85 protein-coding genes (1 of these 85 only partly in view) are annotated in these 84,215 nt (G+C 70.2%); 54 read left to right on the forward strand and 31 right to left on the reverse strand.

The features are described from left to right. The 7 genes from G537_RS0118740 to G537_RS0118770 all read left to right on the forward strand — a co-directional run. Positions 1-1,207 carry the 3' portion of an alpha/beta fold hydrolase gene (locus G537_RS0118740; RefSeq protein WP_026871434.1) on the forward strand. 239 nt of this gene lie to the left of the window's left edge, so 1,207 of the gene's 1,446 nt are visible here — the last part of the coding sequence; its start codon lies off the left edge, out of view; its stop codon occupies positions 1,205-1,207. Between the two features lie 117 nt (positions 1,208-1,324). Then, entirely contained in the window at positions 1,325-2,281 is a 957-nt protein-coding gene (locus G537_RS0118745) for a sugar-binding protein (RefSeq protein WP_026871435.1), read from the forward strand. Between the two features lie 116 nt (positions 2,282-2,397). Beyond that, on the forward strand, positions 2,398-3,906 hold the full coding sequence (locus G537_RS0118750; protein ID WP_026871436.1) for a sugar ABC transporter ATP-binding protein: 1,509 nt from the start codon (positions 2,398-2,400) through the stop codon (positions 3,904-3,906). Positions 3,907-4,046: 140 nt separating this feature from the next. After that, positions 4,047-5,057, forward strand: coding sequence for an ABC transporter permease (locus G537_RS38680; RefSeq protein WP_034852211.1), 1,011 nt, complete (start codon positions 4,047-4,049; stop codon positions 5,055-5,057). An 80-nt stretch (positions 5,058-5,137) separates the two neighbouring features. Next, positions 5,138-5,731 carry a GNAT family N-acetyltransferase gene (locus tag G537_RS0118760; protein ID WP_051248607.1) on the forward strand — a complete coding sequence of 198 codons (594 nt, stop codon included), beginning with the start codon at positions 5,138-5,140 and terminating at the stop codon, positions 5,729-5,731. A 101-nt stretch (positions 5,732-5,832) separates the two neighbouring features. Then, complete coding sequence (locus G537_RS0118765; RefSeq protein WP_026871438.1) at positions 5,833-6,222, forward strand: VOC family protein; 390 nt, start codon at positions 5,833-5,835, stop codon at positions 6,220-6,222. A gap of 202 nt (positions 6,223-6,424) precedes the next feature. Next, positions 6,425-7,672, forward strand: coding sequence for an MFS transporter (locus G537_RS0118770; RefSeq protein WP_026871439.1), 1,248 nt, complete (start codon positions 6,425-6,427; stop codon positions 7,670-7,672). 105 nt (positions 7,673-7,777) lie between these two features. Here G537_RS0118770 and G537_RS0118775 read toward each other — a convergent pair whose 3' ends face one another. Next, a complete protein-coding gene (locus tag G537_RS0118775) occupies positions 7,778-8,170 on the reverse strand; it encodes a GFA family protein (protein WP_026871440.1) in 393 nt (130 codons plus the stop codon). A 305-nt stretch (positions 8,171-8,475) separates the two neighbouring features. Between G537_RS0118775 and G537_RS0118780 the strand changes: the two genes are divergently transcribed. The 4 genes from G537_RS0118780 (at position 8,476) to G537_RS0118795 (ending at position 10,396) form a co-directional block, all read left to right on the forward strand. Beyond that, on the forward strand, positions 8,476-9,093 hold the full coding sequence (locus G537_RS0118780; RefSeq protein ID WP_026871441.1) for a LysE family translocator: 618 nt from the start codon (positions 8,476-8,478) through the stop codon (positions 9,091-9,093). Positions 9,094-9,139: 46 nt separating this feature from the next. Continuing rightward, a complete protein-coding gene (locus tag G537_RS0118785; RefSeq protein ID WP_026871442.1) occupies positions 9,140-9,469 on the forward strand; it encodes an ArsR/SmtB family transcription factor in 330 nt (109 codons plus the stop codon). Further along, positions 9,466-9,981 (forward strand): SRPBCC family protein, encoded by a 516-nt coding sequence (locus tag G537_RS0118790; RefSeq protein WP_026871443.1) that lies wholly within the window; start codon positions 9,466-9,468, stop codon positions 9,979-9,981. Before G537_RS0118785 ends, G537_RS0118790 begins: the two co-directional genes overlap by 4 nt. Positions 9,982-10,042: 61 nt before the next feature. After that, on the forward strand, positions 10,043-10,396 hold the full coding sequence (locus tag G537_RS0118795; RefSeq protein WP_026871444.1) for a DUF190 domain-containing protein: 354 nt from the start codon (positions 10,043-10,045) through the stop codon (positions 10,394-10,396). A gap of 14 nt (positions 10,397-10,410) precedes the next feature. Here G537_RS0118795 and G537_RS0118800 read toward each other — a convergent pair whose 3' ends face one another. From G537_RS0118800 to G537_RS38685, 3 genes are all read right to left on the reverse strand, one after another. Continuing rightward, entirely contained in the window at positions 10,411-10,980 is a 570-nt protein-coding gene (locus tag G537_RS0118800) for a nucleotidyltransferase family protein (protein ID WP_026871445.1), read from the reverse strand. After that, complete coding sequence (locus tag G537_RS0118805; protein WP_026871446.1) at positions 10,980-11,525, reverse strand: NAD-dependent epimerase/dehydratase family protein; 546 nt, start codon at positions 11,523-11,525, stop codon at positions 10,980-10,982. Before G537_RS0118805 ends, G537_RS0118800 begins: the two co-directional genes overlap by 1 nt. A gap of 201 nt (positions 11,526-11,726) precedes the next feature. Further along, the gene (locus G537_RS38685) at positions 11,727-12,710 is read right to left on the reverse strand and encodes an RluA family pseudouridine synthase (RefSeq protein ID WP_034852244.1); all 984 of its coding nucleotides are present in this window, start codon (positions 12,708-12,710) and stop codon (positions 11,727-11,729) included. 144 nt (positions 12,711-12,854) lie between these two features. Between G537_RS38685 and crcB the strand changes: the two genes are divergently transcribed. Both crcB and G537_RS0118820 read left to right on the forward strand, forming a co-directional pair. Further along, entirely contained in the window at positions 12,855-13,253 is a 399-nt protein-coding gene (crcB, locus tag G537_RS0118815) for a fluoride efflux transporter CrcB (protein WP_026871447.1), read from the forward strand. Between the two features lie 90 nt (positions 13,254-13,343). Further along, entirely contained in the window at positions 13,344-13,847 is a 504-nt protein-coding gene (locus G537_RS0118820; protein ID WP_026871448.1) for a hypothetical protein, read from the forward strand. 4 nt (positions 13,848-13,851) lie between these two features. On the opposite strand, the gene G537_RS0118825 is transcribed toward G537_RS0118820, so the two are convergent. From G537_RS0118825 to G537_RS0118840, 4 genes are all read right to left on the reverse strand, one after another. Next, the gene (locus G537_RS0118825; RefSeq protein ID WP_051248609.1) at positions 13,852-14,535 is read right to left on the reverse strand and encodes a DUF2459 domain-containing protein; all 684 of its coding nucleotides are present in this window, start codon (positions 14,533-14,535) and stop codon (positions 13,852-13,854) included. Next, on the reverse strand, positions 14,532-15,425 hold the full coding sequence (locus G537_RS0118830; RefSeq protein WP_064742172.1) for a hypothetical protein: 894 nt from the start codon (positions 15,423-15,425) through the stop codon (positions 14,532-14,534). The genes G537_RS0118825 and G537_RS0118830 overlap by 4 nt, the downstream gene beginning before the upstream one ends. 214 nt (positions 15,426-15,639) lie before the next feature. Next, positions 15,640-16,563 (reverse strand): aspartyl/asparaginyl beta-hydroxylase domain-containing protein, encoded by a 924-nt coding sequence (locus G537_RS0118835; protein WP_026871451.1) that lies wholly within the window; start codon positions 16,561-16,563, stop codon positions 15,640-15,642. A gap of 110 nt (positions 16,564-16,673) precedes the next feature. Continuing rightward, positions 16,674-17,531 (reverse strand): TrmB family transcriptional regulator, encoded by an 858-nt coding sequence (locus G537_RS0118840; protein WP_026871452.1) that lies wholly within the window; start codon positions 17,529-17,531, stop codon positions 16,674-16,676. An 86-nt stretch (positions 17,532-17,617) separates the two neighbouring features. Between G537_RS0118840 and G537_RS0118845 the strand changes: the two genes are divergently transcribed. Next, positions 17,618-18,058 (forward strand): VOC family protein, encoded by a 441-nt coding sequence (locus G537_RS0118845; protein ID WP_026871453.1) that lies wholly within the window; start codon positions 17,618-17,620, stop codon positions 18,056-18,058. A 21-nt stretch (positions 18,059-18,079) separates the two neighbouring features. Here G537_RS0118845 and G537_RS0118850 read toward each other — a convergent pair whose 3' ends face one another. After that, positions 18,080-19,399: a replication-associated recombination protein A gene (locus G537_RS0118850; protein ID WP_026871454.1), complete on the reverse strand. Its 1,320-nt coding sequence runs from the start codon at positions 19,397-19,399 to the stop codon at positions 18,080-18,082. A gap of 504 nt (positions 19,400-19,903) precedes the next feature. On the opposite strand from G537_RS0118850, the gene G537_RS38690 reads away from it, so the two are divergent. Then, positions 19,904-21,100, forward strand: a complete 1,197-nt coding sequence (locus G537_RS38690) for an efflux RND transporter periplasmic adaptor subunit (RefSeq protein ID WP_034852214.1) — start codon at positions 19,904-19,906, stop codon at positions 21,098-21,100. 12 nt (positions 21,101-21,112) lie between these two features. Further along, positions 21,113-24,295 (forward strand): efflux RND transporter permease subunit, encoded by a 3,183-nt coding sequence (locus tag G537_RS0118860; RefSeq protein ID WP_026871455.1) that lies wholly within the window; start codon positions 21,113-21,115, stop codon positions 24,293-24,295. Between the two features lie 24 nt (positions 24,296-24,319). Here the strand turns inward: G537_RS0118860 and G537_RS0118865 are convergent, their stop codons facing one another. Continuing rightward, positions 24,320-25,210: a hypothetical protein gene (locus G537_RS0118865; protein ID WP_026871456.1), complete on the reverse strand. Its 891-nt coding sequence runs from the start codon at positions 25,208-25,210 to the stop codon at positions 24,320-24,322. Positions 25,211-25,418: 208 nt separating this feature from the next. Next, a complete protein-coding gene (locus tag G537_RS38695; RefSeq protein WP_034852217.1) occupies positions 25,419-26,822 on the reverse strand; it encodes a Do family serine endopeptidase in 1,404 nt (467 codons plus the stop codon). Between the two features lie 199 nt (positions 26,823-27,021). Between G537_RS38695 and G537_RS0118875 the strand changes: the two genes are divergently transcribed. After that, positions 27,022-27,576, forward strand: coding sequence for a DUF4142 domain-containing protein (locus G537_RS0118875; protein WP_026871457.1), 555 nt, complete (start codon positions 27,022-27,024; stop codon positions 27,574-27,576). Between the two features lie 240 nt (positions 27,577-27,816). Beyond that, the gene (locus G537_RS0118880; RefSeq protein ID WP_026871458.1) at positions 27,817-28,968 is read left to right on the forward strand and encodes a cytochrome P450; all 1,152 of its coding nucleotides are present in this window, start codon (positions 27,817-27,819) and stop codon (positions 28,966-28,968) included. A 15-nt stretch (positions 28,969-28,983) separates the two neighbouring features. On the opposite strand, the gene G537_RS0118885 is transcribed toward G537_RS0118880, so the two are convergent. Then, positions 28,984-29,874 (reverse strand): LysR family transcriptional regulator, encoded by an 891-nt coding sequence (locus G537_RS0118885; RefSeq protein WP_026871459.1) that lies wholly within the window; start codon positions 29,872-29,874, stop codon positions 28,984-28,986. Positions 29,875-29,973: 99 nt separating this feature from the next. Here G537_RS0118885 and G537_RS0118890 point away from each other — a divergent pair, with 99 nt between their 5' ends. Then, the gene (locus tag G537_RS0118890; RefSeq protein ID WP_026871460.1) at positions 29,974-30,744 is read left to right on the forward strand and encodes an SDR family NAD(P)-dependent oxidoreductase; all 771 of its coding nucleotides are present in this window, start codon (positions 29,974-29,976) and stop codon (positions 30,742-30,744) included. Positions 30,745-30,849: 105 nt separating this feature from the next. Continuing rightward, positions 30,850-31,005 (forward strand): hypothetical protein, encoded by a 156-nt coding sequence (locus G537_RS44490; RefSeq protein WP_026871461.1) that lies wholly within the window; start codon positions 30,850-30,852, stop codon positions 31,003-31,005. Between the two features lie 57 nt (positions 31,006-31,062). Here G537_RS44490 and rplQ read toward each other — a convergent pair whose 3' ends face one another. From rplQ to rpsM, 4 genes are all read right to left on the reverse strand, one after another. Further along, positions 31,063-31,503 (reverse strand): 50S ribosomal protein L17, encoded by a 441-nt coding sequence (gene rplQ / locus G537_RS0118900; protein ID WP_026871462.1) that lies wholly within the window; start codon positions 31,501-31,503, stop codon positions 31,063-31,065. A gap of 116 nt (positions 31,504-31,619) precedes the next feature. Next, on the reverse strand, positions 31,620-32,636 hold the full coding sequence (locus G537_RS0118905; protein WP_026871463.1) for a DNA-directed RNA polymerase subunit alpha: 1,017 nt from the start codon (positions 32,634-32,636) through the stop codon (positions 31,620-31,622). A gap of 198 nt (positions 32,637-32,834) precedes the next feature. Continuing rightward, positions 32,835-33,239 carry a 30S ribosomal protein S11 gene (gene rpsK / locus G537_RS0118910; protein ID WP_026871464.1) on the reverse strand — a complete coding sequence of 135 codons (405 nt, stop codon included), beginning with the start codon at positions 33,237-33,239 and terminating at the stop codon, positions 32,835-32,837. An 18-nt stretch (positions 33,240-33,257) separates the two neighbouring features. Beyond that, positions 33,258-33,626 (reverse strand): 30S ribosomal protein S13, encoded by a 369-nt coding sequence (gene rpsM / locus G537_RS0118915; RefSeq protein ID WP_026871465.1) that lies wholly within the window; start codon positions 33,624-33,626, stop codon positions 33,258-33,260. Between the two features lie 335 nt (positions 33,627-33,961). Here rpsM and G537_RS0118920 point away from each other — a divergent pair, with 335 nt between their 5' ends. Beyond that, positions 33,962-34,525 (forward strand): HdeD family acid-resistance protein, encoded by a 564-nt coding sequence (locus G537_RS0118920; protein ID WP_034852220.1) that lies wholly within the window; start codon positions 33,962-33,964, stop codon positions 34,523-34,525. 15 nt (positions 34,526-34,540) lie between these two features. On the opposite strand, the gene G537_RS0118925 is transcribed toward G537_RS0118920, so the two are convergent. Next, positions 34,541-35,548: a 2-hydroxyacid dehydrogenase gene (locus G537_RS0118925; RefSeq protein ID WP_026871467.1), complete on the reverse strand. Its 1,008-nt coding sequence runs from the start codon at positions 35,546-35,548 to the stop codon at positions 34,541-34,543. A gap of 92 nt (positions 35,549-35,640) precedes the next feature. Here G537_RS0118925 and G537_RS0118930 point away from each other — a divergent pair, with 92 nt between their 5' ends. The 3 genes from G537_RS0118930 to G537_RS38705 all read left to right on the forward strand — a co-directional run bounded on the left by G537_RS0118930 (position 35,641) and on the right by G537_RS38705 (position 38,495). Beyond that, the gene (locus G537_RS0118930; RefSeq protein ID WP_026871468.1) at positions 35,641-36,039 is read left to right on the forward strand and encodes a carboxymuconolactone decarboxylase family protein; all 399 of its coding nucleotides are present in this window, start codon (positions 35,641-35,643) and stop codon (positions 36,037-36,039) included. A 251-nt stretch (positions 36,040-36,290) separates the two neighbouring features. Continuing rightward, positions 36,291-37,445 (forward strand): hypothetical protein, encoded by a 1,155-nt coding sequence (locus G537_RS38700; protein ID WP_155888665.1) that lies wholly within the window; start codon positions 36,291-36,293, stop codon positions 37,443-37,445. A 132-nt stretch (positions 37,446-37,577) separates the two neighbouring features. Further along, positions 37,578-38,495, forward strand: coding sequence for an arginase family protein (locus G537_RS38705; protein ID WP_051248613.1), 918 nt, complete (start codon positions 37,578-37,580; stop codon positions 38,493-38,495). A 2-nt stretch (positions 38,496-38,497) separates the two neighbouring features. Here G537_RS38705 and G537_RS0118945 read toward each other — a convergent pair whose 3' ends face one another. Next, complete coding sequence (locus G537_RS0118945) at positions 38,498-38,878, reverse strand: glycine zipper family protein (protein WP_245579052.1); 381 nt, start codon at positions 38,876-38,878, stop codon at positions 38,498-38,500. Positions 38,879-39,047: 169 nt separating this feature from the next. On the opposite strand from G537_RS0118945, the gene G537_RS0118950 reads away from it, so the two are divergent. After that, a complete protein-coding gene (locus G537_RS0118950; RefSeq protein ID WP_026871470.1) occupies positions 39,048-40,631 on the forward strand; it encodes an inorganic phosphate transporter in 1,584 nt (527 codons plus the stop codon). Positions 40,632-40,645: 14 nt separating this feature from the next. Further along, a complete protein-coding gene (locus tag G537_RS0118955) occupies positions 40,646-41,650 on the forward strand; it encodes a CorA family divalent cation transporter (protein ID WP_026871471.1) in 1,005 nt (334 codons plus the stop codon). Between the two features lie 4 nt (positions 41,651-41,654). Here G537_RS0118955 and G537_RS0118960 read toward each other — a convergent pair whose 3' ends face one another. From G537_RS0118960 to G537_RS0118980, 5 genes are all read right to left on the reverse strand, one after another. After that, the gene (locus G537_RS0118960; RefSeq protein WP_026871472.1) at positions 41,655-42,818 is read right to left on the reverse strand and encodes a helix-turn-helix transcriptional regulator; all 1,164 of its coding nucleotides are present in this window, start codon (positions 42,816-42,818) and stop codon (positions 41,655-41,657) included. Positions 42,819-43,186: 368 nt separating this feature from the next. Continuing rightward, positions 43,187-43,513 carry a c-type cytochrome gene (locus tag G537_RS0118965; protein WP_211230428.1) on the reverse strand — a complete coding sequence of 109 codons (327 nt, stop codon included), beginning with the start codon at positions 43,511-43,513 and terminating at the stop codon, positions 43,187-43,189. Positions 43,514-43,526: 13 nt separating this feature from the next. After that, complete coding sequence (locus G537_RS0118970; RefSeq protein WP_026871474.1) at positions 43,527-44,774, reverse strand: MgtC/SapB family protein; 1,248 nt, start codon at positions 44,772-44,774, stop codon at positions 43,527-43,529. A 16-nt stretch (positions 44,775-44,790) separates the two neighbouring features. Next, positions 44,791-46,245 (reverse strand): Asp-tRNA(Asn)/Glu-tRNA(Gln) amidotransferase subunit GatB, encoded by a 1,455-nt coding sequence (gene gatB / locus G537_RS0118975; protein ID WP_026871475.1) that lies wholly within the window; start codon positions 46,243-46,245, stop codon positions 44,791-44,793. Positions 46,246-46,328: 83 nt separating this feature from the next. Then, positions 46,329-47,504 (reverse strand): NAD(P)/FAD-dependent oxidoreductase, encoded by a 1,176-nt coding sequence (locus G537_RS0118980; protein WP_026871476.1) that lies wholly within the window; start codon positions 47,502-47,504, stop codon positions 46,329-46,331. Between the two features lie 117 nt (positions 47,505-47,621). Here G537_RS0118980 and G537_RS0118985 point away from each other — a divergent pair, with 117 nt between their 5' ends. Then, complete coding sequence (locus tag G537_RS0118985) at positions 47,622-48,182, forward strand: helix-turn-helix domain-containing protein (protein ID WP_026871477.1); 561 nt, start codon at positions 47,622-47,624, stop codon at positions 48,180-48,182. Positions 48,183-48,197: 15 nt separating this feature from the next. Here G537_RS0118985 and G537_RS0118990 read toward each other — a convergent pair whose 3' ends face one another. The 5 genes from G537_RS0118990 to gatC all read right to left on the reverse strand — a co-directional run bounded on the left by G537_RS0118990 (position 48,198) and on the right by gatC (position 52,012). Further along, positions 48,198-48,764, reverse strand: coding sequence for an NADPH-dependent FMN reductase (locus G537_RS0118990; RefSeq protein WP_026871478.1), 567 nt, complete (start codon positions 48,762-48,764; stop codon positions 48,198-48,200). A gap of 76 nt (positions 48,765-48,840) precedes the next feature. Next, positions 48,841-49,650 carry a class I SAM-dependent methyltransferase gene (locus tag G537_RS0118995; RefSeq protein WP_026871479.1) on the reverse strand — a complete coding sequence of 270 codons (810 nt, stop codon included), beginning with the start codon at positions 49,648-49,650 and terminating at the stop codon, positions 48,841-48,843. A 99-nt stretch (positions 49,651-49,749) separates the two neighbouring features. Beyond that, the gene (locus tag G537_RS44295; RefSeq protein ID WP_162146127.1) at positions 49,750-50,247 is read right to left on the reverse strand and encodes a GNAT family N-acetyltransferase; all 498 of its coding nucleotides are present in this window, start codon (positions 50,245-50,247) and stop codon (positions 49,750-49,752) included. Positions 50,248-50,249: 2 nt separating this feature from the next. Then, complete coding sequence (gene gatA, locus G537_RS0119005) at positions 50,250-51,725, reverse strand: Asp-tRNA(Asn)/Glu-tRNA(Gln) amidotransferase subunit GatA (RefSeq protein ID WP_026871481.1); 1,476 nt, start codon at positions 51,723-51,725, stop codon at positions 50,250-50,252. Next, positions 51,725-52,012, reverse strand: a complete 288-nt coding sequence (gene gatC / locus G537_RS0119010; protein WP_026871482.1) for an Asp-tRNA(Asn)/Glu-tRNA(Gln) amidotransferase subunit GatC — start codon at positions 52,010-52,012, stop codon at positions 51,725-51,727. The genes gatA and gatC overlap by 1 nt, the downstream gene beginning before the upstream one ends. A gap of 101 nt (positions 52,013-52,113) precedes the next feature. Here gatC and ruvX point away from each other — a divergent pair, with 101 nt between their 5' ends. The 3 genes from ruvX (at position 52,114) to G537_RS43740 (ending at position 54,606) form a co-directional block, all read left to right on the forward strand. Continuing rightward, entirely contained in the window at positions 52,114-52,581 is a 468-nt protein-coding gene (gene ruvX / locus G537_RS0119015; protein ID WP_026871483.1) for a Holliday junction resolvase RuvX, read from the forward strand. A 112-nt stretch (positions 52,582-52,693) separates the two neighbouring features. After that, complete coding sequence (locus G537_RS42995) at positions 52,694-54,100, forward strand: HD domain-containing protein (RefSeq protein ID WP_081688906.1); 1,407 nt, start codon at positions 52,694-52,696, stop codon at positions 54,098-54,100. Then, positions 54,088-54,606, forward strand: coding sequence for a hypothetical protein (locus G537_RS43740; RefSeq protein ID WP_026871484.1), 519 nt, complete (start codon positions 54,088-54,090; stop codon positions 54,604-54,606). Before G537_RS42995 ends, G537_RS43740 begins: the two co-directional genes overlap by 13 nt. Positions 54,607-54,613: 7 nt before the next feature. On the opposite strand, the gene G537_RS0119030 is transcribed toward G537_RS43740, so the two are convergent. Further along, positions 54,614-55,951 carry an aminotransferase-like domain-containing protein gene (locus G537_RS0119030; protein ID WP_034852223.1) on the reverse strand — a complete coding sequence of 446 codons (1,338 nt, stop codon included), beginning with the start codon at positions 55,949-55,951 and terminating at the stop codon, positions 54,614-54,616. 132 nt (positions 55,952-56,083) lie between these two features. On the opposite strand from G537_RS0119030, the gene G537_RS0119035 reads away from it, so the two are divergent. The 9 genes from G537_RS0119035 (at position 56,084) to G537_RS0119075 (ending at position 64,903) form a co-directional block, all read left to right on the forward strand. Continuing rightward, the gene (locus G537_RS0119035) at positions 56,084-56,287 is read left to right on the forward strand and encodes a DUF1127 domain-containing protein (RefSeq protein WP_026871486.1); all 204 of its coding nucleotides are present in this window, start codon (positions 56,084-56,086) and stop codon (positions 56,285-56,287) included. An 83-nt stretch (positions 56,288-56,370) separates the two neighbouring features. Then, complete coding sequence (locus G537_RS0119040) at positions 56,371-56,799, forward strand: DUF1795 domain-containing protein (protein ID WP_026871487.1); 429 nt, start codon at positions 56,371-56,373, stop codon at positions 56,797-56,799. Positions 56,800-56,820: 21 nt separating this feature from the next. Then, on the forward strand, positions 56,821-61,065 hold the full coding sequence (locus G537_RS0119045) for an RHS repeat-associated core domain-containing protein (protein WP_026871488.1): 4,245 nt from the start codon (positions 56,821-56,823) through the stop codon (positions 61,063-61,065). Between the two features lie 9 nt (positions 61,066-61,074). Continuing rightward, positions 61,075-61,461: a hypothetical protein gene (locus tag G537_RS43745; RefSeq protein ID WP_155888667.1), complete on the forward strand. Its 387-nt coding sequence runs from the start codon at positions 61,075-61,077 to the stop codon at positions 61,459-61,461. Between the two features lie 175 nt (positions 61,462-61,636). Further along, a complete protein-coding gene (locus G537_RS43750) occupies positions 61,637-62,323 on the forward strand; it encodes a hypothetical protein (RefSeq protein ID WP_026871489.1) in 687 nt (228 codons plus the stop codon). Between the two features lie 49 nt (positions 62,324-62,372). Beyond that, complete coding sequence (locus G537_RS0119055; RefSeq protein WP_026871490.1) at positions 62,373-62,924, forward strand: hypothetical protein; 552 nt, start codon at positions 62,373-62,375, stop codon at positions 62,922-62,924. A gap of 28 nt (positions 62,925-62,952) precedes the next feature. Continuing rightward, positions 62,953-63,333: a hypothetical protein gene (locus G537_RS43755; RefSeq protein ID WP_155888668.1), complete on the forward strand. Its 381-nt coding sequence runs from the start codon at positions 62,953-62,955 to the stop codon at positions 63,331-63,333. 130 nt (positions 63,334-63,463) lie between these two features. Next, positions 63,464-64,294, forward strand: a complete 831-nt coding sequence (locus G537_RS0119065; protein ID WP_026871491.1) for a helix-turn-helix transcriptional regulator — start codon at positions 63,464-63,466, stop codon at positions 64,292-64,294. A gap of 399 nt (positions 64,295-64,693) precedes the next feature. After that, positions 64,694-64,903 carry a DUF1127 domain-containing protein gene (locus tag G537_RS0119075; RefSeq protein ID WP_026871492.1) on the forward strand — a complete coding sequence of 70 codons (210 nt, stop codon included), beginning with the start codon at positions 64,694-64,696 and terminating at the stop codon, positions 64,901-64,903. Between the two features lie 62 nt (positions 64,904-64,965). Here G537_RS0119075 and G537_RS0119080 read toward each other — a convergent pair whose 3' ends face one another. After that, on the reverse strand, positions 64,966-66,564 hold the full coding sequence (locus tag G537_RS0119080; protein WP_026871493.1) for a peptide ABC transporter substrate-binding protein: 1,599 nt from the start codon (positions 66,562-66,564) through the stop codon (positions 64,966-64,968). Positions 66,565-66,749: 185 nt separating this feature from the next. Here G537_RS0119080 and G537_RS0119085 point away from each other — a divergent pair, with 185 nt between their 5' ends. Further along, positions 66,750-67,955 (forward strand): CaiB/BaiF CoA transferase family protein, encoded by a 1,206-nt coding sequence (locus tag G537_RS0119085; RefSeq protein WP_026871494.1) that lies wholly within the window; start codon positions 66,750-66,752, stop codon positions 67,953-67,955. A gap of 114 nt (positions 67,956-68,069) precedes the next feature. After that, complete coding sequence (locus G537_RS0119090; RefSeq protein WP_026871495.1) at positions 68,070-68,609, forward strand: hypothetical protein; 540 nt, start codon at positions 68,070-68,072, stop codon at positions 68,607-68,609. 91 nt (positions 68,610-68,700) lie between these two features. On the opposite strand, the gene G537_RS0119095 is transcribed toward G537_RS0119090, so the two are convergent. Next, the gene (locus G537_RS0119095) at positions 68,701-68,940 is read right to left on the reverse strand and encodes a hypothetical protein (RefSeq protein WP_155888669.1); all 240 of its coding nucleotides are present in this window, start codon (positions 68,938-68,940) and stop codon (positions 68,701-68,703) included. 261 nt (positions 68,941-69,201) lie between these two features. Here G537_RS0119095 and G537_RS0119100 point away from each other — a divergent pair, with 261 nt between their 5' ends. The 13 genes from G537_RS0119100 to G537_RS0119160 all read left to right on the forward strand — a co-directional run bounded on the left by G537_RS0119100 (position 69,202) and on the right by G537_RS0119160 (position 83,931). Next, positions 69,202-70,068, forward strand: a complete 867-nt coding sequence (locus tag G537_RS0119100; RefSeq protein ID WP_026871497.1) for a dienelactone hydrolase family protein — start codon at positions 69,202-69,204, stop codon at positions 70,066-70,068. 126 nt (positions 70,069-70,194) lie between these two features. Next, positions 70,195-70,722, forward strand: a complete 528-nt coding sequence (locus tag G537_RS0119105; protein ID WP_026871498.1) for a DUF2975 domain-containing protein — start codon at positions 70,195-70,197, stop codon at positions 70,720-70,722. Positions 70,723-70,727: 5 nt separating this feature from the next. Further along, positions 70,728-70,964 (forward strand): helix-turn-helix domain-containing protein, encoded by a 237-nt coding sequence (locus G537_RS0119110; protein WP_026871499.1) that lies wholly within the window; start codon positions 70,728-70,730, stop codon positions 70,962-70,964. 62 nt (positions 70,965-71,026) lie between these two features. Continuing rightward, positions 71,027-71,827 (forward strand): MipA/OmpV family protein, encoded by an 801-nt coding sequence (locus G537_RS0119115; protein WP_026871500.1) that lies wholly within the window; start codon positions 71,027-71,029, stop codon positions 71,825-71,827. An 8-nt stretch (positions 71,828-71,835) separates the two neighbouring features. Continuing rightward, positions 71,836-72,012, forward strand: coding sequence for a hypothetical protein (locus G537_RS0119120; protein WP_155888670.1), 177 nt, complete (start codon positions 71,836-71,838; stop codon positions 72,010-72,012). Positions 72,013-72,067: 55 nt separating this feature from the next. Beyond that, positions 72,068-72,250, forward strand: a complete 183-nt coding sequence (locus tag G537_RS0119125; RefSeq protein WP_026871502.1) for a DUF6726 family protein — start codon at positions 72,068-72,070, stop codon at positions 72,248-72,250. A 101-nt stretch (positions 72,251-72,351) separates the two neighbouring features. Then, entirely contained in the window at positions 72,352-73,590 is a 1,239-nt protein-coding gene (locus tag G537_RS0119130; protein WP_026871503.1) for an MFS transporter, read from the forward strand. Positions 73,591-73,810: 220 nt separating this feature from the next. Further along, entirely contained in the window at positions 73,811-74,461 is a 651-nt protein-coding gene (gene plsY, locus G537_RS0119135) for a glycerol-3-phosphate 1-O-acyltransferase PlsY (RefSeq protein WP_026871504.1), read from the forward strand. A 54-nt stretch (positions 74,462-74,515) separates the two neighbouring features. Then, the gene (gene dprA / locus G537_RS0119140) at positions 74,516-75,655 is read left to right on the forward strand and encodes a DNA-processing protein DprA (protein ID WP_034852227.1); all 1,140 of its coding nucleotides are present in this window, start codon (positions 74,516-74,518) and stop codon (positions 75,653-75,655) included. A gap of 75 nt (positions 75,656-75,730) precedes the next feature. Continuing rightward, positions 75,731-78,376 (forward strand): type I DNA topoisomerase, encoded by a 2,646-nt coding sequence (gene topA, locus G537_RS38715; protein WP_034852229.1) that lies wholly within the window; start codon positions 75,731-75,733, stop codon positions 78,374-78,376. A 391-nt stretch (positions 78,377-78,767) separates the two neighbouring features. Further along, on the forward strand, positions 78,768-81,068 hold the full coding sequence (gene rnr, locus G537_RS38720) for a ribonuclease R (RefSeq protein WP_064742169.1): 2,301 nt from the start codon (positions 78,768-78,770) through the stop codon (positions 81,066-81,068). A gap of 318 nt (positions 81,069-81,386) precedes the next feature. Next, on the forward strand, positions 81,387-82,952 hold the full coding sequence (locus G537_RS38725) for a S41 family peptidase (protein ID WP_051248617.1): 1,566 nt from the start codon (positions 81,387-81,389) through the stop codon (positions 82,950-82,952). 190 nt (positions 82,953-83,142) lie between these two features. Continuing rightward, the gene (locus G537_RS0119160) at positions 83,143-83,931 is read left to right on the forward strand and encodes a sulfite exporter TauE/SafE family protein (protein WP_026871506.1); all 789 of its coding nucleotides are present in this window, start codon (positions 83,143-83,145) and stop codon (positions 83,929-83,931) included. The last annotated feature ends 284 nt before the right edge of the window (positions 83,932-84,215 follow it).

Consider the following 84,215-nt stretch of genomic DNA (forward strand, 5'->3'; position numbering starts at 1 on the left):
GTATCTCGAGGGCGGCCCCGGCGGGGCGGCCGGTCTCGATCCCGATGGGATCGCCCGATGGTGGGACCTGATCGCCCGCAACGACTGGCTGCAGACGCGCAAGCTGGTGCTGTTCGACCAGCGCGGCATGGGCCGGTCGGAGCCGAACCTGACCTGCCCGGAGATGGTCGACGCCCAGATCCGCGCCAACGGCCCGGAGGGCGACGGCGGCGAGGCGTCCTCGGCGCTCGATGCGGCCCGGGCCTGCCGCAGCCGCTGGGAGGCGGAGGGCCACGACCTGACGCGCTACACCACGGCCGACAGCGCCCGCGACGTCGCCGATCTGCGCCTCGCCCTCGGCATCGACCGCTGGGTCCTGTTCGGGTCCTCCTACGGCACTCGGCTGGCGCTGGAGACCGCACGGCAGTACCCTGACGGCATCGCCGCCATGATCCTCGACGGCGTCTACCCGCCCGGGAAGACGCTGTTCACCGATTCCGAGGAGGATGACCCCGACGGCGACCGGTCGCTGCAGCGCGTCTTCGCCGCCTGCGCCGCCGACGCCACGTGCAACGCCGCCTATCCCGATCTGGCCGAGCGTTACCGCACCCTCTTGGAGCGGCTGGACGACGAGCCGCCGACGGTCACCGTCGAGCGGCCGGACGGCAATGGCGAGGCCGCGCTGATGTTCACCGGCGGGCTGCTGTCGGAGGTGGTGTTCAACGACCTCTATTCCCGCGACGACGCCGCCACCCTGCCGGCGCTGATCGCCGGCATCGATGCCGACCGCGACGAGGCCTATGAGGAGGCGGCCCGGCAATGGCTGGCCGGCCTGCTCGACCCGACCATCGCCAACGGCGCCTACGACCTGGCCGAATGCCTGGCGCCGGAGGCCGGCGACCTGCGCGACGCCCCGGGGTCGACCTGCCCGGCCTGGCCGGCCGGTCCCGCGGACGACCTCGCCGCCCAGCCGGTCGACAGCGACATCCCGGCCCTGGTCCTGGCCGGCGGCCTGGACCCGGTGACGCCGCCGACCTGGGCGCGCGCCGCCGCGGCGCACCTGCCGAACGGCTTCCTGGTCGAACGGCAGGACCAGGGCCACGGCCTGATCGGCAGCGATCCCTGCGCCGAGACCCTGGCCGGAAAGTTCCTCGACGCCCCGGACCGCCAGCCGGTCGACGCCTGCCAGATCGAGCCCGACCCGCTGCGCTTCCTGGTCAACGGCTGATCGGCGGCGCGCGCCGGCTTGACCGGTTCGGACCGTTGTGATCCAAATTGTCTGATTATAATAGCAATCTTTACCGATCCCGGCCCGAAGCCGGATCGGAATGACCGGGAGGAACCAATGAAGCGCCTGATTCTGGCGGGCCTGACGGCCGCCGTCGCGACGGTTCTCGCCATCGGCCCGGGGCCGGCCCGCGCCGCCGACAAGACCATCGCCTTCATCGTCAACGGCTCATCCGATTTCTGGACCATCGCCCGCCGCGGCACCGACAAGGCGGTGTCCGAGCTGAAGGGCACCAGTGTCGAGTTCAAGATCCCCGGCGAATCCAGCGCCGCGGAGCAGCGCCGCATCGTCGAGGACATGCTGTCCCGCGGCGTCGACGGCATCGGCATCAGCCCGGTCGACCCGGACAACGCCACCGCCCTCCTCAACTCCGCCGCCGCCCAGGTGCCGCTGTTCACCTTCGACAGCGACGCGCCGAAGAGCAACCGGCTGCTCTATATCGGCACCGACAATGTCGCCGCCGGCGTGCAGGCGGGCGAGCTGATCAAGAAGGCCCTGCCGGACGGCGGCAAGATCATGCTGTTCGTCGGCACGCTGGGCAACGCCAACGCCCGCGAGCGGGTCGAGGGCATCAAGAAGGCGATCGCCGGCACCAAGATCGAGATCGTCGACGTCCGCACCGACGACATCGACTTCGTCAAGGCCAAGCGCAACGTCGAGGACACGCTGACCAAATACGACGACCTGGCGATGCTGGTCGGCCTCTACTCCTACAACACGCCGATCATCTACGACGCGATGAAGGCGGCCGGGAAACTGGGCCAGATCAAGGTGGTCGGCTTCGACGAGGACCCCGTCACCCTGCGCGGCGTGCAGGAGGGCGTGATCGAGGGCACGGTGGTGCAGCAGCCCTACGAGTTCGGCTACCAGACGGTGAAGCTGCTGGCCCGCTACATCGAGGGCGACAAGTCCTTCATCCCGGAGAACAAGCTGAACATCATCCCGACCCGGCTGATCGACCAGAGCAACGTCGCCGACTTCCAGAAGCAGATGCGGGAGCTGCTGGGCAAGTAACGGTCCGGCATCATGGGTTATCTGATCCGACGATGCCCTTCCTTGTCCCCCCTCCCCTCGCGGGAGGGGGTTAGGGGGAGGGGGTTTTCGCGGCCGGCGCGGGCGGACGTCCAGCCATGACCGACATCGCCCTCGCCATGGAGGGGATCTCCAAGACCTATCCCGGCGTGCAGGCGCTGAAGGATGTCGGCCTGACGGTTCGCCGCGGCGAGGTGGTCGGGCTGATCGGCGAGAACGGGGCCGGCAAGTCGACGCTGATGAAGATCCTGGGCGGGGTCGAGGCCCCGACCGCGGGCACCGTCACCGTCGGCGGCACCCAGCGTCCGGCGCTGACGGTGCCGGAGGCGATCGCCGCCGGCATCGCCTTCGTGCATCAGGAGCTGAACCTCTTCGACAATCTCGACGTCGCCGGCAATGTCTTCATCGGGCGCGAGCCGCGGCGCTTCGGGCCGCTGAAGCTGGTCGACACCGCCCGGCTGCACGCCGACACGCAGACGCTGCTGGACCGGCTGCGCGTCGATTTCGGCCCGGCCACGCCGTTGGCCGAGCTGTCGATCGCCCAGCGCCAGATGGTGGAGATCGCCAAGGCGCTGTCGCTCGACGCCCGCATCATCATCATGGACGAGCCGACCTCGAGCCTGACCATCGCCGAGACCCAGACGCTGCTGCGCGTGATCGGCGAGCTGAAGGCGGACGGCGTCGCCATCATCTTCATCACCCATCGCCTGGCCGAGATCGAGGCCTGCGCCGACCGCGTGGTCTGCCTGCGCGACGGCCGGCTGGTCGGGATGCTGGACCGCGGCGAGATCGACCATGACCGCATGGTGCGGATGATGGTCGGGCGCGACCTGCGGGCCCTCTACATCCCGCCCGCCGTCGCGGCGCAGCCGGACGCGGTCGAGATCCGCGGCGTGCGCACCAGGACCTATCCCGAGCACGAGGTGACGCTGTCGGTCGGCCGCGGCGAGATCCTGGGCCTGGCCGGCCTGGTCGGCTCCGGCCGCACCGAGCTGGCGCGGGCCGTCTTCGGCATCGACCGGATGCTGGCCGGCGAGGTCCGGCTGGACGGCAAGCCACTGGTCATCGGCACACCCCGCGCGGCCATCGCCCAAGGGGTGTTCCTGGTGCCGGAGGACCGCAAGCGCAGCGGCCTGGTGCTCGATATGACCATCGCCGAGAACGTCACCCTGCCCGGCCTCCGGCGCGTCGCCCGGCGCTGGCTGATCGACGGCCGCGGCGAGACGAAGGAGGCCGAGGCCCAGCGCGAGCGGCTGCGCATCCGCACCCCCTCGGTCACCACCACCGCGCTGAAGCTGTCCGGCGGCAACCAGCAGAAGATCGTGCTGGCGAAGTGGCTGGCGCTGCAGCCGCGCTTCCTGATCTTCGACGAGCCGACGCGCGGCATCGACGTCGGCGCCAAGTCCGAGATCTACCAGCTGATGCGCAACCTGGCCGACCGCGGCGTGCCGATCCTGATGATCTCCAGCGACATGGAGGAGGTGATCGGCGTCAGCGACCGCATCGCGGTGATGCATGAGGGCCGGATCAGCGGCATCCTGGGCCGCGACCAGTTCAGCGAGCCGAATGTGATGCAGCTCGCCGTCGGCCGGCCACTGGCGGCGTAGGACTTAGCCTTTTCTGTCATTGCCGGGCTCGACCCGGCAATCCAGAGGGCGTCGACAGCCTCTGGATGCCCGGGTCAAGCCCGGCAATGACAACAAGAGAGAATGCGAAAGAGACGCGAACCGGGAGGACGTCAGAGGCAATGAGGAAGGAACTGGGGCTGGCGATCCTGATCCTGGTGATCGGCTGCGTCGTGGCGCTGCTGCAGCCGCGCTTCATCTCGACGGTGAACCTGCTGAACATGGCCAATCTGGTCGGCCTCTACGGGCTGTTCTCGATCGGCCAGGGGCTGGTGATCATCACCGCCGGCATCGAGCTGTCGGTCGGGTCGATGTTCGCGCTGATCGGCGTCGTCTTCGTCGACATGGTGGTGAACTGGGGCTGGTCCTGGCCGCTGGCGCTGGCCGCCGCCATCGCCATGGGCGGGGTGTTCGGCGCCATCCACGGCTTCCTGGTCGCCCGGGTCGGCATCCAGCCCTTCGTCGTCACCCTCTGCGCCCTGCTGATCTACCGCGGCGCCGCCCGCTACTACACCGACGACGCCACCGTCGGCTTCGGCTATGGCGGCGATTTCGACACGCTGGCGGCATTCGCCACCGGCCGCAGCTTCGGCATCCCCAACAGCTTCCTGGCCATGGTGGTGGTGGCGCTGGTGATGTGGGTGGTGCTGCACCGCTCGGTGTTCGGCCGCTATCTCTTCGCCGTCGGCAAGAACGAGGAGGCGGCGCGCTATTCCGGCATCAGCACCCGGCTGGTGATCGGATCGGCCTACGTCATCTGCGGCCTGCTGGCCGGCCTGGCCGCCGTGTTCCTGGCCTTCTACACCAACTCGATCCAGCCCTCGGCGCACGGCAATTTCTACGAGCTCTATGCCATCGCCGCGGCGGTGCTGGGCGGCTGCTCGCTGCGCGGCGGCGAGGGCTCGATCCTCGGCATCATTCTCGGCACCGTGCTGCTGCAGGTGCTGCAGAACCTGGTCAACCTGCTCGGCATCCCCTCCTCGCTCAACTTCGCGGTGATGGGGACGGTGATCCTGATCGGCGTCCTGGCCGACCAGCACCTGCAGAAGCTGCGGGCCGCCCGCCAGGCCCGCGCCGTGCCGGCCGCGGCGGACCGGGCGCCGGCGGTGGCGGGATCGGCGCCGAAGCCGTAGCCGGGCGCCGGCCTCCCGGCGAAACCACGTGCGCCGCAGGACGCCATGGGTCATCATCGCCCCTCCGGAGGGAGCCGCCCATGTCCGAATCCTCGATGCCGATCGTGGCGATCGTCGAGCCGGCCGAGAGCGAGCGCGCCGTCGCCACCATCCTGCTGGCCTTCGCCACCGATCCGATGGCCCGCTGGACCTACCCCGACCCGCGGCAATACCTGCTGCATTTCCCTGGCTTCATCCGCGCCCTCGGCGGCGCCGCCTTCGCCGACGGCACGGCCTGGCAGGCTGACGACCACGCCGCGGCGGCGCTGTGGCTGCGGCCGGGCGCCCATTCCGACGAAGAGGCCTTGGGAGCACTGATCGAAACGACCATTCCACAGGAGAGACGGGACGAAATCGGCGCCATAATCGAGCAGATGGCCCGGTATCGCCCGGTCGAGCCGCACTGGCACCTGCCCCTGATCGGCGTCGACCCGCTGCACCAGCGCAAGGGCTACGGCACGGCGCTGCTGCAGGCCACCTTGCAGCGCTGCGACCAGGACCATCTCCCCGCCTATCTCGAATCGAGCAACCCCGCCAATATCGGGCTGTACCAGCAGCACGGCTTCGAGATCACGGGGACGATCCGGGCGGGGTCGTCGCCGCCCGTGACCCCGATGCGGCGCGCCGCGCGCTGACAGCCGGGACCGGTGCGGACCGGGCCGGCATCGCGGGAGCGTCATCGAAACCGTGATATCCTCTCGGAATGCGGCAATCCGCCGTCTGATGGGAGGCAACAATGCCCGAGCACGGAACCGTCTGCTGGAACGAGCTGAACACCCGCGATCCCAAGGGGGCGTGCGACTTCTACGCCAGGACCCTGGGCTGGCGTTTCGAGACCATGCCGATGGCCAGCGGCGGCGAGTACATCGTCGCCAAGATCGGCGACAGGATGGTCGGCGGCGTGCTGGACATTCGGAATGTCCCCGGCACGGAGGAGGTGCCGCCGAACTGGTTCGCCTATATCGAGGTCGACGACGTCGACGCCCGGATCGCGGCAGCGAAGCAGGCCGGGGCCACGATCCTGAAGGAGCCCTTCGAAGTGCCCGGCGTCGGGCGCATCGCCATCGTCCGCGACCCGACCGGCGCCGTCGCCGGCTGGATGACCTCGGCCCCCCAGGCCGGCTGAAGGCCACGCTGCCCCACAATTGGGCAGCCTCGATGATCCTGTGATCGGTTCTTGAGCGATCCGGCGGGGAGCCAGGCCGCCTCTGGAGGCGGCCTGGCCCTGAAAAGCCTGGATCTTCTCCGCGATCGACAAGTTGGCACGGTTCCTGCGGGACGCGATCCGGCCGCGAAAGGCCAGTTCAGCATCGCGTTCCGGAGCAGCCATGGCCGACGTCAATCAACCGCCCGCAAGCCCGACCTGCAGCCCCGATCGGGCGCTGTGGATCTCGACCGTGGCCTTCACCCTGTGCTTCGCGGTCTGGACGCTGTTCGCGATCATCGGCATCCGCATCAAGCAGGAGCTCGGGCTGAGCGAAGCCGAATTCGGCCTTCTCGTCGGCACGCCGGTGCTGACGGGATCGCTCATCCGCATCCTGCTGGGCGTCTGGACCGGCCGCTACGGCGGCAGGCTCGTCTATACCGCGACGATGCTGGCGGCCGCCCTCGCGACCTTCCTGCTCTCCCGCGCCACCACCTATCCGGAGATGCTGATCGCGGGGCTCGGCGTCGGCCTCGCCGGCGGGTCCTTCGCCGTCGGCGTCGCCTATGTGTCGCCCTTCTTCCCGCCGGAGAAGCAGGGCACGGCGCTCGGCATCTTCGGCGCCGGCAATGTCGGGGCGGCGGTGACGAAGTTCCTCGCGCCCTTCGTCCTTCTGGCCTGGGGCTGGCAGGCGGTGGCGGAGATCTGGGCGCTGGCCCTCGCCGTCATGGCCGTCGTGTTCTGGTTCACGACCGGCGACGACCCGGACTACCGCAAGCGCAAGCTTCAGGGCGGCGCGCCGAAGCCCTTCCTGCAGGAATTCGCCCCGCTGCGGAATGCGCGGGTCTGGCGCTTCTCGCTCTACTACTTCTTCGCCTTCGGCGGCTTCGTCGCCCTGTCGCTGTGGCTGCCGCGATATCTCGTCGGGGCGTACGGCTTCGATATCGAGACCGCCGGCATGATCGCGACCGCCTATTCGATCCCCGGCAGCATCTTCCGCGCCTATGGCGGCGTCCTGTCGGACCGGATCGGCGCCCGGGCGGTCATGTATCTGGTGTTCCTGGTCTCCGCCGTGGCGACGGCGATCCTCGCCCTGCCGCCGACGCCGCCCTTCGCGATCGGCCCGATCGTCTTCGTCGCCGTCGTCTTCGTCCTCGGCTTCGTCATGAGCCTCGGCAAGGCCGCCGTCTTCAAGCACATCGCCGCCTACTACCCGGAGAGCATCGGGGCCGTCGGCGGGGTCGTCGGGATGGTCGGCGGGCTCGGGGGCTTCCTCCTGCCCGTCGCCTTCGGGGTTCTGAAGGACCTGACCGGCCTGTGGTCGAGCTGCTTCCTGCTCCTCCTTCTCGTCATCGCCGTCTCGCTGTGCTGGATGCACCGCACCGTGCGCCATCTCCGCCTGTCCCCGGCCCCCGCCGAAGCGTCGGCCTGAGACAAGGCCGACACCTGGACGACGTTATCCGACGTCGCGGTCCTGGCCGGGCGGGTCGAGGCGCTGGGCAGATTCGCAACGGCGCCTTCGCGCCGTTCGTGCGACCTACTCCTCGAAGCGGCTCGTGGGGTCACGATCGCGATCGTATCGTCTCTCGAGCGGAAACGGCGGCAACCAGGACTCGCGACGGATGATCCAGCTTTCGTAGGTCGGCATCAGCTGGTCAGGCGCATCCAGGGATCCCAGGTTCACTTCGATTTCGTCTGCGCTGCGTGCGAAAACGGAGGAGCCGCAGCGGGGACAGAAAAACCGCCCGGCGTGGTCGCGCGTTTCGCCATCGATCGTCACCGCATCCTGAGGGAACACCGCGGAAGCGGAAAAAAGGGCCCCGTGATGCTTGCGGCAGTCGAGACAGTGGCAGAGGCCGACCCGGTATGGGCGTCCCGACGCCACAATTCGGACGTTGCCGCACAGGCAACCGCCGGTGAATCTGTCCATGCTGCCTCTCCTCCAAATCAAGCGGTCGGAAGGGTTATTATGCCTCCGCTCGCAGTGGGATTCTGCGTCGGATTGACCACGCCGGCCCCGCGCCGTTATGGTGCGGGCATGCTTCGTGCCGTTTCCCTTCGCCTGCAACAACGCCGCCGCATTCCGGCGGTCGCTGTCGCTTGCGCGCCCGGGACGAGGTCCGACCGACGGTCTTCCTGACCGGACGCCGACCGCCCGACGCACGACGCCCCGCCGCACCGGCGGGGTTTTTCATATCCGATCCTCGCCGGCCCCTCCTGCCTTCGGAGAGCCCGATGATCGACCCGCACCTCCTTCTCGCCTTCAGCGCCACCGTCACCCTGGTCATCCTGATCCCGGGGCCGAACGTCGCCCTGATCGTCGCCAACAGCGTCGCCTGGGGCCCGCGCTACGGCCTCTTGACCGTGTTCGGCACCAGCTCCGCCATGGTGCTGCAGCTCGGCCTCACCGCCCTCGGCATGGCCGAGGCGCTGGGCACCGCCGGCGGCTGGTTCGAGACGCTGCGCTGGATCGGCGTCGCCTATCTGGTCTGGCTCGGCATCACCCATTGGCGCAGCCCGCCGGCCGACCTGACCCGGATTGCGGCGCAGCCGAAATCCGCCGGCGCGATCTACGGCCGCGCCCTGCTGGTGTCGCTGACCAACCCGAAGACGCTGCTGTTCTACGGCGCCTTCTTCCCGCAGTTCGTCGATCCGGCGCGGCCGGCCGGCGCCCAGGTCGCGCTGCTGTCGGCGGCGTTCCTCGTGCTGGCCGTGGCGCTGGACAGCGGCTGGGCGCTGCTGGCCGGCCGCGCCCGGATGCTGCTGGCCCGCCACGGCCGGCTGCGGCAGCGGATCACCGGCAGCCTGCTGGTCGGCGCCGGCATCGGCCTGGCCCTCGCCCGGGGCAAGTGACCGTGCATACGTTGACGATTATATAATCGCAGGCGCATATACGCTCATGGACGTGTTCGAAGTGGTGGCGGAACCGCATCGCCGGGCGATCCTCGACCTGCTCTCCGACCAGCCGCGGCCGGCGGGCGAGATCGTCGCCGCCTTCCCGGCCCTGACCCAGCCCGCGGTGTCGCGCCATCTCCGGGTGCTGCGCGAGGCCGGGCTGGTCGAGGCCCGGCCGGCGGCGCAGCAGCGGATCTATGCGCTGAAGCCGGATCGGCTGGCCGAGCTGGACGCTTGGCTGCAGCGCTTCCGCCGCCACTGGGCCGACCATCTCGACGCGCTGGAGCGGCACCTCGCCGCCACCGCGCCGCACCGACGGGACGACCAGCCATGACCAGCCGCACCGGCACCATCATCCGCGACGGCGAGACGGCGACGATCCGCTTCGAGCGCCGCCTGCCCTATCCGATCGAGGCCGTCTGGGCGGCGCTGACCGACCCGGAGCAGCGGCGGCAATGGCTCGGCCCGACCACCATCGACCCGCGCCCGGGCGGCCGGATCGAGACCGTGGCCGAAGGCCCGCCGGTGCCGCGGGAGGTCCGCGGCATCTCCGGCCGCATCCTGGCCTGGGACCCGCCGCGGCTGCTGGAGCATGAATGGCACCAGTCGATCGTCGGCGAGACCGTGGTGCGCTACGAGCTGGAGGCGGATGGCGACGGCACCCTGCTGCGCTTCAGCCACAGCGGATTGTCGCTGCGCAATGCCGAGGGCTTCATCCCCGGCACCCACGCCTATCTCGACCGGCTCGAGGCCCTGCTGGGCGGCACGCCGCTGCCGGTCTGGACGCAGCGCTATGCCGAGGTGCAGCCGGGCTACGGCGGCAGCTGGTCCGGGCCGGCAGGCTGACGGCCGGACTCCGGCGGCGGACCGGCGTATGCTGGGTCCGCACCGCGATGGAGGCCGGGTCATGCGACTGCCGCGGAACGCGATCCTGCTGCGCATCTTCATCGGCGAGAACGACCGCCACGATGGCCGACCGCTCTACGAGGCGATCGTGCTGAAGGCGCGCGAGGCCGGGCTGGGCGGCGCCACGGTGCTGCGCGGCCCGATGGGCTTCGGCCATTCCAGCCGCCTGCACACCGCCAAGATCCTGCGTCTGTCCGAGGACCTGCCGCTGATCATCGAGATCGTCGACGCCGAGCCGAAGATCGAGGCCTTCCTGCCGGTGCTCGACGGCATGATGTCGAGCGGCCTGGTGACGCTGGAGAAGGTGCAGGTGCTGCAATACGGCACGGCCCGGACCGAGCCGCCGGAGGCGTAGCCGCCGAAGCCGGCTCAGCGTGCCTCGTCGACGATCGTCAGCCAGGGCCAGCGTGCCCGATAGACCTCCGCCTTGGCGCGGAACAGCTCGGGCGACGGGTTCAGCGGATTGGGCCGGAGGATACCCGCAACCATGTCCTCGAGCCCGTTCGGGGCGTACAGCCGGCCCGTCGCCACCTCGATGCCGATGCAGGTGCATTGCACGAGATAGCGGTCGATGCCGTCGGTGGCCGAGCAAAGCTGCGGATAGGGGCTGCCGAAGCGCTTTTGGTACCAGAGATGGACCCGTGCCTGGTTCTTGATCTCGATCGGCGCGCCGAGGTCCGCGAACAGGGACGCAGCCTCCCGGATCACCGCATCCTCCGCCTCCCAGGACAGGTCGCGGTCGTCGAAGTAGAAGACGTCGTAGTCCTTGACCGCCGTCCCCGGCGGCTGGCCGGAGCGCCGGTTCCACACCGCCTGGAACAGGCATCCGGCGGTCAGGAAGCATTGCCGGAGACCAAGGCCGGGCAGCCGCCGTATCAGCGCGGCGTTCACCGGGTTCTCCATCGCCCAGGCGATGACGTCGTCATCCGAGACCGGCATCACTGCTCCGCGATCGGCAGCGCCCGCCGGAACTCCGCGGCCAGGCGGTCGTCGTCCCAGCAATTCCGCCTCAGCCAGTCCGGCGCCGCGGCCAGCTCGGCCGGGTCATGCGGCACCCAGCCGACGCGGATCACCCGGGCGGAGCGCTGTCCCGCCGCATACATCGCCGCCAGGCTCTCCAGCGCCAGCTTGGACCGGCCATAGCTGTTGATCGCGGCGCCGTTCTTCGGCGCGGCCCAGTCCGAGGAGGCGACGACGATCCGCCCGACGCCGTGCGCCGCGCAGGCCGCGAACAGCCGGGCGGCGTCGACCACGGCCTGCCAATGCACCGCCTCCGGCGCGTCCGGATCGGCCGAGGTCGCCAGATGGATCAGCGCATCCGCGCCCCGCAGCACCGCGGCGATCGCCGGGTCGCCGTAGTCGACGATCGAGAGATCGGCGCGGATCTCCGCCCCCGCCGCCCGGTCGATGCCTATGCAGCCGGGGAAGGCCCGCCGCAGCCGCCGCCCGATATTGCCCTCGGATCCGGTGATGATCAGCTTCACGGTCCCTTCCGGTCAGGTGAGAGGACGTTCGCAGTTTGATTGCCTCTCCCGCTTGCGGGAGAGGTCGGAGACGCGAAGCGGCTCCGGGTGAGGGGAGTTTGTCGAGGCCAGTGCCGGCCCTCACCCGGTCTCGCTGCGCGAGCCCGACCTCTCCCGCCAGGCGGGAGAGGTTGCGCGCCTGCCCACGCTTCGTCAGCCCCCTCAGTCTTCCGGCCCTTCCGGCTTCGCCTTGGGATCGAAGTCGAAATAGCGGAAGGTTGCCGCCATATGCGGCGGCAGGGGGGCGGTGACGTCGATGGTGCCGCGGGTCGGGTGCGGCAGCACCAGCCGGCGGGCGTGCAGATGCAACTGCCGCGGCAGCTCGGCCCCGGCGATCACGGCCTTGCCGGCGCCGTACTTGCCGTCGCCCAGGATCGGCGTGCCCAGCGCCGCCATGTGCAGGCGCAGCTGATGGGTGCGGCCGGTGACCGGCCACATCGCGACGAAGGCGGCGTGCTGGGCCGCGGCCTCGACCACCGTGTAGTCGGTGACGGCGCGCAGCCCCTCCTCGTCCCCGTCCTCGACCACGCGGCCGACGTTGTTCGGCGACCGCGCCAGGGGCAGGTCGATGCGGCCCTGGCGCGGCTGCGGCACCCCCGCCGTCACCGCCCAGTACTCCTTGCGCGTCGCGCGCTCCCGGAACGCCTCGCTCAGCCGCCGCGTCGCCTTGGCGCTGCGGCCGATCAGCAGCACGCCCGAGGTCTCCTGGTCCAGGCGATGGACCAGCCGCGGCCGCTCCCGCGCGTCGAACTGCAGATGGTCGAGCAGCCCGTCGACATGCGCCCGGACCTTGCCGCCGCCCTGGGTCGCCAAGCCGGCCGGCTTGTTCAGCACGATCACGTCGTCGTCGATCAGCAGGATGGCGCGCTTCAGCTCCGCCGCCAGGCTTTCCGTCTTCTCCGCCTTCAGCGGCATCGGCGCGCGCGGCACCGGCGGCTGCGCCGCGGCGTCGTCCAGCGGCGGGATGCGGATGGTCTGGCCGGCCTCCAGCCGCTGCGCCGCCTTGGCGCGTTTGCCGTCGACCCGGATCTGCCCGGTGCGCAGCAGCTTCTCCAGCCGGCCATGGGTCAGGCCCGGGAAGCGCTGGCGGAACCAGCGGTCCAGCCGCAGCTCGCCCTCATCCTGCGACACCGCGACATTTTGCACGCCGCCCCCGCCCGGGCCCGCAGGCCGGGGGGTGGCGCCGGCGCGGGGCTTCGGCGCAGGATGGGCGTTGCGGTGCTTCGGCGGGGCTGGCATTCGGCTCATCGGCGCTGTGTAGCATGGCGGGATCGAAGAGGGGATCGTCGCGTGGGGGCTTATCTGTGGGTCGCGGCCGGCAGCGCGCTCGGCGGCATGGCGCGCTACTGGTGCTCGGGGCTGATCGCCGAGCGCGTCGGCGAGACCTTTCCCTGGGGCACGCTGGTCATCAACATCCTCGGTTCCTTCGTCATCGGCGTCTTCGGCGCGTTGACCGGGCCGGACGGCCGCTTCATGGTCAGCCCGGATGTCCGGGTCTTCGTCATGGTCGGGCTGTGCGGCGGCTACACCACCTTCTCCTCCTTCAGCCTGCAGACGCTGGCGCTGATGCAGGCGGGGGAATGGGCGCGGGCCGGCGCCAATATCCTGCTGTCGGTGCTGCTGTGCCTCGTGGCGGTCTGGCTCGGCGTCGTGGCGGCCGGGGCGATCAACGCTCTCAGGGGCGCATGACGGCACTGGATTTTCCCGCCATCCGCGCATAAAGGGATATTATCGCCGCGCAAGCGGATCGAGTCGGGTCAGGACGGGGAGAACGGGGCGATGAGGCTCGGGATCGTGGCGGGAACCGTGCTGCTGGGGCTGCTGGCGGGCTGCGGGCCGAAGCCGCTGCCGCCCGACCCGACCGCCGAGGACCTGACGGCGCACGGCGCCAAGCCGATTCCGCGGGTGGCTCTGCTCGAACGGCTGACCGACAAGACGGTCTACGGCACCTTCTCGGTCGACACCAACACCGACAAGGCCGGCGACGCCTGGACCGAGTATTTCGCTCCGGACGGGCAGCTCTGGTACCGCGACCGGCGCACCACCTTCCGCGGCCGCTGGCGCGTGCCGGACGACCGGGACGAGCTGTGCCTGAGCTTCCGCGAAGGCGAGGAGCGCTGCGCCAGGCTCTACGAGCTGGGCAACACCCTGCAGTTCATCTCCGTGGCCCAGGGTCCCTATCAGGGCCGCGCCGTCTCCTATGCCGACAAGACGGCCGACGGCGACGCCGAGGGCTTCGTGCCGAAGCCGCCGGAGCCGCGTCAGCGCCGGCAGCGGAAGTAGGGGCTCACCCCAGCGGCCACATCACGCCGAAGCTGAACGGCGCCCACAGCGCGGTCGGGGCCCCGGCCGCCCGCAGTGCCTCGGCGGTCCACTCGTTGCAGGTCAGCCAGGGACGGTAGGTGCCGTGCGCGGCGTAAAAGGCTTCGTGGGTGCCGAGGCCCGGCGGTGCCGCCAGCACGCCGCGCCCGTCCGGGCCCAGCGCGGCGGTGCCGCGGATGAAGCCGATCAGTGCCTCCCTGCCCTCCCGGTCCAGCGCCAGCCGGGTGCAGCCGGGGTGGGCCGCCGGGTCCATGACATAGGCGACATGCAGGGCGGTGGGACCGCCGCCGAACAGCGCCGCCATCGCGGTGCGGAAGCGGAGATCGGCCCAGGTCGGGGTCTCGCGGTAGAAGGTCAGGTCGCCCCAGCCGAAGGCGACGTGCAGGTTCGGCACGAAGGCGACGGGCACCGCATCCGGGAACACCGCCGTCCAGTCGACCAGCCCGTCCCGCGCCGGCAGCACGATGTCGGTGTGGGTCAAGGTGGCGCAGACATAGGCCGGCGGATCGCTCGGCGCGGCCTGCTGCACCCGGCCGCCGACCGGCAGCAGGGCCAGCGCCAGGGCGGCGCCGGCGTAGAGCACGGCGAGGCCGAGCAGCCCCGCGGCCAGCGCGGCGACGGTCGCCAGGACCAGGCGCAGCGCCTTCATCCGCTCACCCCGAAGATCCAGCCCTCGGTGCGGGCGGTGGCGGGGTCGAGCCCCGGCGGCGACCACACCGCCGGGTGCGCGGCCAGCGCCCGCAGCCCGGCCGCGGCGATCAGCGCGTCGGTGGCGTGGTCGGTCAGCGGATCGGGCGCCTCGACCGGCCCGCTGCCGAGCCGCGCCAGCGCGGCGTTGAGATCGGCGCGGTTGCGCACCTTGGCGCTGGCCATGCGCCCGGCCCGGCGCCAGAACAGGCGCGGATAGATCTCGACCATCACCAGCGGATGCGCGGCCGGCGCCTCGAAGGGCCAGATGGCGAGCTGCCCGTCCAGCCGGCTGCGCAGATGGTGCAACACCCGCATCCCGGCCAGGGCGCCGGGGCCGACCGTCTTCGGCCCGAATTGCTTGAACGGGCTGTCGGGCGCGCCCAGCCCGTCGCGGCGGCAGGCCAACTCGGCGGCGCGGTGCGGCTCGACCCAGCCGGCCGGCCGCGGCCCGCGATGCCAGAAATCGGCGGTGTAGTCCGTATGGCGGGCGAAGCCGGCGCCGTGGAAGTCGGGCGCCTCGGCCGCGATCCGATCGACCAGCGCCCACAGCGCCCGGGCGTCGCCGCCCGGCGGCAGATAGGCGGCGGCGACGGCGAAGGGCAGCGAGAAGGCGCAGTCGATGCCGGCCAGGATCCGCGCGCCGGTCGCCGCCTCCGTCGCGATCCATTCGGCGACGGCGGTCCTGGTCCAGCGCCGGCCTGCCGGAGGCGGCAGCAGCACCGGCCCGCCGGCGCCGGCCCGGCACTCGGCGACGGCGATCCCGGCATAGGCGCCGAGGGCGCCGGACCAGTCGATGGCGACGAAGCGGTCGAAACCCGCCGGGGCAGCCTGCTCGCTATGGAAAGTCACGCTGACCACGCCTCATGCGGATGCCACGTCGACGAAGCTGGCATGACGACGTGGCCGAAGGATGGCGCTCGGAGCCCGTTCGAGGCTGCGCTGGTGTGAGTCGGCTGGCGGTGGTTTCGAGAACCGGAGCGCAGCGGACGTTCAAGCCCGTGAGCACCGGAAGCGCAGAAACCGCCGTCAGACGGCCGCACCAGTAGCAGTATCGGGCGGGCTCTCAGACGAAGGCGAGGAACGCCGCCAGCAGCCCGCCGAAGAAGACGTATTTGATCGTGTAGTACAGCTTGCGGTTCTTCTTCTTCACCTTCTTGAAGAAGGCCCGGACCGGGTAGACGTAGCTGAACGCCCGGTTGACCCAGGACACCTTGTCGCCGTCGGCATTGCGGGTGGCGCCGGCCTGGATCAGGTATTTGGCGAAGAAGCGGTTCACCGCCAGCGCCCACCGGAAGCGCATCGGCCGCTCGACGTCGCAGAACAGGATCACCCGGTTCTCGTCCGAGAAGTTCTCGGCGTAGTGGATGAAGGTCTCGTCGAAGACCACGTCCTCGCCGTCGCGCCAGCTGTAGGCCTTGCCGTCGACGACGATGCGGCAGCGGTCGTCGGCCGGCGTCATCAGGCCGAGATGGTAGCGCAGCGAGCCGGCATAGGGGTCGCGATGCGCCACCAGCTTGCCGCCCGGCGGCAGCGAGGTGAACATCGCCGCCTTCAGGCTCGGGATGCTCTGCACGATGGCGACCGATCGCGGGCACTGCGCCGCGGCCGAGGGCAGCGGGTCGCCGTACCACTTCAGGTAGTAGCGCTTCCAGCCGCGCCGGAAGAAGGAGTTGAAGCCGACGTCGTCGAGCTTGTCCGAACCCTTGATGTCGCCTTCTTCCTGCAGCCGCATCGCCTCCTCGCGGAAGACATGCCAGTTGTCCTTCAGCACCTGCAGCTCCGGGAAGCTGCGCGGGTCGTGATACGGCGTGCTCGGCACCCGCGAGAACAGGTACATGAAGCAGTTGATCGGCGCGAAGAAGGTCGAATGGTCGGTCAGCTGGCGGGTGAAGCGGTGCCGCACCTGGCCGCGGAAGTGCACCCACAGCGCCGAGGCGATATAGGCGTAGACGATCAGGAACTTCGGGGCGAACACAGTGGCCAGCATCTGGGCCATACCTCCAACCGGGACCCGGGCGACGGGGACCGGGTTTGCGACCAATTCGCACGCTCTATACCATTCCCGCCGCTTCGCCGATAGGCCAGGGCGCCGCAGGGTCAGGATCCCGAGGCCGGCTGCCTCGGCAGGAAGCGGATCTCGCGCAGGTCCTGCAGCGCCTTCTGCCACAGCGTCTCGAAGCCCTGGGTGAGGCTGGCGGCCAGGTCGCGGTCGTGCACCAGCAGCGAGGCGAAGCGCCCCTCCGGCACGAAGGGATGGTCGAGCGACAGGATCACCGTCTCGTCGTCCAGGACATGGAACGGGTGCCCCAGCTCGCCCGAATAGCGCAGCCCCGACAGGTGGCCCAGCGAGCCGCCATGGCGGCGCAGGAAGGCGACCAGCCGCGGCGCCGTGCGGTCGGAGAAGCCGAAGATCGCCCGGTGGTCCAGCCCGCGACCGGAGGCGGCCCGGGCGAGGCGCTTGAGCACGTCGAAGCCGGACTCGGCCTGGCGGTCGATGGCCGAGAGGTCGCCCTCCTCGAGATAGGACAGCACCCGCCGGCGGGCCCCGGCGAGCCGGGCGAGATGGCGCTTCACATGGCTTTCGGTGCCGAGCGCCAGGTCGACCACGCCGCGGCCGCCGCGCAGCCGCCCGGGCAGATCGCGCAGGGTGGCGCGCAGCTGGTCGGCCTGGGCGGCGAAGCTCTCCGCCCGCTCCCGCGCCAGCTCGACCAGCCGGTCGACCACGGCGTCCGGCGGCAGGGCGGCGTAGAGCTTGGGCCGGCTGTGCTGGATCTCGCACAGGCCCAGCCGGGCCAGCTTCTCCATCGCCAGGTAGATCTTCGAGGTCGGGATGTCGCCCTCGCGGCACAGCCCGGCGGCGTCCGACACGCCGAGAATGCCCAGCGCGACCAGCGCCCGCTTCTCGTAGAGCGAGAAGCCGGCCTCGTCGAGCAGCGCCAGATCCTGCCATCGCATGACCGCTTTCTACTCCAGAAAGTAGATGAAAGCGAGAATGCGGCCGCGGACAATTCCCCCATCAGCCACTCATCGGGGAGGATGATATGAGCCAGGACGCCATCCCGCAGGCGCCGCCGGTGATCCCGAGCTTCTGGGTCGAGGAGGTGGAGGCGCTGCGCGACTTCTATCTGGAGAAGCTGGGCTTCGGCCACATGATGGGGATCGTCGGCAAGGACGGGAAGTTCGACTTCGGCATCGTCCAGCGCGACGGGATCATGGTGATGATGGGCCGGCCGCAGTCGCCCGGCGCCGGCATCGCCAAGGGCCAGGGCGGCCCCCGGCCGCTCGACATCTACTTCTACGTGAAGGATGTCGACGCCTTCCACGACGAGGTGCGGTCGCGCGGCGTGGCGGTGACCGAGCCGCTGACCACGCAATGGTGGGGCGACCGGACCTTCGCGGTGAAGGATCCCTACGGCTACTCGCTGTGGTTCTGCCAGACCGTCGGCGCCCCGGAGCCGCCGCCGGGCGTGACCATGGTGTGATGCAGGCTTGGACGGGGAGGCCTACTCCCCGTCCTCGCTTCTCTGCGCCCGCAGCTTCGCCCAGTAGTCGAGCCGCTTGCGGATCTCGCGCTCGAAGCCGCGCTCGACCGGGCGGTAGAACTCCTGCCGCTCCATGTCCGGCGGAAAGTAGTTCTGGCCGGAGAAGCCTTCCTCGGTGTCGTGGTCATAGGCGTAGCCCTTGCCGTAGCCGATCTCCTTCATCAGCCGGGTCGGGGCGTTCAGGATATGCATCGGCGGCATCAGGCTGCCGGTCTCCTTCGCCGCGCGCCCCGAGGCCTTGAAGGCGGTGTAGGCGGCGTTCGACTTCGGCGCCGTGGCCAGGTAGATCACCGCCTGGGCGATCGCCAGCTCGCCCTCGGGGCTGCCCAGCCGCTCATAGGCGTCCCAGGCCGCCAGCGCCTGGGTCAGCGCGTTCGGGTCGGCCATGCCGATGTCCTCGACCGCGAAGCGCACCAGCCGGCGCACGACATAGAGCGGGTCCTCGCCGCCGGCCAGCATCCGCGCGAACCAGTAGAGCCCGGCATCGACGTCGGAGCCGCGCAGCGATTTGTGCAGCGCAGAGATCAGGTTGTAGTGGCTCTCCTGCGCCTTGTCGTAGACCGGCGCCCGCCGCTGCACCGCCTGGGCCAGGGCGGCGGCGTCGAGCGGCCCGTCCGGCTTCAGCGCGAACAGCTCCTCCGCCAGGTTCAGGAGATAGCGGCCGTCGCCGTCGGCCATCGCCTTGACCGCGTCGCGCGCCTCCGGCGTCAACGGCAGCGCCCGGCCCTCCGCCGCCTCCGCCCGCTGCAGCAGCTCCTCCAGCGCCGCGAAGTCCAGGCGGTTCAGGACGAAGACCTGGCAGCGCGACAAGAGGGCCGCGTTCAGCTCGAAGGACGGGTTCTCGGTGGTGGCGCCGATCAGGGTGATGGTGCCGTCCTCCACCACCGGCAGGAAGGCGTCCTGCTGGCTGCGGTTGAAGCGGTGCACCTCGTCGACGAACAGCAGCGTCCCCTGCCCGGCCGCGCGCCGGCCGCGGGCGGCGTCGAACACCTTCCGCAGCTCGGCGACGCCGGAGAAGATCGCCGACAGCGGCTCGAAATGCAGGTCAGTGTGCTCCGCCAGCAGCCGGGCGAGCGTGGTCTTGCCGCAGCCGGGCGGCCCCCACAGGATCATGCTGGCGATGCGGTGCGCCGCCACCATCCGGCCGATCGGGCCGTCCGGCTTCAGGAGATGGTCCTGGCCGACCACCTCGGCGATGCTGCGCGGCCGCAGCCGGTCGGCCAGGGGCCGCGGCGCCTGGTCGGCGAAGAGCGACGGGGTATCGTCGGGTTTAGTCCGCATTTCTCACCCTCCATGCGGCCTGCGTTGCCTTGCGGCGAGGTGAATGCGCTCCGGGCGGCGAAGAGCGTATAGGGACATACGGTCGAGCCGCCCGGGGCCGCAGGCGCCCGCCGCAAGGCAACCCTCCGGGCCGGTTGAAGACGCCGGCAGGGTGCGTCGCCGCGCTTGCCCGATGTACCACATCGCGCTGCGCGCGGCTCCTGCCCTGCCGGCGTCTTCAACCGGCGCAGGCCACACGGAGGGTGAGAAATGCGGACTATGTGAGCGAGCCATGATGGGGCGCATCGTCGGCCAGCGGCCGCGGCGGCGCAACAGCGAGCTTCCACGGCAGGGGCCGGCGCCACAATCCCGCCCCGCTTTCGCCCGGATGTGATCACGATCACTTCGCCGGGAACTTTTGCAGTGCAAAAGGCGAACGATTTTCACCCCTAACCCCCGACGCATTGACAACCCCCTATGCAGGGATGACCCTCTCGGCAGGGGACCTCCTTCGGAGAGCGAGACATGATGACCGGGCGCCTGCGGACGCGGCCAGGAAGGGTCTTTGGCACCCTGGCCGCATTGGGAACGGTGGCCTTCCTGGCCGCTTGCAATGAATCGAGCAGCAGCGAAGGCCAGGCGGCGGCACCGCCGCCCCCGCCGGTGACGGTGGCGTCGCCGCTGGTCAAGCGCATCACCGAATGGGACGAGTTCACCGGCCGCTACGAGGCGACGGCGACGGTCGAGGTGCGGGCCCGCGTCTCCGGCTACCTGCAGTCGATCAACTTCGCCGACGGCGCCATGGTCAAGCAGGGCGACGTGCTGTTCGTGATCGACCCCCGCCCCTACCAGGCGACGGTGGATTCGGCCAAGGCCGACCTGGCCAGCGCCCAGGCCCGGCTGGACCTGGCCAAGGTCCAGCTCGACCGCGCCCAGGCGCTGGTCAGCCAGTCGAACGTCTCGCGCTCGGCCTACGACCAGGCGGTGCAGGAGCGCCGGGCAGCCGAGGCGCAGGTGCAGCAGACGACGGCGGCGCTGCAGTCGGCGCAGCTGAATCTCGACTTCACCCAGGTCCGCGCGCCCATGGCCGGGCGCGTCTCGAACCGGCGGGTCGACATCGGCAACCTGGTCACCGGCGATCCGAACTCGACCCTCCTGACCACGATCGTGGCGCTGGACCCGATCTATTTCACCTTCGACATGAGCGAGGCCGACTTCCTCGCCTACCAGCGCGCGGTGGCGGCCGGCCGGCTGCCTTCGACCCGGGACAACGAGACGATCATCCAGACCCGGCTGCCGGACGAGCAGGAGTGGCCGCATGGCGGCACCATGAACTTCGTCGACAACCGGATCGACCCCGGCTCCGGCACCATCCGCGCCCGCGCCGTGCTGGACAACAAGAACCTGTTCATCACGCCGGGCCAGTTCGGCCGGATCCGGCTGCCCGGATCGAACGAATACGACGCGATCCTGATCCCGGAGACCGCGATCCTGACCGACCAGTCGAACCGCATCGTGATGACGGTGAAGGACGACAACACGGTCGAACCCAAGATCATCCGGCCCGGCCCGACCCAGCCGGGCGGGCTGCGCATCGTGCGCGAGGGCCTGACCGGGCAGGAGAAGGTCATCATCAACGGCCTCGTCCGCGCCCGGCCGGGCGCCAAGGTGACGCCGCAGCCCGGCACCATCGAGCCGACGCCCGAATACGAGGCGAACTGAGGACGGGCCCCGATGCGCTTTTCCCATTTCTGCATCGACCGCCCGATCTTCGCGACGGTGCTGTCGATCCTGGTCGTGCTGCTCGGCGCGGCCGCCTACTTCACCCTGCCGGTGGCGCAGTATCCCGAGATCGCGCCGCCGACCATCGAGATCCGCACCTCCTACCCCGGCGCCTCGGCCGAGGTGGTCTCCAACACGGTCGCCACGCCGATCGAGCAGGAGATCAACGGCGTCGAGAACATGCTCTACATGCAGTCGCAGGCGACCGGCGACGGCCAGCTGGTGATCCAGGTCACCTTCGCCCTCGGCACCGACCTCGACATCGCCCAGGTGCTGGTGCAGAACCGCGTCGCCGTGGCCGAGCCGCGCCTGCCGGAGGAGGTGCGCCAGATCGGCGTCACCGTGCGCAAATCCTCGCCCGACATGCTGATGGTGATCCATCTCAGCTCCTCGGACGGATCGCGCGACCCGCTCTACATCTCCAACTACGCGACGCTGCAGGTCCGCGACGTGCTGGCGCGTCTCGACGGCGTCGGCGACGTGCGCATCTTCGGCGCCCGCGACTACGCCATGCGGGTCTGGCTCGACCCGGACAAGGTGGCCTCGCGCAACCTGACCGCCGGCGAGGTGGTGGCGGCGCTGCGGTCGCAGAACGTCCAGGTCGCCTCCGGCGTGCTGAACCAGCCGCCGGTGCCGAACCAGGCCGCCTACCAGCTCAATGTCGAGACCCTCGGCCGGCTGGTCGACCCGCGGCAGTTCGGCAACATCGTGGTCAAGACCGACGCCGACGGCCGCGTCACCCGGGTGCGCGACATCGCGACGGTCGAGCTGGCGGCCCAGGACTACACCGCCAACGGCTATCTCGACGAACGGCCGGCGGTGCCGATCCTGGTGTTCCAGCGGCCGGGGTCGAACGCGCTGGAAACGGCCGACCGCCTGATCTCGACCATGGCGGAACTGTCCAAGAACTTCCCGCCCGGCCTGCAGTACGACATCATCTACAACCCGACCGAGTTCATCGCGGAATCGGTGCACGAGGTCGAGAAGACGATCTGGGAAGCGATCGTCCTGGTCGTCATCGTCGTCATCCTGTTCCTGCAGACCTGGCGCGCGGCGATCATCCCGGTCGTCGCCATCCCGATCTCGCTGATCGGCACCTTCATGGTGATGGCGGCGCTGGGCTATTCGCTGAACAACCTGTCCCTGTTCGGCCTCGTCCTGGCCATCGGCATCGTCGTCGACGACGCCATCGTGGTGGTCGAGAACGTCGAACGGCATCTGCGCGAGGGCCGGTCGCCGAAGGAGGCGGCGCATCTGACCATGGACGAGGTCGGCGGCGCGCTGATCGCCATCGCCCTGGTGCTGTGCGCCGTGTTCATCCCGGCGGCGCTGATCACCGGCATCACCGGCCAGTTCTTCCGCCAGTTCGCGGTCACCATCGCGGCGGCCACGGTGATCTCGGCCTTCGTGTCGCTGACCCTCAGCCCGGCGTTGTGCGCCATCCTGCTGAAGCCGCATCAGGCGCATGATTCGCACCGGACCTCGCCGCTGTTCCGGCCGGTCGCGGCCTTCTTCCGAGGCTTCAACTGGGCCTTCGACAAGCTGTCGCTGGGCTATGGCGGGCTGACCCGCCGGATCCTGCGCTTCGCCGTGGTCATGCTGGTGGCCTATCTCGGGCTGATCGGCCTGACCGGTGTGCAGTTCAGCCGGGCCCCGACCGGCTTCATTCCGGAGCAGGACCAGGGCTACCTCATCACCGTGATCCAGCTGCCCCCCGGCTCCTCTCTCGCCCGCACCGACTCGGTGGTGCGGGAGGCCGCCAAGCAGATCCTGGAGGTGCCGGGCATCATCCATGTCGTGCCGTTCTCCGGCTTCGACGGCGCCACCTTCACCAACGCCTCGAACGCCGGCGCGATCTTCTCGACCTTCGCCCCCTTCGCCGAACGCAGCGCCAAGGGGCAGAGCGTCACCGCGCTGCAGGCGGCGCTGAACCAGAAGCTGGCCGGCATCCAGGACGCCTTCATCATCACCATCCAGCCCCCGCCCGTGCGCGGCATCGGCACCGGTGGCGGCTTCAAGATGATGGTCGAGGACCGGACCGGCCGCGGCCTGCCCGCGCTCGACGCCGCGACGCAGGAGATCGTGGCCAGGGCGAACCAGACCCCGGGCCTGGCCGGCGTGTTCTCGCTGTTCAACACCAGGACACCGAAGCTCTATGCCGACATCGACCGGGTGAAGGCGGAGATGCTGGGCGTGTCGGCCGACCGGGTGTTCGAGACGCTGGAGGTCTATCTCGGCTCGACCTACGTCAACGACTTCAACTATCTCGGCCGCACCTTCCGTCTCACCGCCCAGGCGGATGGCAAGTTCCGGCAGAACCTGCGCGACATCGGCAACTTCAAGACCCGCAGCGACAGCGGCGGGATGGTGCCGCTGAGCGCGGTGGCCAGCTTCCACGACCGGACCGGCCCCTACCGCGTGCCTCGCTTCAACCTGTACCCGGCGGCCGAGGTGCAGGGGGCGACCCTGCCGGGCTATTCCACCGGCTACGCCCTGGCGGCGATGGAGCAGATCGCCACCGAGACCTTGCCGCAGGGCTTCGGCTTCGAATGGACCGAACTGGCGCTGCAGGAGAAGCTGGCGGGCAACACCGGCATGCTGGTGTTCATCGCCTCGGTGGTGTTCGTCTTCCTGCTGCTGGCGGCGCAGTACGAGAGCTGGACCCTGCCGCTCTCGGTCATCCTGATCGTGCCGATGTGCCTCCTGGCCGCGGTCAGCGGCCTGCTGCTCAGGGGCATGGACGTCAACATCCTGGCGCAGATCGGCTTCGTCGTGCTGATCGGCTTGGCGGCGAAGAACGCGATCCTGATCGTCGAGTTCGCCCGCCAGGCGGAGGAGCATGGCGAAAGCCGGCAGGACGCCGCGGTCTCGGCCGCCCGGACCCGGCTGCGGCCGATCCTGATGACCTCCTTCGCCTTCATCTTCGGCGTGGTGCCGCTGGTGATCGCGTCGGGCGCCGGCTACGAGATGCGGCAGTCGCTGGGCACCGCGGTGTTCTTCGGCATGATCGGCGTGACCGTGTTCGGCCTGCTGTTCACGCCGCTGTTCTACGTCGTCTGCCGCTGGCTCGGCTCGGTGTTCGCCCGGCGCCGGCCGGTCCCGGCGCCGAAGCCGGAAGGCGGCCCGGCGGAGTGATCGCGACCATGGCGCCCCGGAGGTTCACTCCGGGGCGCCGCCGTTCCGTGCCAGCTCCGGCACGCGCAGCGCCCGGTACAGTTCGGACAGCACGCCGGCGAAGACGCTGACCTCGACCGCAGTCAGCACCAGCGACACCAGATCAGCCAGCAGGGTCGCGACGCCGATGCCGGTCTCCGCCGGCAGGATCGCCGCCAGCACCGCGCCGAGGCCATAGGCGATCACCAGGAAGGTCAGCGACGCCACGGCCAGCGCGGCCCAGGCCTGCAGCCTGTGGCCACGCAGCAGCCGGCTGCTCTCGGCCCCGGTCAGGCCGCGGTCGCCGATCGCGATGGCGGGGAGGACCAGCCCGTAGAAGGCGAAGGGCACGGTGGCGAGCGCGGTCAGCACCGCCGTCGCCACCAGCAGCGCCAGCACGTTGCCCGACGGCCCGCCGGCGGCCAGCGCCTGCATCAGCGAAGGCCCGCCGACCAGGCCGAACAGGATCGACAGCACGAACACCCCGGCCGTGGCCGTGAACAGGCCGAGGATGCCGAGCCAGATCTGGTACAGCGCGAAGCGCAGGGTCGCGGCATCGGCCGGGAACGGTGCGAACTCGCCGCGCAGCACATAGCGGTGCCAGGCGACCGCGATCAGCGCGATCGTCAGCAGCACCACCAGCATCGATAGCGCCATGGCCAGCACCCCGGCGGCCATCGACGCCTCGGCCGAGACCGCCACGGCGGTGGCGCCGGACGAAGCCTCCGAGGCCGCGAACATCGCTGCGACGTCGTCTCCCCACAGCCAGTCGATGGCGAAGCGCAGGATCAGCGCGAAGGCGATCGCCGGCGCCGACAGCCGCGCCAGCGCCCCGGCATGCCCCAGGCTCCAGCCCACGGCGCCCCGCAGCAGGTCGCCGGTCGATAGTGCGGCCATCGTCCATCCCTTTCCTCGAATCGGGCGGATCATTTCAGCCGCGGGTCGGCGAGGCAACCGGCGCCGAGAGACCGTTGAGAATGCGCTGGCGTGAGTCGGCTGGTGGTGGTTTCGAGAACGGAGCGCAGTGGACGTTCAAGTCCGTGAGCACCGGAAGCGATCGAGCCCGCCATCAGACGGCCACGCCAGGTGCAGGATCAGACGGTCTCTACCGTCCGACCACGGTCTCCAGCACCTGCCCGCCGCGCTGGATCGCGATGCGCCACGGGCCGCGGGACCGGCGCAGCGACGCCTCCAGCGCCTCGGTGCTCCCGACCTCCTCGCCGTCGAGCCGCAGCAGCACGTCGCCCGGCTGCAGCCCCAGCCGCGCGGCCGGGCTGCGGGCAGCGACCGCGGTCACCACCACGCCCTTGCCGGGGCCGTTGAGCCGCATCTCCTCCACCACCGCCGGCGAGACGTTGACCACCGTGGCGCCGGCCAGCGGCGAACGGCCGCTGAGCACGCGCTGGTCGCGCGGCGGGTCCTCCGGCGGCGCCTCGACCGGCAGCGACAGCTCGGCCGTGTCCCGGCCGCGCCGCACGGTCAGCTTCGCGGTGGCGCCGAGATCGAGCGTCGCCAGGCGGAAGCGCAGCGATTCAGGGTCGTCGACCGCATGGCCGTCGACCGCGGTGACCACGTCGCCAACCTTGAGGCCGGCCCGCCCCGCCGGCCCCTTGGGATCGACGCCATTGACCAGCACGCCGGCCGGGCGATCCAGGCCATAAGCCTCGGCCAGGCCGCGGTCGATCGCCTGGCCATCGGCGCCGAGCCAGGGCCGCACCACCGGCTGCCCGGTCTCGGCCGCGCGCATCATGCTGCGCAGCATGTTGGCGGGGATGGCGAAGCCGATGCCGAGCGACCCGCCGGTGCGGCTGTAGATCGCGGTGTTGATGCCGACCAGCCGGCCCTTCATGTCGATCAGGGCGCCGCCGGAGTTGCCGGGGTTCACCGCCGCATCGGTCTGGATGAAGAAGTCGTAGTCGGAGATGCCGACGGCGGTGCGGGCGATCGCCGAGACGATGCCCATGGTCACGGTCTGGCCGACGCCGAAGGGGTTGCCGATCGCCAGCACCAGGTCGCCGACCTCCAGCGCGTCGCTGTCGCCGAGCGGCAGCGACGGCAGCGACCGGCCGCCGAGATCCTTCAGCTTGAGGAAGGCCAGGTCGGTGCGTTCGTCCGACAGCACCAGCTCGGCCTCGTATTCGGTGCGGTCGGACAGCACCACGGTGATCTGGTCGGCATCCTTGATCACATGGTGGTTGGTGACCACCAGCCCGTCCGCTCCGACCAGGACGCCGGAGCCGAGCGAGTTCTCGATCCGCTGCCGCGGCCGGCCGCCTGGCAGGTCGTCGCCGAAGAAGCGGCGGAAGAAGGGATCGTCGAACAGCGGGTTCGGCCGCTCCACCACCATGTGGCGGGCATAGATGTTGACCACGGCCGGCGCCGCGCTGCGCACCAGCGGCGCGAAGCTGAGGTCGATCTCGGCCCGGCTGGTCGGCACCACCGGCTCGGCCGCGGCCGGCCCGGCCAGCAGGAGCAGCAGCGCCGCCGCGGCGCTCGCGAAACGGGACATCCTTCCTCCATCCGCCGTGACGGGCGACGGTCCGGTCTAGCCGAAGCCGGCCGCCACCGTCCATGGGCCGGCGCGCCGCGGAGGCGAGCAAGCTCGAACGGCGGCGCCGCCGATGGGCATTGGCCGATGGCGGTCCGGAACGGCGGCCGTCCTGATCTTGTTGCCATGGCATTTCCCGCCTCAGCCATGGAGATTGGTCATGAGGACCGCCCTTGCGCTGTCCCTCGCGGCGATCGCCGGTTCGATTCTGCTCGGGGCCTGCGGCAACGGCGAGAGCGAGCCCGCGGCGATGCCGGCATCGCCGGCCGCGGCGCCGCAGATCGATCCGGCCGACTATGTCGAGAGCGCCGGCATGAGCGGCCTGTTCGAAGTCGAGTCCAGCCGGGTCGCGACCTCGCGGGCCAGCAGTCCGGATGTCAGGCGCTTCGCCCGGATGATGGTCCGGGACCACGTCGTCGCCAATGCCGAGATCCGCCGCGCCGCGGCGGCGTCGAACCCGGCACTCCAGCCGCGGACGACGCTCGACCCGGAGCGCCGGGAGGAGCTGAACGCGCTGAGATCGGCCGCACGCCCGGACTTCGACCGCCTCTACATGCATGGCCAGATCGACGGGCATCAGAAGGCCCTGGAGCTGCAGCAGAGCTACAGCGCGTCCGGCGGCGATCCCGGGCTGAAGGCGTTGGCGTCCGAGCTGGTGCCGATGGTCCAACGCCATCTCGAAGAAGCGCTGACCATCCTGGCCAACCTCCGCTGAGCGGTCGATTGCGCCAGGGGCTGAAGCCTCGGCGTGTGTCTCGCCGCCGAACGAAGGGCCGGGCTGCTAAGGCCTTGCCGCGTAAGAGAAATGTGGTTAGGATGAAAAGCCGTCGCCGAGCCGCCGACGAGACAGGTCTGATGATGTACTGCGCGCACTGCGAGATCCGATAAGGGGCAGACACCAGGTGTCGCCGCCGGCCGATCGCCGGCCCTTTGCTATGGCCTTCGGAGAAATTCAGTGCGCGTGTTCGACGACTTCACCCTGCCCGGATTCTGGCAGGATCCGGTGTCCGTGTTTCAGCGACATTTCAGCTCCGGCCGCCGTTTGCAGGCCAGCCCTGACGGCGGCCTGGCCGTGCTGGGCTATCGGGCGCTGCGTGAACTCGGCCAGCATCCCGCGGTCGACGGGACGCCTGTGCCGCCGCCATCGGACGGCCAGCCCGGCGCCGTATCCGATCTGTTTCGACACGCCCTGTTCGCCCAGGTGTCGCCGCGGCATCGGCACCTGCGCAAGGCCGTACTCGCGGGGCTGAACCATGCCGCCGTTGAGGGCTTCCGGGAACGCGCCGCGGGTCTGGTCCGCTCGCGCGTCGACGCGCTCCAGGGCGGTCCGTTCGACCTCTTCACGGATCTGGCACTGCCCGTTGCGGCGGATGCCTGGTGTGCCTTCATGGGCTACCCCGTCGAGGATGCCCCTCTCTTCGCATCGGCCGTGGAGCGGCTGACCAGCCAGCTATCCTTTTCCCCCGACCCGTCGCAGGCCGAAGACGCCGACGCGGCAGCGGCTTTGCTGCAGTCGAGAACGGCGGCGTTGGTGGCTGCAGGCGGAGGCGGCCCACCGTCGCGCATAGCGGCGGCAGTGCCGGAGGGCGATCGAGGCTTGGCGGCGAGCATCATCGCCTCGCTGCTCTTCGACGCCATCGACACCACCGCAGCGGGCTTGGCGGGGGTGGTCGCGATTCTGCTCCACAGCTCCGTGCATCACGGCCGGCTGTCCGATGCGGCCTTTCGCGACCAGGCGGTGGAGGAAGCGCTTCGCCTTGCGACGCCGGCGACGCTGACGGTCCGTCAGGCGCGAGAGGATCTCGTCTTCGACGGCCGGGCTGTTGCCGAAGGAACGCTGATCTGGATGTGGTGGGCCGCGGGAAACTGCGACCCCGACGTGTTCCCGGCGCCGGACCGCTTCCAGCCGGGCCGGCCGGGCCGGGGCATGCCGTTCGGGGTGGGCGCGCACAGCTGCCTGGGCCATGCCTGGGTCAAGATGCTGGCTGATGTGCTGATCTGGGCCGGATTCACCGGGCGGCGCCAGCTCACCGCGGCGACGCCGAATATCGAATGGGTCAGCGGAGGCGCGCGGCGGCCCAAGGATCAGATCGTGATCTGGTCCTAGCGCGGCCTTCCGGATCTACGGCCTCGTCACCTCCTGAAGCAGGGCCAACGACTGCAGCAGGGCCGGCGACCGGTCGCCGCGTCGCCAGGCGGCGGCGATCCGGGCCTGCGGCGCGGGGCCGCTCAGCGCCAGGTAGCGCACCCCGGCCGGCCGCAGCCGGCGCAGCGAGGCCGGCACCAGCGACACGCCGAATCCGGCCTCGACCAGCGACACGATCGCGTGCATCTGGTGCGCCGACTGCGCGATCCGCGGCACGAAGCCGGCCGCGGCGCAGGCCTCCAGGATCGTGGCGTGGAAGCCGGGCCCCTCGCCCTGCGGGAACATGACGAAGGGCTCGGCGGCGAGATCAGCGAGGGCGATGCGGCGGCGGCCCGCCAGCGCATGGCCGGCCGGGACCACGGCGACCATCGGCTCGGCCCAGGCCGGGCGCTGCTCCAGCCCCTCGCTGTCCGGCAGCGGCGGGATGACGAAGCCGAGATCGCAGCGGCCGCCGCGCAGCTCGTCCAGCTGCCGCATCGTCGTCGCCTCGCGCAGGTCCAGCGCCACCCCGGGGTGCCGGGCCCGCAGCGCCCGCAGCAGCGGCGGCAGGCGCTCGAACATGGCGCTGCCGACGAAGGTGATGCGGATCAGCCCGGTCAGCCCCTGCCCCGCCTGCCGCGCCACCGCCACGGCGTGCTCGGCCTGGGCCAGGGTGCGGCGCGCCTCCTCCAGCAAGGCGACGCCGGCGGCGGTCAGGGCCAGGCGCCGGCGGCTGCGGTCGAACAGGGGCGCGCCGACCACATCCTCCAGCCGCCGCATCGCCGTGCTCAGCGGCGGCTGCGCCATGCCCAGCCGCTCCGCCGCCCGGCGGACATGCCGCTCCTCGGCCACGGCGATGAACTGGCGCAGCAGGCGCAGCTCGATCATCGGTTGATACTCATGGGATATCAGAAACACACGATACCATATTTGAAGTATGCACGACGCCGGACCACCTTCCAGCCGTTGCAATGGGAGACTGCATTGATGGAACGGACTGTTGTGGTCAGCGGCGGCGGCACGGGCATCGGGCTCGCGGTCGCCCGCCATTTCGCCGGGCAGGGAGAGCAGGTGGCGATCATCGGCCGCCGCGCCGGCGTGCTGGAGACGGCGGCTGAGGCGATCGGGCGGGAGCACCCGGCCGCGCCGCCGGTGTTGCCGCTGCCCTGCGACCTGACGCAGCCCGACCGGGTCGAAGCGCTGTGCCGCGAGATCGGGGAGCGCTTCCCCACGGTCGACGTGCTGGTGCATGCGGCGGGCGGCAATGCGATCCTGCAGGCGCCGGAGGGCAGCTATGGCGACGGGCTGGCCGGGATCGCCCGGCGCTGGACCGACAATTTCCGCGGCAACGTGCTGTCCGCGGTGCTGCTGACCGAAGGCCTGCGCGACCGGCTGCGGGCGCCCGGCGGCCGGGTGGTGCTGATCAGCTCGATCGCCGCCTATCGCGGCTCCGGCGCCGGCTGCTACGGCGCCGCCAAGGCGGCGCTGCATCCCTATGGCTACGATCTGGCCGCGGCGCTAGGGCCGAAGGGCGTCACCGTCAACATCGTTGCGCCCGGCTACATCCGCGATACCGAGTTCTTCGCCGACCGGCTGCCGGCGGAGCGGCAGGCGGCGCTGATCGCCGAGACCTCGACCCGCCGCGCCGGCGTCCCGGCCGACATCGCCGACGCCGTGGCCTGGCTGGCCTCGCCCGGCGCGTCGCACGTCACCGCCCAGGTGGTCCAGATCAATGGCGGCGCCGAGCGCGGGCACTGACCGGCTCCATGGGCGCCACCCATGGAAAGTAGAGTTATCGACTTGAGATCAACTTATAATTGAAGAAAAATACGCTTCTCGTCATGTCCAGAGGGGGAGGGGCCTGTGGTCGATCGCTACACGAAGGTGATCCTGACCGTGATCGCGGCGGCACTGGTGGCGCTGGCCGTGCAGCAGGCGGTGCCCAGCGCATCGGCCGCCGGGTCGGAGTGCAAGGGAACCTATCGCGATCCCTGCTGGGTCAAGATCTTGAGCGACTGACGAAAAAAGGCCCGGCTTGCGCCGGGCCTCTTCATCAATCGGCACTTGGTCGGCCGATCAGCCTTCGGCCGGCTCCTCGGCCTCGGCCGCCGCCTTGCGCTCGGCGTCGCGCGCCTTGTCGGCGGCGCCCTTGGCGTCGCGGTCGCGGTCGACTAGCTCGATCACCGCCATCGGGGCGGCGTCGCCGTAGCGGAAGCCGGCCTTGAGCACGCGGGAGTAGCCACCGTTGCGGGTCTTGTAGCGCTCGGCGATCACCGAGAACAGCTTCGACACCACCTCGTCATCGCGCAGCTGGGCATAGGCCAGGCGGCGATTGGCGAGGCCGCCCTTCTTGCCGAGGGTGATCAGCTTCTCGACGATCGGGCGCAGATCCTTCGCCTTCGGCAGGGTGGTCTTGATCTGCTCATGGGTGATCAGCGCCGCCGCCATGTTGGCGAACATCGCCTTGCGGTGGCTGCTGGTGCGGCTGAAACGACGTCCGGTCACTCCGTGACGCATGGCAATGTCTCCTCATGGCTTGGCCCCCGCGGGGGTCCGATGGCGGAACCCGCCGCCTGCCCTTCCGGGACAGAACGGCGGGGTCGATCTCGATCAACCGAAGATCGGGCAGCCGATCAGAACGGCTCCTCGAGCTTCTTGGCGAGATCCTCGATGTTCTCCGGCGGCCAGTTCGGGATCTCCATCCCGAGATGGAGGCCCATGGTCGACAGCACTTCCTTGATCTCGTTCAGCGACTTGCGGCCGAAGTTCGGGGTGCGGAGCATCTCCGCCTCGGTCTTCTGCACCAGGTCGCCGATATAGACGATGTTGTCGTTCTTCAGGCAGTTCGCCGACCGGACCGAGAGCTCCAGCTCGTCCACCTTCCGCAGCAGGTTGCGGTTGAACGGCATGTCCTCCGCGGTCTCCTCGCGGTGGTCGCGCGACGGCTCCTCGAAGTTGATGAACAGCTGCAGCTGGTCCTGCAGGATGCGGGCGGCCAGGGCCACCGAATCCTCCGGCGTCACCGCGCCGTTGGTCTCGATCGTCAGCGACAGCTTGTCGTAGTCGGTGACCTGGCCGACGCGGGTGTTCTCGACCTTGTACGAGACCTTGCGGATCGGGCTGTACAGGGCGTCGACCGGGATCAGGCCGATCGGCGCGTCCTCCGGCCGATTCATGCTGGCCGGGACATAGCCCTTGCCGACATTGACCGTGAACTCCATCGCCAGCTTGGCGCCCTCGTCGAGGGTGCACAGCACCAGCTCGGGGTCCATGATCTCGATGTCCGGGCCGGTGACGATGTCGCCGGCCTTGACCACCTTCGGGCCCTCGGCGTTCAGCCGCATCTTCTTCGGGCCCTCGGCGTGCATGCGCAGCGACAGCGCCTTGACGTTGAGGACGATGTCGGTGACGTCCTCGCGCACGCCCGGGATCGAGGAGAATTCGTGCAGCACGCCGTCGATGTGGATGGCGGTGACCGCGGCGCCCTGCAGCGAGGACAGCAGCACGCGGCGGATGGCGTTGCCGAGGGTCAGGCCGAAGCCGCGCTCGAGCGGGTCGGCGACGAGGGTCGCCTTGCGCTGCGAATCGTCGCCCGGCTGGACGTCGAGAGCGTTGGGCTTGATCAGTTCCTGCCAGTTGCGCTGAAGCACTGTCGTCTCAATCCTGTTCTGCCACGATAGGCCGGATACGGCCGAAACGCCGGCGGGGCGAAACCCCTTCCGATCCCATGCTTGGACCCTGTGGCAGCTGGTCCTGTCCCGGATCGGCCGGCGGTACTGCGTAAAAGGCGGCGGCCCGCGCCGCCCGCGTCCCGGCGGGGGGACGGGGCGGCGCGGGCCGGGCCGGCCTCAGACGCGACGCTTCTTGCGCGGACGGACGCCGTTGTGCGGGATCGGCGTGACGTCGCGGATCGAGGTGATCTGGAAGCCGATCGACTGCAGGGCGCGCAGCGCGCTCTCACGGCCGGAGCCGGGGCCCTTCACGTTGATCTCGAGCACGCGCATGCCGTGCTCCTGGGCCTTGCGGCCGGCATCCTCGGCGGCGACCTGGGCGGCGTAGGGGGTCGACTTGCGGCTGCCCTTGAAGCCCATGCCACCGGCCGACGACCAGGCGATGGCGTTGCCCTGGGCGTCGGTGATGGTGATCACCGTGTTGTTGAAGGACGAGTTCACGTGGGCGACGCCCGAGGTGATGTTCTTACGCTCGCGACGACGCAGACGGGCGCTCGCGGCGGCAGCTGCTGGCTTGGCCATGGTTCGCTCGCCTTCCGATTACTTCTTCTTGCCCGCGATGGGCTTCGCCGGCCCCTTGCGGGTGCGGGCATTGGTGTGGGTCCGCTGGCCGCGGACGGGCAGGCCCTTGCGGTGACGCAGGCCGCGGTAGCAGCCGAGGTCCATCAGCCGCTTGATGTTCATCGCGATCTCGCGCCGCAGGTCGCCCTCGACCGTGTAGTCGCTGTCGATGGTCTCGCGGATCCGCAGGAGCTCGTCCTCGGTCAGCTCGTTGACGCGGCGGTCGGCCGGGATGCCGAGCTTGTCGATGATGCTCTGGGCGGTGTGGCGCCCGATGCCGTGAATGTAGGTCAGCGCGATCAGCACGCGCTTCTGGGTCGGAATGTTGACGCCGGCAATACGTGCCACGTCGCTCTCCTTGCGGTTGCCACCTTCGGCGCCGCCGCTGCCCTGCCCCACCGGAGCCTGGCCTGCATCGCCGGGTCTGCTGGTTCATGTCTGCCCGCGGGCCGGAGCGGCCGCGCGAACGCCTTGTGCTTCGGCCGCCTTCCGGCTCCGAAGCGCGCGGAGTATAGTGATCGTCAGGGTAGAGTCAACCGTCGGGATTCGCGCACCGAATCCGCGCTGGTCGGGACGACAGCGAAGGGACCATAGCCGGAACCGCTCCGGCTTGTCACCTGCGCGGCGGCGATCATCTTCTTGGGCATGGCCGCGCCCGGCCGGCCGCCTGCGGGAGACGGACGATGCAGAACCTGCCGGTCCTTCGCGCCCTCGCCGCGAACTGGGGCGCCGTCGCGCTGCGCGGCGTGCTGGCCATCCTGTTCGGGATCCTCGCCTGGCTGTGGCCGGGCATGACCCTGGCCGTGCTGATCATCCTCTACGCCGCCTATGCGCTGGTCGACGGCGTCATGGGCATCGTCGTCGGCATCCGCGGCCGCGACTGGGGCTACGCCCTGCTCGGCCTCGTCGGCGTGATCGCCGGGGTGGTCGCCGTGATCTGGCCGCTGCTGACGGCGATCGTCCTCGTCTACATCATCGCCGTCTGGGCGATCGTCATCGGGGTGATGGAGATCGTCACCGCCATCCGCCTGCGCAAGGAGATCGAGGGCGAGTGGCTGCTGGCGCTGACCGGGGCGCTGTGGGTGCTGTTCGGCGTCTATGCCCTGGCCTTCCCCGGCGCCGGCGCGCTGTCGCTGGTCTGGCTGATCGGCAGTTGGGCGATCGTGGTCGGGGTGCTGGAGCTGACCCTCGCCTTCCGCCTCCGCCGTCTGGCGCAGCGCCACGGCGGCACCGCCGCGCCAGCCTAGCGCCTCACGCCCTGCTCACCCGGCCCTTGGCGGCGCCAGCCGATGGGCGAGCGGGCGCCCGGCCTCGGCATCGGCGAGGCTCGCCAGCGTCGTCTCCGCGATCGCCGCCAGCGCCTCGGAGGTGAGGAAGGCCTGGTGACCCGTGACCAGCACGTTGGGGAAGGTCAGCAGCCGCTGGAGCACGTCGTCCTGCACGATCTCGTTGGACAGGTCCTCGAAGAACAGGCTCTCCTCCTGCTCGTAGACGTCGAGCGCCACGCCGCCGAGCTTCCGGCTCTTCAGCCCCTCGATCACCGCCGCGGTATCGATCAGAGCGCCGCGGCTGGTGTTGACCAGCATCAGCCCCGGCCGGGCCCGTGCGATCGCCTCGGCATCGATGAAGCGGCGGGTCTGCGGCGTCAGCGGGCAGTGCAGCGTGACGATCTCCACCGCGTCCAGCAGCGCCGCCCGGTCGACATAGCGGATGCCGTCCGCCGCCAGCGCCTCGTCCGGAAACGGATCGAAGGCCAGCACCTCGCAGCCGAAGCCGAGGCGCAACGCCCGGGCGACGATGGCGCCGATGCGGCCGGTCCCGACGACGCCGACCGTCCGGCCGTGCAGGTTGCGGCCGACCAGCCCGTCGAGGGCGAAGTTGTTCTCGCGCGTGCGCGCCCAGGCGCGGTGGATCCTGCGGTCGAGCGCCAGCATCAGGCCGATGGCGAACTCGGCCACGGCATGCGGGGAGTAGGCCGGCACCCGCACCACGGCGATGCCGAGCCGGTCCGCCGCCGCCAGGTCGACATTGTTGAAGCCCGCGCAGCGCAGGGCCACCACCCGGGTGCCGCCGGCCCGCAGCGCCTCCAGCACGGCGGCGTCGAGGAGGTCGTTGACGAACACGCAGACCGCCGGGAAGCCATGGGCCAGCGGCGCGGTGTCGGCGTCGAGCCGCGGCTCCAGGAAGGTCAGCGCATGGCCGAAGCGGGCGTTGGCCGCCTCGAAGGATTGCCGGTCGTAGGATTTGGTGCCGAACACCGCGACGCGCATGGCCGAGCCCTCGTCTGTTCCGTCCGCGGACGGGTGACGCCCCGCCGGCGCCCATGCCAACCTATCGCATCGGAACCTCAGGGAGCATCGCCATGGCATTGGGGCTGGTCGAGTACGAGGAGGCGTCGCCGGAGGTGCGGGCCGTCTATGACGACATCATGGCCACGCGCCGGATCGACAAGGTCAACAACTTCTGGAAGGCGCTGGCGATGCATCCGCCGACGCTGAAGCGGACCTGGGAGAGCCTGAAGGAGGTGATGGCGCCCGGCACGCTCGACCCGCTGTTGAAGGAGATGGTGTATCTCGCGGTCAGCGCCACCAATGGCTGCGGCTACTGCATCGCCTCGCACAGCGCGGCGGCGCGCAAGGCCGGCATGACCGACGAGATGCTGGGCGAGCTGCTGGCCGTGGTCGGCATGGCCAACGAGACCAACCGCCTGGCCAACGGCCTGCAGGTGCCGATCGACGAGGCGTTCCGCCGGGCGGACTGACGGCGTGAAGGGCTGGTCCGCCCCCGCTTCGGCGGCAGGCTGCACCAAACGGAATTTTAGATCAAAGCCAAATAATATAATTTCTCTATCCAAGCAACATTACAACATAGTTGGCATTCCCGAGAACAACGGCCTCTCACATCATCTATACATTTCAGTTTACCAAAAAGTAAATATTCCCACTTATTCGACCGGATATATGGTTTTCCCAATCGCGATTTCACATCAAAGCTGATTTAGAGGACACCGCCATGAAGTTGTGGCTTCCTTTGGCTTGCGCCGCCTTCGCGTCGACGGCGGCGCAGGCGAATTCCAACCTGTTCGAGCTCTGCAACGAGCCGTTCCGCGAACTCTCGCCGGCAGAACAGCAACTGGTCGTCAGCAAGGGCTGCGCCCTCGAGCCGGCCGGCGGTGCGGTCAATGTGGCGTCCCTTCCCGACGGTGCCGGCAGCGGGGCGGGAACGGGCACCGGGAGCGGCACCGGCTCGACCGGCGGCTCGAGCTCGGCCGGCGGTGGCGGCAACGGCGGCGGCCCGTCGGGTGGCGGCAACGGCGGCGGAGGCTCGCATGGCGGGGGCTCGGCTGGCGGCGGTTCGGGCGGCGGGTCCGGAGGTGGCGGCTCGGGCGGCGGAGGTTCGGGCGGCGGAGGCTCCGGCAGCGGCAATGGCGGCGGGATCAATGTCGGCGTGGGTGGCGGTGCCACCGGCAATGGCGGCGGCGTCAATGTCGGCATCGGCAGCGGCTCCGGCAGCAACAACAGCGGCGGGGTGAATGTCGGCGCGGCCGGCGGCGCCTCCCACAACTCCGGCGGCATCAACGCCGGGGTCGGCAGCGGTGCCGCTTCGAACAACAGCGGCGGCATCAACGCCGGCCTCGGCACCGGCGCCGCGTCGGGCAACTCCGGCGGCATCAATGCCGGCGTCGGCAGCGGCGCCGCCTCGTCCAACAGCGGCGGCCTGAATGCCGGTCTCGGCAAGTCCGCCGCGTCCGGCAACGCCAGCGGCATCAATGCCGGCCTGGGCAGCAAGGCGGCCTCCGGCAACTCCGGCAGCGTCAACGCCGGCCTCGGCACCGGCTCGGCCTCCTCGAACAGCGGCAGCATCAATGTCGGGCTCGGCGGCAAGGCGTCCTCCGGCAACACCGGCGGCGTCAATGCCGGCCTCGGCACCGGCGCCACCTCGGCCAACAGCGGCGGGCTGAATGTCGGGCTCGGGAGCAAGGCGGCCTCCGGCAACTCCGGCGGCATCAATGTCGGCATCGGCGACGACGGCACCGGCGCGGCCGGCACCAACAAGGGCGGCCTCAACGTCAGCATCGGCGGCAGGAACGGCATCGGCGTGAGCCTGGGCGGGCATGCGAGCGGGACCAGCATCGGCGGCGCCAGGCTCGGCGGCGCCCGCCGCTGAACGGCGAAAGGCGAAGGGCCGGCGTCGCAGGGCGCCGGCCCTTCGTCTGTCCGGCCGGCCCGGCGCGGCGCGACTTGACAGCCCGCCGGCCGCCGCGAACCATCCGGGCCCGCCCTCGGACCGGAGAGATCCATGCCTCCCTATGCCGGCATCGCGACCTTCCTCAACGCCCCGCAGCGCCGCCGGCCGGAGGGCGGCCGCCCCGCCGTCGCGGTGCTGGGCCTGCCCTTCGATTTCGGCACCACCAACCGGCCCGGCTCACGCTTCGGCCCGGGCGCGATCCGGGCGGCGAGCCGGACGCTGACCGGCGACGACCATCCCGATCTGGGGCTGAGCCCGGAGGAGCGGCTGGATCTCTACGACGCCGGGGACGCCGCGCCGATCACCGCCGACATCGCCGGCAGCCTGGAGGCGATCCGCGCCGCGGCGGCGGAGCAGATCGGGGCCGGCGCCCGCCTCCTGGCCCTCGGCGGCGACCACACCGTCACCCTGCCGCTGCTGGAGGCGACCGCGGCGAAGCACGGACCGCTGGCGCTGATACAGTTCGACGCGCATGTCGACACCTGGGCCGGCACGCCCTCGGCCCGGATCTATCACGGCTCCTGGCTGCGCCACGCCGTCGAGCGCGGGCTGGTCGACCCGCGGGCCACGGTGCAGGTCGGGCTGCACAGCCCGGTCGACCGCGCCACCGCGGCCTGGACCCGCGACCAGGGAATCACGGGCCTTTCGGCCGAAAGCGTGCATCTCGACGGCATCGACCGGACGGTGGAGCGGATCCGCGCCGTGATCGGCGACCGCCCGGCCTATCTGACCTTCGACATCGACGGAATCGACCCCGGCATGGCGCCCGGCGTCGCCTGCCCGGAGGCCGGGGGCCTGTTCCCGTGGCAGGCGCTGGCGATGCTGCGCCGGCTGGGCGACGTCGCCTGGGTCGGGGCCGACGTGGTCGAGACCTGCCCGCCCCACGACCACTCCGACATCACCGCCGTGCTGGCCGCCACCATCGGCTGGACCTGGCTGTGTCTCCTGGCGGCGCGGATGCCGGCCTGACCTCAGTCGAGCACGGCGTAGCCGCGCCGGATCATGCAGTTCCGCACCACGTCGCGGGTGCTGGTGGCCGCGGAGGCGCCGCCGCCGACGGCACCGCTGAGGCCGCCGACCGAGGCCCCGATCGCGGCGCCGCGCCCGGCATTGCCGGTGAAGGCGCCGATGATCGCGCCGCCCGCCGCGCCGACCGCGCCGCCGACCAGCGCCCCGCCGACGGTGCGGCCGCCGGCGTCGACCTGCTGGGCCAGCTGCTGGCACTGGGCCAGGTCGTATTCGTAGTTCCGCCCGCCGGCGACGGAGGTCGCGGGGTCGATGATCGGCCGCACCTGTTCGGCACACGCGGCAAGACCGAGCGCCAGGACGGCGAAAATGACTCCCCTGCTCAAGCCCATATCCTTCTCCCTCGATCGGCCGGCGAACGGCGCTTCATGAATAAATAGTAACATTATCTGTTCCGGGCCATATGACCCGAAACCCATCGGCGAAGCATAACATAACGGTAACATCGGACTTGTAGGGTCACCGGCATCACCGACCGAAGCCGGCGAGGCCCGCATGACCACTTCCGTGCTCGACACAAGGGCCACCGGGGGGCTGTCACGCCTGACCCCGCTGGCGGTCGTCGCCCTGCTCGTCGTCGGCGTCGTCTATGCCGGCTGGAGCCTGGTCAACGATCTCGGCGAGGTGCATTCGCCGAGCCTCCTGCCCTTCATCCTGCTCGGCATCGCCCTGCTGATCGCGCTGGGCTTCGAGTTCGTCAACGGATTCCACGACACCGCCAACGCGGTGGCGACGGTGATCTACACCAACTCGCTGCCGCCCACGGTCGCGGTGATCTGGTCGGGCGTCTGGAACTTCCTCGGCGTCCTCACCTCCACCGGCCTCGTCGCCTTCGGCATCATCTCGCTGCTGCCGGTCGAGCTGATCCTGCAGGTCGGCAGCAACGCCGGCTTCGCCATGGTGTTCGCCCTGCTGATCGCCGCCATCATCTGGAATGTCGGCACCTGGTATTTCGGCCTGCCCTCCTCCTCCTCGCACACGCTGATCGGCTCGATCATCGGCGTCGGGGTGATGAACCAGCTGATGGCGATCCCCGGCACCGGCACCAGCGGCGTGGACTGGTCGCAGGCGCTGGGCATCGGCAAGTCGCTGCTGTTCTCGCCGCTGATCGGCTTCGCCGCCGCGGCGCTGCTGCTGCTGGCCGCCAAGGCGCTGATCCGGCGACCGGAGCTGTACCGGGCGCCGGAAGGCGCCAAGCCGCCGCCGCTGTGGATCCGCGGCCTCCTGGTCCTGACCTGCACCGGCGTCAGCTTCGCCCACGGCTCCAATGACGGGCAGAAGGGCATGGGGCTGATCATGCTGATCCTGATCGGCACCGTGCCCACCGCCTATGCCCTGAACCGGGCGATGCCGGAGGCGCAGATCGCCGCCTTCGCCCAGGTGTCGGAGCAGGCGGCCGGAGTGTTTGACCACTATGCCGCCGGGGTGGCCGCGCCGGCCGATCCGCGCGCCGCGGTGACCGCCTATGTCCGCGACCGGGTCCTGGCGCCGGAGACGGTGCCGGCGCTGGCCGCCCTGACCCGCGAGATCGACCACGCCGTGGCCGGCCGCAGCTCGCTGGCCGCGGTGCCGCCGGAGCAGACCGGCAACATCCGCAACGACATGTATCTCGCCTCCGAGGCGCTGAAGCAGATGGCGAAGGTCGGCGCGCCGGCCTTCACCGCCGAGGACGGCAAGGTGCTGACCGAGTATCGCGGCTATCTCGACCAGGCGACCAAGTTCATCCCCGACTGGGTCAAGGTGGCGGTCGCCATCGCGCTCGGCCTCGGCACCATGGTCGGCTGGAAGCGCATCGTCGTCACCGTCGGCGAGAAGATCGGCAAGGAGCACCTGACCTACGCCCAGGGCGCCTCGGCCGAGCTGGTGGCGATGGCGACGATCGGCGCCGCCGACGTCTACGGCCTGCCGGTCAGCACCACCCATGTGCTGTCCTCCGGCGTCGCCGGCACCATGGCGGCGAACCGCTCCGGCCTGCAATGGGGCACGATCCGCAACCTGATCATGGCCTGGGTCCTGACCCTGCCGGCCTCGATCGCGCTCGCCGCCGCGCTCTACTGGCTGCTGCGGCACCTGTTCTGAACCGGGATCGGGATTTGCACGGGACGCGACCGGTCACCTTCCATTTCGGCGACGCCGTCGCCGCCGCCTATCGCTTCGACCCCGCCTCCGGCGCCTGCGTCCAGGCCGGGGTCGATCCGGTGCCGGAGGCGGGCGACGGCTGGGTCTGGCTGCATCTGAAGCTGACCGACGCCCGCGCCCGGCACTGGCTGGCGCGCCACGAGGCCCTGCCGCCGGCGGTGGCGCAATGGCTGCTGGACGGGCCCGAGCGGGTGCAGGTGCAGCGGCTGGACGGCTGGCTGGTCGGCGCCGCCAACGGGCTGCACCACGACTTCGCCTTCGAGCCGGACCAGATCGGCCGGCTGCGCTTCTGCCTGGGGCCGAATCTCCTGGTCACCGGCCGGCGCCATCCGCTGCGCGCGATCGACGAGATCCGCCGCAGCCTGGCCGCCGGGCGCGCACCGGCCACGGCGCTGGGCATGCTGGCGCTCGCGGTCGAGCATCTGGCGGCGGAGGCCGAGACGATCGTCGAGACGCTGATGGACGAGATCGACGGCATCGAGGACCGGGTGCTGGACGACCGGTCGACCGGCACGGTCGAGGACCGCCGGGCGCTGGGCCGCATCCGCCGCAGCGCCGCGGCGCTGCGGCGGCACCTGCTGCCGGAAGGCGCCGCCTTCGCCGCCGGCCTCGACGACCTGCCGGACTGGGCCGATTCGGCCGGCCGCGCCGGCCTGGCCGCCGCCGCGGAGCGCTTCCGCCGCATCGCCCACAGCCTGGACGAGGTGACCGACCGCGCCCGCCTGCTGCAGGAGGAGATCGCGGCCCAGCGGGCGGAGGCGATGAACCGCAGCCTGCTGGCCCTGGCGGTGCTGACCGCGATCTTCCTGCCGATGACGCTGATCACCGGCATCTTCGGCATGAACGTCGCCGGCCTGCCGGGCCTGCAGGATCCTTCCGCCTTCCTATGGGTGATGCTGCTGATCCTGGCCGCCGGCGCGGCGACGCTGGCGCTGATGCTCTGGCGGAGGATGTTCTAAGGCGCTATTGGGCCGCGGTGCGGCTGCCGATCGCCGGCAGGTTGCGCAGCAGCAGCCGCACCAGCTCCGACTGCCGGTTGGTGCGGGTCTTGATGAAGATCTTCTTCAGATGATTGCGGATCGTCTCGTAGCTGACGTCGAGCCGGGTCGCGATCTCCTTCAGCGACAGGCCCGCGGCCAGCTCGCCGGCGATCCGGGCCTCGGTCGCGGTCAGGCCGTACAGGCGCCGCAGCTCCGGCTGCGACAGCTGGTTCGCCGGTGCCGGCGCGGCGATGAACACCGCCGCCTTGGGCTGCGCCAGGCTGAGCAGCGGCCGGTTGCGGCTGACCGGCGAGACCAGCACCGCCAGCTGGTCGCCGCCCGCCGTGTCCGACAGGGTCAGCCCGCCGCCCGGCGCCACCCCCGGATCGTCGAGGATGATCGAGGCCGAGGCGATGAGCTGGCGCAGCTTCGCCGTCTCGCCCGGCTGGGCGGCGCAGAGCAGGCCGCGCTGGTCGATGCGCAGCGCGGTGCCGGCCCGCAGCAGCGCCTCGGCGAGCCGGTTGGAGAAGGAGACCCGGCCGATCGGATCGGTCAGGATCACCCCGATCGACAGGCGGTCGAGGCCGGTTTCCAGGGCGTCGCGCTGGTTGACCACATCGCCCAGCCGCTGGTGGATCTGGGCGGCACGGGCGAAATGCGGCAGCAGCCGCCGCATCATCTCCGCCAGCCGCGCCGTCTCCTCCTGCGCCATCGGCTCGGCATGCAGCACGCTGACATGGGCCGAGACGCCGCCGCGGCGCAGGAAGGTGCCGCCGATGCCGGAGAACAGCTGCTGCGGCCGCAGCCAGTCGGAATAGAATTCGGTCCGCTCCAGCGCGCGGCGCGGCACCAGCGTGTCGCTGACCGTGACCTCGCCGACGGCGCGGCCCAGCACCTGCTCGCTCCACGGATTGAGCCGCCAGAAATGCTGGGCGTAGCTCTCGAGGAAGGCCGGATCCCACCGGCTGGTCGCCGCCAGCGCCTCGAACACCGTGCTGTCGGCGTCCTCGGATTCGTGCAGCAGGTACAGGCTGGCGTGGCCGTCCGCGAACATGCGGGCGAGATCGTTGAGAACCGAGTCCCACAGCCCCTGGTCGAGCGCCGCGTCGTAGATTTTTGCGATGAGGTCGGGCAGATCATCCGCCATATCGGCAACGATCCTCGACGGGACGCTGAACGAACGGGCGTTGCGCCGCAGCACCCGGCTGGCATCACCAGCCTGTCGAGGAACATAGTCCATTTGGGTCAGGTTGCCACCCTCAATTTGCGAATAGGACTGGGATGGGTTTTCAGTCATCCTCTGGGTGTTTCATGAGCATAAGATTACAGACACCCACGTAAATTGATACAGTTTTTATCCAAGTCGAGTCATATCGTTTAAGATATCGTCAGCCGAGCGGATCGTCCGGGAGGTTCAACCGAGGGCGACGTGCAACCGACGGCGAGACACGGGACAGGCCGCACCCGGTTGGTGCGGCCTGTTCTCATTTTGGGGACCGGACTCTGCCGGCGTCCTCACCGGAACCTGATGCCGGAATACCACGCGGCGAGATCTGCGATATCCTGGTCGCTCAAGGATCTGGCGGCCGCCGACATCTGCGGATCGGTCCGCTTCCCGTTCCGGAAGGCCTTCAGCTGCGCCTCGAGATAGGCTTGGTTCCGGCCGGCGATGTCGGGCACGTTCGGCATCCGGCCCAGCCCGTCGATCCCATGGCAGGCCACGCAGGACCGCCGGGCCTTGGCCCGGCCGGCGGCGCTGTCGCCATCCGCCCGGGCCGCCCCGAACGCCGCCACCGCGGCGGCCGCGACCAGCCCCGCGCCGGCCCGTCTCATCCACCGCATCTCTCCGCCTCCTTCACGTCGCCGAGAGGGCCATGCCGGCGACGCCGGCGGCCAGCATCGCGGCCGTCGCCGGCAGGATGCGCAGCGCCATCACCCGGCCGCCCAGGACGACGGCGAGGCCGGCCTTGACCAGGGTGTTCACCCCGGCCGCGATCAGCACCACCGCGGCGCCGGCCGCGACACCCAGCCCGCCCTGGGTCAGCCGCGCCGCCGACAGGGTGATGGCGTCGACATCCGCCAGGCCGGAGACGGCGGCGAGAAGATAGAGGCCGGCGACGCCGAGATACTCGTCCAGCAGCTTCGAGAGCACCAGCACGGCCACGATCAGCGCCACGATCTTCAGCGCCGACCAGAGATCCAGCGGGTTGCCGAGCGGGGGCGCCTCGCTGGTCCTTTCGGAGGCGGCCCGCCACAGCCACAGGCCGAAGCCGACCGCCACCGCCGCGGCCCCGACGAGGGACGCCGCCAGGGCCAGGGCCAGCGGCGGATGCAGGACCAGGACCAGCACACCGATACGGATCACCATCACCGCCCAGGCGGCGACGATGCCGGCGGCCAGCGCCGGTGCCGCCTGCGGCGCGGCCCGCGCCTGGCGGGCGAAGACCAGGGTCAGCGCGGTGGAGGAGGCGAGGCCTCCCAGCAGCCCGGTCAGCAGCGTCCCGACCCGGGGGCCGGCGATGCGCACGGCGGCGTAGCCGGCGAAGGACAGGCCGGCGACCAGCACCACCAGCCACCAGATCCTGGCCGGGTTGATCGCGCCCCACGGGTCGAGCGTCCGGTCCGGCAGGAAGGGCGGCACCACCACCGCGATCAGCAGGAACTGCAGCGCCGCCGCCGTCTCGGCCGGGGTGAAACGCTCCAGCCAGCCGTGCAGCCGGGCCTTCTCGCGCAGCAGCAGGGCCACGACCACGGCGCCGCCCACGCCGGCCAGGTCGTGCCCGATCCCGGCGGCGGCGCCGAGCAGGGCCGTGACCAGCATCGCGACCTCGGTGGTCAGGCCGAGGCTGCCCTGCTCGCGCCAATAAGCCGCCAGCATGTAGGCCCCGATCCCGGCCAGGAACAGCAGCAGCGGACCGGGGCCGAGATCCGGCGCCAGGAAGACGGCGAGGCCGCCGCCGAAGCCGGTGATGGCGAAGGTGCGCAAGCCGGCGGCGCGGCGGCCCTCGGGCCGGTCCCGGTCGGTCCAGCCGCGCTCCAGCCCGATGATCAGGCCGACGGCCAGGGCAGCGCCGAGGCGGATGGCGACGGTCAGATCGTCCATCCGCCGCGCTCTCCGGTCAGCCGTTCAGCTTGGTCTTGAGGAGCTCGTTCAGCAGCGCGGGGTTGGCCTTGCCGCCCGTCGCCTTCATCACCTGGCCGACGAAGAAGCCGAACAGCTTGTCCTTGCCCGAGCGGTATTCGGCCACCTTGTCGGCCTGCGCCGCCAGCACCTGGTCGATCACCGCCTCGATCGCGCCGGTGTCGGTGACCTGCTTCAGCCCCTTGGCCTCGACGATGGCGGCGGCGTCCTGGCCGGTCTCCATCATCTCGGCGAAGACGTCCTTGGCGATGCGGCCGGAGATGGTGTTGTCGGCGATCAGGTCGATCAGCCCGCCGAGCTGCTCGGCCGAGACCGGGCTGTCCTCGATCTCCTTGCCGGCCTTGGCCAGGCCGCCGAACAGCTCGTTGATCACCCAGTTCGCCGCCAGCTTCGGGTCGCGGCCCTTGGCCGCGCGCTCGTAGAAGAAGGCCTTGGCCTGCTCCGCCACCAGCACGCCGGCATCATAGGCCGATAGGCCGTATTCGGCCATGAAGCGGGCCTTCTTCTCGTCCGGCAGCTCCGGCAGGGTCGTGGCGATGCGCTCGACGAAGCCGTCCTCCAGCACCAGCGGCAGCAGGTCCGGGTCGGGGAAGTAGCGGTAATCGTGCGCCTCCTCCTTGCTGCGCAGCGACCGCGTCTCGCCCTTGTTCGGGTCCCACAGCCGGGTCTCCTGGTCGACCGTGCCGCCGCCCTCGATGATCTCGACCTGGCGCTTCGCCTCGTGCTCGATCGCGGCCATGACGTGGCGGATCGAGTTCACGTTCTTGACCTCGCAGCGGGTGCCGTAGGAGGTGTCGCCGACCTTGCGCACCGACACGTTGACGTCGCAGCGCATGGAGCCTTCCTCCATGTTGCCGTCGCAGGTGCCGAGATAGCGCAGGATCGAGCGCAGCTTGCGCAAGTAAGCCGCGGCGTCATCCGGGCTGCGCAGGTCGGGCTCCGACACGATCTCCATCAGCGCCACGCCCGACCGGTTCAGGTCGACGAAGGTCTCGCGCGGCGACTGGTCGTGCAGGCTCTTGCCCGCGTCCTGCTCGAGATGCAGCCGGGTGATGCCGACCGTGCGCGTCGACCCGTCGGGCAGGTCGAGCACGATCTCGCCATGGCCGATGATCGGGTCCTTGTACTGGCTGATCTGATAGCCCTGCGGCAGGTCGGCGTAGAAGTAGTTCTTCCGGTCGAACACCGAGCGGCGGTTGATCTGCGCCTTGAGGCCGAGCCCGGTCTTGACCGCCTGCTCGACGCAATAGTCGTTGATCACCGGCAGCATGCCGGGCATGGCGGCGTCGACCAGGCTGACCTGGCTGTTCGGGGCCGCGCCGAAATCGGTCGCCGCGCCGGAGAACAGCTTGGCCTTGGAGATGACCTGGGCATGGACCTCGAGCCCGATCACCGTCTCCCAGGCGCCCGTCTCACCCTCGATCGTGTACATGGAACCGCTCGCTCAACCTTCCGAAAGCGACGACAGGGAGCGCGGAAGGGGCATCGGTGTCAAGGATTTCGGCGGCGCCGCCGTCACACCACGTTCAGCTCGACGATCGGCCGGTTCTCCAGGATGCGGGTGAAGGCGAAGGGCGACAGGTCGAGGCTGCGGAAGCCGCCATAAGCGATCAGCTCGGCCACGCCGCGGCCGGCGGCGGGCGACTGCTGCAGCCCGTGGCCGGAGAAGCCGTTGGCGAAGATCAGGTTCGGCAGGTCGGGATGCGGCCCGATCACGGCGTTGTGGTCGACCGTGTTCATCTCGTAATGGCCGGCCCAGGCATTCACCACCTTCAGGCTCTCGAAGGCCGGCACCCGCTCCGCCAGCGCCGGCCACATCATCTCGTCGAACAGGCCGTGGTCGACCGTCAGGTCCTCGGTGTCCGGGTCCTCGCCCTGGGGCGGGGCGCCGCAGATGAACAGGTTGCCCTCGGGCCGGAACCAGACGCCGCTGGGGTCGATCACCAGCGGACAGTCCGGCAGGGTCTGCCGGCAGTCGAAGACGAAGACGCAGCGCTTGCGGCCCTCGACCGGCAGATCGATTCCGGCCAGCGCCGCGACCTTGCCGGCCTGCGGTCCGGCAGCGTTGACCAGCGTGCCGCAGGCGATGCGGCCGCCGCCCGCCAGGGTGACGCCGGCGACCCGGCCGCCGGCGCGGTCGATGCCGGTCACCGTGTCGGTGATGTAGGTGGCGCCGAGCGACCGGGCCTTGCGCTTGAAAGCCTGCAGCAGGCTGTAGCCGTCGAACCAGCCCTCGCCGGCGAGGCCGAGGGAGCCGGCGGCGAGCCCATCGACGTTCAGCCAGGGAAAGCGCTCGGCCAGCCGGCCCGGCGCCATCAGGTCGACGGCGACGCCCTCCCCCACCTGCATCTCGTGGTTCTGCCGCAGCACCGGCAGCCCGGCCGGGGTGGCGAGGAACAGATAGCCCTTCTCGTGGAAGCCGAAATCCGGCACCTCGCCCTCGACCTCGAGCCAGCGCTCCGGGTGCTTCAGCACCTCCAGCCCGAAGCGCGACACCGCGACGTTGAACGGGGTCGAGAACTGCTGCCGGATCGAGGAGGCGGAGAGCGCCGAGGAGGCGGTGCGGTAGGTCGGGTCGCGCTCGACCACCGCGACCGTGCCGTCGAAGCCCGGCTCCAGCATCAGGAAACAGGCGATGGCGCTGCCGATCGCGCCCCCGCCGATGATGACCACGTCGAAGCTGTCCGCCATGCCCGCACCCTGTCCGGAGTTTCCCGACTCCTACGCCGCCGTCCGCGGCTCCGCAATCTGGATTTTTCCGATCGGAAACAGATGCGGAGCGCGGCGGCGCATGCTTAGCTGCGGCGCATGGACAGCGATGCCCCCCAGAGCCTCGGCCCGCGGCTGAAGGCGCTGCGCCGGACCCGCGGCTGGACGCTGGAGGCCGCGTCCGAGCGCACCGGCCTGGCCAAGTCGACCCTGTCGAAGATCGAGAACGGCCGGATGTCGCCGACCGTCGAGGTGCTGCTGAAGCTGTCGCAGGGCTTCGGCGTCGACCTGGCCGGGCTGTTCGGAGAGGCCCGGCCGGACCCGGCCGCGCGCAGCCTGACCCGGGCCGGCGCCGGGCCGCGGCACGAGACCCGCAGCTACAGCCACGAGCTGCTGGCGGCCGATCTGGCGGGCAAGCGCATCACCCCGGTGCGGGCGCGGGTCAAGGCCCGCACCCTGCTGGATTACGGGCCGCTCGACCGGCACGAAGGCCAGCAGTTCCTGCTGGTGCTGTCCGGCGCGGTGACGATGCATTTCGCCGGCGAGGCGCCGTGCCGCCTGGCCGCCGGCGACAGCCTCTATTTCGACGCCCGCACCCCGCATGCCTGCCTCGCGGACGGGCCGGAGGAGGCGGAGATCCTGTGGATCCATGCGGGGTGAGGCGCGGCGCGCCTCCTACTTCGCCCGCAGCGGCTTCAGCGCCTCGGCCCAGCGGGCCAGCTCGTCCAGCATCCCGGTCGCGGCCTTGACCTGGCCCTCGGGGACGTTGAGCCTGCCGTCGGCCACCGCGTTCCAGGCCATCGGGATCGCCACCGCCTCGGTCAGCGGCACCACCTTCAGCGTGGTCAGGGTCAGCTTCTCGACCTGGACCGAGCGCATGCCGCCCGACGCGCCGCCATAGCTGACGAAGCCGGCCGGCTTGTAGTTCCACTCCAGGTACAGGTAGTTCAGCGCGTTCAGCAGCGACGGCGGCGGGCCGAAATTGTATTCCGGCGTGACGAAGACGAAGGCGTCGGCGGCATCGACGCTGGCGGCCCACCGCTTGGTGTGCTCGTGCACATAGCGCTGCATCCGCGGATGCTCGGGCTCGTCGAACACCGGCAGCTCGAAATCCTTGAGGTCGACCAGAACGGCGTCGAACTTGCCGTGCGCGGCGGCGATGTCGTGGAACCAGGACGCGACCACGGGGCCGATCCGGGTCGGCCGGGTGCTGCAGATCACGGTGTGGAGCTTGAGCGGCACGGTAGTCTCCCGTTGCGGGTGCGAGTTGAGCTGAAGCCGCGATCTTTGCGGCCGCCGGCCGCCGGCGCAAGCGCGCCTATTCGGCCTCGTCCGGCCGGCGGGCGATCAGGGCCGTGGAGGTGACGACCTCGGTCAGCATGCCGTCGGCCGCATATTCCGCCGACAACGCCTCGATCTCGGCGAGCAGTTCCGCGGCGCGCGCGCCGATCCGCTCCGGCGCGGTGCTCGACATCGACAGGGTTCGGGCGGCCAGGGTGTCGGCCGGGATGCGCCGCCGCTCGATCACCGCCACCTCCTCCAGCCGGCCGAAGGGCGAGTCGAGCAGCACCGCGGTGTGGTTCGGCCAGTCCGGCGACTTGCGGAGCTGCCGGTCGGGGTCGTCTTCGGAATAGCGGTCGAGCAGCTCGCGATAGGTCTGGACCCAGCGGTTGTCCGGCACCTTCGGGTGGTCGTCATGAATCAGCACCACGGCGCCGCCGGGATCGATCATCGCGTCGAGCCGGCGCAGCGTCTCGGCCCGGTCCATCCAGTGGAAGGACCGGCCCATCGTCACCAGCCGGAAGCGGCCGAATTGCGGCCCCAGATCGTAGGAGCTGCCCTGATGCCAGGTGACCCGGACGCCGGCCCGTTCGGCCGCCTCCGCCGCCACCGCGAGCATCTCCGGCTCCGGATCGATGCCGACCACCTCGCCGGCCAGGGGCGCCAGGGCGACGGCGATCTGCCCCGGCCCGCAGCCGAGATCCATCACCCGGTGGTCGGGGCCGAGGCCGAGGCCGCAGGTCCGGGCGATGCGCGGGAACAGGCCGGCGGCATAGGGCGGCCGGCCCTGCAGGTAGTGGGCGGCCGCGGTACGGAACCGCCGCGGCATGAAGGGAATCGTGGTCATGGACCGGCCTCCTGCGTCTGTGCCGGCGCCCCTTCCCTGCGCCTTCACCCTCGGATAGCAGGATTCGATGACCGGCCGAAGACGGCGGAGCGACGCGGCTCAGAGGAACCGGATGCGCAGCTCGTCGTCGTAGGCCCGGTCGCCGATCCGCAGCGCCCCGGGCTCGACGCCATAGACGGTGAAGCCGTGCCGGTCGTAGAGGCGGCGGGCCGGCTCGGCCTCGGTGATCACGGCCAGCAGCACCGCGTCGAGGCCTTCCGCCCGGGCGTGGTCCAGCACCGCCTCGACCAGCGCGTCGGCGGCGCCGGTGCCGCGCGCCTCGGGGCGCACATACATCCGCACCAGCGTGCCCCGGTGGCGGCGCTTGGTCGAGGTCTCGCGGGCCAGCCCGGCGAGGCCGAGCAGTCGGCCGTCGCGCTCGGCCGCGAAGGTCGGCACCTCGACCACGCGCCGGACGAAATCGTCCAGCGACAGCTTCGCCTCGTCCGCATAGGTGGAGCCGAACGCCTCCGGATGACGCTCCAGCCCCTCCAGCCGGATCTCGCGATAGGCCGCGGCATCCGCGGGGCCGAGCCGGCGGATGACGAAGCCCGTCACGATCAGGAGATGGTCTGCGGCAGGGCGGTGAAGCCGGCCGCCTGCTCCATCACCCCGGCGACGCGCAGCACCGTCTCCTCGTCGAAGGGCCTGCCGAGCAGCTGCAGGCCCAGCGGCAGCCCGTCGTCGCCGAGGCCGGCCGGCACCGAGATGCCGGGCAGCCCGGCCAGCGAGGCCGGCACGGTGAACACGTCGTTGAGATACATCGCGATCGGGTCGTCCTGCTTCTCGCCGATGGCGAAGGCGGTGGACGGCGCGGTCGGCGTCAGGATCACGTCGCAGCGCTTGTACGCCTCGGTGAAGTCGCGGGCGATCAGCGTCCGCAGCTTCTGCGCCTTGGTGTAGTAGGCGTCGTAATAGCCGGCCGACAGCACATAGGTGCCGATCATGATGCGGCGCTTCACCTCGCGGCCAAAGCCGGCGGCGCGGGTGTTCTCGTACAGCTCGTTCAAGGACCCGCCGGTCTCGCGCAGGCCGTAGCGCACGCCGTCGTAGCGCGCCAGGTTCGACGACGCCTCCGCCGGGGCGACGATGTAGTAGGTCGGCAGCGCGTATTTCGTGTGCGGCAGCGAGACCTCGACGATCTCCGCCCCCGCCGTGCGCAGCCACTCGGCGCCCTGCTGCCAGACGCGCTCGATCTCCGCCGGCATGCCGTCGACGCGGTATTCCTTCGGGATGCCGACCTTGAGGCCGCGGACGTCGCCGGTCAGCGCCGCCTCGAAATCCGGCACGGCCATGTCGACGCTGGTCGAATCCTTCGGGTCGAAGCCGGCCATCGAGCGCAGCATGATCGCGGCGTCCCGCACCGTGCGGGTCATCGGCCCGGCCTGGTCGAGCGAGGAGGCGAAGGCGACCACGCCCCAGCGCGAGCAGCGGCCATAGGTCGGCTTGATGCCGACGATGCCGGTGAAGGCGGCGGGCTGGCGGATCGACCCGCCGGTGTCGGTGCCGGTCGCCGCGAGCGCGACGCGGGCCGCGACCGAGGCGGCGGAGCCGCCGGAGGAGCCGCCCGGCACCAGCTTGGCGTTGCCGCCGTCCTGCCGCCGCCACGGGTTCTCGACATTGCCGAAGGCCGAGGTGATGTTGGCCGAGCCCATGGCGAACTCGTCCATGTTCAGCTTGCCCAGCATCACCGCGCCGTCGCGCCACAGATGGCTGGTGACGGTCGATTCATAGGGCGGCACGAAGTTGCCGAGGATCCGGCTGGCCGCCGTGGTCCGCACGCCTTCGGTGCAGAACAGGTCCTTGATGGCGATCGGCAGGCCTTCCAGCGGGCCGCCCTCGCCCCGCGCCAGGCGGGCGTCGGAGGCCTTGGCCATCTCCAGCGCCTTGTCCGGCGTCTCGGTGATGAAGGCGTTGAGCTCGCGCAGGCTCTCCATGGCCTGGATATGCGCCGTGGTCAGCTCGACCGAGGAGATCTCGCGCTTCTGCAGCGCGTCGCGCGCGCCGGCGAGGGTCAGATGGGTCGGTTTCGACATCACTCGACCACCTTCGGCACGGTGAAGAACCCGGCCTTGGCCGAGGGCGCGTTGGCCAGAATCTTCTCGGGATAGCCGCCGTCGGTCACCTCGTCCGGCCGGCGCCGCAGCCCCTGCTGCGCCACGCTGGTCATCGGCTCGACCCCGTCGGTGTTCACCTCGGCCAGTTGCTCGACGAAGTCCAGGATCTTGGACAATTCGCCGGTCATGGAATCGAGGTCCGCCTCGTCCAGGCGGATGCGGGCCAAATGCGCAATCTTCGCGACGGTGGCTCTGTCGAGCGACATGTCGTAGTCATCTCCGGGGATCGGAGGCCGCCCCGGGCCGGCATGGGGCCGGAACCGCGGGGGACGGCCGACGGCAAGCGGCGCGGAAGGTATCACCCGATATGGCGGTCTGCAATCTTCGCGACCTGAAGGCCCTGCTGCCCCCTGGCGGGCGGCTGATCGGCCTCGACCTAGGCGAGAAGACGATCGGCATGGCGGTGTCCGACCCCGGTCTGTCGCTGGCCTCCCCGATCGGCACCATCCGCCGCACCAAGTTCACGCCGGATGCGAAGGAGCTGCTGCGCATCGTCGACGACCGCGGCGTCGCCGGCCTCGTCATCGGCCTGCCGGTCAACATGGACGGCAGCGAGGGGCCGCGCTGCCAGTCGGTGCGCGCCTTCGCCCGCGACCTGCTGAAGCTGCGGGACCTGCCGATCGCCTTCTGGGACGAGCGGCTGTCGACCATGGCGGTGCAGCGCCAGATGATCGATTTCGACGTCACCCGGAAGAAGCGGGCCAAGGCCGTGGACACCGCCGCCGCCGCCTGGATCCTGCAGGGCGCTCTGGACGCGCTGCGGTTCGGGGGGTGAGAGCGTATTGAGCCGACCCGTTTTGACAGGTCCAAGACCGAAACTCGACGCCGACAAGGCCCGATGCGTAAGATCATCCTGCTAGAGGTCGTTTCAATTTTACAGGCAAAATATGAAGGATCAGCGCATTCGAGATCCGCTGCATGATCTCATCGAGTTTTCCAAGCACTCGGAGCTTGAGCGCGCCCTTTGGAAAGTTATACAGACGCGCCCGTTCCAGCGCCTGCGACGGATAAAGCAGCTTGGCTTTTCCGACATGATTTATCCAGGCGCGAGCCACTCCCGGTTCGCTCATAGCATTGGAGTCTTCCACACGGCTCGGCAACTGATGGAAATCGTTGCACGACACAAAGAGGCGCGGAGTCAGACAAGAGAGAATCATGCATTAGCGGCAGCGCTCGTCCACGATCTCGGACATGGTCCTTTCAGCCATGCCTTCGAAACCGTCGGAAAGAAACTCGGATTGGCGCTGGCGGAACATGAAGAGATGAGCGAACGGGTAATTCGAGATAGCGAGGTCACGAAGATTTTTGACGAGGAAATGGGGAAGGGCTTTGCGGGCGAGGTAGCCGACCTGATCCGAAAACGCGGCAAGCAGACTGTTTACACGGCGGTCGTGTCAAGCCAGTTCGATGCCGACCGGCTCGATTACATGCAGCGCGATCGATTGATGACCGGTACTCGACACGCGGGAATCGATTTTAACTGGCTGATCGCAAATCTTGAGATCGCATCGGTCCGGACCGGGGTCGACCGGACAAGCGTTGGTGAGGTGGAGACCTTCGTTCTGGGGCCGAAGGCGATTCACGCGGCCGAAGCATTTGTCCTCGGACTTTTCCAACTCTACCCCACAGTCTATCTGCACAAGACGACCCGAGGCGCGGAAAGGCTGTTCACAGAACTTCTGGTACAAGTCGTCCATCTGGTCAGAGATGATGCAGTCGATGCCGTGGGGTTGCCGACCAACCACCCGCTGATCCGCTTCGCCCGTCAGCCGAATGATCTCGAGACAGCGTTGAAGCTGGACGATACGGCCGTCTGGGGAGCCTTGTCCCAGATGACCGATGCAAGCGATCCTCTCATTTCCGACTTCTCAAGACGATTGAGGGACCGAGATCTTTATCGCTGCATCGATATCAGAGTCATAGTCACGCACAAACTCAACCCTAGAGGGAAAGACGACGATCTTCTCCGCCAACAAGTCGAACGATGCTGCACCAATATAAGGAATAGAATAGAGGAAAGCATTCTCAACAAGATCTCCGCGCCGCCGACGATTCTTCTTGACGAGACCAAAAGATCTCCATATAAGTCCAGCGAGGAAGTCGAAGGGCCGCTCGATCGCATCAACATTCGGACGGATGGCGGCAACCTAGTCGATCTTAGAGAGCGATCAAGTGTTGTTCGCTCCCTCGAGACATATAAATTGTTTCGTGCCTATATAGGGCGTGATGATACGGAAACATCGGACACGGTCATGAAGATCATCGGCGAGGAGGTCAGCGCATGTCGAAGCTGAGCGCCTTGAGAGCCACAAGAATCGTGCGTGACGCCGGCGGCAAGATCGTCGGACGCACACGGCTTCAGAAAATCGCCTATCTTTTGACCGTGACCGGCCTCGAAGAGGGGTTCCGTTTTGCTTATAAGCATTACGGCCCTTATAGTGAGGAACTTGCTCAGGCTGCCGAGGATGCAAGCCTACTCGGCCACCTTCGCGAGGAGCAGCATCAGGCCGACTGGGGCGGCATCTATTCCATTTATTCGGCCGGAACGGATTCGTCGGACGAGCCGCCGCTTCCCGCGCGACGTCGGATCTTGGATGCGACGGTCAAAGCGGATGCGGTTGTGCTGGAATTGGCCGCAACCGCTATTTTACTAGCCAAGGAAGGTCATTCCTCGCCTTGGGATGAAACCGAACGCCGCAAACCCGAAAAGGCGGAGGGTGGACGGATCGGGAAGGCGAAGGAACTCTATCTCCAGCTCAAGAAGATCGAGACACCGATCGCGTTGCCCGAGATAGCCTGACCCTCCTCTAATCCACCGCGATCTGGTCCGGATCGGTTCGTGCCAGCCGGGCCAGGGTCGCCAGCGCCTCGCGCAGCACCTCGTGCGGCGGCGAGGCCAGGGCCAGCCGCACCGCGGCCGGCGCATGGCCGGGGCCGGCGGCATAGGCCGGGCCGGAGGTCAGGGCGATGCCCTTGCGGGCCGCGGCGGCGGCGAAGGCCTCCGCCCGCCAGCCCTCCGGCAGCTCGAGCCAGAGGTGGTAGGCGCGCGGGTCGCCCCGCGCCTCCAGCCCGTCCAGCGCCTGCCGGGCGATCGCCTGGCGCGTCCGGGCGTCCTGCCGCTTCTCGGCCACCAGCGCCGCCACCGTGCCGTCGGCCATCCAGCGCGACGCCGCCTCGAGCGCCAGTCCGCCCGGGCTCCAGGGGCCGGAGCGGATGGCCGCGACCATCGGCTCGACCAGGTCGCGCGGCGGCACCGCGAAGCCCAGCGTCAGCCCCGGCGCCAGGCGCTTCGACAGGCTGTCGACCACGATCGCATGGTCCGGCGCCAGCGCCGCCAGCGGCACCTCATCGGCCAGGAAGCTGAACACCCGGTCCTCGATCGCGACCAGGTCCAGCCGCCGCAGCAGCGCCGCCAGCGCCGCCCGCCGGCCCGGCGGCATCGACAGGCCGAGCGGGTTGTGCAGCACCGGCTGCAGATAGACCGCGCGCAGCGGCGCGGCGCGGTGCGCCGCCTCCAGCGCGTCCGGCCGCAGCCCTTCGTCGTCCATCGCGATCGGCACCAGCGCGATGCCCAGCCGGGCGGCGATGCCCTTGAACACCGGATAGGTCAGCGCCTCAACCCCGACCCGGCCGCCGACCGGTGCCAGCGCCGACAGCGCCGCCGCGATCGCCTGCCGGCCGTTGCCGGCGAACAGCACCTGCGCCGGCTCCGGCGCCCAGCCGGGCTGGGCCAGGAACTCCGCCGCGACCGCCCGCACCGCCCGGGTGCCGGCGGCCGGCACCGCCCGCAGCGCCAGGTCCAGCACGTCCGGGCGCAGCAGCCCCTGCAGCCCCTGCGCCAGGGCCGCCGGCTGGCCGGGCAGGATCGGGAAGCTGGATTCCAGGTTGATCGGCGCCTGCCAGGGCTCGGCCAGCACCGAGGCCGGCACCGGTGCCGCGGCGCGGACGAAGGTGCCGCGCCCGACCTCGCCCGACACCAGCCCGCGGCGCCGCAGCTCGGCATAGACCCGGGCGGCGGTGGAAGCGGCGATGCCGCGGCGATAGGCGAAGTCGCGCTGCGGCGGCAGCCGGTCGCCCGGGCGCCATTGCCCCGAGGCGATCTCGCCGGCGACATCGTCCGCAATGCGGCGGAAATCCTCAAGCATCCGAAATTGCTCCGAGAGCAATACTGTGATTGCACCGACATCATGCTCGGATCAATCATCGAATGCAATCCCGCAGCTGCGATGCCCGGGGCATGGTGCCCCCGCCGGCTGCGGGCCAACAGGAGACCTTCCATGTCGACGCGCGTTGTCGGGCGCGTTCCCGCCCTGCCCCGCCCCGCCGCCTTCGCCGGCCTGCGGCAGGTCCTCGGCCTGTGGCTGCGGCGCGCACGCACCCGACGCCATCTCGACGCGCTGACCGACCACGAGCTGCGCGACCTCGGCCTCGACCGCGGCGCCGCCGCGCGCGAGGCGGCGAAGCCGTTCTGGCGCGGCTGAGCCAAGCGCAGCGACACACTGTTGACACACCCCTCGGCTAGATGCGTCTTCCTGAGGCACAGGAATGATGTCGGAGCCGCATCGTGTATCACCTCCAGGAGGGCGTTCTGGACGTCCCGGCGGGCTGGGAGGACCAGTCGGTCAACGTGTTCGCGGCGCCGGGCGCCCATGGCGGCGGGCTGAGCTTCGTCGTCACCCGTGAGGCCCTGCCGGGCGGCCTGTCGATTCGCGACTATGGCGAGCGCGAGATCCGGCGGATGAGCAAGGAGACGAAGCAGTTCTCCCTGCTCGGCCGCCACCCGGTCGAGATCGCGGGCCAGACGGTCGACGCCTTTGAGGTCCGCTGGAAGAGCGAGCGCGGCCTGGTCCACCAGGTGATGGCGGCCGCCGAGGTGAACGGCCGGGTGATGATCTTCACCGCCACCATGCCGACCAGCATGCCCGCCGACACGCGCGACCGGATGCTGCGGGTGATGGCCAGCTTCCGCCTCTATTCCGACGCCGGCGCCTGACCGGAGCCGCGGGAGGGGGGAATGGGACGGGCGGCACGGATCGGCGACAAGGTCGCGCATTCCAACAAGCTGGCGGGGTTCCTGCTCGGCGCCGCGATCGGCGTCGCCGCGGGATTCGCGATCTTCGCCACGGTCGCGACCGGCGGCGTCGCCGCCTTCCTGTTCGCGGCCGTGCTCAGCGCCGGCGCCGCCTTCCTGGCGGAGGAGGCGGGCAAGGCGATCGGCGACATGATCATGGGGCCGCCGACAGGCGCCGTGACGGTCGGCGCCCCCACCGTCTTCGTCAACAGCCGCATGCTCGGCATCGCGGTCCAGGGCGCCGCCGCCTGCAGCAAGGAGAGCAGCCCGGCGACCCCGATCGCCCAGGGCTCCGAGACCGTCTTCGCCTGCAACTGGAACGCCGCCCGCAAGGACGACAAGATCCAGTGCGACGCCAAGATCATCGAGGGGTCGGACAACGTCTTCATCGGCGGGCCGCAGGCGACGCTGATGGAGATCGACGACGGCATCCCGGCCTGGGCGGAATGGGCGGTGATCGCCGCCGGCTTCATCGGCCCCGGCTTCTTCAAGGGCTTCGCCAAGCTGTTCGCCAAGGGCGGCGCCCGGGCGCTGGCGACCGGCGCCGCGGCGAGCCTGAGGGGCGCCGCCCGGGCGGTGACGGGGGCCGTCCGGGGCGCCGGGCGCGGCCTCAAGACCATGGCCGGCCGGATCGGCCGGTTCCTCGGCGATCCGGTCGACATGGCGACCGGCGACTATGTCGACATTCGCACCGACATCCTGATCCCCGGCCTGCTGCCGATCGAGCTGACCCGCGCCCACCGGTCGGGCTGCGACGCCGAAGGCAGCCTCGGCCGCCGCTGGTTCGACAGCTGGGGCCAGCATCTGCGCCTCGACCCCGAGGAGCAGCTGGTCCGCTGGGTCCGCGACGACACATCGGAATTCGCCTTTCCCTGGCCCGGGGACTGGGGCGACGGCGAGAACACGCTGCTGCCTACCCTGCGGCTGGAGATGCGCGGGCCGGAGGCGCGCATCGTCGACGTGGTCGACGGCCGCTGGTGGTCCTTCCCGGCGCCGGCGGACGGGCCGGCCCCGATCGCCGCGCTGGGCGACCGGCACGGCAACCGCATCGATTTCGACCGCGCCGACGGGGGCCGGCTGACCGCCGTGCGGCACAGCGACGGCCATCGCCTCGCCGTCGACACCGACGCCGCCGGGCGGCTGGCCGCCGTGCATCTGGTGGCCGAGCCGGTGGGCGGCGCCATGCCGCCCCTGTGCCTCGTCCGCTACGCCTACGACCGGCGCGGCCATCTGGCCCGGGTCGACGGCCTGTCGGCCGGCACCTTCCGATACCGGACCGACGACGAGGGCCGGATCACCCGCTGGGCCGACGGCGGCAAGACCTGGACCGAGATCGACTACGACGCCGCCGGCCGCGTGGTCGAGACCCGCTCGGCCCGCGGGCTGCACCACGACCGCTTCGAATACGACGACGCGGCGCGGATCTGCCGCATCGTCTCGGCGAGCGGCGCCGTGACCGGCTTCCGGCACGACGCGGCGGGGCGGATCGTCGAGCGCGTCGACGCGCTCGGCGGCACGGCGCGCCAGGAATGGACCGAGGCCGGCTGGCTCGCCGCCTATGTCGACGAGCTCGGCCGCCGCACCGAATACGCGCATGACCGCTTCGGCAACGTCACGCGCGTCACCCATCCCGACGGCCGGGTCGAGACCTTTCTCTACGACGCGCAGGGCCGGCCGGCCGCCTTCGTCGACCCGGCGGGGGCGCGCTGGTCGCTGAGCTATGACGAGGCCGGCAACCTGGTCTCGGCCGCCGATCCGCTCGGCGGCGCCGTCCAGTACAGCTACGACCCGCAGGGCCGCATCCGCGCGGTGGCCAGCTCGCCCGGCGCGGGCGCCGCGGTCGCGGTCACCCGGCCGGTCTACGACGCCGCCGGCCGGGTGGTCGCCGTCACCGATCCGGACGGCGCCGTCACCCTGTTCGAGCGCGACCGCCTGGGCCGCGTGGTGGCGCAGACCGATCCGCTCGGCGCCGTCACCCGCTATGTCTATGACGACCGGGGCAATCTGGCCGAGGCGATCCTGGCGGACGGCACCCGGATCGCGGCCGACCATGACGGCGAAGGCAATGTCACCGCGGTGACCGACGGCCGCGGCGCCGTCACCCGCTACGGCTACGGCGCCTTCGACCTGCTGCGCGAGGTGATCGACCCCGAAGGCGGCGTCTACCGCTACGAATACGACGGCGACGAGCGGCTGACGGCGATCGTCAACCCGAAGGGCGAGCGCGCGCTGCTGGCCTATGACCCGGCCGGCCGCCTGGCCGAGGAGACGGATTTCGCCGGCCGGCACTACCGCTATCGGCGCGACGCAGCCGGCCGGGTGGTGGAGCGGATCGAGCCGGACGGCAGCGTGCGGCGCTACGCCTATGACGATGGCGACCGGCTGGTGGAGGAGACCGCCGGGGGACGCCGGCGCCGCTTCGCCTATGACGAGCGGGGCCTGCCCGTCGCCGCCTCCCTGGACGGCCAGGTCACGGCCTGGGAGCGCGACGCGCTGGGCCGGGTGCTGAGCGAGACCCAGGGCGGCGCCATCCTCCGCTCCGCCTATCAGGGGGCGGGCGCGCGGATCGCGCTCGACTCGGCCTCCGGCACCACCCGATTCGCCTATGATCCGGCCGGCCGGCTGGCCGCCATCGGCCTCGGCGCCGAGGGCAGCCTGAGCTTCGCCTATGACGCGCTGGGGCGGGAGACCCGGCGCGCCGACCCGCGCGGCTTCGCCTTGGCCCAGCGCTGGGACGCTCTGGGCCGGCTGCGCGGGCAGCAGGCCGGGGCCGCCGGCGGCCGGCCGCTGATCGAGCGCCGCTGGGACTGGGACCGCGCCTCGAACCCGGTCGCGATCGCGGACAGCCGCTGGCCGACCCTGCACTACGCCTATGACGGCAACGGCCAGATCACCCACGCGGCGCCGGGGCGCCCGCATGGCAGCCGGCTGGTCGAGGCCTTCATCTACGACGCCGCCCGCAACCTGGCCGGCCGCGAGCGGGTCGAGCCGGATGCGGCGGACGCTTTGGCGGCAGGCTCGTCGGAGACGGCACCCGGCGGCGTGCAATGGCGCCGCGGCCGGGGCTGGACGCTGCTGCCGGGCGGCGCGGTGGCGCAGGCCGGGCGGACCCGGCATGTCTGGGACCGGCGGGGCCGGCTGGTCGAGAAGCACCGCGAGCAGCCGGGCTTCCGCCCCCGCGTCTGGCGCTTCGTCTGGGACGAGCTGGACCGGCTGGTGGCGGTCGAGACACCGGATCGCGGGCGCTGGATCTACGTCTACGACGCGCTGGACCGCCGGATCGAGAAGCGGCGGGAGGACGGCAGCGGCACCCGCTATGTCTGGGACGGCGACCTGGTGGTCGAGGAGCAGCCGATCGACCGCGAGGGCCGGCCCGATCCCGACGCGGCGGTGACCTGGACCTACGCCCCGGGCTCGCCGGTGCCGGTGGCGCGGCGGCAGGGCGGCCGGGTGTGGTACGTGGTCACCGACCAGGTCGGTGCGCCGCGCGAGCTGGTGACGGCGGATGGCCGCCTGGCCTGGGCCGCGGCCTACGACACCTGGGGCGCGGTGAACGAGAACGCGCCGGCGGCCCCGGACGCGGCGGCCGACTGCCCGATCCGCTTCCCCGGCCAGTGGCACGACGACGAGACCGGCCTGCACTACAACCGGCACCGGGTCTACGACCCCGAGACCGGGCAGTACCTCTCCCCGGACCCGATCGGCCTCGAGGGCGGGTTGCGGCCGCATGGTTACGTCGAGAGCCCGACCAACTGGGTTGATCCGCTGGGGCTGGCGGGATGCCCATGGAAAGCGCTGGCAAGCGAACGCATTGCAAAGGGCCTGCCCAAAGCCGGCTCCGCAGGAGATGACGCCACGATGGCGCTTCTGGAGATAGATGGAAAGCGCTTCTTTGGAGTAAATGCAAAGTATCAGGATCCGAGAAATTGGTTCTCCGGAAAGGTCAATGCGATTACCAAAACGCATGCCGAAGGAAATGCCGCACAAAACGCCATCGACGCAGGCCTTTCCGGGACTGCAAAGACAGCAGAGATGTGGGTAGATAGAGCGCTTTGTCCTTCTTGCGGGCGCGCAAATGGGATAGGTTCACTAGCCCGGGGGCTTGGCCTTGATTCGATTAAAGTTCATTCCCCCGACCCCAACGACCTATCGAAGATCGTTACACAGATCTTCAGACCACCAGCCTGAGGTTGAGCCATGTTCGCACGGATGTTGAGCGCAGAAATGAAGCCAATCTACAGGGAGATCGACGTAGAAAGCCCTGACATCGCTCGTGTCAGGGAACTTATTTTGAAGATGGACGGGGAATCCATTGATAATGTTGTGATTATTTGTCAGGACAATTCGGAATTTCACGTTGGCGGCGGAAAGAGTAATGAGATAATTGTTTCGTATGAAAATAAAGATGAATCCCTCAATATGATTAGCGGAACCGACACATCGGAAGCAGAGCTAATGGCCGGAGGCCAAGCGATAGTGATGGAAAGGAGATTTTTAATAAAAAAGGATGAATTCATTCATTTTCTTGAGAAATTTGTGAAGGACAAAAAGGAATCTTTTGCAAATAGCCAATGGGAAAACTAAAGGCGCTATAGCGCCGTAGGTAATCTGGTGGACCCGATCTGTGGGCGGTTTTAGAGATTTTCTGGAGCGGGAAGCTGGGTATGAAACCCAGCTGTCGCTCTATCGGGGACAGATCTCCATCCTCGATCCCCTATGGGAGCAGCCGCCGCAATGGTACGGCACGCCGCCTGCGCTGTTGCCGCTGGCGAGCGACGGGTCGGGCCCGACCTGCCTCGGGCTCTGGTTCCCCTGGTTTCTCGATCGCGCGCCGACCACCGTCAAATTCTATGTCGAGCCGGCCATCGCCGCCGAGATCGCTCGGACGACCGCCCAGTTCGGCACCTGGCTGGTCGTCAACGCGATCGTCACCCGGGACGGCGTCGATCCGGAGGTCGAAGCGCTCGCGGCGGCGCTCGGCGTTGCCGATCTTGCGGCGATCGACCAAGCCACCCTCGCCACGGGCGACGATCCGCTTGGCCTGGGGACGCTCGATGAATTCCGCGTCGACACACCCTCGGAGACGGTCCCGCTGCACGGCGGGTACGATGGCAGCTTTCCGCGGCTGGACGGTCCGCCGGCTGTCTGGGAGCGCGCCAGCTGGTACGAGATCCCGGAGGAGGCGCGAAGCGCCTGGCCTCCCGCCATTCCGCGCCAACCCTGGCATGGTGAAGGCTTATCCGCCGCTTCGCTGTTCCAGGCCACTCTCGGACAGGGGGATCTCGGCCGGGCCTGGCTGGCCCTCAACACCCCGGGATGGCGGGTTCGCGACGCCGTCGCCGCCCTGCGGCAGCTCGTGGGGGCGGCGGGGGACATCCGCTTCGCCCGCTACGCCGAAGGCTGGATCGACCTTGCATCCGCCGCCGGCCCCCAGGAGAGCTACTGACGATGGCCGGCACTCGGCTGGCCGCGCCTCAATCCGCAGAGGAACGGCGATGATCCCGGATCCGGAATTCTACCTGGAACCGATCAGATTTCTGTACGACCCGGGCCTTTTCTCCGGAATCGGGACGAGAATGCCGCCGAACGCCGAGGTCGTCACAAGCCTTGAGACGGCGAACAGCCTCGCCTTCAGCCAGCATGTCCCGGACGATTTCGTCATCTGGACGGATTTTTGTGACGACATCGCGAGAAGGCTGCGGGCAGACCCCGCCTTCGATCAGGCGCAGGCGATTGTGGGAACCGAAGCGCTGAACCTGCAGAAGGCCCACCTGCCCCGTTTCAAGGAATTCAGATGGAAGCTGGTCCGGAAGACCGCGTCCGATCTGGACAAGTTCAGGTTCTCAGATGCATCCGACGATGCGCATCATATGCTGTCCTTGATATCAGTAGGGCGATTGATATTCGGGTTGGAAAATCTCGATATTCTGGAGCGGATCTACGAAATCTACCGCCGCGGCGGATGGCCATGCGGCATCAGGAAAGACGGGCGGACGATGATGGTGTTCGATCCATCCGTCCTAATGGACGAGGGTCGAGGCACCTAGAGGGAGGGAGCATGCCGCGATACCGGCCATGGATCCCCCGATGGAGGGAACGTGGCATCCTGGCGAATGTCAGGAGGATGGAACCGGAGCAACTGTCGGCGATCGAACGCCGATCGCCCCCGGGAAGCTACCTCGACTTCCTCGCGAGGTCGGATACGGCAGCTTCGGACGATCACACCTATCCATCTATAACGGCTTTCTGAAATCGAAAGAGCTGCTTGGACGCGACGCTCGCGAACTCGATGACATCTTGTTCTTCGGGGACGACTTCTCCGGCACGCTGTTTTGCTTCGACTGCAAGCGCCCAGGACTCGTGTTTGCTGTCGATTCGAGCAGCATGGAATTGACGGAAGAGAGCCGGGGTTTCGAGGCCTTCATCGTCGACTATCTCAACAGGATCGCCGGATAGCCACCGGCCGAGGGGCTGGAGCCCTCCCCGCCTCCCGCGACACCGGGCAATGGCGTGATGGCGCCAAGACCACCCGCCAGCTATGGTGGCCCGTCCACCCCAGCCGGGAGGCGGCGGGCCGCCGCGGGCCATGACGGATGTCTCGGTCGAATCCCTCCTGAAGACGGAGATCGTCGCGATCCGCGACGTCGCCTGCAGCGGCGCCTGCCGGCACAAAAGCGCCGAGGAATGCGCGGCCGCCACCCATCTGGTGTTCCCCTATCGCGGTGTCTTCGTGCGCCATCTCGGCGCCGACGACGCGGTGGCCGAGGCCAACCAGGTGCTGTTCTTCAATCCGGGGGAGAGCTACCGCGTCAGCCATCCGGTGGCGGGCGGCGATTCCTGCCTGGACCTGGTGGTCGACGACGCGCTGCTGCGCGAGCTGGCGCCGCGGGACCTGCTGCGCGACGGCGCGGCGGCGGCGTTCCGCCGGCAGCGGCTGCGCATCGACGCGCGCACCCAGGCGCTGGTGGCGCTGCTGCGGCACAGCCTGCGGCGCGGCGCCGCCGAGACGCTGGAGGCGGAGACCCTGGCGCTGACCCTGGTGCGGCGCGCCGTCGGCGAGCGCACCTCGCACCCGGCCGGGGCCAGCCGCGGCCTGCAGAAGCTGGTGGACCGCGCCAAGCTGGCGCTGTCCGCCGACCTGGCGCGGCGCTGGACCCTGGCCGAGATCGCGGCCGAGGTCGGCGTCTCGCCGGTCTATCTCACCCAGCTGTTCCGTCAGGTCGAAGGGCTGCCGCTGTACCGCTACCAGCTGCGCCTGCGGCTGGCGCGGGCGCTGGACCTGCTGGGCCGGTACGACGACCTCACCGTGCTCGGCCTCGATCTCGGCTTCTCCAGCCACAGCCATTTCACCGCCGCCTTCCGCCAGGCCTATGGCCGCAGCCCGGCGGAGTTCCAGCGCTCGGTCCGCCTGCGCTGACCGATCCGGGTGCAATATTGATGGCCCTTGAGATCGCCTCTCCGGCTCCTTTCGTCATGGCGAGGCGCGAAGCGCCGTGGCCATCCAGGGGCCGGTGCCGCTGGATGGCCGCGCCCCTGCGGAGCTCGCCATGACGGATCTCTATTTCAGGCCGTTGGTGTAAGTCCCTAAAGATTCCGACAGCGGCCTCGTCGCCGGAAGTGCTCCCCTGCCCTCGCCCGGACATCGGGCGGAAAAGGAGAGCCCCATGAGCGAGAGAACCTGTGCCGCTTGCGACTGCGAGCTCGACGCCGAGACGATCAAGGTGACGATCGGCGGCCAGACGGTGGAGGTGTGCTGCGAGGCTGCGCCCGGGCGCTGCGCGAAGCCGACGCCTCGACCGCGGCCGGGGAGTGACCGGTGCGCGCCCTGCCGGCCATCGCCGCGACGCCGCGCGCGGCCCGCCGCGGCGGCTTCGCCCGGTTCCTCCTGCGCCTGGCCGCGCTGTGGCTGCGGCGGTCGCGGACCCGGCGCCAGCTCTGGACGCTGAGCGACCACGAGCTGCGCGACCTCGGCCTCGAGCGCTATGCCGCCCACCGCGAGGCGCTGAAGCCGTTCTGGAAGGGGTGACATGGAACGGCCCCGCCTCCGGGCTGGAGGCGGGGCCGCATTCAGGGTTCCGAAACCGCGGTCTACCGCTCGACCGACAGCCAGCGGCTGAGATGGTTGTCGAGGACGTTGTCCTGCCACCCCTTCACCTTGGTCGAGAGCATCCGCTTGCTGGTGTAGACATAGATCGGGATGATCGGCTGGTCGGCCAGCATGGTCTGCTCGGCCTTGGCCAGGATCTGGCCGCGCTTGGCCAGGTCGGCCTCGGCCGCCGCCTCGTCCATCAGCTTGTCGTAGGCCGCGCTGGCATAGCCCGAATAGTTCTGCTCGCCGCTGGTGCTGCGGAACAGGTCGAGGAAGTTGCTCGGGTCGTCGAAATCACCGATCCAGGAGGTGCGGCCGACGTCCTTGTACTCCTTCTTGCGCAGCCCGTTCTGCATCGTGCCCCATTCGACATTGGTCAGCTTGGTGTCGATGCCGAGCTTCTGCTTCCACATGGCGCCGATGGCGACGGCGATCTTCTTGTGGCTTTCCGAGGTGTTGTAGACGATCTCGACCGTCAGCGGCTTGTCCGGACCGAAGCCGGCCTTGGCCAGCAGCTCCTTCGCCTCGGCGTCGCGCTCGGCCTGGGTCTCCTGCGCCTCCTTCGGCGTCCAGGCGGCGAAGTTGCTCATCCCCGGCGGCACGAAGGTGTAGGCCGGCAGTTCCTCGCCCTGGGTGATCTTGCTCACCAGCACCTCGCGGTCGATCGCCAGCGACAGGGCACGGCGCAGCTCCGGATGGCTCTTCCAGGGCTCATGGGTCGTGTTGATCGTGTAGTAGTAGGTGCCGATATAGGGCGCGATCCGCACCTGGTCCGCCATGGTCTGCTTCAGCTCCGGGATCTGCTGGCCCGGCAGCGTGTAGGTGTAGTCCAGCTCGCCCGTCTTGAAGCGCTGCAGCTCGGCGTCGACATCCTCGGTCACGAAGAAGGTGACGGTGTCGATCTTGACGTTGGCCGCGTCGTGGAACTCGGGGTTCTTCACCAGCCTCACATGCGACTGCGGCACCGTCTCGGCCAGCTTGTAGGCGCCGTTCGAGACCAGGTTGCCCGCCTTGACGTAGTCGTCGCCGAACTTCTCGACATTGGCGCGGCTGAGCGGGAAGGTCGCGTGATGCGTCAGGGTCGACAGGAAATAGGGCGTCGGCCCGACCAGCGTGACCTCGAGCGTGCGGTCGTCGACCGCCTTGACGCCCAGCGTGTCGGCCGGCTTGTTGCCGAGGCGGATGTCCTTGGCGTTGACCACCTGGTCGATGAAATAGGCGTAGGGGCTGGCCGTCTTCGGGTCCAGGAGGCGCTTCCAGGCGAAGACGAAGTCGCCGGCCGTCACCGGCGTGCCGTCCGACCACTTGCCGTCGGCGCGCAGCTTGAAGGTGTAGGTCTTGCCGTCGTCGGAGACGGTCCAGCTCTCCGCCGCGCCGGGCACCGGCTGCGACCGGGCGTCGTTGGTCAACAGGCCCTCGAACAGGTCGTTCTGGATGTTCGCCTCGCTGACGCCCGAGGACTTCTGGATGTCGAGCGTCTCCGGCTCCGGCCCGTTGCCGACATTCAGCACCATCTCGGCCGAGGCCATCTGCGACATCCCGCCGAGCAGCGCTGCCGCCAGCAGGCCGCGGGCGAGGACCCTGGGGAAGCCTTGCATCAATAATCTCCCTGTTGGGCAGGCTCTTCTTCGGCCGCCAAGGCTATGGCCTATACCACCGGCGCGTCCCTGCCAAAAAGGAGGAAGGTCTTAACCTGGGGTCATGATCCATCGGGGCCGCGCCGATTGCGGCCCCGCCGCGCCTGGGCTAACCAGGGCATCGCAGAAAGGGAGGTTTCCCGAGAATGACCGACAGCCCCGCCGGCGCCCTGGCCGGCCTCAAGGTGCTCGACCTGACCCGCGTGCTGGCCGGCCCCAGCGCCACCCAGATCCTGGGCGATCTCGGCGCCGACGTGGTCAAGGTGGAGCGGCCGGGCGTCGGCGACGACACCCGCAAATGGGGCCCGCCCTTCCTCCGGGACGCTGAGGGCAACGACACGACCGAGAGCGCCTACTACCTCAGCGCCAACCGCAACAAGCGCTCGATCGCCATCGACTTCACGCAGGAGGACGGCCGCGCCCTGCTGCGCCGGCTGGTCGCCAGGGCCGACGTGCTGGTCGAGAACTACAAGCTCGGCGACCTCGCCCGCTACGGCTTCGGCTACGACGACCTGAAGGACGAGTTCCCCGCGCTGGTCTACTGCTCGATCACCGGCTTCGGCCAGACCGGCCCCTACGCCCCGCGCGCCGGCTACGACTACCTGATCCAGGCGATGGGCGGGATCATGAGCCTGACCGGCCCCGTCGACGGCGAGCCGATGAAGGTCGGCGTCGCCATCGCCGACCTGATGACCGGCACCTATGCCACGATCGGCATCCTGGCCGCGCTCGACCACCGCCGCCGCACCGGGCGGGGGCAGCTGGTCGACATGGCGCTGCTCGACACCCAGGTGGCCTGGCTGTCCAATGCCGGCCAGTACTACCTGACCTCGGGCGTGCCGACGCCGCGCACCGGCAACGGCCACCCGACCATCGTGCCCTATCAGGCGTTCCGAGCGGCGGACGAGTACCTGATCCTGGCGGTCGGCAACGATTCGCAATTCGCCAAGTTCTGCGACGTCGCCGGGCGGCCGGACCTGGCGGCCGATCCGCGCTTCGCCACCAACCAGGCGCGGGTGCGCAACCGCGAGGTGCTGGTGCCGATCGTCGCCGGGCTGATCGCGGAGAAGCCGCGCGGCTTCTGGCTGCAGGCGCTGGAGGCCCGGCAGGTGCCCTGCGGCCCGATCAACACCATCGACCAGGTCTTCGCCGACCCGCAGGTCGCGGCCCGCGGGATGCGGATCGAGATGCCGCATCCGCTGGCGCCCGACCCCATCGCCCTGATCGGCAGCCCGATCAAGCTGTCGGAGACGCCGGTCAGCTATCGCCACGCCCCGCCGGTGTGCGGCGCCGACGGCGAAGAGGTGCTGCGCGACTGGCTCGGCGAACCGGAACCGATCTCCGGGCGTTAATAAGGGGAACTGAGGCTGGCGTCATGCGCCGGCGAGGCGCGCGGGCCCGCAATCGGGCCGCGTCGCGCCAAGGTCTCGTCGTGCCAAGGCGCCGAGAGGATGGAGTACAGAGACATGGTCAAGACAGTCCATGCGGCCTCCGCCGCGGCCGTGGCCGCGTTGCTGATCGCGTCGCCGGCCCTGGCCCAGACCACCGTCATCACGCCGTCGCAGCCCACGGTCGTCACCCCGGCGCCGCCGCCGGCCGTCGTCACGCCCGCGCCCGCCCCGGCGGTCGTCGCCCCGGCGCCGGTCCGTCCGGCGCCGACGACGGCCTATCCGGTCGACCCGAACGCCCGGATGCAGCAGCCCTATGTCGTGCAGGGCGGCGTGCAGCCGCGCCACCCGCCGGTGACGGCGATGCCGAGCGGCCCGGCGCCGGCCGATCCGCGCGCATACGCCACCGACACGCCGATCACGGTGACCGGTCATGTCGACGGTGTCACCCATATGGGCGGCGTCACCTCGTTCCGGCTGCAGACCCCGACCGAGGCCTGGACCGTCGTGGTGCCGGGTGGCCAGCCCGCCCGCATAGGGCGCTCCGCCACCGTGACCGGCTACCCGCACGTCGAGGTGCGCAACCAGCTGCTGGCCGAGAGCGTCTCGGCTCGCTGAGGCCGGCCGATCGGCAGATAAAAAGAACCCCGGCGCCGAGGCCCGACGCCGGGGTCTACATGAACGATCGCTGGAAGGGGGAGAGAAGCGATCAGTTCACGGTCGTGGACGACGTCGGTGACGCCGTCGAACTGGTCTTCCGGTGGGCCCGGGCATGCTTGGCATGCTTGGTCGTGCGATGGGCCGCACGGTGATGCGCCGCCTTGTGATGGGTCACCTTGTGCTGCGTGGTGGCCGCCGGCGCCTGGGCGTCCGTCGGGCCTGCGCTCTGGGCGAAGGCCGCGGCGGGCAGGGCCATTGCCATGAAGCCGGCGAGGATAAGTTTCCGCATAGTCAAGCGCTCCCGGGAGCCGTGTCGAACGGCACATCCGACCGTGCCGCACGGCCAAAGAACGCCATGAATCGGGGGTCGGAAGCAGCTTAATTCCAGGTAATCCACCTAAACTCTTCGTAAACTTCCAGCCCGGGCCGATACGAAGGACCGCGCCCCGCGGCATCGCCGCGGTCGACAGGCCGCCGCCCCCTTCCTATCGTTCGCAGCCAGCCGGAGCGCGCCTCCGGTCCCTCGCCGTCGACCACGAAGGGGCCCGCCATGACCAGCTTCGATTCCGACATCCTGAGCCTGCGGCGTTCCGCCGACCTGAGCCGCCGCGGCTTCGCCGTGACCTCGCTGATCGCGGGCTTCGCGCTCGCCACCCAGCCGGTCTCGGCCGCGGCCATCACCACCGACACCGAAGGGCTGGACGCCGGCGAGGTGCAGGTGCCGGTCCAGGACGGCCGGATCCCGGCCTATCGCGCCAAGCCCAAGGCCGGCGGCCCGGCCCCGGTGATCCTGGTGGTGCAGGAGATCTTCGGCGTGCACGAGCACATCAAGGACATCTGCCGCCGCCTGGCCAAGATCGGCTACTACGCGATCGCGCCCGAGCTCTATGCCCGGCAGGGCGACGCCGGCAGCATCAGCGACGTCCAGCAGTTGATCTCGACCATCGTGTCCAAGGTGCCGGACGCACAGGTGCTGTCCGACCTCGACGCCACCGCCGCCTTCGCCGGCACCGATGGCGGCGACGCCGCCCGGCTGGGCATCACCGGCTTCTGCTGGGGCGGCCGGATCGTCTGGCTCTATGCCGGGCACAACCCGAATCTCAAGGCCGGCGTCGCCTGGTACGGCAAGCTGGTCGGCCAGCCGACCGAGCTGCAGCCGAAGAACCCGATCGATCTGGTCGCCGACCTCAAGGCTCCGGTGCTCGGCCTCTACGGCGCCGCCGACACCGGCATCCCGGTCGACACCGTCCGGCAGATGGAGGAAGCGGCGAAGGCCGCCGGCAAGACCGTCGAATTCGTGGTCTATCCGGACACGCCGCACGCCTTCAACGCCGATTACCGGCCCAGCTACCGCCAGGGCCCGGCCGAGGACGGCTGGAAGCGGCTGCAGGCCTGGTTCCGCACGCACGGGCTGTGACCCGCCGGTGAAGGCGAGAGGTCGGCGGCCCCTCGCCGTCGTATCGAAAAACGATAAATGATTATTGACCGCCGATATGGCCGCACGCATAGTGGGGTCGTGATTCGACTGGGTGAGTCTTCGTTCATGAACCGCGTCGCGCGCCTCAGCAGCGTGCTCCGTCCCGCCGTCTCGGTCCTGGCCTGGCTCATCCTGCTGGCGACGATCCCGTTCCTGGCCTGGGTCGTCGTCTACGGCGACGCCGACCTGTCGAAGGACGTCAACGTCCCGGTGTCGTCGCTGCCGCTGCTGCCGGTGGTGCTGTTCCTGGCGCTCTACGCGCTGCGCTCGCTGCTGATGGTGGTGGCGCTGTTCTCGCTGCGCCGGATCCTCAACCACTTCGGCCGCGAGCAGTACTTCACCCGCGACTGCGTCGCCGGTTTCCGCCGCATCGGGCTGCAGCTGGTGGCGCTGGCGGCGGTCGACGTGCTGACGCCGATTCTCACGATATTGGCCCTGTGGGCCACCGAGCCGCGCTTCGACCCGTCCGACATCTGGATCCTGTTGACCGATCTCCCCTTCATGCCGTTGGTGGGAGGCCTGTTCGCCCTGATCATGGCCCATGTCCTCGGACAGGCGGCCGATCTGGCGGAAGACGCGGCCCTGACGGTGTAGCCCGGATGCCCATCATCGTGCGCCTCGACGTCGTTCTGGCACAGCGGAAGATGAGCCTGACGGAGCTGTCCAACGCGGTCGGGGTCAGCATCCCCAACCTGTCGATCCTGAAGACCGGCAAGGCGCGCGCGATCCGGTTCTCCACCCTGACGGCGCTGTGCCGGCACCTGCAGTGCCAGCCCGGCGACCTGCTCGAATACGTGCCCGGCCCCGGGGACGACGCCCCGGATCCGCCCGACTAGGCCGCCTACGCCCGCGGGCGCGCCCGCCTCTTCCCCCGACCGATCGACCCAGCGAGGATCCGATGATCTCCCGCAACGCCCGTGCCTTGCCTGCCGCTGTCGTTCTGGCCCTCCTGGCGCCGCACCGGTCCGCCGAGGCCCAGGAAGCCGGCAGCGGCCTGGCCGGCTCCTCCCTGATCGTCGGCCTCGGCGTCGCCGGCGGCTTCGCCCCGACCTATGAAGGGTCGAAGCGCTACGAGCTCCTGCCCGCCCCCGCGGTCAGCCTGTCGTGGAACGACACGCTGCTGATCGAGAACACCACGGCCCGGCTGGCGGTGGTCCGCACGCCCTGGCTGCAGGCCGGCCCCCTCGCCGCCTGGCGCCCGGGTCGGGAGGAGGACGACGACCGCCGGCTGAAGGGGCTGGGCGACGTCGACGACGCCGTCGATCTCGGCGCCTTCGCCCGCATCGGCTTCGGCGGCTGGTCGGCCTCCGTCTCCGCCCGGCAGGACGTGATCAGCGGCGGCGGGGCGCTGGTCACCTTCGACACCGGATACGAGCTGCCGCTGTCCGACGTGCTCACCCTGTCCGTCGGCGCCGACGCGACCTGGGCCAGCGACGATTACATGTCGGCGAATTTCGGCGTCACCCGCCGGCAGGCCCGGCGCAGCCGGTACCGGGAATTCGACGCCGGGGCCGGCTTCAAGACTCTCGGCCTGTCGCTCGGCACGGCCTATGCGCTGAGCGAGCGCTGGTCGCTCGGCGCCGCTGCCGGCTGGGAGCGCCTGCTGGGCGACGCCGCCGACAGCCCGATCGTGCGGCAGGGCGGCTCGCCGGACCAGGCCTACGGCTTCGTCAGCATCAGCTATCGGTTCGGCCTGTGATGCACGTCATGGTCTGGCTCGGCAGCGTCATGCTCTATGCCCCGCAGCCGCTCACCGGCCTCAGGCAATGCGCCGTCTGGCTCGGGGCGCTGCTCTGCGGCGCATTGTATCTCTGGGCCTGCGCGCTGTGCGCCGCCGCCCGGGACCGGCCCGATCCCCGGCCGGATCGATCGCCGCAGAGATGATACAATGATGGTATCGAGACCGTTCCACCCGATGAGACGACGCGAAGGACGAGACATGACCCGTGCTTTCCGCCTGCCGACCCTGCTGCTGGCGCTGGCCGCCGCGGCCAGCGCCCTGGCCGGCTGCGGCGTCGTCGCGGCGCCGTTCCGAGTCACCGGCGCCGTGGTGAAGGCCGTGCCGGTGGTCGGCCATCCGGTCGCCGCCCCGTTCGACGCGACCGGCGACGCCATCGACTGAGGGCGGGCCCGGCCTGCGCGCCGGGCAGCCATCCCGGCGCGCAGGGTTCCGCCGTCGGTTGCGAACCGCTATCGTCGGCGCCCCTTTCCGCAGCGCCGCCGATGACCGCCGACGAGCCTCCCCCTGCCGCATCCGGAAGCGTCTTCCGCCATCGCGGCTTCGCCTGCTACTGGACCGCCAAGCTGATCGCGACCTTCGCGGTGCAGTTCGTCAGCGTCGCCGTCGGCTGGCAGGTCTACGACCTGACCCGCGACCCGTTCGACCTGGGCCTGGTCGGGCTGGTGCAGTTCCTGCCGTCGCTGGCGCTGGTGCTGGTCACCGGCGCCGCGGCCGACCGCTACAACCGGCGCATGATCATGGCGGTCTGCATCGTCGGCGAGATCCTGTGCGCCCTGGCGCTGCTGGCCCTCACCATCGGCGGCGACCACCGGGTCTGGCCGATCTTCGCGGTCCTCGCGGCGCTCGGCGTCGCCCGCGCCTTCCTCAACCCGGCGGCGCAGTCGCTGCTGCCCAACCTGGTGCCGGCCGCGGACCTGTCGACCGCGATCGCCTGGAACTCCTCCTCCTGGCAGATCGGCACCATCACCGGCCCGGTGATCGGCGGCCTGCTCTACGGCCTGGCGCCCGAGGTGCCCTATGCCAGCGCCGCGGTGCTGATGGCGGCTTCGGTCGTGCTGGTGGCGCTGATCCCGAAGCCGGCGCAGAAGACGGTGCCGGAACCGGCGAGCTGGGACAGCCTAGGCGCCGGCTTCCGCTACATCTGGGGCGAGAAGGTGGTGCTGGGCGCGATCTCGCTCGACCTGTTCGCCGTGCTGCTGGGCGGAGCCACCGCGCTGCTGCCGGCCTATGCCCGCGACATCCTCGATGTCGGGCCCTGGGGCCTCGGCCTGCTTCGGGCCGGCCCTGGCATCGGCGCGCTGGTGGTGGCGATCTGGCTGGCCCGAAGGCCGATCGAGGACCGGGCCGGGCTGATCCTGTTCGTCTGCGTCGCCGGCTTCGGCGCCTTCACCTGCGTCTTCGGCGCCTCCACCCTGCCCTGGCTGTCGATCCTGGCGCTGATCCTGATGGGCGCCTTCGACATGGCCAGCGTCTATGTCCGCGAGACCCTGATCCAGCTGTGGACGCCGGATTCGCTGCGCGGCCGGGTCAACGCCGTGAACATGGTGTTCGTCGGCGCCTCGAACGAGGTCGGTGAGTTCCGCGCCGGCCTCTCGGCGGCGCTGATCGGCGTGGTCCCGGCGGTGGTGGTCGGCGGCCTCGGCACCATGGCCGTGGCGGCGCTGTGGTCGGCCTGGTTCCCGCAGCTGCGCCGGATCCGCCACCTGAACCACGCCGCCTGACGCCCCGCGGCCGGAACTATGGAATCCGTCATGGCGAGCCCCGAAGGGGCGTGGCCATCCAGGGCCGCTCGCGCCGGCCCCTGGATGGCCACGGCGCTGCGCGCCTCGCCATGACGACAAGGGGGAGTCGTTTCAAGACTGCCGGCGTGACACCCGACATCCCCGTTCCCCCGGCCGGGAAAATCGCCATGATGGTCGCGGCGCAGGAACGGATTCGCTCATGTCATTCGATGCCTCCTCGGTTTGGGCGCTCGTCGCCGCGGCGGTGCTGGGCTATCTGCTCGGCTCGATCCCCTTCGGCCTGGTGCTGACCCGCGCCGCCGGGCTGGGCGACATCCGCAGCATCGGCTCCGGCAACATCGGCGCCACCAACGTGCTGCGCACCGGCCACAAGGGCCTGGCCCTGGCGACGCTGCTGCTGGACGGCGGCAAGGGCGCGATCGCCGTGCTGGTCGCCGGCCTGTTCGATCCGTTGCTCGCGGTCCTGGCCGGCGGCGGCGCCATGCTGGGCCACCTCTTCCCGGTCTGGCTCGGCTTCAAGGGCGGCAAGGGCGTGGCCACCGCCCTGGGCACTCTGCTCGCCATCATGTGGCCGGTCGGCGTGCTGTGCTGCCTGGTCTGGCTCGTGATGGCCTTCCTGTTCCGCTACTCCTCGCTGGCATCGCTGACCGCGACCGCCGCGGCGCCGGTGCTGGCCTGGGCCCTGTCCGGCGTGCCGGTCTTCGGCACGGTCTGGACCGACCTGCCCCGCGCGGCCCTGGCCCTGTTCATCGCCGTGCTGGTGTTCATCCGCCACGACGGCAACATCCGCCGCCTGCTGCGCGGCGACGAGCCGAAGATCGGCCAGAAGAAAAAGGCGGCGGCAGGCTGACCGCGGCGCGATCCCCGATTGACCCGGCCGGCGCCCTGCCATGAAGCTGAGCGCATGACGACGACGCCCCGGCGCCCCTTGAGCGAAGCCGAACGGTCGGACTGGCTTCGCCTGGCCCGGACCGATTCCGTCGGCCCCATCACCTTCCACACGCTGATCGCCCGCTACGGCACCGCCGGCGCCGCGATCGAGGCGCTGCCCGAACTGTCGCGCCGCGGCGGCCGCAGGGTCGAGCTGAAGCCGCCCCCGGCATCCGAGGCGCGGCGCGAGCTGGAGGCGCTGGGGCGGATCGGCGGCCGCGTCGTCGCCGCCTGCGAGCCCGACTATCCCGAGACGCTGGCCGCGGTCGAGGACGCGCCGCCCGTGCTGTCGCTGCTCGGCCGCGGCGACCTCGCCGGCCGGCCGATGGTCGGCATGGTCGGGGCGCGCAACGCCTCGCTGAACGGCCGCCGCTTCGCCCACGACATGGCGCGTCAGCTCGGCGAGGCGGGCTTCACCGTGGTCTCCGGCTTCGCCCGCGGCGTCGACACCGCGGCGCATGAGGGCGCCTTCGCCACCGGCACGGTGGCGGTGCTGGCCGGCGGCCTCGACATCATCTACCCGCCGGAGAATGCCGGGCTCTACGACCGCCTCGCCGAATCCGGCCTCCTGGTGGCGGAGAGCGCCCTCGGCACCCAGCCGACCGCGCGCCACTTCCCGCGCCGCAACCGGCTGATCTCCGGCCTCTCGCTCGGCGTCGTGGTGATCGAGGCCGCGCTGCGCTCCGGCTCGCTGATCACCGCCCGCATGGCCGCCGAGCAGGGCCGGCAGGTGCTGGCGGTGCCGGGGTCGCCGCTCGACCCCCGGGCCCAGGGCTGCAACCGGCTGATCCGCGGCGGCGCCACCCTGGTCGAATCGGCCGAGCATGTGATCGAGGCGCTGGCGCCCCAGGTCTCCACGCCGTTGCGCGAGCCGGTCCGCGCCGCCCCGCGGCCGCTTCCGGGCGAGGCGGCCGCCGGCCCCGGCGAGGCCGAATCCGACCGCGCCCGGGTCATGGCCCAGGTGCTGGAACGGCTGTCGCCGACGCCGACGGCGGTTGACGAACTGTTGCGCGATTGCCAATTGTCTCCGCCGGTGGTGCTGACCGTGCTGCTGGAGCTCGAACTCGCCGGCCGGATCGAGCGCCAGCCCGGCAACCGGATCAGCCTGCTCTGACCCGCCGCCCCGCGGTGGGTCTTTATTCCTGGCGCCGCCGCCCGGCGGCGCCGCTGTCGTAACGAGTGTGGCGCTTTGGCAGACCAGACCCTCGTGATCGTCGAATCGCCCGCGAAGGCCAAGACGATCAACAAATATCTCGGCCGGGACTTCACGGTGCTGGCCAGCTTCGGCCATGTCCGCGACCTGCCCGCGAAGGACGGCTCGGTGCGCCCCGAGGAAGACTTCGCCATGGATTGGGAGCTGGCCGACCGCGGCAAGTCCCGCATGGACGAGATCGCCCGCGCCGCCAAGGACGCCTCCCGCGTGCTGCTGGCCACCGACCCGGACCGCGAGGGCGAGGCCATCTCCTGGCATGTGCAGCAGCTGCTGCGCGAGCGCCGCGGGCTGAAGGACCTGGATATCCGCCGGGTGACCTTCAACGAGATCACCAAGTCGGCCATCCTCGACGCCGTCGCCCATCCGCGCGACCTCGACCGCGAGCTGATCGAGGCCTATCTGGCCCGCCGGGCGCTGGATTACCTGGTCGGCTTCACCCTGTCGCCGGTGCTGTGGCGCAAGCTGCCGGGCTCCCGCTCCGCCGGCCGCGTCCAATCCGTGGCGCTGCGCCTGATCTGCGAGCGCGAGCTGGAGATCGAGCGCTTCCGGCCGCGCGAGTTCTGGAGCATCGAGGCGGTGTTCCGCACGCCGAAGGGCGAGGAGTTCACCGCCCGGCTGACCCATCTCAACGGCCGCAAGCTCGACAAGTTCGACCTGCCGGACGAGGCCTCGGCCCGGGCCGCGGTGGCCACGATCGACCCGCTGGCCTTCGCCGTCGTCTCGGTCGAGACCAAGCAGGTGCGGCGCCACCCCGCGCCGCCTTTCACCACCTCGACCCTGCAGCAGGAGGCGTCGCGCAAGCTGGGCATGAGCGCGACCCAGACCATGCGCACGGCCCAGCGCCTCTATGAGGGCGTCGATCTCGGCGGCGAGACCGTCGGCCTGATCACCTATATGCGGACCGACGGCCTGACCCTGGCCGGCGAGGCCATCGCCCAGGCCCGCCAGGCGATCGGCAGCCTCTACGGCCCGACCTACGTCCCGGGCCAGCCGCGGGTCTACAAATCGACCGCCAAGAACGCCCAGGAGGCGCATGAGGCGATCCGCCCGACCGATCTGCGCCGCCGGCCCGAGGAGGTCGCCCGCTTCCTGTCGCGCGAGGAGCTGCGGCTCTACGAGCTGGTCTGGAAGCGCACCATGGCCTGCCAGATGGAATCGGCGGTGCTGGACCAGGCGATCGTCGACGTCGCCGACGCCCGCCAGACCGCGGTGTTCCGCGCCGTCGGCACGGTGGTCCGCTTCGACGGCTTCCTCAAGGTCTACCAGGAGGACCGCGACGATCCCTCCGGCGAGGAGGACGAGAGCCAGCGCCGCCTGCCGGCCATGGCCAAGGGCGACGCGGTCGACCGCCGCAAGACCGTGCCCGAGCAGCACTTCACCCAGCCGCCGCCGCGCTACACCGAGGCCAGCCTGGTGAAGCGCATGGAGGAGCTGGGCATCGGCCGCCCCTCCACCTACGCCTCGATCCTGCAGGTGCTGCAGGACCGCGAATACGTCCGGCTGGAGAAGAAGCGCTTCATCCCGGAGGATCGCGGCCGCATCGTCACCGCCTTCCTCGAGAACTTCTTCCGCCGCTACGTCGAGTACGACTTCACCGCCAAGCTGGAGGAGCAGCTCGACGACATCTCCGGCGGGCGGCTCGACTGGAAGCAGGTGCTGCGCGACTTCTGGGCCGCCTTCCACGCCGCGGTGGAGGAGACCAAGGATCTCAAGATCGGCGACGTGATCTCGGCGCTGGACGAGGCGCTGTCAGATCACCTGTTCCCGCCCAAGGGCGACGGCACCGACCCGCGGCTGTGCCCGTCCTGCGCCAAGGGCCGGCTGGGGCTGAAGCTGGGCCGCACCGGCGCCTTCGTCGGCTGTTCGAACTATCCCGAGTGCCGCTACACCCGGCCGCTCGGCGCCCCGGCGGAGGAGAACGGCGGCGAGGAATCGGCCCTCCCGCGGCATCTGGGAGAGGATCCGGAGACCGGCCTGCCCGTGTCGATCCGCAAGGGCCCCTACGGCATCTACGCCCAGCTCGGCCCGCCCCAATCAGGTCCGGGGGACGAGGCCGAGAAAGGCGCCAAGCCGAAGCGCGCCTCGCTGACCAAGGCGCAGGATCCGATGGCGATGACGCTGGAGGAGGCGCTGGCCCTGCTGTCGCTGCCGCGCGAGATCGGCCGGCATCCGGAGTCGGGCGAACCGATCGTCGCCGGCATCGGCCGCTTCGGCCCCTATCTGAAGCATGGCGAGCGCTACAAGAACCTGCCGCCGGACGAGGACGTGCTGAAGATCGGCATGAACCGCGCCGTCGACCTCTTGGCCGCCGACAACGGCCGCGCCGCCCGCGCCAGCGCCGAGCCGCTGCGCGAGGTCGGCCCGCATCCGGCGGACGGCGAGCCGATCAAGGTCTTCGCCGGCCGCTACGGCCCCTATGTCCGCCACGGCAAGGTCATGGCCTCGCTGCCGAGGGGCGTCGAGCCGGAGGCGGTGACCGTGGACAAGGCGGTCGAGTGGCTGGCCGCCAAGGCGGCGAAGGGCCCCGCCAAGGGCGGCCGCGGCCGTGCGGCGCCGAAGTCGTCCGCGAAGAAGACACCGGCCAAGAAGGCAACAGCGCGCAAGGGCAAGGCGGCCGAGTGAACGCACCCGAATCCCCCCTCTCCCGTACCAACCTGAGTCCCCCCTCCCCTCGCGGGAGGGGGGCAGGGGGAGGGGGTTCTCTCGGCTCGCTCGGTCGGTATTCCCTTTGGACATGTTCCGTTGCCTCTCCCGCTTGCGGGAGAGGTCGGGCTCGCGCAGCGAGACCGGGTGAGGGCGGCTCGGCCGCGACACCGGGATCGGCGTTTCAGGACCGGACGGATCATGCGCTCGCTTGCGGCAGAGCCGTGCTTTCGGCGAGGCCGCGATCCCCTCACCCGGACATCCTTCGGATGTCCGACCTCTCCCGCAAGCGGGAGAGGCAATCTGTTCGCAGGCCCGCCGTCGGTATCGCCGATCGATGTGGTGCCACCCCTGGTCCGCACCCCGCGTCATGACAAGGCCCCCGACCCGGAAGGGCGCCAAGCCCGCGGCCAAGGGCCGGAAGGCGGAGAAGCCCTTCCCGACGCGCGAGCAGATCCTCGAATTCCTCAAATCGCGCGAGGACACGGTCGGCAAGCGCGAGATCGCCCGCGCCTTCCACATCACCGGCGACGACCGGGTGCGGCTGAAGGAGCTGCTGCAGGACATGGCCGAGGACGGCCAGCTGGAGAAGCGCCGCGGCCGCCGCATGCGCGTGCCCGGCGCGGCCCTGCCGGGCGTCGCCGTGCTGCGCATCGTCGCCATCGACGCCGAGGGCGAGGCCCTGGCCCAGCCGGTGCGCTGGGAGGAGGACGAGCCGCCCCCGCGCATCGCCATGGCCGCCGAGGGCCGCGGTCAGGGCGCACTGGCCGTCGGCGACCGGGTTCTGGCCCGGCTGCAGCAGAACGAGGACGGCAGTTGGACCGGCCGGACCATGCGCCGGCTGGAGGCCCAGGCCGACCTCCGGGTCGTCGGCGTGTTCCGCCGCGGCCGCGACGGCCAGGCCCGCATCGTGCCGGCCGACAAGCGCGCCCGCGACACCTGGCCGGTGCGCGAGGGCGACACCGCCGGCGCGAAGGACGGCGAGCTGGTGGAAGCGCTGGTCGAGGCCTCCGACCGCCTCGGGCCGCGCCGCACCGTGGTCACCGCCCGCTACGGCGACGCCGAGGATCCGCGCTCGATCAGCCTGATCGCGATCCACGCCGCCGGCATCCCGACCGAGTTCCGGCCCAAGGCGCTGGCCCAGGCCGAGGCGGCGCAGCCGGCCGGTCTCGACGGCCGGGTCGACCTGCGCCCGCTGCCGCTGGTCACCATCGACGGCGCCGACGCCCGCGACTTCGACGACGCGGTCTGGGCCGAGCCCGACCCGGACCATCCCGGCGGCTGGCACCTGATCGTCGCCATCGCCGACGTCGCCCACTACGTGCCGCCGGGGTCGCCGCTGGACCGCGACGCCTTCGAGCGCGGCAATTCCTGCTACTTCCCCGACCGCGTCGTGCCGATGCTGCCGGAGGCGCTGTCGAACGGTCTGTGCTCGCTCAGGCCCAACGAGGACCGCGCCTGCCTGGCCGCGGATCTCTGGATCGACGCGCAGGGCCGGCTGAAGCGCCACCGCTTCCGCCGCGGGCTGATGCGCTCCGCCGCCCGGCTGACCTATGAGCAGGTGCAGGCCGCCCGCAACGGCCGGCCCGACGAGGTCACCGGCCCGCTGCTGGAGCCGGTGATCGCCCCGCTCTACGGTGCCTTCGAGGCGCTGCTGGCGGCGCGGCAGAAGCGCGGCACGCTGGAGCTGGACCTGCCGGAGCGCAAGGTCCAGCTGGACGAGGACGGCCGCGTCGCCTCGATCGGCATCCGGCCGCGGCTCGACAGCCACCGGCTGATCGAGGAGTTCATGATCGCCGCCAATGTCGCCGCGGCCGAGACGCTGAGCGACAAGGGCATGCCGGGTCTCTACCGGGTGCACGACCAGCCCGACCGCGCCCGGGTCGAGGCGCTGAAGGAGTTCCTGGCCCCGCTCGGCTATTCCCTGTCGCTCGGCCAGGTGATGCGGCCGCGGGTGTTCGGCCAGATCCTGACGCGGGCCGAAGGCCGGCCGGAGGAGCCGCTGGTCAACGAGATGGTGCTGCGCGCCCAGGCCCAGGCGGTGTACAGCCCGGAGAATATCGGCCATTTCGGCCTGGCCCTGCCCCGCTACGCCCATTTCACCTCGCCGATCCGCCGCTATGCCGACCTGACCGTGCATCGCGGGCTGATCCGGCTGCTCGGCCTCGGCCAGGACGGCGCGACCGAGGAGGAGCTGTCGCGGCTGGAGGAGATCGGCGAGCACATCTCCGTCACCGAACGCCGCGCCGCCCAGGCCGAGCGCGACGCGGTCGACCGCTACCTGGCGAGCTGGCTGTCCGACCGGATCGGCGCGGTCCTGCCCGGCCGGATCGGCGGCGTCGCCAAGTTCGGCCTGTTCGTGAAGCTGGACGAGTCGGGCGCCGACGGGCTGGTGCCGATCTCGACCTTGCCCGACGACTACTACGACCATGACGAGGCGGCGCACGCCCTGGTCGGCCGGCGCTGGAACCGGGTGTTCCGGCTGGGCGCGCGGGTGCGGGTGCGGGTCACCGAGGCCGATCCCCTGACCGGCAGCACCGTCTTCGCCCTGGTCGACGCCGCCCAGGGCGCCGATGTCGAGGGCTTGCCGCCCCTCGCCGAGCCGGGCCGCCGCGGCCGCCCGAGATCCGGCCCCCGCCCCGGGCCGCGGCGCGGTCCGCGTCGACGCTAGGAGAGGTGGAAACCTCCCCTCTCACCGTCATTGCGCGGAGGCGAAGCCGACGAAGCAATCCATCGGCCCGCACGAGCTGCTCTATGGATTGCTTCGCTGCGCTCGCAATGACGGGTTGGGAATTCGAAACGTCTCGCAAGCGGGTAAAGGGGTCCGATCCGGCCGCCGAATACATACCACTTTATGTCGACGGCCCCTCGGCGCCCGGCGCAGCCCTGCTGCGCTGCAATAACGCCTTTTTCCTGTCAAGTACCTGGCCTAGAGTGCCGGATGAGAAGATCCGGGCCGGAGTTCCATTAAGTGTTTTGTCAGAAGCGGTTGGCGGCGGTTTTTGCAGCGCTGCTGGTGCTTTCGGGCTGTCTCTCCTCCGCCCCGGATTCCCCGGCGCCCGCGCAGGCCGAAGCGCAGATTCGCGAGGCCGGCCATTTCGCCGACCCGTCGGTGTTCACCGTCGGCTTCGACCGCATCCAGGAAGTCTATCTGGTCCAGGAGAATTTCGGAAAGCTGGCGCTGGACGGGCTGAACGGCCTGTCCAAGCTCGATGACGAGATCAGCGCCCGCCGCGACGGCGGCCGGGTGCAGCTGATCCGCGCCGGCCATGTGGTCGCCGATCTCGATTCGCCGGAGCCGGACGCCTCCTACGACTGGGGCACCACGGTCGCGTCGGCGCTCGACGCCGCCTCCCTCGCCTCGTCCAAGATCGCCACCGCCGGGAACGAGGCCGCGTACCAGGCGGTCTATGACGCGCTCCTGGCCGATCTCGACCCCTATTCCCGCTACGTCAACCCGGACCGCGCCCGCGACGACCGCGCCCAGCGCGACGGCTACACCGGCGTCGGCATCGCCCTCAGCGAGGACGAGAAGGGCCGGCCGGTGATCGGCGACGTGTTCCCGGACACGCCGGCGGCGCGCGCCAACCTGCTGAAGGGCTCGCTGATCGTCGCCGTCGACGGCGTGTCGGTCGAGGACGCGAAGGTCGACGAGATCGCCGACCTGATGCGCGGGCCCGCCGGCACCAAGGTCGCCCTGACCGTGCGCGAGCCCCGGGGCACCAGCCGCACCGCCACCATGACCCGCGAGAAGGTGATCGAGAACATGGTGCGCAGCGAGGTGCGCGACAACGTCATCATCATCAAGCTGCTGCGATACAACACCACCGCCGCCCGCGCCGTGCGCAACACGGTGACCGGGCTGCTGCGCGGCCTGAACGGCCGGGCCCGCGGCATCATCCTCGACCTGCGCGGCAATCCCGGCGGGCTGCTCGACCAGTCGGTGGCGCTGGCCGACATGTTCATGGACCACGGCCAGATCGTCTCGACCCGCGGCCGCAACCCGGACAGCGACCAGAGCTTCTCCGCCGGCGACGACGACATCGCCCGCCGCCTGCCGCTGGCCGTGCTGGTCGACGGCCATTCCGCCTCGGCGGCGGAGGTCACGGCCGCGGCGCTGCAGGATTCCGGCCGGGCGATCCTGGTCGGCTCCACTTCCTTCGGCAAGGGCAGCGTGCAGACCGTGACCCGGCTGCCGAATGACGGCGAGCTGTTCCTGACCTGGAGCCGGATCTACGCGCCCTCCGGCTACACCTGGCATCGCCAGGGCATCCTGCCGACCGTCTGCACCAGCGGTAACGGCGCCGACCCCAAGGCGCTGATCCAGGCCTTCCGCGCCGGGCAGCTTCCCAGCCTGGCCGATGTGGCGGCGGAGCGGTTCCGGGCGCCGGACGACGACGCGGCGCTGCGCCGCGTGCGCGCCGCCTGCCCCTGGCAGGTGCACGACGCCGATCTCGACGTCCAGGTGGCGATCGGCCTGCTCAGCGACCCGGCCCTCTACGCCCAGGCGCTGGGCGCACAGGAGCGCGGCGCCGTCGCCGTCCACGCGCAGTAGGCCGGCCGGGACGTCCGCCGGCCCTTCCACAGGGCGATCCCGAAGCGGGACAGCTGACGACAGCCTCCTGAGGCCGGTTCGAGGGGTGCCGCTGCCGCCGTCGAGCGGGCCATCGACCGGGCCGGACCGGAAGCATTGGAACTGAAGCGATGCGGGGCCGTTCACCCGACGGACATCAGCGGGCCTGTCGATGGAAACCTTCGTCCTCTTCCTGCTCGTCGGGTTCGTGGCGCAAGCCATCGACGGGGCGATGGGGATGGCCTACGGCGTCATCTCCTCCTCGGTGCTGATGGCCTTCGGCATACCGCCCGCGACGGCGTCGGCCAGCATCCACGCGGCCGAGGTGTTCACGACCGCGGCCACCGCCACCTCTCACATGGCCCATCGGAACGTGAACTGGCGCCTGTTCTTCCCTTTGGCCGTCTCCGGGGTGATCGGGGCCATACTGGGCGTGACGGTGCTGACCGGCATCCCCGGCGAGGCCATCAAGCCGTTCGTGGCGGCCTATCTCGCCATCATCGGGCTCTACATCCTGGTGCGGGCCATCCGCGAGACCCGGCGCCGTCACCTGCACCCCGGCTGGGCCGCGCCGATCGGGGCGGCCGGCGGCTTCCTCGACGCGCTCGGGGGCGGCGGCTGGGGCCCGATCGTCTCCTCCACCATGGTGAGCGCGGGGGTCGAGCCGCGAAAGGCGATCGGCACCGTGGGGGCCTCGGAATTCATCGTCACCTGCACCGTTTCGGCCGCCTTCGTGGCCGCCCTGCTTTCGGGTCGCTGGCAGGAGGCGGGCGACCTTCGGCAGCATGCGGCGTCCGTCGCGGGCCTGATCGTCGGCGGCCTGGCGGCCGCTCCGTTCGCCGGGCTGATCGTCAAGCGCGTGCCGGCCAAGCCGATGACCTGGGCCGTCGGGATCGTGATCCTGGCGCTCGCCGCCTACCAGTTCGCCCAGATTCTCGGGGCCGCATCCTCGGCGAGCTGATCCGGCTGCGGCATACAGGTCGGCGATGGCGCGGCGCCATGGCGGTCCAGCCTGCCGCCACCCGCGCCGGCCCCCGGGCCGGGCGAGTGAACACAATGTGCAGTTGCGTTAACTCGGCATTCTTGTTCATGATATGTTCCATGAAGGAAGTGCCGCCCGATCTCGACATCCAGGCGTACTGCCGCGGCCTCGCGCTGCAGCAGGTCGAGATGCTCTCGCGTCTCGCCGAGATCGGCATGCGGCTGGCCGAAGGCGCCGGCGCCCGCGCCCTCGCCGCCCAGGCC

Origin of the sequence: Inquilinus limosus DSM 16000 (assembly GCF_000423185.1) — a bacterium.
In the GTDB taxonomy this organism is placed as follows: Bacteria; Pseudomonadota; Alphaproteobacteria; order DSM-16000; family Inquilinaceae; genus Inquilinus; species Inquilinus limosus.

Excerpts from the sequence above, each read along its gene's own strand:
- G537_RS0118745 (WP_026871435.1), top strand. The coding sequence starts at position 1,325 with ATGAAGCGCCTGATTCTGGCGGGCCTGACGGCCGCCGTCGCGACGGTT.
- G537_RS0118750 (WP_026871436.1), top strand. The coding sequence starts at position 2,398 with ATGACCGACATCGCCCTCGCCATGGAGGGGATCTCCAAGACCTATCCC.
- G537_RS38680 (WP_034852211.1), top strand. The coding sequence starts at position 4,047 with ATGAGGAAGGAACTGGGGCTGGCGATCCTGATCCTGGTGATCGGCTGC.
- G537_RS0118760 (WP_051248607.1), top strand. The coding sequence starts at position 5,138 with ATGTCCGAATCCTCGATGCCGATCGTGGCGATCGTCGAGCCGGCCGAG.
- G537_RS0118765 (WP_026871438.1), top strand. The coding sequence starts at position 5,833 with ATGCCCGAGCACGGAACCGTCTGCTGGAACGAGCTGAACACCCGCGAT.
- G537_RS0118770 (WP_026871439.1), top strand. The coding sequence starts at position 6,425 with ATGGCCGACGTCAATCAACCGCCCGCAAGCCCGACCTGCAGCCCCGAT.
- G537_RS0118775 (WP_026871440.1), bottom strand. The coding sequence starts at position 8,170 with ATGGACAGATTCACCGGCGGTTGCCTGTGCGGCAACGTCCGAATTGTG.
- G537_RS0118780 (WP_026871441.1), top strand. The coding sequence starts at position 8,476 with ATGATCGACCCGCACCTCCTTCTCGCCTTCAGCGCCACCGTCACCCTG.
- G537_RS0118785 (WP_026871442.1), top strand. The coding sequence starts at position 9,140 with ATGGACGTGTTCGAAGTGGTGGCGGAACCGCATCGCCGGGCGATCCTC.
- G537_RS0118790 (WP_026871443.1), top strand. The coding sequence starts at position 9,466 with ATGACCAGCCGCACCGGCACCATCATCCGCGACGGCGAGACGGCGACG.
- G537_RS0118795 (WP_026871444.1), top strand. The coding sequence starts at position 10,043 with ATGCGACTGCCGCGGAACGCGATCCTGCTGCGCATCTTCATCGGCGAG.
- G537_RS0118800 (WP_026871445.1), bottom strand. The coding sequence starts at position 10,980 with ATGCCGGTCTCGGATGACGACGTCATCGCCTGGGCGATGGAGAACCCG.
- G537_RS0118820 (WP_026871448.1), top strand. The coding sequence starts at position 13,344 with ATGAGGCTCGGGATCGTGGCGGGAACCGTGCTGCTGGGGCTGCTGGCG.
- G537_RS0118825 (WP_051248609.1), bottom strand. The coding sequence starts at position 14,535 with ATGAAGGCGCTGCGCCTGGTCCTGGCGACCGTCGCCGCGCTGGCCGCG.
- G537_RS0118835 (WP_026871451.1), bottom strand. The coding sequence starts at position 16,563 with ATGCTGGCCACTGTGTTCGCCCCGAAGTTCCTGATCGTCTACGCCTAT.
- G537_RS0118840 (WP_026871452.1), bottom strand. The coding sequence starts at position 17,531 with ATGCGATGGCAGGATCTGGCGCTGCTCGACGAGGCCGGCTTCTCGCTC.
- G537_RS0118845 (WP_026871453.1), top strand. The coding sequence starts at position 17,618 with ATGAGCCAGGACGCCATCCCGCAGGCGCCGCCGGTGATCCCGAGCTTC.
- G537_RS0118850 (WP_026871454.1), bottom strand. The coding sequence starts at position 19,399 with ATGCGGACTAAACCCGACGATACCCCGTCGCTCTTCGCCGACCAGGCG.
- G537_RS38690 (WP_034852214.1), top strand. The coding sequence starts at position 19,904 with ATGATGACCGGGCGCCTGCGGACGCGGCCAGGAAGGGTCTTTGGCACC.
- G537_RS0118860 (WP_026871455.1), top strand. The coding sequence starts at position 21,113 with ATGCGCTTTTCCCATTTCTGCATCGACCGCCCGATCTTCGCGACGGTG.
- G537_RS0118865 (WP_026871456.1), bottom strand. The coding sequence starts at position 25,210 with ATGGCCGCACTATCGACCGGCGACCTGCTGCGGGGCGCCGTGGGCTGG.
- G537_RS38695 (WP_034852217.1), bottom strand. The coding sequence starts at position 26,822 with ATGTCCCGTTTCGCGAGCGCCGCGGCGGCGCTGCTGCTCCTGCTGGCC.
- G537_RS0118875 (WP_026871457.1), top strand. The coding sequence starts at position 27,022 with ATGAGGACCGCCCTTGCGCTGTCCCTCGCGGCGATCGCCGGTTCGATT.
- G537_RS0118885 (WP_026871459.1), bottom strand. The coding sequence starts at position 29,874 with ATGATCGAGCTGCGCCTGCTGCGCCAGTTCATCGCCGTGGCCGAGGAG.
- G537_RS0118890 (WP_026871460.1), top strand. The coding sequence starts at position 29,974 with ATGGAACGGACTGTTGTGGTCAGCGGCGGCGGCACGGGCATCGGGCTC.
- rplQ (WP_026871462.1), bottom strand. The coding sequence starts at position 31,503 with ATGCGTCACGGAGTGACCGGACGTCGTTTCAGCCGCACCAGCAGCCAC.
- rpsK (WP_026871464.1), bottom strand. The coding sequence starts at position 33,239 with ATGGCCAAGCCAGCAGCTGCCGCCGCGAGCGCCCGTCTGCGTCGTCGC.
- G537_RS0118920 (WP_034852220.1), top strand. The coding sequence starts at position 33,962 with ATGCAGAACCTGCCGGTCCTTCGCGCCCTCGCCGCGAACTGGGGCGCC.
- G537_RS0118925 (WP_026871467.1), bottom strand. The coding sequence starts at position 35,548 with ATGCGCGTCGCGGTGTTCGGCACCAAATCCTACGACCGGCAATCCTTC.
- G537_RS0118930 (WP_026871468.1), top strand. The coding sequence starts at position 35,641 with ATGGCATTGGGGCTGGTCGAGTACGAGGAGGCGTCGCCGGAGGTGCGG.
- G537_RS38700 (WP_155888665.1), top strand. The coding sequence starts at position 36,291 with ATGAAGTTGTGGCTTCCTTTGGCTTGCGCCGCCTTCGCGTCGACGGCG.
- G537_RS38705 (WP_051248613.1), top strand. The coding sequence starts at position 37,578 with ATGCCTCCCTATGCCGGCATCGCGACCTTCCTCAACGCCCCGCAGCGC.
- G537_RS0118950 (WP_026871470.1), top strand. The coding sequence starts at position 39,048 with ATGACCACTTCCGTGCTCGACACAAGGGCCACCGGGGGGCTGTCACGC.
- G537_RS0118960 (WP_026871472.1), bottom strand. The coding sequence starts at position 42,818 with ATGGCGGATGATCTGCCCGACCTCATCGCAAAAATCTACGACGCGGCG.
- G537_RS0118965 (WP_211230428.1), bottom strand. The coding sequence starts at position 43,513 with ATGCGGTGGATGAGACGGGCCGGCGCGGGGCTGGTCGCGGCCGCCGCG.
- G537_RS0118970 (WP_026871474.1), bottom strand. The coding sequence starts at position 44,774 with ATGGACGATCTGACCGTCGCCATCCGCCTCGGCGCTGCCCTGGCCGTC.
- gatB (WP_026871475.1), bottom strand. The coding sequence starts at position 46,245 with ATGTACACGATCGAGGGTGAGACGGGCGCCTGGGAGACGGTGATCGGG.
- G537_RS0118980 (WP_026871476.1), bottom strand. The coding sequence starts at position 47,504 with ATGGCGGACAGCTTCGACGTGGTCATCATCGGCGGGGGCGCGATCGGC.
- G537_RS0118985 (WP_026871477.1), top strand. The coding sequence starts at position 47,622 with ATGGACAGCGATGCCCCCCAGAGCCTCGGCCCGCGGCTGAAGGCGCTG.
- G537_RS0118995 (WP_026871479.1), bottom strand. The coding sequence starts at position 49,650 with ATGACCACGATTCCCTTCATGCCGCGGCGGTTCCGTACCGCGGCCGCC.
- gatA (WP_026871481.1), bottom strand. The coding sequence starts at position 51,725 with ATGTCGAAACCGACCCATCTGACCCTCGCCGGCGCGCGCGACGCGCTG.
- gatC (WP_026871482.1), bottom strand. The coding sequence starts at position 52,012 with ATGTCGCTCGACAGAGCCACCGTCGCGAAGATTGCGCATTTGGCCCGC.
- ruvX (WP_026871483.1), top strand. The coding sequence starts at position 52,114 with ATGGCGGTCTGCAATCTTCGCGACCTGAAGGCCCTGCTGCCCCCTGGC.
- G537_RS42995 (WP_081688906.1), top strand. The coding sequence starts at position 52,694 with ATGAAGGATCAGCGCATTCGAGATCCGCTGCATGATCTCATCGAGTTT.
- G537_RS43740 (WP_026871484.1), top strand. The coding sequence starts at position 54,088 with ATGTCGAAGCTGAGCGCCTTGAGAGCCACAAGAATCGTGCGTGACGCC.
- G537_RS0119030 (WP_034852223.1), bottom strand. The coding sequence starts at position 55,951 with ATGCTTGAGGATTTCCGCCGCATTGCGGACGATGTCGCCGGCGAGATC.
- G537_RS0119035 (WP_026871486.1), top strand. The coding sequence starts at position 56,084 with ATGTCGACGCGCGTTGTCGGGCGCGTTCCCGCCCTGCCCCGCCCCGCC.
- G537_RS0119045 (WP_026871488.1), top strand. The coding sequence starts at position 56,821 with ATGGGACGGGCGGCACGGATCGGCGACAAGGTCGCGCATTCCAACAAG.
- G537_RS43745 (WP_155888667.1), top strand. The coding sequence starts at position 61,075 with ATGTTCGCACGGATGTTGAGCGCAGAAATGAAGCCAATCTACAGGGAG.
- G537_RS0119055 (WP_026871490.1), top strand. The coding sequence starts at position 62,373 with ATGATCCCGGATCCGGAATTCTACCTGGAACCGATCAGATTTCTGTAC.
- G537_RS43755 (WP_155888668.1), top strand. The coding sequence starts at position 62,953 with ATGGATCCCCCGATGGAGGGAACGTGGCATCCTGGCGAATGTCAGGAG.
- G537_RS0119065 (WP_026871491.1), top strand. The coding sequence starts at position 63,464 with ATGACGGATGTCTCGGTCGAATCCCTCCTGAAGACGGAGATCGTCGCG.
- G537_RS0119080 (WP_026871493.1), bottom strand. The coding sequence starts at position 66,564 with ATGCAAGGCTTCCCCAGGGTCCTCGCCCGCGGCCTGCTGGCGGCAGCG.
- G537_RS0119085 (WP_026871494.1), top strand. The coding sequence starts at position 66,750 with ATGACCGACAGCCCCGCCGGCGCCCTGGCCGGCCTCAAGGTGCTCGAC.
- G537_RS0119090 (WP_026871495.1), top strand. The coding sequence starts at position 68,070 with ATGGTCAAGACAGTCCATGCGGCCTCCGCCGCGGCCGTGGCCGCGTTG.
- G537_RS0119095 (WP_155888669.1), bottom strand. The coding sequence starts at position 68,940 with ATGCGGAAACTTATCCTCGCCGGCTTCATGGCAATGGCCCTGCCCGCC.
- G537_RS0119100 (WP_026871497.1), top strand. The coding sequence starts at position 69,202 with ATGACCAGCTTCGATTCCGACATCCTGAGCCTGCGGCGTTCCGCCGAC.
- G537_RS0119105 (WP_026871498.1), top strand. The coding sequence starts at position 70,195 with ATGAACCGCGTCGCGCGCCTCAGCAGCGTGCTCCGTCCCGCCGTCTCG.
- G537_RS0119110 (WP_026871499.1), top strand. The coding sequence starts at position 70,728 with ATGCCCATCATCGTGCGCCTCGACGTCGTTCTGGCACAGCGGAAGATG.
- G537_RS0119115 (WP_026871500.1), top strand. The coding sequence starts at position 71,027 with ATGATCTCCCGCAACGCCCGTGCCTTGCCTGCCGCTGTCGTTCTGGCC.
- G537_RS0119120 (WP_155888670.1), top strand. The coding sequence starts at position 71,836 with ATGGTCTGGCTCGGCAGCGTCATGCTCTATGCCCCGCAGCCGCTCACC.
- G537_RS0119125 (WP_026871502.1), top strand. The coding sequence starts at position 72,068 with ATGACCCGTGCTTTCCGCCTGCCGACCCTGCTGCTGGCGCTGGCCGCC.
- G537_RS0119130 (WP_026871503.1), top strand. The coding sequence starts at position 72,352 with ATGACCGCCGACGAGCCTCCCCCTGCCGCATCCGGAAGCGTCTTCCGC.
- plsY (WP_026871504.1), top strand. The coding sequence starts at position 73,811 with ATGTCATTCGATGCCTCCTCGGTTTGGGCGCTCGTCGCCGCGGCGGTG.
- dprA (WP_034852227.1), top strand. The coding sequence starts at position 74,516 with ATGACGACGACGCCCCGGCGCCCCTTGAGCGAAGCCGAACGGTCGGAC.
- rnr (WP_064742169.1), top strand. The coding sequence starts at position 78,768 with ATGACAAGGCCCCCGACCCGGAAGGGCGCCAAGCCCGCGGCCAAGGGC.
- G537_RS0119160 (WP_026871506.1), top strand. The coding sequence starts at position 83,143 with ATGGAAACCTTCGTCCTCTTCCTGCTCGTCGGGTTCGTGGCGCAAGCC.